Below are 115,343 nucleotides of genomic sequence, written 5' to 3' on the forward strand. Positions count from 1 at the left end.
TGCGCACGACGGGCTTGGCGGCTGCAGAGGCGGATGACGCCGGTGACGCGGTCAGTTGCGTTTGCAGCGCCTGGACCTGTGCGGCGAGGCGCGCATTGTCCGCCGCATCCTTCTCTTGCGCTGTCTTGAGCTGTTGAATGGTGTCGGCCTGCTCGCGCAGGGTCTGCTCGTTGCGGCTTTTCAGTTGCTCGAGCTTGCCGTTGATGCTCGCAAGCTCGCTCGTGATGGCCTTGAGCGATTGCGCCAGCTCCGATGACGACGCCTCAGGCGCCGCGGCGCCGGACTTTGGGGCGCTGTCCGTTTCCTTGGGCACTGGCGGCGCGGCCACCGGGCTCGGCTCATCCGCAGCAGCCAGCAGCACGACGGGCGGCTGCACCGGGTTTTCCGCCGCGGGCGCCTGCGGGGGCGTGCTCGCGGCCGGCGGAGCCCATCGCGCCATGATCGACTGGCCGATCGATTGGGCCTCATCGCGATATTGCGAAGCGACGGCGGCACCGAGCAGGGCGATCGCCAGCACGAGAATGACCAAGGCGCGCATCATGGCCGGATCTTTCTTCAAGCCGCGATCGCGACCCCCGGTATTCGGAACGTAGGGGCTCGGAACCCTGGCATCGGGCTTCGGCGCCTCGTCTCCGGGAGTGGCGGCTGCCGCCGGCGCGGCGCTTGCACGTGAGGCCCGCGGGCTCTCGCTCTCGCGTTCCATTCCGGAAACCAGTCGGTCCAGCCGCGCCAGGTCCTGCTCCGCGCTCTTGATCCGGTCGTAGGCCTGCGCGAACCCGCTATCGCGCGCCTCGTCCGGCTTGGGGGCATCAGGCTTGCTGGTGTCAGGTTTGGGGTCGTTCGTGTCAGGCACCGATGCGCTCTCCATCCGGTCGGGCGTCAATGGGAGGCAGTCCGATCAAGAAGGATAGGTCTCGCCGCTATCCAACACAACGCGCGTGCAAAGGAAAAATTATGGCGGGACGGGAGCGGGGCTGTGCTCTTCAATGATCCTGGTCCGCCGCCAGCCGCGCAAACTGCCGTTTCATCGCATTGACCCGGCCGACATAGCCCGCGACGAGATGATCGCCGCAGCGTGTCCCCGCGATCATCACAAACTTGCGCCGCGCATAGGCCGCGGCGGGACCTGCGCCGCAGAGATGGATGAAGGCGGCCAGATCCTGCTTCTGCTGCGCGCTCGCTTTCACGTCGCCCGCGAGCGTGAGGACCAGCGCCACCTGGCGGTCCAGATACACCGAGGTCAGCTCGATGGCGTGGCTCGGGACCGCGCGGGTGTAGGGGAAAGGAGAGCCGCAGCCGGTCTGCGTGACCGCATTGCCGCGGACACAGAACCGCGCGGCCTCCGCGAAGGCCGGATCGGTCATCTGGAAGAGGCCGACGGCGCTGGAGGCGGGCTTGTAAATCGCCAGCGGATTAAAACTCCACCGCCAGCGCCAATAGGTGCGCGCCACCGGACTGCCCGAACTCTCCACCTGCGCCAGCGCGGCCAGCAATTCCGGCGTGATCGTCGCTGTGGAAAGCTTGCGGAAGAGGGGACCATAGCTCGCCCAGGTCTCGGCCGGCTCCTTGTCAAGGGCGTGACCGGCGACGACGAAGAGTTCGGTTGGCTTGCGGAAGATCTGATAGGCGATGTTGAGGAGCGCGAGGGCTGCCAGAAGGATCAAGACGCTGCCCGTGATCCGGACCGTCCGCGGCGCGCGCGCAAACTTCTTTCGCGCCCACTGGACGCTCCGCCGGACACTGCGAAGGCGGAGGAGGAGCTTGCTTTTCCTTGGCATGGGCGCTGTGGGCGTAAATCGCGGAGACAATGATGCATGGCGCCACCATCAAGACATGAAGACCATGCAGCCGGGATCACGTAGCATAGACAGAGCGCTCGGCCCCAGTGGCGGCGACTGCATGACCACGGGACAGGACGCCTAGGCCCATGAACTATCTCGATCTCATGGACAACCGACGCCCACCGGCGTCCGCCGACGCCATCCGCGCGCTGGAACAACATATCGGCGCGCCGCTGCCCGCGCCCTACAAGGCGCTGCTGGCGCAATCCGACGGCGGGGGCTTCGAGCCCTGCGGCGTCGAGCTGCCCTGGCGCAACGACCGCACCGTTCTGGACCTGCTGTTCACGACCCATCCGACCGACAGCTACGGCGTCATCGACAATTACGACATGTATCGGAGCATGAACCGAATCCCCCGCCTGAGCTGCCCCTTCGCGCCCGATCCCGGCGGCGACCTGTTCCTGCTGAGCCTCGAGCCGGACAGCTATGGCCACGTGTTCTACTGGGAGCACGAGCGTGAGCCGCCGGACGGTGGCGAAGAGTTCGCCGATTTCGCGAATACGAACCAACTGGCGCCTGATCTTGAGAGCTTTATTCTCGGGTTGGGGGAGGCGTGAGTTCGGAGATTAGTCCGCAAAGATCAGACCCAAGGAGTTGAGTGCACTGTCACTGAAATTTGGTAGCCCGGATGGAGCGCAGCGCAATCCTGGATGTTGCCACAGGATATACCGCCCCGGATTTCGCTGCGCTCCATCCGGGCTACGCGCTCCATGTGCTAATTGCCCGCCATCAATAGCGGCCGCCGCTGCCCTTTTGCTGCGTGATCCAGGCCGACAATGATTTCGGTGCCACCTTCCCAGTCCGGCCCGGTGATGCCTTCGGATTGTCGCGGACGCCTTTCGCCAGACGGGTGCGCGGCGCTTCCGTTGCGCCAGCGCCCTTCAAGCTAGCCGTCGATGCCTCCGCGGCTTCCTTTTCCAGGCGCAGCTGTTTCAATCGCGCCATCTTGATGCGTTCCGCCTCGACTTCAGGTCTTTCGGCGAGCAGCGGCTTGGCTTGAGCAAGCTCTGCCGGGACCAGGACACCGAGAATGGTCGTCTCGCCGAGCGCCTTGCAGGCCTCTAACCGATGCAGTCCCTCGACCAGAACGAGGCGGTCTCCGTCGAGCCTGATGGAAATGGGCTCCTGTTGTCCGATCTCCATAATACTTTCCGCGACCTCCGCGACGGTCTCGGGCTTGATGGCCTTCTTCTGCTTCGTGGGAACGAAGATCTTCTCGATCGGGAAGCTTTCCGGTTTGGGCATAAGTTCTACTCCGCTTCTACCGGGCCCGTCGGAACCCATGCCGGTGACGACTGGAGTTTAGGAGGGAAGGGCTCGACCGCAAGGGCAATTTGGAGGATTACGGTGTGCACTTAATCAGGGCCGCATGCGAAAGTTAGCCGAAGTAGCCGATCCGGCGATAGCAAACGAATTTAGTGCACTGTAACCGTAATTCGTAGGATGGGTTGAACTCTTGCGAAACCCATCATGCATCGTCATCGGTGGACGGATTGATGGGTTTCGCAAGGGCTCAACCCATCCTACGCGCCCTAGTTCACGATACCAATATTTGTGAAAGTCAAACGACTTGCGGAAATTTTAGCGCCGATGATCGCGACAAGGTCATGTTCGTTCTCTGCGGGCCTCAGGAGCCGATCTGTTTCTACAGATAATTTGGTGACTAGAGAATCGTCCTGTAGCAAGCAATGGATAGGTTCGCTGGAAATTGTATTTTCGAAGTGCTTCTGTTGCGCTGGCGGCGGCATCGACAATGCATCTAGAAGGGTTTTGATCCGATTATCAATATCCCCGCCTTCGCCGATCAATTGACCTGGTGCTTGCCTTCGCAGGAAAATGATGTCGAGTTCGCACATCAAATCTAAGCGCTTCGAAACCAGGGGTGCAAAGACGGTCGCGCCGCGCGTTTCTAGAATTCCGATTTGACTTGCTGGGATATCATATTTCTCCTTTAGCATCTTTTCTGCCTCACTTCTTAGAGGCGAGTGCTGCCAAAGCTCGCGGATTTGAGGAGCGAGAGCGGTCCGGATCGCATGGATGTCGACAAGGCTAGCCCGCTGCCTTGGTGCAATCGGACCTTCGTAGAGAAGTCGAAACTTCATCGTTTGCTCGCCCGTGACGGGCACCTTTGCAACTGAACGTTTCCTGGAGACCAACCGCAAAAGACCCGCTGACTCGATCAGCGGGTCTCTTCAAGGTTGCGGTTATAACGTGGTGCTCACGAACATCCCGTCGTGCTGCCGCAAGTATCGCACTTCATACAGGTCCCATTCCGCACCAGCGTGAAGTTGCCGCACTCGCTGCACATCTCGCCTTCGTAGCCCTTGGCCTTGGCTTCGGCGCGGCGCTCGGCCTTGGTGGGGACGAGGGTCTGGGCGGTGCTGCCGGCCTTGCTCCATTGCAGCGCCTCGAGCTTCTCCGTGGGGGAGAGGTCGTGGGCGGCTTCCTGCTTCAGGGCGACGGCGCCTTCGAGGGCGTCGCCGACGCGGGCGCTAGTGCCGTGCGCGGCCAGCGCCGTGACCTTGCTGCCGCCGGTGGGGGCGCCGTCATTGCCCGGCGCGATGGCGGCGGAGCCGCCACGCATCACGACGAGGTTGTCGGTGCGGGAGCGGGTGAGGCCGCGCGAGACCAGGCGGGTCGCGTGGTGGCCGCCGTCCTCGTCCGGCTCCTTGCCTTCCTCGACGCCCTTGCCGAGCGCGTCGAAGCCGGTCTCGTTGGGATCGACATGGGCGAGATCGAAGCGCGACATGTAGCTCACCGCGAGCTCGCGGAAGACATAGTCGAGGATCGAGGTCGCGTACTTGATGCTGTCGTTGCCCTGCACGGGGCCCGCCGGCTCGAAGCGGGTGAAGGTGAAGGCGTCGACATATTCGTCCAGCGGCACGCCGTATTGCAGGCCGAGCGACACCGCGATGGCGAAGTTGTTGATGAAGGAGCGGAGCGCCGCGCCTTCCTTGTGCATGTCGATGAAGATCTCGCCGAGACGGCCGTCGTCATATTCGCCGGTTCGCAAGTAGACCTTGTGGCCGCCGACGACCGCCTTCTGGGTGTAGCCCTTGCGGCGATCCGGCATCTTCTCGCGCTCGCGCATCACGATGATGCGCTCGACCAGCTTCTCGACGATCTTCTCCGAGACCTGGGTCGCGCGTGCGGCCATCGGCTTCTCGTAGAGGCTCTCGACCGCATCGTCCTCGTCCTCATCATCGCTGATGAGCTGCGAGTTGAGCGGCTGGGAGAGCTTGGAGCCGTCGCGATAGAGCGCGTTGGCTTTCAGGGCCAGCTTCCACGACAGCATGTAGGCGGACTTGCAGTCCTCTACAGTTGCGTCGTTCGGCATGTTGATGGTCTTGGAGATCGCACCCGAGATGAAGGGCTGGGCAGCGGCCATCATGCGGATGTGGCTCTCGACCGACAGATAGCGCTTGCCGATCTTGCCGCAGGGATTGGCGCAGTCGAACACCGCATAGTGCTCGGCCTTGAGGTGCGGGGCACCTTCCACCGTCATGGCGCCGCAGATGTGGACGTTGGCCGCCTCGATCTCGCGCTTGGTGAAGCCGACGGCCTGGAGGAGGTCGAAGCCGGGGGCCGCGATTGCCTCGGCACCGATGCCGAGCTGGTCGCGAATAAAATCTTCGCCAAAGGTCCACTTGTTGAAGGCGAACTTGATGTCGAAGGCGGTCGGCAGGGCCTTCTCGACCTTGGCGATGGCTTCATCGGTGAAGCCCTTTGCCTTGAGGGTCGAGGCGTTGATGCCAGGCGCGTTGGAGAGCGAGCCGTGGCCGACGGCGTAGGCCTCGATCTCCGCGATATCAGCTTCGCGATAGCCGAGCGCGCGGAGCGCCGCGGGGACCGCGCGGTTGATGATCTTGAAGTAGCCGCCGCCGGCGAGCTTCTTGAACTTCACCAGCGCGAAGTCGGGCTCGATGCCGGTGGTGTCGCAATCCATCACGAGACCGATTGTGCCGGTCGGCGCGATCACCGTGGTCTGGGCGTTGCGATAGCCGTGCTGCTCGCCGAGTTCGAGGGCCGCATCCCAGGCCGCCTTGGCATGGGTGACGAGGTCCTGTTGCGGGCAGGAGGCGTGGTCGAGCGGCACCGGGTTGACGCTGAGCGCCTCGTAACCGGAGGCCTCGCCGTGCGCGGCGCGGCGGTGGTTGCGGATGACGCGCAGCATGTGCGCGGCGTTCTTCTTGTAGCCGGGGAAGGTGCCGAGCTCGGCCGCCATCTCCGCGGAAGTCTTGTAGGTGATGCCGGTCATGACAGCGGTGAGGGCGCCGCAGAGCGCGCGGCCTTCCTTGCTGTCATACGACAGGCCCATGGTCATCAGGAGGCCGCCGATATTGGCGTAGCCGAGGCCGAGCGTGCGGAACTCATAGGAGAGCTCGGCGATCGCCTTCGACGGGAACTGCGCCATCATCACCGAGATTTCGAGCACGATGGTCCAGAGCTGGCAGAGGTGCTCATAACCCCTGACGTCGAACTGCTTGGTCTCGGCGTTGTAGAACGTCAGCAGGTTCGCGGAGGCCAGGTTGCACGCCGTGTCGTCCAGGAACATGTATTCCGAGCACGGATTGGACGCGCGGATGTCGCCGGACGCCTTGCAGGTGTGCCAGTCGTTCATCGTGGTGTTGAAGTGCAGGCCCGGGTCGGCCGACGCCCAGGCGGCGTAGCCAATCTTCTCCCAGAGGTCGCGCGCCTTCAGCGTCTTCGTCACCTTCTTGGAGGTGCGGGCGTTGAGATTCCAGTCGCCATCGGTCTCGACGGCGCGGAGGAAGTCGTCCTTCAGCGAGACCGAGTTGTTGGAGTTCTGGCCGGAGACGGTGAGATAGGCTTCGCTGTCCCAGTCGGTGTCGTAGGTGTCGAACTGGATGTCCTTGTAGCCTTGCTTGGCAAACTGGATGACGCGCTTGATGTAATTGTCGGGCACGAGGCTGCGGCGCGCCAGCTTGATCTCGCGGCGGAGGGCAGGGTTCTTCTCGGGGTCGAAGCAATCGTCGCCCGAGCCCTCGCAGTTGACGCAGGCCTTCAGCACCAGCTTGAGGTGCTTCTGGTTGATCTTGGATCCCGTGACGAGAGCGGCGACCTTCTGCTCCTCCTTCACCTTCCAGTCGATATAGGTCTCGATGTCGGGGTGATCGACGTCGACCACGACCATCTTGGCGGCGCGGCGGGTGGTGCCGCCCGACTTGATCGCGCCGGCGGCGCGGTCGCCGATCTTGAGGAAGCTCATCAGGCCGCTCGAGCGGCCGCCGCCGGAGAGCTTCTCGCCTTCGCCGCGCAGGCGCGAGAAGTTGGAGCCGGTGCCGGAGCCGTATTTGAACAGGCGCGCTTCGCGGACCCAGAGGTCCATGATGCCGCCCTCGTTGACGAGGTCGTCACCGACGCCCTGGATGAAGCAGGCATGCGGCTGCGGATGCTCGTAGGAGGATTTCGAGCGGGTCAGCTTGCCGGTGAAGGGGTCGACGTAATAGTGGCCCTGGCCGGGGCCGTCGATGCCATAGGCCCAGTGCAGGCCGGTGTTGAACCATTGCGGCGAGTTCGGCGCGACCATCTGCATGGCGAGCATGTAGCGGAGCTCGTCGTAGAAGGCCTGGGCGTCCTCGTCGGTCGAGAAATACTTGCCCTTCCAGCCCCAATAGGTCCAGCAGCCGGCGAGGCGGTCGAACACCTGCTTTGCGCTGAGCTCGCTGACATAGCGCTCCTTCTCGGGCAGCGCGGCGAGTGCGTCAGTATCGGGCACGGAGCGCCACAGGAAGGAGGGGACGGATTCCTCCTCGACCTTCTTCAGGCGCGCGGCGACGCCGGCTTTGCGGAAATACTTCTGGGCGAGCACGTCGGAGGCGACCTGCGACCACTCGGTCGGGACCTCGACGCCATCAAGTTTAAACACGACCGAGCCGTCGGGATTCCTGATCTCCGACGTGGTCTGGCGGAAATCGATTCCCGCGTAAGGTGACTGTCCTGCCGTGGTGTGGCGCCGCTCAATCCGCATCGTCTTGCCCCGTCCTTAAGTTTTGACCGGTCCCGCCTCCGTTCAGGCGTGCCGGTCGACATTTCGTTTCGCGGCGCTGTCAGCCATTCGGCCTTTGGCGCCGCAGTTCAGCCGGTGGATCCGGCTCTTGTTCTCCCGACGCGATGGCTCGATGCGCGCACCGATCATCCGCCGGCATGTCCAGACACATCCGCCCCCAAGGGGATGGGCCCGACATGCGTTCAACGCCCCACAACGTTACTTCTACCGATGCCATTCGAGCCTTTTGCCGGCCCGTTCTGGCGCCCGAAAAGTCCGCCTTTCGCGGGCAGACAAGCCCTCATCCGCTGCCTTTGGCTGGCTTGGCGGAGTTGAGATTTGCGAGACCCTTTGGGGGAGTGCCGGCGGGACGCAAACTCACTCGCGCCGAACGGACCGAAAGCTAGGACTCTCCGTTGCGCCCGTCAAGAACTAGTGCGAGTTCCTGAATCAAATACTAAATATGGTGGATTGCGGGGGATAACAGGGGGCAAGCCCGCGCCTGTTGTGGAGGCAAGTATCAGTGAGTCCTCACAGATTCCCAACCGAAAAAATTTGCATCCCGTGGTGCTGCGGATGCTTCATCCCGCTGTTCACAGGGCAGGTATATTTTTGAGCGATGGGATTGCGTCAGCGGGACTCACGTAGCCCTACGGAAGGTGAGGGCAGGCATGCCCGCCGAGGTGGTGGTGAGAGGGGCGAATCCGGGCCAAGCTGAGGGTCGATTTTGCCGGACCACCCACATGCTTGATTCGACCCGCCGGGATGCGCGGCCGCGCATCGCCCCGGCCGGCCTGATGTTCCTTGCCATCACCTCGATCGGCTGGGGCTTCAATTGGCCGGTGACGAAATTCCTGCTCTCCGAGCTGCCGCCGCTGACGCTGCGCGGGGTGACCGGCGTGCTGGGGGCGGTGCTGCTGGCGGCGCTGGCGGTCCTCCGCCGGCAGAGCCTCACGGTGGACCCCGCGATCTGGCCGCGCCTCCTCACCGCCGCCGTGCTCAACGTCACCGGCTGGATGGTGCTGATGGGCCTGGCGCTGCTCTGGCTGCCGGCGAGCGAGGCGGCGCTGATCGCCTATACGATGCCGGTCTGGGCCTCGATCATCGCCTGGCCGGTGCTCGGCGAGCGGCCGACCGTGCCGCGCACGCTGGGGCTGGTGATGGCCTTCGTCGGCCTCGCCTCGATCATGGGCGGCAACGGCATCGCCGCCAGCGTTGAGAAGCTGCCTGGCATCATCATGGCGCTGTGCGGCGCGCTGGGCTTTGCCGTCGGCACGGTGTTCTCGAAGAAGTACCCGATCCATCTGCCGCCGATCACGGCCGCGGCCTGGCAGATCGGGATCGGCTGCCTACCGATCTCGATCATCGGCCTCCTGGTCGAGACCACGCATCTGTCCCAGGTGACGCCGGTCGGCTGGTGGCTCCTGGTCTATTCGACCGTGGTGCAGTTCTGCATCGCCTATGTCAGCTGGTTCGCAGCACTGGCCCGCCTGCCGGCCTCGGTCGCCGCGATCGGCACCATGGCGGTGCCCGTCATCGGCGTCGTCGCCTCCGCGATCGCGCTCGGCGAGCCGCTGGGGGCAGGGCAGATCGCGGCGCTGATCTTCACGCTGGCGGCGGTGGTGCTGGCGACGCGTTAGCCCCCCGGACGCCGGGGTATCAGTGGTCCTGAGGCTCTTTCTCCCGCCGGCGTTGTCCGGAGCCCGGCGGTTTCAACCGCAGGTCAGCAGGTGCGACAGCAAAGACTTCGAGGGCCTGGTCGTAGCCTTTGATGGTCCGCTGTCCGAGCGATGCCAACGGAACGCTATCCCTTACCCTTCCAGCGATAGTGGGATCAGCCAGGATCTGCGCGTCCTTCGCGAGATTGCAGAGCCGCGACGCCAAATTCACCACGGCTCCCATCGCCGTGTAGTCCAGCCGACCGTTATAACCAACCGTTCCGACCGTTGCCGGTCCCATGGCAACGCCCACACCAAAGCCGATCGCGTGGCCGGCGTCGCACCATTTGCCGGCAAGGGACTGCACCGTCATTTGCAGGTCGATCGCGAGTCGGACCGCTTGAGTTGCCGGCTGTTCGCATGCGACCGGGGCATTGACCAGGAGCATGACTCCGTCGCCATCAAAGCCGATGAGCGTTGCCTCGTGACGAGTCGTCACGGCGCCGACGGCCTCGTAGTATTCGCGCATGACGGCCATGATGACATCGGGCTCATTGCGCGTGGAGAACGCCGTGAAGCCGCGTAAGTCGCCAAAAATGACGGCTACTTCACGTCGCTGCCCTTCGAGCAGTTCATGAGAATGCTCGACCAGTTCGGCGACCTGTGACGGCAGGAACTGCTTCAGCCGTTCGATCCGCACAGATTTCTGCTGCGAGATCGCCAGTTCAGAAGCCATTTCATTGAAGCGCAACGCCAGTTGCTGCAACTCGTCACCGCTGAAGATCTTGATGCGATGCTCGAATTGTCCAGTTCTGATCCGCTCCACGCCCTCTTCAAGTTGCTTGATCGGGCCGGACATTCTGTGCGCGCGCCAATAGGCGAGCGCCAGCGCGATGAGAACACCAAAGACAATGAGAATTGACGAGCGCCACAACGCCGCGCGAATTGATGCAAAGGCTTCCGAGACCGGCTGCATCGCGATCACCGTCCATCCCACATCGGCGGCCTGAACGGATAGTGCCACCACCGGGTTGCCTCGGTCCCCGGTTATCGCCGCCGCTGCACTCGCCGCGCCGGCGAGATGCTTGATCCGGCCGAAGCTGCCCGAGCTGGCGCGGCCGCGCAGGACCAGACTGATATCGGGATGTGCGATCAGATGACCGGAATCATCGACAACAATGGCGTAGCCGGTCTCGCCAATTCTAATGGCTGCGATGACATCCCAGATCAGCTTCAGATTGACCTCGGCGATCGCAACCCCCGCGGCCGGCAGGCTCCCGGCAACCGCGATCCTCATGTAGGGCTCTGAATCTCGCTGGTACTGAACCGGTCCGTACCAAACCTTGTTGGCGCGTGCGCCCAGAACAGCGGGATCCGTAGACATATCAATGCCGCGCCCGGTCCTGTTCAGATGCAGCCTGGAAACAAAGACCCGTTCGGCACCGGTCTCATCCAGCAGCGAAACCGAAACGATTGCGGGCACCTGCTGGAGGAGGCGCAAGGCATCGATCTTGTGTTGCGCATCGTCTCCGACAGACCAGGGAAGCTGCACCATCCAACCCAGCTGATCTCGGATGCCATCCGTGAACGCCTCGATCCTGTCGGACGCCGACCGAGCATCGGCCTGCAGCACCGCGCTGATCTGGCGGCGCTGGTCTCGGTAACCGAAAGAAGCCTCGACGGCCGCGCCGAGTATCAGAGGCACGACCGCAGCGACAAACAACGTCGCGAAGTACTTGCAGAACAGCGAGCGACGCGGGGGCATCGTACACGAAGAGGACTGCGCAGCACCGTCCGTCATAACTACTCTCAGGAGATCACCTTGCTGGCGCGAAACAGGATCGACGACACATCCAGGTCGATACCCAGAAGCCTGGCTGTCTTCAGATTGACTGCCAGTTCAAACTTCTCGGGGCGCATCACCGGAAGATCTGACGGATTTTCACCGCGCAGGATGCGATCGGCATAAGTGGCAAGCCGAAAATAGGTCGTGCGCTGGTTTGCGCCGTAACTCAAGAGACCTCCAGCGTCACAATATTCAGACCAGCCAAACATCGAAGGCAGCCGGTGCGCGATTGCAAACTCCGCAATCTTCGCACGATGCACCAGCGTCACGACATCGGGAAACACGAGGAGAGCATCCGCGTCCACTTTGCCGGCGGCCATCAACCCATTCTCGATTTCGCGAGCGCCACAGAACGGAACGTAGGCTGCCTCAATGCCGAGCTTCCGGCACGACTCCAAAGTCGCACGCCATTCCAGTGGCTCTCCCGGATGATCCGTGTTGGAGAGAACCGCCAGTTTTCGCAGCTTTGGATAAATGTCCTTGAGCAGCTCAACGCGCTTTCCTGCCAGCTCGAGCGACAGGAATGTGCTGCCGGTGAAATTGGTGCCGGGGTGAGCAAGGCTCTTCACCACACCCAAAGCGACGGGGTCACCGCTCAATGCAAACAGCACGGGGATGTCGGTGACCGCAGTCATGACGCGTGTCGCCGGACCGCTCGAGACCACAAGGTCGATATCCCCTCGCTGCAACTCGGAGACGATCTTGCGCAGTGCCTGCGGATCTCCGGGGGCATAATGCGTCTCGAAGGTCACGGTCTTGCCCTCGACGTATCCCAGCGCGCGCATTCCCTCGCGAAAGCCGTCCAGGAAGGGATCTGGTTGGGACTCGGTGGAGACCCAGAAGATTCGATGCAGCTTGGCTCCGCCCTGCGCCCGTGCGATCGCAGGCCAGGCCAGTCCTCCACCAATCAACAAGATGAACTCTCGTCTTTTCATGCGAGCACCTGTCGAAGCTGCGCCGTCAATTCCGGCCGCAGACCAAGATCCTAGCTGTGCATCTGATGACTGCGCTCGGTATCGCGCTCCGCAAGCGGACTGTCGCGACACCGGCTCCAACATTTGTCGCTGAGAGCATGCTCAGAGATTGGGCTGGTGGGACGATTTGTCCTTGAGGTGCGCTTGAGTTTTGCTTGAGACCGGCCCGATCGAGATCAAAACGGCCTTACTTGGTGCATAGCGCGGTGTCTAAACACCTCGGGCGCGGATCCGGGCGAGCTACGGCGTCTCAAGAGGACAACCGGAACTCACATCAGGAGCCAGTGCCCCCGACCTCTTTTATGGTGTGATTGCAGCGCCCCTTCGGCAGTTCACGCCCTAGAGTACTCATCAAGGCAATGTCCGCTCCAGAGGGACGAGCGGAGATCTTCTGATCGGCCAGAGCATTACTGCTTGTGACCCAAGCCGGACGTTAAGCGGCTAGTCTGCGGCTGACTGGGCGAACCGCCCTTCCGTTCCGATGGCCAAGACAGATAAGATGCCCGCGCTCGACCCGGGGGCCGGAAATGACGCGCGTGGTAAAGACGGGCAACAAGGCAGCCAAGGCGAGAGCCCGCAGGAGAAGTTCGCCAAAAGGTCGCAAATCGGCCAAGACCAAGCGCGGGATAGCCCCATCTGTCACTCGTCGCGAGGCAGCGTCGATTGCCGATCTACAGGCGCAGCTTGAACGTCGGACTGTGGAGCTGGATCAAGCGCTGGAGCAGCAGACCGCGACTTCGGAAGTGCTGAAAGTCATATCCAGTTCGCCTGGTGAGCTTGGGCCCGTGTTCGAGGCCATGCTGGAAAATGCCGTGCGCATCTGCAGCGCCAGTTTTGGGACGCTGCTCCTATACGAAGGCGACCGGTTCCGGCGGGTGGCGCGAATGGCCGCGCAAAACGTGCCGCAATTGTATGCGCCCGACCAGGAAACGCCGCCACACTTCATCGCGCCGTTTGATGGGACGCCTTCGCTGGGGCGCCTCGTCGAGACCAAGGCGCTGGTTCACATTGCCGATATTGCCATCGAGTATCCCGACGATCTGATCTACAAGGTCGCCGCAGCCCGCACCGTTCTGATTGTGCCGATGCTCAAGGAGAGCGAGCTTATCGGCGCCTTTGCCGTCTACCGCAAGGAGGTGCAAGAGTTCAGCGACAAGCAGGTCGAGTTGCTAGAACATTTTGCGGCACAAGCGGTGATCGCCATCGAGAACACGCGGCTGCTCCGCGAGCTGCGCGAGCGCACTGACGATTTGACTCGTTCCCTCGACGACCTGCGCGCCGCGCAGGACCGCCTGGTGCAGACCGAGAAGCTGGCGTCGCTCGGTCAACTCACCGCCGGCATCGCCCACGAGATCAAGAATCCGCTCAACTTCGTCAACAATTTCTCCGCGCTCTCTGCCGAGCTCATCGACGAGCTGAACGATACGCTGAAAGCCGCTGCTCTGAACGACAAGCTCCGCGAGGAAGTCAACGAACTGACGAAGTTGCTCAAGGAGAATCTGGAAAAGGTCGGGCAGCACGGCAAGCGCGCCGACTCCATCGTCAAGAACATGCTGCTGCATTCCCGCGAGGGGCCGGGTGAGCAGCGGCCCGCCGACATCAATTCGCTGGTGGATGAAAGCCTCAATCTTGCCTACCACGGCGCACGCGCCGAAAAGCCCGGCTTCAGCATCACGCTGCAGCGCGACTTCGATGCGAATGCGGGTGCGGCCGAGCTGTTTCCGCAGGAGATCACGCGCGCGTTGCTTAATCTGATCTCGAACGGTTTCTATGCCGCGACTAGGCGAAAGGCCGAAGCAGCCAACGATACCTTTGAGCCTGTCCTTAGCGCTGCCACCAAAAACCTTGGCAAGACAGTCGAAATCCGGATTCGCGACAATGGTGTCGGCATTTCACCCGAAGTCAGAGAAAAGATTTTCGATCCCTTCTTCACCACTAAACCGGCCGGAGAAGGAACGGGGCTCGGCCTCTCAATGACCCATGACATCATTGTCAAACAACACGGCGGCAGGATCGACGTCGAGACCGAGCCTGGCGCTTTTACTGAGTTTATCATTACCCTGCCGCGCGGGGACGGCACCGCATCCGGCCCGCGGCCGGAATGATTGCTTCTGGCCCTTCTCGGACCTCCTGCTACGTCCGCTACTGCACCGTTGTTGGGGATAGGCGGACATCGCCGATTTATGAGTACACGCGCTAGCTCGCCGTCATCGTCCCGCCGCCCAGCGCCTTCCTGATCATCTCGGCGAGCTGGTTTCTCCGATAGGGCTTGGTCAGCAGCATCACGCCGTCGTCGAGCTTGCCGTGATGGACGATGGCGTTGTCGGTGTAGCCGGAGGTGTAGAGCACTTTCACGCCGGGCCGCAGCTTGGCCACCTCGTCGGCGAGGTCGCGTCCGCTCATGCCGCCGGGGATGACGACGTCGGTGAAGAGGAGATCGAACGGCTGGCCGGCCGCGATCAATTCCAGCGCGGATTTGCCGTCGGGCGCGGCAACCGTCTTGTAGCCGAGGCTCTCGAGCTGCGCGGTGACGAAGTTGCGCACGAGATTGTCGTCCTCGACGACGAAGATGGTCTCGGCGCCGCCTTCGACCTGCGGCGCGGCGGCGGCTGCGACGTCCGCCGCGCCTTCGCCCGGCGGGAGATAGAGCTTGATCGTGGTGCCGTGGTTTTCTTCGCTGTAGATCTTGATGTGGCCGCCGGACTGCTTGACGAAGCCGTAGACCATGGAAAGGCCGAGGCCTGATCCCTTGCCGACTTCCTTGGTGGTGAAGAAGGGCTCGAACGCCTTCTGCTGGATGTCGGGCGACATGCCGGTGCCGGTGTCGCTGACGGCGAGCATGACGTAGGGGCCGGCCACCACGTCCGCATGGGCCTGTGCATAGGCCTCATCCAGCACGACGCGGTGGGTCTCCAGCAGCAGCTTGCCGCCGTTCGGCATGGCGTCGCGCGCGTTGATCGCCATGTTGAGCACGGCATTGGTGAGCCGGGACGGATCGATATGCGCGGTCATCGGCCCCTGTTCAAGCACGGTCTCGATCTGGATCTGCTCGCCGAGGGTGGGACGCAGAAGTTTCGCGATGTCCGCGATCGCGGCGTTGATCTCGACGTTGCGCGGCTGCAGCGGCTGCCTGCGCGCAAACGCGAGCAGATGCTGGATCAGCTCGGCGCAGCGCTCGGCAGCATCGTCGATCAGCCGCGCCGCGCGCTGGAGCTCGGGCTGCTGCTTCAGGCTCGCCACCAGCGTCTCGGTGTTGCCGGAGATCACGGTCAGCATGTTGTTGAAGTCGTGCGCGACGCCGCCGGTCAGCTTGCCGATCGCGTCCAGCTTCTGCGACTGGTACAGCTGCCGCTCGGTCTCGCGCGACATGGTGGCGTCGTGATAGACCAGCACCGCGCCCGTGATGTCGCCTTGCCCGTCCAGCATCGGCCGGCCGCTGATCATGAGATGGCGGGGAGCATTGCCGCTGTGCGGGCGGACGATCATCTCCAGATCCTCGAACTTCTCGCCGCGCAGCACGCGCACCGAGGGCAGCTCGTCGGCCTTCATCGGCGTGACCCCGTCGCCGTGAAACACATCTGACAGCGCGCGCAGATTGCGCAGGTTCATGCCGGCGCGATGCAGCAGCATGCGCTCCGCGGCCGGATTGGACAGCAGGACGTTGCCCTCGGCGTCGATGACCAGCACCGCCTCCGCCATGCTGTGAAACGTGCTTTGCAGCACGTTGACCGACAGGCGCAGTTCGTCGTGCGCGGTCACCAGATGCTCGGTGCGCTCGGCCACCGCCGCTTCGAGGGCGTGCTTGGCGGCTTGTGTTTGCTCGAGCGTGCTCTGCAGCTGCACCGTGGCGCGCTGGCTCTCGCGCATCACCAGCGCCACTAGCAGCAGGATCAGCACGGCGCCGGCGACGTCGATGCCCAGCAGCACGATGCCGGTGCGGCGTGAATCCTGGGAGCGCGCGGTGAGCAGGCGTTCTTCATCCGCGCTCAGATGGTCGAGATTGCCCATCACCGTGTCCATCAGGCCGCGGCCCTCGGCCTTGCTGTTGAGCGCGGCAATGCCGGCCTGGTCATTCGCCGCGCGCAGGCGCATCGCTTCGGCGGCGATCTCGACCCGGCGCAGCGCCAGCGGTTCGGTGCCCTCCAGCAGCGTGACCTGATCGGGATTGTCGCGCACGCCGCGCTTCAGCTCGGCCAGCGCCGGTGCGATCTGGACCCGCACGCCCTGAAACTCGTCGGCGAGCGTCTGGCTGCGATAGAGTTCATAGCCGCGGGCGGCGCTCTCGGCGCGGCGCAGCAGCACGCGCAGATCGGAGATCTTCTTCTGCACCTGGACGGTGTGGTTGACCCACGCCGCGTCGGACCGCGACTTGACGTCGAGGGCGATCGAGGCCGCGGTGATGATCAGGAGGATGGCAAGTCCAGCACCGAGAATGACGCGCTGCGTTGGGATCAAGGGGCTTCTTTCTTGTCCTTCGGCTGTGCGCTCTCGCCCGGACCGGCGAGGCATTCCCGGATCGTGGTCAGCAGCGCTTCCGGCGTGAACGGCTTGCGCAGGCAGCGCGTTGCCCCGAGCTCCAGCGCCATGCGGAGGAAATCGGGAGAGGGCGAGGCGGATGAGGCGAAGGCATAGCCGGACATCGCGATCAGCGGAGTAGCCGGCGCGCGCTCGTGAAAGATGCGGATGGATTCGAAGCCGCGCATATGCGGCATGAAGATATCAACGAGCATCACCTCAAAGGCCTGCGCTTCCAGCGCAGCCAGTCCTGTTTCGCCGCCGTCGGCCAGCGTGACGTCGAAGCCCTGACGTTGGAGGAGGACCTCGATGGTCGCGCCGACCATCGGATCGTCATCAACCACGAGAATACGCGGCATGACACTTCCCAGTAATCGAAGTCCCCACTGTGATTGGTGATATCCGCGAATCGTGCCTCGGGTCAATTTTGGATTGGATCGGGGTAGATATGCACGGTGCGGTGCATAGGCTGCGGCGCGTGTTCCGTGTCTTATCTTGGGCCATGCGTCATCTATGCGTCATGGTTCGCCCGGGAGCGCACGCGGCACGCGAAGTGGGAGCAGCTTCGATGAAAGGTTGAAGCAAAGTCGAGGGGATCGCGAGGCCGAATGCGATCGGCAAGACGACTGGCGAAACTGCAGCGGCTCGCAGAACAGACATGGGCGGCGCCCGGCCATCACCGGCGCCGCCCATGGGGTTTGTTGCATCGTCGATTGTTCAGACCGTCTTACGGGCAGGGATGCCGCTGGCCGTCATAACCGAGATAGGTGCCCGAAGCCGGGTCGTATGACTTGTAGCGCCGCGCGCAATAGGCAGAGTCGCCGCCGCTATCCGGCACCACCGCCACGGTCGGCTCATCATAGTAGCTGTCGCCATAGTAGTAGGGGTCATCGTAATAGCCGCCGCCGTAATAGGCATACGAGCCGAGCCCGCCGATCGCCGCACCGGCCGCGAAGCCCGGCCAGAAGCCGCCGCGACGATGATGATGATGCCAGCCTCCGCCGCTCCAGTTGCCACCGCGGCCTTGCCAGGTGCCGCTGTTGGCGGCTGCAAAGTTACGGCTGACGCCGCCGGTAAAGGACGTGCCGCCGCCCGGACGGACCGCTGGGCCGGCCGCGAAGCTGCCGCCACCTCCCTGCAACGCAGGGCCGCCGCCAACCCGTGCTCCGCCACCGAAGCCGCCACCACCCATGCGCGCGCCGCCGCCACCACCGAAGTGAGCGCCGCCGCCACCGCCACCGCCGATGTGAGCACCACCACCGCCACCGCCGACGTGGCCGCCACCACCGCCGCCACGGCCACCGCCGCCGGGCCCCTGTGCAAAGCTCGGTGAAGTCATGGGTAGAACGAGCGCCAGCGCTGCGGCGGCACTCAAAACTTTCAGACTTTTCATGATAAAACTCCTTTCCCGGAAGCAAACCCTATGAAAGGGCTGGAGTTCCTGGGATCACGCCGGTTTGCGCGTGAACGGAGCCTCGCTCTCAATGGCTGTACCCCGCATGAACGGATCGCGTCCGATTTGCGGCAGCGTTCATGGCGAGGCCGGCGCATTTGCCGAGGGCACCGCCGCCCCGCCGAACTGGACATTTCGCCGCCCGGATGGCATCAGGACCCGACGAAGCAGGGCCCTTGCCGCATGAAACAATTCTTCCTCAAGTTCTTCACCTGGTGGAACGGCCAGACTTTTGGCACCCAACTCTGGACCAAGCGGTACGGAGAGCTGGTCGGCCAGGACGAGCAGGGCAATCTCTACTATCGCACCCGCGGCGGGGCGGTCGATCCCACGCTCGGCTTCGAGCGACGCTGGGTGGTCTATAACGGCTATGCGGAAGCCAGCCGGATCCCGCCGTCCTGGCACGGCTGGATTCATCACGTTGTCGATGTGCCGCCGACCGAGGCCAACTATCAGCCGCGCGAATGGGAAAAGCCGCACCAGCCGAATCTTACCGGCACGGTAAAGGCCTATCGGCCCTCGGGCTCGACCCTTGCCAGCGGCAGGCGTCCGAAGGCGACCGGCGATTATCAGCCCTGGACGCCTGGCTAGGCTTTCGGTCCTTCCTCGAATCTCGATCGTTCGGTTGGATGCACGCGCATCCGCCTCACCCTGCTGTGGACAACGGGAACAGCGGGGACGGCGTCTGCGCGGACATTGCGGCCACGCAAGCCATGCGGCTCAATGATTCCATCTTACGGAGATGGGAAACCATCGCGTTCGGTTCGGGCAACAGCTCGCGACTGTCCCGAAATGCAGCGGCCGCCGACAAGGACTCGATCGGGAGATAGGCCCCCGGTCTGGAAGGTCCGAAATCGCCCGATGTGAATGTGCAGCCGCCGTAAGACAGGAAAGGCCGCCTGGGAAACCGAGCGGCCTTTTTCTTTGAGGCGCTTCGTCGGCCGGCTTGTGCGCCTCAGTCGTAGCGCACCTTCGGGAAGAAGTCGCCGCGGCCTTCAGGTGTCATGTCGAGCAGGCCCCAGAGCGGATCGACCAGATCACCGGCGCGATGATGCTGCTTCGGCGCGGGCGGCGCGAAACTCATCTCCGAGCCCCAGAAGTGCCTGATCTTGCCGTTCGCTCTCCTGAAGACGTTGAAGATCGTTTCGTCCCAGTTCTGCCCCTCGGGAACGTGGTGCTGCGCGCGCATACCCTTGGAGAACTTCGATGTGTCGCCGAAGTAATCCGCGTCAAAGGAGTTGCCAGCGGTGGACAGCAGCGACAGATGCTCCCAACCGCGTTCGTGGGCCCAGGCGGCGAGACGCGCGATCGGCGATTTTGCAACGATGTGAAGCGCGGCACGCTCGCCGACATGCCTTGCGGCGCCGTCGAGCCCGTCAAGCAAATGGGTGCAGCCGGGGCAGGGCAGCTCGCGCTCCGGCCCATACATGAAGCTGTACAGGATCAGCGTGTCATGCGGGCCGAACAGCTCCGACATCCTGACCTGTTCCGGCATGCTCGTTTTGCCGATGCGCTCGAAGACGTAATCCTGGGGCACCTCGCCACCGAGCGGCAGCGCGCGACGCCTGGCAGAAACGACCTCAATCTGAGCCCGGAGGGCAATCTCCTCATCCAGCAATGCATTTCGCGCGGCACGATACTCAGTGCTTTCGTTGGGGTAGTGGAGGTGCTCCATGATTGCGCTCCGGATGCTGTGAGTTTCGTGCGCATTCAACTCGTCCCCCGAAACCTCGGTTCCGTCGCCGAAAGTGGAACGTCTACACCACCCGCTCCGCCGCGCGCTTCACCGCCTCGAGCCGCCGTGCATGGTTTTGCGCGCCGCGCTCCCGGAGCAAGGTCATCACTTCGGCCGGCGCTGTATCGGGCGAGCCCGAATTGAACGGCGGGGCGGGGTTATATTCCATCTGGAGCTGGATCGCTTCCGCGGTGGTGCGATTGACGAGGATCGACACCAGCGTCAGCGCGAAATCGATTCCTGCGGTGACGCCGCCGCCGGTGATGCGGTTGCGGTCGATGCAGACACGCGTCTTGGTCGGCGTGGCGCCAAATTGGGCCAGCATCTCCATCGCGCTCCAATGGGTGGCGGCGCGGTAGCCCTTGAGCAGACCGGCAGCGCCGAGCGCCAGCGATCCCGTGCAGACGGAGGTGACGTATTTTGCGCCCTCGGCCTGCCGGCGCAGGAAGTCGAGCACCTCCTCGTCATTGAGCAGGTCGTCAGTGCCGCGGCCGCCGGGTACGCAGATCACGTCCAGTTGCGGGCAGTCGGCGAATGTCGTGGTCGGCGTCAGCGTCAGCACGGAATCGCTCGGCACCGGCTCGATCCGCTTCCAGATCAAATGCAGCTTTGCGCCGGGCACCATGGCGAACACCTGCAAGGGACCGGTGAAGTCGAGCTGGGTGACGCGCGGGAACACCAAAAGTCCAATCTGGAGCGGTGACGACATCGGCAAATCCTCCAAAGATGAGCTTGACGGGCGAAGATTGGCATGGTGCGGTTGTGTCTGAAATGGCGTAATTCCCTCTATTTCGGACATACCCTATGATCGGCATCCTGATCTTCCCGGACTTCCAGCTGCTCGATGCGGCCGGCCCGATCTCGGTGTTTGAGGTCGCGGCGCGCTGCACTGGCAAGACGCTTGCGCTGCGCGTGCTGGCCGCGGGCGCGGGACTGGTGCGCAGCTCGTCGGGCGTCGAGATGATGGCGCGTGATTTCAAGTCGGCGAATGCGATCACGACGCTGGTGATCGCGGGCGGCGCGGGCGTTGCGGATGCCGCGCGCTGCGAGGTCACGCGCGCCTTCGTGCAGCGGCTGGCGCGGCGCGGCGTGCGCGTGGCGAGCGTCTGCTCAGGCGCCTATGTGCTTGCCGAGGCGGGACTGCTCGACGGCCGCCGCGCCACCACGCATTGGGGGCGGACGCGCGATTTCGTCGCGCGCTATCCGAAGGTGAAGTTCGAGCCGGACCAGATCTTCACCCGCGACGGCAATGTCTGGACGTCGGCCGGCATTACCGCCGGCATCGACCTCGCGCTCGCGATGGTCACCGAGGACCATGGCGAGGAGATCGCGCAGCAGGCCGCGCGGCAGCTCGTGCTCTACCATCGCCGCAGCGGCGGCCAGTCGCAGTTCTCCTCGCTGCTGGAGCTGAAGACACCGAACGGCCGCTTCGGCGCGCTGTTGTCCTGGGCGCGCGAAAATCTCGACGCGCCGCTGACGGTGGAGGACCTCGCCGATCGCGCCGGCATGAGCGCACGGCATTTCGCCCGCGCGTTCGCCGCCGAGACCGGCGCGACGCCGTCGAAAGCGATCGAGCGGCTGCGGCTCGAAGTCGCGCGCGAGCGCGTGCAGTCCTCGCGCGAAGCGATCGAGCTGGTCGCAGAGGCGACCGGGTTTGGCGATCCCGAAAGAATGCGCCGCGCCTTCATCCGCGCGTTCGGCCAGCCGCCCCAGGCGCTGCGGCGCGCGGCGCGGGCGGGTTAGGGGATGCTCGTCGCAGCAGAGCTGGAGGTGTTCGCGCGTACCGTCAGGCGCCGCGCGATCGGCATCAGCATGTAGGGCGCGAGATGGATCGGAAACTGTGTCATCGCGAAATAGAGCCAGGTGGTGGGCGGCAATGCGCCGGCCGTGGCCGCCAGCATCAGGCCGAGATTGCGCTGTGACACCATCAGCCCGAGTGCGAGCGCGCGCTCGGTGCCGATGCGGCGGAATAGCAGCGTGGTGATCGCGAGCAGGGTGAAATAGATCGCGAATGAGAGAGCTGCGAGGCCGAGGGTGAACAGCGGCTGTGCGAGAAGGTCGCTGACGACATCGCCCATGATCGCAGCAGCGAAGATGAAGAGGATGATGATGTTGAGGCCGTCGATCGGCGTCTTGTGACGCTGGATCGCCTCCGCGCCGAAGATCCATCGGATCGCTGTGGCGGCCAGCAGCGATGCTGCGAGGATGCCGAGCAGTTTCAGGCCCAGCGTCAGCGGTGTGACGCTCAGCATGTCGCCGAGAAAGAGGCCGGCGAATAGCGAGGCCGTGAAGGGCACCAGCGCGGTCGAGGTCACCAGCGTGATCAGCACGAGCGTGGCATCGAGACCCATCAGTGCGGCCAGTGCCGGAGAGGCCATCATCGGCGAGGCCATGCTCTGGAGCATCAGCGCGAGCGAAAGCCCGGGCGCGCGAGCCGTAAGTCCGGTTGCGTGGGCGATCAATCCGACGATCAGCGGCACGCCGATCGTGGTCCAGGCCGTGGCGGTAGCAACCAGCGCCGGCCGGCGCAGATGGCCGTAGAGGGCGGCCAGATCGACCCGCATGAAGGAGATGCAGAGCAGGCAGAGGATTGCCTCGGTGAGATAGGGACGCAGCACTGCGCCGAGTGGTGGCACCGCGGCCGCGATGAACACGACAGCCGCGACTCCGCGTGTGCCCTGGCTGCCGAGCCATTTCAGGACGCGCAGCGGGAAGGTGATGATGGTTTGGAGAAGGACAGGCATCGGTATCGTTGGTGCGTCGGGCTACGGGACTGTCATCCCAATCCCTTCAACCATGCGCCGATCTCGCCGACGGCGACATTGGCCTGCTGCAACAACTTGCCCATCGTGAAGAAGCCATGGAATTGGCCGGGATAGTGCTTGTGCGTGACGGGTACGCCGGCCTGCTTGAGCCGCGCGGCATATTCGTCGCCTTCGTCGCGCAGCGGATCGGCGCCGGCGGTCAGCACATAGGCGGGCGGCAGGCCCGCCAGGTTTTGCGCACGTGCCGGTGAAGCGCGCCAGTCATGGATGTCAGCGGCGCCATTGAGGTAGTGGTCGCGAAACCAGCGGATCACCGAATGCGTCAGCAGCACGCTGGTCTCGGGCTCGCTGTGGGAGCCGTGGGTCATGGCGAAGTCGGTCGCCGGGTAGATCAACACCTGGCCTGCGAGTGCGGGACCGCCAGCCTCGCGCGCGGCGAGCGCGACGACCGCGGTGAGGTTGCCGCCAGCGCTGTCGCCGCCGATCGACAGGCGCGAGGCGTCGATGCCGAGCTCGCGTGCGTTCGCGGCGATCCATTGGGTCGCGGCGATGGCGTCCTCAGTCGCCGCGGGAAATTTGTGCTCGGGCGCGAGACGGTAGTCGACCGAGATCACGATCAGCGCGCCCTCAACCGCGAGCTGGCGGCAGACGACGTCGTGGGAGTCGAGATCGCCGATCACCCAGCCGCCGCCATGGAAGAACACCAGCGCCGGCGACAGGCCGTCGTGCCGGCGTGGCTCCTTGGGAACGTAGAGGCGGGTGGGGATCACCCCGTGCGGCGCCGGGATCGATAGCGGCGTGACGCGCGCGAGCTCCGGCGGCTCTGGGTTGGTGGCAAAGCGGGCCTGAGCGTAATAGGCGCGCGCTTCGTCCGCAGTCAGCGTCTCGTAGGCGGGGCGGTCGGCCTCCTGGAAAGCCCTATAGACGGCGGCGGCATCGAGATCGAGCATAACGGGCATGGAACGGCGCACCTCTGGGTTTCCGGTTATCGTTGGATGTCATTTTCGGGGCGAATGCCCGCCTTCGCACCTCCGAGGAGGGGCTTTCCGACTATCCCACCCGTCAGCCGCCCTGGCCAGCGGGCGGCGGGCAGGGCAGGGATGCCGCCCTTCCCCCGCCGTATTCCCCGTGTTAACCGGAGGGCCTGCGAGCGGCGGTATCCCCTGTAGAATGTCCAACAAGCCCGATTCGCTGTTGAAGCCGCGCGAGATGTTTCGAACCATTACCCTGACAGGTCTTGCGGCGCTTTTGGCCGCCACCGCACTGACGGTTGCGACGCCGGCTCAGGCGCAGATCGGCACGATTTTTTCCGATCCGCCGCCGCTGCGGCCGCCCGGCAACATTCCGCGCGGCCAGCCCCAGCCGCAGCAGATCCCCGATGACGACGAAGAGGTGCCGGAGTTGCCGCCGCAGGGCCGCGTGCTGCCGTCGCGCCCGATGCCTCCGCCGCCGGGCCGGCAGGGCAATGTGATGCCGGGGCCGGTCGAGACCCAGCCGCTGGCGCCGCCGCCGGGCTCCACCGTCGCCCCGCCAAACCAGCCGCCGCCTGTGGCGGTCGCGCCGCCGGGCCAGCCGGGTGCGCCGGGTCGCCAGCCGCAGCAGAAGGGCGGGCCGGGCGGCGCCGTGCCGCAGACCCCGGCAAGCCTGCAGCCGGGCGACGAGGTCGTCACCGAGCCGCCGGCCCAGAAGATCGTGAACAAGAAGGCGACCTTCTCGGGGCTCGACAAGATCACCGGGCGCATCATCAATTTCGACGAGGAGATCGGCGAGACCGTCCAGTTCGGCGCGCTCAGGGTCAAGACCGACGCCTGCTACACGCGACCGGCGACCGAGGCCACCAACACCGACGCCTTCGTCGAGGTCGACGAGATCACCTTGCAGGGCGAGGTGAAGCGGATCTTCTCGGGCTGGATGTACGCGGCAAGCCCGGGCCTGCACGGCGTCGAGCATCCGATCTACGACATCTGGCTCACCGACTGCAAAGAGCCGCAGCAGACCATTGCGACCGCAGCGCCGGATCCCGCGACCAAGCCTGCACCGCCGCCGCCGCCCGCGCAGAAGAAGGCCGCGCCGAAGCAGGTGCAGCAGCGTCCGCCGCAGCCTCTGCCGCCGATCCAGCAGCAGCAATCGGCACCGCCGCCGCCTCCGCCGCCGGAGCAGCGACCAGGTCTGTTCGGTATCCCGGGGTTTGGCCGCTAGGCCTGGCTATCGATTATTGCCGCGCGGCGATGATCTCGAGCGCGCGTGCGCCTGGGATCGCCTCACCCGCCGAGAGCTTCAGGAAATCGCCCGGCTCGCCCGCGAGCGCCTTGTCGAGCAGCGCGGTGTAGCGCCGCCGCGAGATCTCGGCCGCACCAAAGCTCTTCAGATGTTCGGTGACATATTGGGTGTCGAGCAGCTCGAAGCCGCCATGGATGAGCCGCGCGACCAGATGCACCAGAGCGACCTTCGAGGCATCGCGCGCGGTGTGGAACATGCTCTCGCCGAAGAAGGCCCGTCCGAGGCTGACGCCGTACAGCCCGCCGACGAGGTCCTCGCCCTGCCAGGCCTCGACGCTATGGCAATGGCCGAGCTCGAACAGGCCGCCATAGAGGTCACGGATGCGCTTGTTGATCCAGGTGTCCTCGCGTCCGGCCTGCGGCGCGGCGCAGCCGGCGATCGTCGCCTTGAACGCGGTGTTGACGGTTACGCGAAACACATCCGAGCGCACGGTGCGCGCGAGCCGCGAGGCGACGCGAAATCCGTCGAGGGGGATGACGCCGCGCAGCTCCGGCTCGACCCAGAACAGGGTCGGATCTTCGGCGCTTTCGGCCATCGGAAAGATGCCGCAGGCATAGGCGCGCAGCAGCACGGCCGGTGTGATTTCAGACGGGGCGGAGTCGCGCGAAGTCATGGTTCGCAACCATAGCAGGATCGCGACGCGGTTGCGATGGGGGTGCAGGGCAGCGAGATCAGCTCGCGGCCGCGGTGCTGGTCCTGCCGGGGGCTGCCGGCATGCGCGCGAATTTCAGCACGATCCGGGTTCCGGAATGGGCGGGATCGCGCTCGACCGTGGCGTCGAGCTTCGAGGCCATGGCCGCGACGATGCGCTGGCCCATGCCGGTGGAGCGCGGATCGGCCTTGACGTTGTCACCGACGCCGTTGTCGGTGATCGACAGCAGGACATCCTCGCCCTGCGCGTGCAGCTCGACATGGATCGGGCCGGCGCCGTCGGGATAGGCGTATTTCACCGCGTTCATCACCAGCTCGTTGACGATGATGCCGACGGCGACCGCGCGGTCGGGATCGATCTCGATCGGCTCGGCCTTCAGCGTCAGGCGCGACATCCGGTTGCCTTCGGCGGAGCGGCGGAGATCCTCGAGCAGCGAGTCCAGATACTGGTTCAGGACCACGCTCTTCAGATCCTGCGAGGTGTAGAGGCGGCGGTGCACTTGCGCGACCGCGGCGACGCGGCCCATCGCGTTGGTCAGTGCCGCCTTGACCTCGTCCTGCGCGGCGGAGCTTGCCTGAAGGTGCAGCAGCGAGGCGATGATCTGGAGCGAGTTGCCGACGCGATGGTTGACCTCGCGCAGCAGCAGCTCGCGTTCGGCGGCAAGGGCGGCGTAGCGGTCGCGCGAGGCATGAATCTCGGCCTCGGCTTCCTCGCGCGCCTTCTGCAGTTCGGCCTGGCGCAGCGCGCCCTCGGTTGCGACGTGGAGCAGGGGGATGAAATCGCCCGTGACGTCCTTGACGAGATAGTCGGCCGCGCCGGCCTTCAGCGCGGTCACCGCGATGCTGGAATCCTGCGAGGCCGTGACGAACACCACGGGCGGCGCACCCGGGATCGCCATGATTTGCTCCAGCGTCTCCAGCCCGTCGAGGCCGGGCATGTACTGGTCGAGCGCCACCACGTCGATGCCGCCCTCGACCGCGGCGCGGCGGATGCGCTCCAGGCCTTCCTCGCCGCTCGCGGCATGGACGACCCTGTAGCCGCGCCGCGTCAGGCCACGATCGACCAGGCGCGCCAGCGCACTGTCGTCGTCGATGTAGAGCAGTGTTGGCGTGCGCTGGTTCATGGGGCGGCGGGAGGGACCTGGATGACCGAGAAGAACAGGCCGAGCTGCCGGATGGCATTGGCGAAATTCTCGTAGTTGACGGGCTTAGTGATGTAGACGTTGCAGCCGAGCTCGTAGCAACGCTTGATTTCCTGGGAATCGTCGGTGGTGGTCAGCACCACCACGGGCGAAGCCTTCAGATATTTGTTTTCCTTGATCTGCCTCAGGATGTCGATCCCGGTCATGTCGGGCAGGTTGAGGTCGAGCAGGATCAGCAGCGCATTACCCTTCTGCACGAGCCCTGAGCCGTCGGCGCCGAACAAATGCTGCATTGCGTCCGTGCCGTTGGGGAACGAGACGATCTCGTTGTTGACTCCCGAGCGGCGGATGTTGCGCTCGATCAGGCGGGCGTGGCCCTCATCGTCCTCGATCATGATGATGGTGACAGGCTGGGTCATCGATCTCAGTTCCGGTTGCTCACATTCCAGGCGATCGGCAGCGTGATCGTGAAGGTGCTGCCCGCGTCCAGTTCCGACGATACCGACATGGTGCCGCCGAGGCGACGCACAAGTGCACGCACATGCGCAAGACCAATGCCCTGGCCGGGCTTGTCCTGGGTTCCCGCACGGCGGAACAGGTCAAATATCCGCTGATGGTCCTTCGGATCGATGCCGCGGCCATTGTCGCTGATCTCGAAGATAGCGTAGCCGAGCTTGGTGCGCCCGCGGATTCTAATTTCGCCGGGCACCCCGCGCTTCAGGTACTTGATCGCATTGTCGATCAGATTGGAGAAGATCTGCTCGAGTGCGAGCCGGTCGCTGACGATGTCAGGCAGCGGCTCGAGGTGGATCTCGGCCTGCGCCTCGGCCGCCTGGTGCGCCAGCGTCGACACGATGGCCTCGATCAGCTCGCTGGTGTCGATCTTCACCGGCTGGAATTCGCGTCGGCCCTCGCGGGTGAGGTTGAGGATGGCCGAAATCAGCCGGTCCATCTTGGCGATCGACGTCTTGATGAAGCCGAGCGCCTCGGAAAAATCCTCCGAGAGCTGCTTGTCGGCGCCTTCGAGCACGAACTCGCCGGGCGCGCCTGGCGCCAGTAGCGGCCCGTCGGCAGGGACGTGGGCGAGGCTGCCGATGCGGCGGAAGACATCGCCGCTGAGCTCTTCGAGCTCGCTGGTGAAGCCCATGATGTTGACGAGCGGCGAGCGCAGATCGTGACTGACGATATAGGCAAAGCGCTGGATCTCGTCGTTGGCCTCGCGCAGGTCCGCGGTGCGTTCGTCGACAACGGACTCCAGATTGACGTTGGCGTCGCGCAGGCGCGCTTCGGCCTCGTCACGGGCGCGGGCCGAGCGCCGCACCAGCCAGGTCGAGATCAGGGCCAGCAGCACGACGAGGCCGGAGCCGATGCCGGTCATCGATGCAGCCAGGGTCTGGCTCCGGTCGGAGTTGGCCGTTCGGACCCGGAACAGCCGCTCCTCCTCGCGGATCATCGCGTTGGCCAAATTGCTGATGGTAGTTGTGGTGTTGCCGGCCGCGGCCTCGCGGATCAGCGCCGTGGCCCTGTCCGGTTGGCCGTCCTTCACGAACTTCATTTCGCGCGAGAACTGGTCGAGTCGGGTCTCGATCGCCGCGCTCAGTTTTTCGATGCTGTCGCGTTGCGCCGGATTGTCGCCGATCTGGCGCGTGAGCTTGTCGAGTGCCGGAATGATCGCTGCGACGGCCTTCTCGTGGTCCGACTGGAAATCCGGTCCCTGCGTCAGCAGAAAGCCGCGGGCGCTGCTCTCGGCGCGGCGGATTTCAAGCAGTAGGGCGTTGATCTGGCTCTCCGCCTCGATCGTGTGAAGCACCCATGTGCTGTCTTCCCTCGCCTTGTTGACGAGATAGATCGAGCCGGCGCTGATCACGGTCAGAATCAGAAGACCCGCCGAAATCAGCAGGATCTGCCAAAATGCGCGCCCTCGATGGGCCTCGGCCGTCACGACGGCCTCGTTCTGTCACGTTCAGCGGAAGTCAAAACGCCCCCTTGGAACTGTCCCCGCGTCGAGAACGCGATGGGGGCCAAAGGGTTCCACGACGAAAGTGGATTTATCGCGGAGCGGGTTCCGTCTTGCCGGCCAGATACTGTTCCAGCCAGTGGATGTGATAATCGCCGTTGATGATGTCGTCTTCACGCACCAGCGCGCGGAACAGCGGCAGCGTGGTCTCGATGCCTTCCACGACCATCTCGTCCAGCGCCCGGCGCAGCCGCATCAGGCATTCGGCGCGGGTCTTGCCGTGCACGATCAGCTTGCCGACCAGGGAATCGTAATAGGGCGGGATCGTGTAGCCCTGGTAGACTGCGGAATCGATCCGGACCCCCAGTCCGCCGGGCGGATGGTATTGCAGTATGCGGCCGGGCGAGGGGCGGAAGGTCTGGGGATTCTCGGCGTTGATGCGGCACTCGATCGCATGACCGATGACCTGGACCTCTTCCTGCCTGGCCGGCAAATCGCCGCCGGCGGCGATGCGGATCTGCTCCAGCACGAGGTCGATGTCGGTGATGCTCTCGGTGACGGGATGCTCGACCTGGATGCGGGTGTTCATCTCGATGAAGTAGAACTCGCCGTCCTCGAACAGGAACTCGATGGTGCCGACGCCGAGATATTTCATCTCGCGCATGGCTTTCGCACAGGTCTCGCCGATCTTGGCGCGCGCGGCGGCGGCAAGGACAGGCGAGGGGCCCTCTTCCCAGACCTTCTGGTGGCGGCGTTGCAGCGAACAGTCGCGTTCGCCGAGATGGATCGCGCCGCCGCGGCCGTCGCCGAGAATCTGGATCTCGATGTGACGCGGCTTCTGGAGGTATTTTTCCAGATAGACCGAGGCATCGCCGAAGGCCGATTTGGCCTCGTTGGCCGCCGTCGACAGCGCCACCTGCAGGTCGGCCTCGCTGTGCGCCACCTTCATGCCGCGGCCGCCGCCGCCGGCCGCCGCCTTCACCAGCACCGGAAAGCCGATCTTCCTGGCGATCGCCAGCGCGTCGTCATCGGGACCGACCGCGCCGTCGGAGCCGGGCACCACGGGGATGCCGAGCCGCTTGGCGGTCTTCTTCGCCTCGATCTTGTCGCCCATCAGGCGGATGTGCTCGGCCTTGGGGCCGATGAAATGCAGATTGTGCTCGGCGAGGATCTCCGCAAAGCGGGCATTCTCGGACAAGAAGCCGTAACCGGGATGCACGGCATCGGCGCCGGTGATCTCGCAGGCCGCGAGCAGCGCGGGCACGTTGAGATAGCTGTCCTTGGATGCCGGCGGTCCGATGCAGACGCTCTCGTCCGACAGGCGCACATGCATGGCATCGGCGTCGGCGGTGGAGTGCACGGCGACGGTCGCGATGCCGAGCTCCTTGCAGGCCCTGAGGATGCGAAGGGCGATCTCGCCGCGATTGGCTATGAGGATCTTGTCGAACATGGTGCCTCAGCGGGCAAACAGGAAGGTGCGAATGACGAGTGGCGAATGGCGAATGGCGAGTAGGGAAGGGGTGGACCATTCGCTATTCGCTATTCCCCATTCGCTTACTCAATAATCACCAGCGGCTCGCCGTACTCGACCGGCTGGCCGTCCTCGACCAGGATCTGCGTCACCGTGCCGGCGCGCGGCGAGGGGATCTGGTTCATGGTCTTCATGGCTTCGATGATCAGCAGGGTCTGTCCGACCGAGACCTTGCTGCCGACCTCGATGAACGGCTTGGCGCCGGGCTCCGGTGCCCAATAGGCGGTGCCGACCATCGGCGAGCTGACCGCGCCAGGATGCTTCGACAGGTCGGGTCCGGCGGCGACAGGCGCGGCGGAGGCGACCGGCAGGGCGGCGGGAGCGGCTGCCATCTGCATCGGCATGGTCGCAGCAACGCTGACGTTGCGGGCAACGCGCAGGCGCAGGCCCGCACGTTCGATCTCGATCTCGGTGAGACTGGTCTCATCGAGCAGCAAAGCGAGCTCGCGGACGAGCGCGGAATCCTCGCTTGAAAACCTTGCGGCTGCTTTGTCGTCTGGCTGGCGCGCCATGTTGTTTGATCCGAATGTTCTGTTTGATGAGGGGGCTTCAGGCTTTGGGCTTGATGGCAAGCTTGGCGGCAAGGCCCTGGATGGCGAGGCGGTAGCCCTCGATGCCGAAACCGCAGAGCGAGGCGAAAGCGGCGCGTGCGGTGTAGGAGTGGTGACGAAAGCTCTCGCGGGCGTGGATGTTGGTCACATGCACTTCGACCGTCGGGATCTGCACCGCGAGCAGCGCGTCGTGCAGCGCGATCGAGGTGTGCGAATAGCCGCCGGCATTGACGATGATGCCCTTCATCTTGCGCGCATGCGCCTCGTGGATGAAGTCGATCAGCTCGCCCTCGCGGTTGGACTGCCGGCAATCGGCCTTGAGGCCGAACGTTGCCGCGGTCTCCCGGCACAGTGCCTCGACGTCGGCCAGCGTGGCGTGGCCGTACTTCTCGGGCTCGCGCGTTCCCAACATGTTGAGGTTCGGCCCGTTCAGGACGAGGATCGTATCGGTTGCAGGTTCTGCCATTCCAATCCCGGGAAGAGGTGCTCGGCGTGGCGGGGTTATAGGTAACAAAGAGGCCTAGGGGAAGCCTTGAAGGGCCTCCCAGGGGCCTTCAAGTACCTCATCCCCGGTGCAAAAACCTGTGCGGAAGCTACGGAAATCGCTTGTTAACCAGTTCTAATCGTGGCTGCCGGAGGGAGGCTCGCAGGGGAGGGCGACGCATAGGCCAAAGGCCCCTGCCGATCTCTCGGCAAGGGCCCATTTGGGTATCAGCGAAGCAGCTTAGCCTTCGATGATGTAGACGATCTCGCGCGTCTGCGGACGGACGATCACGTACTGACCGCGGACGAAGATCACCTCATAGCCACGCCACTCCGGGTAGATCTCCACGATCCGGGGCGGAAGCGGATGGACTCTGACGGAGGCCGGGATCGCGGTGCCGACCGAGATGTTGAAGTTGACGTTCGTCGTCTCTTCGATCTTGGTCGACTTGATCGCCGTCGAGATTTCAGACCGCTTTTCGGCCGGCGGCGCGGAAGCCGTCGCGGAGGCGGTGCCGGTCGTGGTCTGGGACTTGTCGGTCGTAGCCGCATTGTTGGTCTTGGCAGCGCCGCCCGCCTTGTTGTCCTCAGCCTTCATGTCCTTGGCAGACTTGGCGGGGTCCGACTTTGTCGTCGAGTCCGAGCTCATGCTCTTCGACTTGTCCTGCTGGGACTTGTCCTGCGCACGTTCGTCGGTGCGCTGGCCCTTGGTGGCGCCGGCCTTGTCCTCGGCCGCGTTCTTGTTCATCGCGCCGCCCGGGGAGCGCTCGTCCTTCATCGCGCCGGATTTGTCTTCGGAAGCCCGATCGGACTTCATGGTGCCAGCGCCACCGGCCTGGCCGACGGTGCCCTTGTCATGGCTCATGGAATCGCGGCCGCTCGCGCCGCGCTCCGCGGCGCCGCCGCCGGAAGGCTGCGAATGCTGCATCTGCGCGCCACCGGCGCCGCCGCCGCTGTCACGGCCCATGGTGTTCTGTGCGTTCGCCAGACCGGCGCCGGCGACGAGCGTGAGCGTGGCAACCGAAATCATAAAGCGGTTCAACATCGAATTCTCCTCACGTGTTTCTTTGCGTCATTGCCCGCGCCGACAACGAAAGGAGATTTGAGTTGTTCCGGAACTTCGCCTGTTCCGCGGCATTTGTTTGTTGAATGCCAGATGAATGATTTTGCACGAAGACGCCAACGTTCGGCGCAAGAAAAAGGCCGGCTTGTCAGCCGGCCTTTTCGGGTTTTCAGGATCGTAAAACGTATGATCAGCAGGTTGCCTTGCCGCAGCGGGCAATGCCGATCTTTTCCTTGAGGCTTTCGACGCCGACCGCGCCGATCACGATCTGCTTGCCGATGACATAGCTCGGCGTGCCGTTCATGCCCATCGCTTCGGCGAGCTTGAAGTTCTCCTCGATGGTGGCGCGCACCTCGGGGCTGGCGATGTCCTTCTCGATCTTTGCGGTGTCGAGGCCGGCTTCCTTGGCGGCTTGAAGCGCGCGCGCCTTGTCGGCCGCGCCGCGGCCGCCGAGCAGCTTCTGGTGGAAGTCGAGATATTTCTTGCCCGAGGGATCCTGCATGCGCACGGCGACCGCGACCTGCGCAGCCTCGACCGAGCCCTGGCTCAGCACCGGAAATTCCTTCAGCACCACCTTCAGCTTCGGATCCGCCTTCATGATGGTGAGCATGTCGTCCATCGCGCGCTTGCAGTAGCCGCAATTGTAATCGAAGAACTCGACAAAGGTGACGTCGCCGTCCTTGTTGCCGAGCACGACCTGGCGCGGCGAGTTGAAGATCGCGTCCGCATTCTGCGCGATGCTGGCCTCGTGCTTCTGCGTCTCGGCCGCGGCCTGCCGCTTGCTGAGCTCGGCCATCGCCTCCTCGAGCACCTCGGGATGGCTGATGAGATAGTTCTTGATGATCTTCTCGATGTCGGTGCGCTGGGTGTCGGAGAAACTGTCGGCCGACGCGGGCACGGCTGCGCCGAACAGGGCGAGCGCAAACAACGCGGGAGCAAGCAGGCGCAGCGAAGGCATAGGTAAATCCTCTTATCCAAAGCAGGTTTCGGAATACGTCCCGGCGGACTTAAGCTCGGTGTCGTGACGTCGTGGTATCGGGCGTCGTTCGAGTTACGTCAGTTGCGCGGCGGCTTCGCCGCCACGATGTCGTCGGCCTTGACCCATCCGGGTGTGCCGACGGCGAAACGGGTTTTCGCGCGCGTGGCGAGCTCGCGGGCGGTCTTGTTGTCGCCGCGCAGGTAAGCGGCTTGCGCCGAGGCGAGATCCGCTTCGGCATAGTCGCCCTTCCGGCCATAGGCCATCGCGAGCTGGGTATAGCCGAGCACCGCTTCCGGTTCTCGCGCCACCGCGGCGCGGAGAATCCGAACGGCGTCGTCGGTGTAGGCCTTATTATCGGTTCCAACCAGAGCTTGCCCAAGTAACATCTCGATGAGGGGCGCGTTGTTGGAAAGCTGTGCGGCCTTGCGCAGCGGAGCGACCGCATCGGCCGGCTTGCCGCTCTCCAACAGGGCCTGGCCGCGCACCTCGTAAAAGTACGGGTTGTTGGGCTGCACCTGGATCAGCGCGTCGATCTGGGCCAGCGCGCTGCGCAGATCGCCGTGCAGATAGGTGCTGATGGCGCGGGCATAGCGCGCCGGCATGCTGTCGTTGGTCTGGGGATAGCGTCGGTACACCGTCTCGGGCCGCTCCATGAACGCGGAGATCTTGGCGCGCACCATGTCGTGGCGGAGCTGGAGCGCGGGATCGTCCTTCTTGTTCCAGTAGGGGCTGGAGCTGGCGAATTCCTGAAGCGCGGCGACGCGCTCGGCCGGCATTGGATGCGACTGGAGATAGGGATCGGCGCCGCGCGCGGCGAACAGGCTCTCACTGGTGAAGCGCTTGAAGGTCTCGTACATGCCCTTCGGCGATTGCTGGGTCGCGGTCAGGAATTTCACGCCGGCGCGGTCGGCGTTCTCCTCCTGCTGGCGCTGGTAGGACAGCAGCGTCCGGCGGATCACCTCCTGCGGAGCGGAGATCGCGGCGGCGCCGGCATTGGCCAGCCCGTTGTTGCCTGCGCTGCTGCGCTGGGTGCTGCCCGCGGCGATCGCGCCGGCGCCGAGCAGCATCGCAATGATCATCTGGGTCTGGGCGGCGGCGAGCTGCTCGCGCAGCTTGGACAGATGGCCACCGGCCAGATGCCCGGTCTCGTGCGCGAGCACGCCGATGATCTGGTTCGGCGTTTCCGATTGAAGGATCGCGCCGTAATTGACGAAGATGCGGCGGCCGTCGGCGACGAACGCGTTGAACGAGCTGTCGTTCAGGATCACCATCTGGATGTTCTGCTTCTCCAGACCCGCGGCGCGCAGGATCGGGCGCGTATATTCGCGCAGCAGCTGCTCGGTCTCGGTGTCGCGCAGGACAGGCGGCCCCTTTTGCTGCGCCCGCGCCGCCGGGAGCGGCAGCAGCGCGATCGCCGCAGCCGTGACGAGGGCGGTGAGGGCGGTGGCCTTCTTGCGCAATGCGATCTGAAGCAACATCAAACGGTCTGGAGAGCAGTTTCGTGATTGGTTTTGGCGATTGGCGGCGGACCGGATACGCGATATGCCCTTATGAGCCTTACCCCTTATGAGCCGTACAATGCGGCCAGTCTGGGGCGCAAGCGCCCCGTTTCCCGGACCGGACGCACCGGCCCGCCAGCGAAATAGCAGAAATCGATGCACGATGCGACATTGAGGAACCGGTTGGGGCAATGGCTCGAGCCCTCCCGCCGCAGTGATGTTCCCCCGTTCATGGTGATGGACGTCATGGCCGCGGCAGCCCGAATCGAGGCCGCTGGCGGCCATGTCATCCATATGGAGGTCGGCCAGCCCGCGGCCAGGGCGCCCAGCACCGCGATTGCGGCCGCCCACGCGGCGCTCGAGGCCGGGCGGATCGATTATACCTCCGCACTCGGTATTCCCGGTCTGCGCGAGCGCATCGCGCGCCATTATCGCGATGCCTATGGCTGCGACGTCAGCCCTGACAGGATCGTCGTGACCACCGGCTCCTCCGGCGGGTTCATCCTGGCCTTCCTGTCGGTGTTCGAGCCCGGCGACCGCGTCGCGGTGACGGTGCCGGGCTATCCGCCTTATCGCCATATCCTCACCGCGCTCGGTTGCGAGCCGGTGCTGATCGAGACCACGAACGAGACGCGCCATGCGCTCACCGGCGAGGCGTTGCTCGCGGCGCATCGCAAGGCGCCGTTGAAGGGCGTGCTGGTCGGAAGCCCCGCCAATCCGACGGGGACGATGATGTCCCGCGAAGCGCTCGCCGGCTTGATGGCGGCCGCCGAAGACGCAGGCATCCGCTTCATCTCGGACGAGATTTATCACGGGCTCGATTATGCGTTTCCGGCGGTCACCGCGGCCGCGCTCTCCAAGCACGCACTCGTGATCAACTCGTTCTCGAAATATTTCTGCATGACCGGCTGGCGTGTTGGCTGGATGGTCGTGCCCGAAATTCTGGTGCGGCCGATCGAGCGGCTGCAGCAGAACCTATCGATCTCGGTGCCGTCGCTGTCACAGATCGCGGCAGAGGCCGCCTTCGACGGCGCAGCCGAGATGGAGACGATCAAGCATGGCTATCAGGAAAACCGGCGAATTCTGATCGAGGGATTGCCGAAAGCCGGCCTGAGCAAGTTCTTGCCGGCCGATGGTGCATTTTATCTCTATGCCGACGTCTCGGACTTCACCTCCGACAGCTTCGAGTTCGCCAAGCGGATGCTGGAACAGGCGCGCGTCGCGGCCACGCCCGGGCTCGATTTCGATCCCGTTCACGGCCGCTCGTTCATTCGTCTTTCCTATGCGCGCTCGCCCGGAGAGATGCGAGAGGCAGTTGACCGGATCGCTCACTGGCTTAAATAGCCGCCAGTTTTCGACCATCACCGGAGTTCAACTTGTCTGACCGATCTGTCTCGACCGCTGTTGCGCCACATTCTTCTCTCGCCGCATTGATGTGGCCGACCCGGCCGGGCGAAACCGTCGGCGCGGTGCGTGCCGTCGTGCTGGTTGCGCTCGGCACCGCATTGATGGCGCTGTCAGCCAAGGTGAGCCTGCCGCTGCCTTACGTGCCCATGACGTTGCAGACGCTGGTGGTGCTGATGATCGGGGCTGCCTATGGCTGGCGCCTTGGCAGCGCAACCATGATCGCCTACCTCGCCGAGGGCGCGCTTGGCGTGCCGGTATTCGCCGGACCGGTGGGTGGGATTGCACCGCTGGTTGGCCCGACCGCGGGCTATCTGTTCGGCTTCGTCGCTGCCGCTTTCGTGACCGGCTGGCTCGCCGAGCGCGGCTGGGATCGTAGCGTGGCGCTGCTGTTTGCAGCGATGGCGGTTGGCCATATCGTCATTCTGGCCGCCGGGTTCGGCTGGCTGGCGTTCGGCCTCGGGCTGGGCGTTGGAAAAGCCTGGCAGGTCGGCATCGTGCCGTTCATTGCAGCTTCGCTGGTCAAGAATGCGCTTGGCGCGACGTTGATGCCGGCGGCGCGCAGGCTGATCGAGCGTCGCCGGTAAGCGCGCAAAGAGTTCGCGGTTCCAATTGACAGGGCCGGCCAAGTTGATCTTGGCTGGCCCAGCGTTTTGAGGGGGAGTGAAACAATGACGACGACAACGATGGCGGAGGCGCCGATCGCGCCGCCCGCAGCAAAGCCGTGGTACAAGGTTCTCTACGTCCAGGTGCTGATCGCCATCGTGCTCGGCGCCATCGTCGGCTGGCTGTGGCCACAATTCGCAACCAACGAATGGATCAAGGCGCTCGGTGACGGTTTCATCAAGCTGATCAAGATGGTGATCGCCCCGATCATCTTCTGCACCGTGGTCTCCGGCATTGCCCACATCCAGGACGCCAAGAAGGTCGGCCGCATCGGCGTCAAGGCGCTGGTCTATTTTGAGGTCGTCTCGACCTTCGCCCTGGTGATCGGCCTCGTCGTCGGCAATCTCGTCAAGCCGGGCGCAGGCTTCGGCAATGCTGCGGCGAGCGAGGCGGCCGTTGCGAACTACGCCAAGCAAGCCGCCGGCCAGAAGTCCGTCGACTTCGTGCTGCACATCATTCCGGACACGGTGGTCGGCGCCTTCGCGCAAGGCGAGATCCTGCAGGTGCTGCTGTTCTCGGTGCTGTTCGGCTTCGCCATCATGAGCTTAGGTGAGCGCGGCCACACCATCCGCAGCTTCATCGACGATGCCGCGCATGCGGTGTTCGGCGTCATCTCGATCGTGATGCGCGCGGCACCGATCGGTGCGTTCGGTGCGATGGCCTACACCATCGGCAAGTTCGGGACCGGTGCGATCCTCAACCTGATCGGTCTGATCGCGACCTTCTATGCCACCGCGGCGCTGTTCGTGTTCGTCGTGCTCGGCATCATCGCGCGCCTGGCCGGCTTCTCGATCTTCAAGTTCCTGGCCTATATCAAGGACGAGTTGCTGATCGTGCTCGGCACCTCCTCCTCGGAGAGCGCGCTACCGTCCATGATGGAGAAGCTGGAGCGGCTCGGCTGCTCCAAGTCGGTGGTCGGTCTGGTAGTGCCCACGGGCTACTCGTTCAACCTCGACGGCACCAACATCTACATGACGCTGGCGACGCTGTTCATCGCGCAGGCGCTCGGCGTCGATCTCAGCTTCAGCCAGCAGCTCACCATCCTGGTCGTGGCGATGCTGACCTCGAAAGGCGCCTCCGGCATCACCGGCGCGGGCTTCATCACGCTGGCGGCGACGCTGGCCGTGGTCGATCCGCGCCTCGTGCCGGGCATGGCGATCGTGCTCGGCATCGACAAGTTCATGAGCGAGTGCCGCGCGCTGACCAATCTGTGCGGCAACGGCGTCGCCTGCGTGATCGTCGCCTGGTGGGAGGGTGAGCTCGACCGCGACAAGCTCAACGCCAACCTCTCCAAGCAGATCGATCCGACCGACATGGAGACGGCGATCACGACGGACTGATCTGGACCTGACGGCGCGAGCTGCGCTGTCAGACCTTGAAGTCATAGGGCTGGTCGAGATGCTCGATCAGCCCTTTTTCTTTCGGCTAGAACCGCTCCGGCCGGTACGGCATCGGATCGATCGCAGGCGTCTCGCCGCTCATCATCTCGGCGAGCAGGCGCCCGGTCGCGGGTCCGAGGGTAAAGCCCTGGTGGCCGTGGCCGAAATTCATCCAGAGCCTGGGATGCTGCGGAGCTTGCCCGAGCACCGGCAGCATGTCGGGCGTGCAGGGGCGGGTGCCGAACCACGGATCCGGCTCGACGCGCTTGCCGAGGTCGATCAGCTCGCGCGCGGATGCTTCGGCGCTGGCGAGCTGCACGGGCGTCGCGAGCGCATCCGGGCTCGTCAGCTCGGCGCCGGTGGTGATGCGAATGCCCTTGGCCATCGGCCCCATGGCATAACCGCCGGCCTTGTCGATCAGCGGCAGGTCGAGCGACGCGCCGCCGCTGTAATGCATGTGGTAGCCGCGCTTGCGCACCAGGGGAATGCGATAGCCGAATTTGTGGAGGAGATCGGGCGACCACGGCCCGAGGGTCACGACGGCGTTGGCGGCGTCGAGACGCCCCTGGTCCGTATCGACCGACCAGCCGGTCGCGGTTTGCCGCAGCGACTGCGCATCGCCAAGCACAATGGCGCCGCCGCGGCGCTCGAACAGCTCGGCATAGGCCGTGACCAGCGCGCCGGGATCGGACACGGTCCAGGTGTCGAGCCAATGGATCGCGCCGGGAAGATCGTCGCGCAGGACCGGCTCGACCCTGGCAAGCTCGCTGCCGGAGAGCACGCGAAAATTCACGCCGAACTCGCGGCGGTCTTCCTCCGCCGTCTTGATCGCCAGATCGAATGAAGCGGCATCGCGATGCAGCATGCGATAGCCGGCGCGGCGGATGAGATTGTCGGCATGGGCTTCGCGAATGAGGATGTCGTGCTCGCTCGTCGCGTAGGCGATCAGCCGCGCCCATGCATCGACGGCCTCGCGATGGCGCTTCGGGGCCGAATGCCACCAGTAGCGGAGCAGGGGCTCGATATGGAGATGAAGCGACGACAGGCTGTAGCGCACATCGTTGGTGCGGCCGGTCGCGATCTTCAGCAGCGTCGCAAGGTCGCGCGGCATCGGATAGGGGCGGACCGCTTCGGCCTGGATCATCCCGGCGTTGCCGTAGCTGGTCTCGCGGCCCGGCTCCCTGCGGTCGACGAGCCTGACGGCCCAGCCGCGCTGCTGGAGGTGCAGCGCCGCGCTCACGCCGATCATGCCGCCGCCGAGAACAATTGCGCTTTGCATTGGAACTGACCTCGCCAAATCAAAAAACGCCCGGCTTGACCCGGGCGTTTTCTCTTGAGTGTTCGGCTTTATTCACCGCCGCCGAAGCGGCGCGACCACCAGCCGGCGCGGCGTGGCGCCGCCGGTGTTTCGCTTGCAGGTTCCGGCACGGGTTCAGCTGCCGGCGGGGCGGCCGGCTCAGGCGCCTGCGCAACCGGGGCTGCGGGCTCGATTGGGCTGCTCGACAGGAAGCTCACCTTTTCCCGGACCGTGGAGCGGCGCCGCGCGGTCTTGTCGTCGGCGGGCTCTTCCTCCGCGGCAACCGGCTGAGGCTGGGCCGGCACCGCCTCGGTCTGCACCTCGGCGCGCTGCTCAGGCTGCGAGACCTCAGGCTCAGCGGTGTGTTCGGCCTGGGCAATCGAGGGCGCAGCCTCGCCGCCGAAGCCGTCGAAATCGGCGACTGCGTCGGACGCTTCCGACGGCGCATTTGCCGCGAGCTCGTCGCTGATGGAGCCGGCGAGACCGTCCTCGCCGCCACCACGCCGACGGCGTCCGCCGCGGCGACCACGCCGGCGGCGACGGTCACCGCTGCCCTGCTGCTCGCCGCGGGCCGCCTGTTCCTCGCCTTCTTCGCCATCCTGCTCGGACTCGGCATCCTCTTCGCCTTCGCCGGCCGCAACGGCCGCCTCGGGGAGGGCGGCAGGGCTATCCTCACGCAACTCGCCGTCGCGCTGGCCACCGCGGCCGCGCCGGCGACGGCGGCGCTTGCGGCGCTGGCCGTCCTGCTCGGAAGCTGCCTCGCCCGCAGCCTGCTCCTCGGTGAGACCTTCGGTCTCCTCGGTTTCGACCTCGGATTCGAGTTCGGAATCGAATTCCTCGTCGTCATAGGCGTCTTCAACGATCGGCGGCGGGCTTGCTGCCGCCTGCGCCGCCAGCAGCGCCTTGGCGGCTTCCAGCGTATGGACTTGCTCGCCGCGGTCGATGAGATAGGCCTGCGGCCCGCTGACGCTCGCGTCGGCGATGACCGACAGCGTCACCTTGAAGCCGTTCTCGAGATCGCGCAGATGGCCGCGCTTGTGGTTCAGCACATACAGCGCGACGTCGGTGCGGGTGCGGACCACGAGATTGTGGGTCGCGCCCTTCATCAGGATCTCTTCGAGGCCGCGCAGCAGCTGCAGCGCCACCGAGGACACCGAGCGGACATGGCCGGTGCCGCCGCAATGCGGGCACGGATCCGTCGAGCTCTCGAGCACGCTGGCGCGGATGCGCTGGCGCGACATCTCGAGCAGGCCGAAATGCGAGATGCGGCCGACCTGGATGCGCGCGCGGTCCTGCCGCAGGCAATCGGACAGCTTGCGCTCGACCGCACGGTTGTTGCGCTTCTCGTCCATGTCGATGAAGTCGATGACGATCAGGCCGGCGAGGTCGCGCAGGCGAAGCTGGCGGGCGACCTCTTCGGCCGCCTCCAGATTGGTCTTGAGCGCGGTGTCCTCAATATGGTGCTCGCGGGTCGATCGTCCCGAGTTGACGTCGATCGAGACCAGCGCCTCGGTCTGGTTGATCACGATGTAGCCGCCGGAGCGCAGCTGCACGGTCGGCGAGAACATCGCGTCGAGCTGGCTCTCGACGCCCATGCGCGAGAACAGCGGCTGGCCGTCGCGATACTGCTTCACCGCACTGACATTGGCGGGCATCAGCATCTTCATGAAGTCGCGGGCTTCGCGGTAACCGGCTTCACCGGCAACCGAGATCTCGTCGATCTCCTTGTTGTAGAGGTCGCGCAGCGAGCGTTTGATCAGCGAGCCTTCCTCGTAGACGAGGGTCGGGGCCTGCGACTTCAGCGTCAGGTCGCGCACCGTCTCCCACATCCGGATCAGGTATTCGAAGTCGCGCTTGATCTCGGGCTTGGTGCGGGCGGCGCCGGCGGTGCGCAGGATGATTCCCATGCCCTCGGGCACGTCGAGATCCTGCACCACTTCCTTCAGGCGCGAGCGGTCCTGAGCGCTGGTGATCTTGCGGCTGATGCCGCCACCGCGTGCGGTGTTCGGCATCAACACGGCATAGCGGCCGGCGAGCGAGAGGTAGGTGGTCAGCGCCGCGCCCTTGTTGCCGCGCTCTTCCTTGACGACCTGCACCAGCATCACCTGGCGGCGCTTGATGACTTCCTGGATCTTGTACTGGCGGCGCGGGCGGAAGGTGCGCTCCGGCACTTCCTCCAGCACGTCGTCGCCGCCGACGGATTCGACGACTTCCTCTTCGGCTTCCTCGCCGTCTTCGTCCTCGTCCTCGTCGTCTTCGCCGGTTGTTTCCGCAGCCTCGGCATGCGGCGCCTCGGCGCTCTCGACCGCAGCATACACGGCATCGGCAGGTTCAGCGGCGGAGGTCACGGCCTCAGCCAGAGCTTCCGCATGCGCTTCGGGGGCGGCGGTCTCCTGCAGCTCGGCGGCGACCACAGGCTCGGCGCCAATCGTTGCGACAGGCGCGGGCGTCTCGTCGGCGTGATCGTGGTCGTGATGATCATGCTCGCCATCGTGACCATGGTCATGATCGTGAGCGTGAAGGTGCCCGTCATCATGGGCATGATGATCGTCGTGATCATGCTCGTCATGATCATGATCGTGGTGATCGTGAGCTTCGTGCTCGCCGCGATGCTCCGCGTCGGCGTGCAGATGCTCGCCTTCGTGCAGGGCGCCCTCGGCGTGCTCCGGCAGCGCCGCGCCTTCGATCGGCTGGGCCGCGGGATCTGCGCCTTCGACGATGTCGCTGCGCACGCGCTCGCCATGACCGCGGCGGCGGGCGTTGCGGTGGCGCGAACGGCGGCGGCCGTGGGAGCGGTTCTCGCTCTCTTCCTCGGCCTCGCGATGGGCCTGTTCCTCGGCCTCGATCAGTGCCTGACGGTCGGCGACCGGGATCTGGTAGTAGTCGGGATGGATTTCGCTGAAGGCGAGGAAGCCGTGGCGGTTGCCGCCATATTCGACGAAGGCGGCCTGGAGCGAGGGTTCAACCCTTGTGACCTTGGCGAGGTAGATATTCCCACGCAGTTGCTTGCGTTGCGCGGTCTCGAAATCAAACTCTTCGACGCGATTGCCGCGGACCACGACGACCCGGGTCTCTTCCGGGTGGGTGGCATCGATCAACATCTTGTTGGGCATGTCTTAACTCTTGGCGGCGGCGGGCGCGATTCACCGTGGGCGCGAGCTGCGCTGCCGGGTGACGCGACGGTCCACCTGATTCGGGGGTGAGGGGAAGGCCGAAACGCCGTCTCTCGCGCCTTGCCGAACCGGAAGCTTCAGGACCAAGGCGGCGCGCGGGATTTTCACTCCGCAGCGTCGCGAATGATCCTTCAGAATTCGTCGGCACAGTCTGGCGCATCAAGCGTCGGCCCGTATGAAACATTGGGCGGCGAGGCCGCCCTTCAATCAGTTGCTGCTGGCCAGGCATGGCGCGAGCGCGCTCGCCTTGAGGATCACGAACCGCTCCCCTGGGATCAAGGGACCGGGTTAATGGGTTACGTCGCTGTCAGAACTGTCCCGGTAACGCGAGAGGTAACCCAGGACCGTCCGCCGCCGGCGCTTGACCCGTTCCACCTCGCTGCCGCGCACCGCGCTGGCCTTAGAGGGGAACGGAAAAACACTGGAATTCCCAAACCTTGAGAGTTCCGGCGCTGCACCGGGAGGCTGAATGCGACACAACCGGAAATATCGGCCGTCAGCATTCCGTACATACGAGGAATGAGCCATCGGTGCAAGGGAGCGTCGCACGGCGGTCACAGTCAGCGAGTTTCGCGTTTCTGTCATTAAGGATCAATTAACCCTGTGGTTCTATTGCGTTAAAAGGGCTGCTCGGAGGCACGGAATCGGTGGCGAGCCGCACAAATCAACGGGTTTTGCTGGGATGCGCACTTCTGTGCGCCGCAGCGTTGCCGTGCGCTGATTCCTCGCGCCTGAGCGCTGCGGAAAGCCAGCCGCAACCCACTGTTGCGGTAGCGAATTTTCCAGTCGCCTCCGCCGCCCGGCTGGCCGGCGACGGCAAGCAGACCCGCTTCATTCTCGACATCGACCAGACCGTTACCTTCCGTGCGGTCACGCTCGCGGACCCGTACCGGGTCGTCGTTGACGTGCCGCAGGTCAATTTTCAGCTGCCCGCGGGCACGGGGGTCGGGGGGCGCGGCCTGGTCAAGGCCTTCCGCTACGGGCTCGTCATGCCCGGCGGCTCGCGAATCGTCTTCGACCTGACGGGACCGGCCCGGATCGCCAATTCCTATGTGCTGGAGGCGGCCAACGGCCAGCCGGCCCGGCTCGTGCTGGAGCTGGAGGAGGTCGACCGGACCGCCTTCGTGCAGTCGCTCGCACCCGAGAACCGCCCCGAGCTGCGGCCCACGATCGCCGAGGCGCAGCCTGCAACGGCTCCCGCGACGACAACCCCGGACACGGCGCAGCAGAAGGCCGATGGCCGCCCGGTGGTCGTGATCGATCCCGGCCATGGCGGCATCGACAACGGCACGCAGTCGAGCGGTGAGAGCGAGAAGAACCTGGTGCTGGCCTTTGGACTGGCGCTCCGCGACAAGCTGGAGAAGGCCGGCAAATACCGTGTGGTCATGACGCGGGACGACGACACCTTCATTCCCCTCAATGACCGCACCAAGATCGCCCGGAATCTGAAGGCCGCCTTGTTCGTCTCTATTCACGCTGATGCGCTGCCCCGTGCCGAGGGCGATGCGCAGGGCGCGACCATCTATACGCTGTCCGACAAGGCGTCCGACGCCGAAGCCCAGCGGCTGGCGGACGCGGAAAACCGGGCGGACGCGATCGCAGGCTTCAACCTCGCCGAGGAGCCGACCGACGTCGCCGACATCCTGATCGACCTCACGCAGCGGGAAACCCGCACCTTTTCAAACCGTTTCGCCCGTCTTCTGATGGGCGAGATGAAGTCGACGGTGCGGATGCACAAGCATCCCCTGAAGTCGGCGGGTTTCCGGGTGCTGAAGGCGCCCGACGTGCCCTCGGTGCTGGTCGAGATCGGTTATGTCTCAAATAAGGGCGACCTCGAGCATTTGGTCTCCGAGGGCTGGCGGTCGCGTGCCGTGGGCTCGATGGCGCAGGCGATCGACGGGTTCTTGACCAAGCGGATGGCCACGGCGGGATCGTCAAATTGACGACCGCCGGATTGTCAAATTGACGGCCGGGAGATCGTCGCATTGAAAGGGTTTTTCCGTCCCGTCGCAAAAGCCCTAGTTTGGCCACAGCCGGCGCTTTATAAAAATGCCGCAGGGGGTTCCGGAATCGGAGAGAATCCCGCTCGGCAAGCGTCTAAAGTCCGGCACTGATGGTATTGCGTAAGCCGGTGAATTCGTGACGTGAAGATTGGCCCCCGTTTGGGTGCCAAGGGGCTGATACTGAGCTGATCCAGAGATTGAACGGATAAACACATAATGCGCTTGCTGGTGCGGTTCATGGGCTTCCTGTTTGCCGCGGGAACGGTGGTGTTCCTTGTTGGTGTCGGAGCCGTGGCAGGCCTGATCTGGCATTTCTCCAAGGACTTGCCCGACTACTCTCAGCTTCAGGATTACGAGCCGCCGGTGATGACCCGCGTGCACGCGGTCGACGGCTCGCTGCTCGGCGAGTACGCCAAGGAGCGGCGGCTGTATTTGCCGATCCAGGCGGTGCCGAAGCTCGTGATCAACGCGTTCCTCGCGGCAGAGGACAAGAATTTCTACGAGCATGGCGGCATCGACTACACCGGCATGGCGCGCGCGGGCGTGGTCTACATCCAGAATTACGGCTCGAACCGGCGTCCGCAGGGCGCCTCCACCATCACCCAGCAGGTCGCCAAGAACTTCCTTCTGACCAACGAGGTCTCCTTCGCCCGCAAGATCAAGGAAGCCTTGCTCGCGATGCGGATCGAGAAGACCTACTCGAAGGACAAGATTCTCGAGCTGTATCTGAACGAAATCTATCTCGGTCTGGGTGCCTACGGCATTGCTGCCGCCTCGCTGGTCTATTTCGACAAGTCGGTGAACGAGCTGACGGTGGCGGAAGCGTCCTATCTGGCCGCGCTGCCGAAGATGCCGGCGACGCTGCATCCGGTCCGCAACCGCGACCGCGCCATCGAGCGCCGCAACTACGTCATCGACCGTCTGGTGGAGAACGGCTGGATCAAGCAGGCCGACGCCGACAAGGCCCGCAAGGAGCCGCTGGCCGTCACCAACCGGTCCAACGGCGCCCACACCTTCGCCGGCGAATATTTTGCCGAGGAAGTCCGCCGCGACATCTTCGAGCGCTACGGCGAGAAGAAGCTGTATGAGGGCGGTCTGTCCGTCCGCACCACGCTGGATCCGAAGATCCAGGTCATGGCGCGCAAGGCCATGGTCTCGGGCCTCGTGAACTATGACGAGCAGCAGGGCTATCGCGGCGCCATGAGCAAGCTCGATATTTCGGGCGATTGGGGCGTCAAGCTCGCCGAGATCAAGTCGCTGTCCGACATCTCGCCGTGGCGCATGGCGGTGGTGCTGGAGACCAGCGACCAGTCGGCGCGGATCGGCTTCCAGCCGAACCGCGAGCTTGGCGGCGCCGTGAGCAAGCAGCGCGAGACCGGCATCGTCACGGTTGACGGCGTGCGGTGGGCGCGAGCCGTGCAGGGCGGAACCAAAGGTAAGACGCCGACGGCGGTGTCGCAGGTGCTGCAGCCCGGCGACGTCATCTATGCAGATCCGCTCTACAAGGATGGCCAGCCGGTCGAGGGCCAGTACCGGTTGCGCCAGATCCCCGAAGTGTCCGGCGCAATGGTGGCGATGGATCCCTGGACCGGCCGCGTGCTCGCCATGGTCGGTGGCTTCTCGTTCGACCAGAGCCAATTCAACCGCGCCACTCAGGCCTATCGGCAGCCAGGTTCGTCGTTCAAGCCGATCGTCTATTCGGCCGCCCTCGACAACGGCTATACACCCTCGACCGTCGTGCTCGACGCCCCCATCGAAATCGACCAGGGGCAGGGCGCTGGCGTGTGGCGGCCTGAGAACTTCTCCTCGGGCAAATTCCAGGGACCGGTGACGCTGCGCAACGCGCTGCGGCAGTCGCTCAACACCGTGACGGTGCGCTTGGCGCAGGACATCGGCATGCCCCTGATCGGCGAATATGCCCGCCGTTTCGGTGTCTATGACGAACTGCCGAACTATCTCTCCTATGCGCTGGGCGCCGGCGAGACGACGGCGATGCGTATGGTCACGGCGTACTCGATGCTCGCCAATGGCGGCCGCCGGGTGAAGCCGACATTGATCGATCGCATCCAGGACCGCTACGGACACACCATCTTCAAGCACGACCAGCGTGAATGCCGCGGCTGCGACGCGCCGGGCGGCTGGAAGAACCAGGCCGAGCCGCAGCTGATCGACCGCCGCGAGCAGGTGCTGGACTCCATGACCGCCTATCAGATCACCGAGCTGATGGAAGGCGTGGTGCAGGCCGGTACGGCCACGGTCATCAAGGAAGTCGGCAAACCCGTCGCCGGCAAGACCGGCACCACCAACGAGGCCAAGGACGCCTGGTTCGTCGGCTTCTCGCCCGACGTCGCCGTCGCCATCTACATGGGCTACGACAAGCCGCGTCCGCTGGGTAAGGGCAATGCCGCAACCGGCGGCCATCTGGCCGCGCCCATCGCGCGCGATTTCCTCAAGCTCGCGCTCGCCGACAAGCCCGCCGTTCCGTTCAAGGTGCCGGCCGGCATCAAGCTGGTCCGCGTCGTCTCCAAGACCGGCATGCGCGCCGGCCCCGGCGAGACCGGCGGAACCATTTTGGAGGCCTTCAAGCCGGGCACGGCGCCGCCGGATAATTATTCGGTCATTGGCGTTGCCGACGCTGACGGGCGTGGCGGCGGCATGCCGGCCTCGCAGCAGCAGCAGCCGGATTCCGGCTTCTTCATGCAGCCGGGCACCGGCAGGCTGTACTGAGGCTAGAACAATAGGGACGTTATCGCGTCAGCGGTTGCGCTTTGCAGCCGCCGCCGCTACATCCCCCACTCAATTGCACGCGGGATTCCGCGAGACCAGAGAACGACATGCGCGCCGAAATCGAACGGTTGGTAGAAGAGATCAAGCAGTCAGTCGGGCTGCTGAGGAGGCATCTTTGACGTCGAGAAATCGACGGCACGCCTCGCCGAGCTGAACAAGCTCGCAGAAGATCCCAATCTCTGGAACGATCCCCAGAAAGCCCAGAAGCTGATGCAGGAGCGGACCTCGCTGGAGGATTCGCTCTCGGGCATCGGCAAGGTCGAGCAGGAGCTTGAAGACGACATTGGCATGATCGAGCTCGGCGAGGCCGAGGGCGATGCCGGCGTCGTCGCGGAAGCCGAGGCGGCTCTCAAGAATCTCAAGAAGGAAGTCGCGCGGCGCGAGCTCGAGGCGCTGCTGTCGGGCGAAGCCGACCGGTTCGATTCCTATCTCGAAGTCCACGCCGGCGCCGGCGGCACCGAGAGCCAGGACTGGGCGCAGATGCTGTTGCGCATGTACACGCGCTGGGCCGACACCCACGGCTTCAAGGTCGAGGTGCTGGAAGAGTCTGAGGGCGAAGAGGCCGGCATCAAGTCCGCGACGATCCAGGTCTCGGGCCACAACGCCTATGGCTGGCTGAAGACGGAAGCGGGCGTGCATCGCCTGGTGCGCATCTCGCCGTTCGATTCCAACGCGCGGCGGCACACCTCGTTCTCGAGCGTGCAGGTGTTCCCGGTCATCGACGACAGCATCAAGATCGACATCAAGGAAGCCGACGTCCGCGTCGACACCATGCGCTCGGGCGGCGCCGGCGGCCAGCACGTCAACAAGACCGAATCCGCGGTGCGGCTGACGCACATTCCGACCGGTGTCGCCGTGGTCTGCCAAGCCGGCCGCTCTCAGCACAAGAACCGGGCGCAGGCCTGGGACATGCTGCGCGCGCGCCTGTATGAAATCGAGTTGAAGAAGCGCGAGGAGAAGGCCGCCGCCGACCAGGCCGCCAAGACCGATATCGGCTGGGGCCATCAGATCCGCTCCTACGTTCTCCAGCCCTACCAGATGGTGAAGGATCTGCGTACGGGCGTGCAGACCTCGGACACCTCGGGCGTGCTCGGCGGCGATCTCGACGACTTCATGGCCGCGACGCTGGCGCAGCGCGCCTTCGGCACCACGGGTGCCGACATCGAGGACGTGGACTAGCCATGCCCCGCGTCGCCTTCATCGGATTGGGGCGAATGGGTCATGGCATGGCCGGGCGCTACCTCGATGCGGGCTTCACGGTGACGGTGTGGAATCGCAGCAAGGCCAAGGCTGAAGAGCTGATCGCGCGCGGCGCGCTTTGGGCGACCTCGCCCGAGGACGCCGCCATCGATGCCGACGCGGTCGTGACCATGGTGGCCGACGACGAGGCCTCGCGCGCGGTCTGGCTCGGACTGAAGGGCGCCGCGAAGACCGCCAAGGCCGGCACGATCGCGATCGAATGCTCGACCGTCTCCTATGACCACGCTCGCGAGATGGGCCGCGAGCTCAACGCGCGCGGGCTGATCTACATCGATTGCCCCGTGACGGGATTGCCGGATGCGGCAGCCGCCGGGAAACTGACGCTGCTGGTCGGCGCCGACGCCGCCGATCTCGAACGCGCGCGGCCGTATCTGACGCCGATCGGCTCGACCACCCGTCATTTCGGCGCCGTCGGCTCGGGCACCGTCTACAAGCTCATCAACAATCTCATGGGCGCGATTCAGATCGCCGGCCTCGCAGAGGGCCTCGCCATCGCCGAGCAGGCCGGGCTCGACATGAACCTCGTGCTGGAGTCGATCCAGGCGGGCGTCGCCGCAAGCCCGCAGGTGCAGCGCCACTCCAAGCGCATGGTCGCCCGCGATTTTTCCGGCGCGACCTTCACCGCCGCGCTGCGGCACAAGGATGCCGCCTACGCCGTGAAACTCGCCGAGAGCCTGCTGGCCGACAAGCCGCTGGTCTCGCGGGCCGCGGTCGAGTCCTACGCGCAGGCCAAGGCCGCGATGCCTGACGACGACGAAGGCAAGATGATCGAGCTGGTGTCGCGACCGAAGAAGCCGTCCTAGCCGGTCGCATCCACATGGGGCAGCCTCGTTCGGAACGCGGTCTCGGCATTGCCCTCGTCGTCGCCGCTGCGATTGCGTGGAGCACGGCGCCGTTCTTCACGCGCCTTCTGCCGTTTGATCCCTGGACCATTCTGTTCTGGCGCGGCCTGTTCGCCGGCAGCCTGGTCACCATGCTCCTCGTCGTGATGCAAGGCCGCGCCGGGCTGCGGCAGTTGCTAGTGCCGGGGAAGGCAGGCCTGCTCGTGGCCTCATTGTCCGCGATCGGCATGATTTCGTTCATTCCCGCGCTGCAGATGACCGACGTCATGAACGTGGCGGTGCTGATCGCAACACAGCCGTTCGTCGCGGCCGCGCTGGCTTGGCTGTGGCTCAATGAGGCCGCGACATGGCGCACGCTGATCGCGAGCCTGATTGCCTTTGCCGGCGTGGTGATCACGGTCGGCGGTGTGCAAGCCGGTGCCGATCTCGGTGGCATCGCGCTCAGTTGCCTGATGGTGCTCGCCATCTCCACCATGACGGTGGTGGTCCGGCGCCATCGCGAGACCTCGATGGTGGCGGCAGCCGCGCTGTCGAATTTCATCGGGAGCCTCGTCAGCCTTCCATTTGCGCGCGACATCGCCCATGTCGGCGGCCATGGCCTTTTGATCCTTGCGATGTTCGGCTGCCTCCAGGTCGCGCTCGGCCTGACCTTCTACATGCTCGGCTCGCGACTGCTGCCGTCGGGGCAGGCTTCCCTGATCGCGACGCTGGAAACGCCGCTGATGCCGTTCTGGATCTGGGTTGCCTTCCGCGAGATACCGGCCGTCCACGCGCTCATTGGCGGCGCGTTGGTGATTGGGGCGGTAGTTGCGGATATCGCGGGCGATCGCCAGTCACGGGGATGATCTCGAGCAATTTTGTCGGAAACCGGGTGGCGAGATTTTCGGCGTTGTCCTAGGCGAGCAGGCGCCGAGGTGAAACGCATGCCCCCAACCGACAACCGGATCGACGCACGCGATTGGTCACTGCTCGCCGTGCTCTCGGTCCTCTGGGGCGGCTCGTTCTTCTTCAACGGCGCGGCCTTGCGGGAATTGCCGCCGCTGACGCTGGTGTTCTTGCGCGTCGCGCTCGGCGCGGCCATGCTGCTGCCGCTGCTGCGCATGCGGGGGATCAGCTTTCCCAGAGGCACGACGGGGTGGAAGCCGTTCGTCGCGATCGGGCTGCTCAACAATGCCATCCCGTTCTCGCTGATCGTGATCGGCCAAACCTTCATCCCGAGCGGTCTGGCATCGATCCTGAACGCGACCACGCCATTGTTCACGGTGCTCGTGATGGCGGCGGCAGGCGAAGAGGCCTTGCACATCCGCCGCGTGGCCGGCGTGGCGCTGGGCCTTGTCGGCGTCATCATCCTGCGCGGATGGGGCCTCGAGACAAGACCGGGGCAGGGGCTCGGCATCCTGCTCTGCCTGGGCGGCGCCCTCAGCTACGGCTTTGCGGCGTTGGCGGCGCGGCGGCTGTTGAAGGACTCTCCGCCGCTGGGCACGGCGACGTTTCAGCTGATGGCATCGACGGTGATGATGGCAATCATCGCTGGCGTGGTGGAGCAGCCATGGCGCCTCGCAGTGCCGGGTGTCGCGACATGGTCCGCGGTGCTTGGCCTTGCGGCCCTGTCGACGGCGTTCGCCTACATCGTCTTCTTTCAGATCATACGGCGCTCCGGTGCGACCAATGTCATGCTGGTGACGCTGCTCATTCCCGTCACCGCCATCCTGCTGGGATGGCTGGTGCTGGGGGAGCCGATCTCGATGCGCGAGATCGCAGGCGCCATCGTCATTGGCAGCGCGCTGCTCGTGATCGACGGACGCATTTTGAACCTGCTGCGGCGCAGCGAGTAAATTCCGGATTCGCGGTTTCATCTCGCGGAAAATCGAAGCGCTTGCCAGCCGCCAACGGCCTTGCGACACTCCCTGCAAAACAAGACTACAAAACAGGGGAGAGACCGATGCCGGGTCGTCGCAAAAACCTTGCTGCCCTCGCCATGCTTGCTGCCGGAGTGCTCATCACAACACCGGTCTCGGCGCAGAAAAAATACGACCCCGGCGCCAGCGACACAGAAATCAAGATCGGCAACATCATGCCCTATAGCGGGCCGGCGTCGTCCTATGGTGTGATCGGCAAGACCGAGGCCGCCTTCTTCAGGATGATCAACGATCAGGGCGGCATCAACGGGCGCAAGATCAATTTCATCAGCTATGACGACGCCTATTCGCCGCCGAAGGCAATCGAGCAGGCGCGCAAGCTGGTCGAGAGCGACGAGGTGCTGTTGATCTTCCAGCCGCTCGGCACGCCCTCGAATTCCGCGATCATGAAATACATGAACGCCAAGAAGGTGCCGCAGCTGTTCGTCGCGTCCGGCGGCACCAAGTTCGGCGACCCCAAGAACTTCCCGTGGACCATGGGCTTCCAGCCCAACTACCAGAGCGAAGGACGCATCTACGCCAAGTACATTCGCGATCATTTCCCGAGCAGCAAGATCGCCGTCTTCTGGCAGAATGACGACGCCGGCAAGGACCAGTTCAAGGGTTTGAAGGACGGTCTCGGCGACAAGGCCAATATGATCATCGCCGACAAGTCCTACGAGGTCAGCGATCCCTCGATCGACTCGCAGATCGTGGCCCTGCACGATTCCGGTGCCGACATCTTCTTCTCATGGGCCGCGCCGAAGGGCTCGGCGCAGGCGATCCGGAAGGTCGGCGAGCTCGGCTGGAAACCGAAATTCTTCCTGGCCAACACCGCGACCTCCGTCGCCTCGGTACTCAAGCCGGCCGGGCTCGACTACTCCAAGGACATCATCTCGACCATCTATCTGAAAGATCCGACCGACCCGGCTTGGGACAAGGATCCGGCCGTGGTGAAATGGCGGGAGTTCATGGACAAATATTACCCCGACGGCGACAAGACCAATTCCAACAACGTCTACGGTTATGTCCAGGCCGAGGCTATGGCGCAGGTGCTGAAGCAGTGCGGCGATAATCTCACCCGCGAAAACGTCATGAAGCAGGCGGCAAACCTGAAAGATTATCACACCGCCTTGATGCTGCCGGGCATCATGGTCAACACCTCACCGGACGATTATTTCCCGATCGAGCAGATGCAGCTGATGCGCTTCAACGGGCAAGCCTGGGAGCTGTTCGGCGACGTCATCACCGGCGAGGTCGGCCACGAGCGCAGCCAGTGATCATGTACAGGCGTCTTTGGTCGCGGGCTTAGCCCGCGCTGAGACGCACGCCGGCGCGGAGGAACTTCTGCGGATCGACCGCTTCGCCCTCGATGCGGGTCTCGTAGTGCAGATGGGGACCGGTGGAACGACCGGTCGACCCGACCAGCCCGACGACCTGGCCGATCTTCACGGTCTCGCCGACCCTGACGTTGATCTCGGAGAGATGGCCATAGCGGGTCGAAAGTCCGTTGCCGTGGTCGACCTCGACCATGCGGCCGTAACCGCCGGACCAGCCGGCCGACACCACCTTGCCGTTGGCGGTGACGCGAACCGGATCGCCGGTGGCAGCGCGGAAATCGAGCCCGGTATGCATCGCGGGCCGGCCGAGGAAGGGATCGCTGCGGACGCCGAAGCCGGAGGTGAACTCGACCTCGCCGATGACGGGCTTGCGGTAGGGCACCAGCGCCAGCGTGCGGTTGAGACGGTCCATCTCGGCGCGCGTGGTGTTGATGCGATAGAGCTGCTTCTCGAACGGTCCGGCGTTGGCCGTCAGTTTGACCGGCACGAACGGACCACCCATCGCGGTGCGCGGCACGGCGGATTCGAGATTGGCGAGATTCAGGCCGAGATCGCTGACGACGCCGCGCATCCGGCGCATCCGTGAATCCATGCCCTCCTCGACGGCGCTGAGCGCCGCCATCTGGCGCCGTTCAACCTGGTCGAGCGAGGTCGTGAGCCGGACCAGGACGTTGTCGAAACCCTGGTTCTTGGCGAATTGGCTGGTCGGGGGCGCTGCGACAGTGGGTGCGCGCGATTCCAGGCGGGCCTCACGGTCCGGAGGCGCCACGAAGATCACGGTGTCGCTGATCGGCGAGGGCTTCGGCGTATTCTGGCTCGAATCGCCGCGCTGGGGCGTCGCACGCGGAATCGAGCCGGTTACATCAGGCATGGCTCCAAGTGCCGTCGCCCGGGACTCCAGCGCCGTCTGGCGCTTCATGATCTGGTCGAGTTTCTGGTCGAACTGTTCCTGGTCGAGCAACTGGCGGCTGGTGGTGCGGTCGACCTTGGCGCGCAGCTCGGCGATGCGGTCCTCATAGGCGTATTGCATCTCGGCCTGGCGGGCGATCAGCCGGGTCAGGACGTCGTCACGGAAAGCGAAATAGGTAGCGGTTGCCGCCGACCAGAGACCGAGGAGCACCACCGTGCCGACCACGATCCAGAACACCACGGGCCCGAATCGAACCTGCTTGCCGGCATGGACGATGGTGTAGGCGTCGTCGGTCGCGGGAAGGGGAATCGCTGCGGTTGCCGCGGGGGCAGGACGGCGTTGGGAGGCCCGTCCGCGGTCGTGAGGATGATGTTGGGCGTACTGCGAGTATTGGGCAGAACTTTTCGACATCGGCACTCCCGCGCCGGTCGGATGAGTCCGTACGGCCTAATTGCCGCAGCAATCTGGGCGGTCATGGTTAATTTTCCGGAAACGGGAACGCGCGAATTTAAAGGACTGGTTAAAGACTTCTTGCCGCTTCCAGCACCTCGTCGGCATGACCGTCGACCCGGACATTGCGCCAGATCCTGGCCAGTTTGCCATCGGCCCCGACCAGTATCGTGGTGCGAAGAATCCCGAGGAAGCTCTTGCCATACATGGACTTTTCGCCCCAGGCGCCATAGGCTTCCAGCATCTGGTGCGTCTCATCCGAGATCAGGGGGATACCGAGCTTGTGCTTGTCGCGAAACTTCTCCTGAGCCTTTAACGGATCGGCGGAGACGCCGAGCACGGCAGTGTCGGCAGCCGCGAAGGCACCGGCGAGGCGAGTGAAGTCGATCGCCTCCCGGGTGCACCCCGGGGTGTCGGCGCGGGGGTAGAAGAACAGGACGAGCTTTCGGCCGGCATAGTCCGCCAATGTGACGACCTCGCCGCCGTCGCGGGGCAGGCGGAAGGCGGGGGCCTTCTGGCCCTCGGTCAGGCCCGACTTCGCCTTGGCGGGCGGAGACACCGATTTGGAGGAATTTAACTGTTTCGATGCGGCCGTATGTGATCCTGCTTTTGCTAAGGTCCCGGTTGATTTGCTCGCCGGTGTCCGCGGCGTTTTCGCGGACTTTGTCGGAGTAGAGGCCCGCGTTTTCGGGGCCTGCTTTTTAGCCGTCGGACTGCCGGAGGGCGTTTTGGACGATTTCGTTCGGGATTTCTTGGACATACGCCTTCCTTTCGACGCTTTCGGCGGGTCAACCGAAACGGTATTGCAGCTCTCGTCCGGTGTGCCGGAATCGCGCCCTCGGCTGGGCAAGTCTGGCGGCGCCGGAGTATGGTTACAAGGAATTCCACGCACCACCCCACTGCTCGTTGAACGCGCTCCCGGGGCGAAATGACGAACAGCAGGAATATTCGAGGTATGGCGGCAATGCCGGCGCAGGGAGCTTCGCTTCCCGCGGACGGCTGCAGTCCCGGCGGCGCTCAATCCTATGACGGGCGCCTGTATCGAGAGGCAATGGCAAGGAATAAGTCGCCCCAGGATTATAATCGGGACTTCGATCGGCGCGGCGTTCAGCAACAGCCGCAGGAATGGGACGACGCCGATTGGGATCCGGATCAGGAGGCGGCCGCGGGCCATCGCGCGCGCCGGCTGCTGTCGCGTTCCAATTCGGGCTTTCATCGCTTCGGTGACGGGTTTGGGGCGCTACGCCGCTGGCTGGCTGCCGATCGCTGGCTGAAGCGCGTCGTCCTTGTCGTCGGGACTCTCGCCGTCATCTTCATCGGCTGCTTCGGTGCGCTGTGGTGGCGGCTCGGTGCCGGCCCCATCAATCTCGACATTGCAACGCCATGGCTGGCGGCCGCGATCGAAGACAATATCGGTCACGGCAACACGGTTGAGATCGGAGGCACACAGATCGAGCGCGCCGGCCGGGTCCGCATCGCCGTCCGCATCCGAGACATCATCGTCCGCGATCGCGATCACGCCATCGTTGCCAGCGCGCCGAAGGCTGAAGTGAAGCTATCGGGTGCCGGCCTGCTGATGGGTCACCTGCGCGCCGAGAGCCTCAATCTGGTCGATGCCGAACTCGCGATCCGCATCGCGCCCGACGGTACCGTCACCGTGTCCGCCGGCGATACCGCAAAGCCGCTGGCAACCGGCGTCGCCTCGAAGAAGGACGCGGGTCTGCCGCCGACATTCCCGCGCAACGGCGTCCCGCCGCCGCCATTCGCCACGGCGCCCGCGAGCCAGGATCCATCCCAAGCCGCCTCTCAAGGCCCGCCTCAGGCGATGGCACAAAGCGGCATCCTTCAGGGCCTCGACTGGCTCGACAGTCTGAGCATGACCGGCCTCGACGGCCAGAATCTCAACGAGATCGGCCTGAAGAACGGCAATCTGATCGTCGACGATCAGCAGCGCGGCAGCAAATGGTCGTTTGAGAACATCACGCTCAGCCTGCGTCGGCCGAGCCGGGGTGGCGTCACGCTCAGCCTGGGCGAAGAGGGCGCGCGCCCGTGGATGCTGCGTGCCACGATCGGGCCGGCCGAGAACGGCGTGCGCTCGGTCGACATCAAGGCCGACAAGGTCTCGACCTCCAACATCCTCCTGGCACTGCGGGTCAAGGATCTCACCTACACCGCCGACCTGCCGCTGACGGGCGAGCTCAAGGGCGAGCTCGGCCGCGATGGCGTGCCGACCTTCTTCCGCGGCAAGATCGCGGTCGGCGCCGGCAATATCATCGACACCGACACGCCGGACTATCCGATGGCGATCGACCAGGCCGAGATCAACGTCGAGTGGGACGCCAATCGGCGGGTGCTGGTGGCACCGTTCAAGGTCCTGTCGGGCGCGAACCGCCTCACGCTTCTGGCTCATCTGGAGCCGCCCAACGGCACCATCAATGACTGGCAGCTCGGCTTCAGCGGCGGTTCGATCCTGCTCGGCGGCATCGACAACGAGCCGCCGCTCGTCTTCAACCGCATCGCGATCGGCTTCCGCTTCGACACCGACCACAAGCGCCTCTTGCTGACGCAGGCCGACATCAGCAATGGCGAGATCGGTGTCGCCGGCACGGGTGCGATCGACTATTCCGGCGAGCCGCGGCTGACGCTGGGCTTTGCGGGAACGCCGATGTCGGCCTCCGCGCTGAAGCGGATGTGGCCGACGCTGGTCGTTCCCGAGTTGCGCGAATGGGTGATCGAGCGGATCGAGCGCGGTACGCTCCAGCGCATCGAGATCGGCGTCAATTCGCCGACGAAGAACCTTCCGCGCAAGGGCCCGCCGATTCCCGACGACGGCCTCTCGGTCAACATCGTCGCGAGCGGCGTCGCGGTCCGTCCCGTAGACGGCATGCCCGTTGTGCACGATGCCGATCTGAAGGCGCGCGTGACCGGCCGCACCGCGACCGTGACCATCGGGCAGGGCATCGCCGATACGCCCGCCGGCCGCAAGGTCACGATTTCCGATTTCGTCTTCGAGGTGCCGGATATGGCGCCCAAGCCGTCGCCGTCGCGGACCAGGTTCCGCGTCGACGGACCCGTGCCTGCGGCGGCCGAGATGCTCTCGAATGATCGCCTGAGTGATCTGTCATCGACCGTCGTCGATCCCAACACCAGCAAGGGGACGTTCACGGCGAACATCCAGCTCGGCCTGCCGGTCAAGGGCGAGCTGACCAAGGCGGACACGACCTACGCCGTCACCGCCGATCTCAACGGTTTTGCAGCCGACAAGCTGGTGATGAACCAGAAGCTGGAGGCCAACACTCTCAAGATCGTCGCGAGCAACGCGGGTTATCAGGTCAAGGGCGACGTCAAGATCAACGGGCAGGCGGCCTCGCTCGACTATCGCAAGCCCGCCGAGGGCGACGCGGATGTCAGGTTGCAGGCGACGCTGGACGATGCGAGCCGGGCGCGCCTGGGATTCGATCTCAGCCCCGCCGTCAGCGGATCTTTGCCGATCAAGCTGTCGGGCAAGATCGCCGGCGGTCCCGACCAGACGACGAAGCTCGGCGTCGAGGCCGACCTGACCTCGGTGAAGCTCGACAATATCCTGCCCGGCTGGGTCAAGCTGCCGGGCAAGTCGGGCAAGGCCAGCTTCAAGGTCGTGCCGACCGCGCAATCGACGCGTCTGGAAGACATCGTCATCGAAGGCGGTGGCGCCTCGATCAAGGGCTCGCTCGAGGTCGACGCGAACGGCGATCTCATGAACGCGAACTTCCCGACCTATTCGCCGTCCGATGGCGACAAGGCGTCGCTGAAGGTGGAGCGCAGCCAGGATGGCGTCATCAAGGGCACGATGCGCGGCGACGTGTTTGACGGTCGCGGCTTCCTGAAGTCGGCGATCTCCGGCAATTCCAAGGACGACAAGAACAAGATGAAGAACGTCGATTTCGACATCGACGTGAAGCTCGGCGCCGTCGCCGGTTTCAACGGTGAGGCGATGCGCAGCGTCGATGCCAAGATGTCGAAACGCAATGGTGCCATCAAGGCGTTCACGCTGAGCGGCAAGGTCGGCAAAGACACGCCGGTGGCGGCTGACCTGCGCGGCGGCCGTGCGCAAGGCAACCGCGAGGTGATCTACCTCCAGACCAACGATGCCGGCGCGCTGCTGCGGTTCACCGATACCTATACCAAGGCGGTCGGCGGCCAGATGGTGGTGGCGATGGAGCCGCCGACATCCGAGCCGAACACCTCGCGCGAGGGCCTCATCAACGTCCGCGACTTCACGGTGAAGGGCGAGGCGCAGCTCGAACGCGTCGCCGCTGGCGCGCCCAACGGCACCGGCAACGGCGTCTCGTTCAGTGCGCTCCGCGCCGAGTTCACCCGGCAGAACGGTGCGCTGACGGTCCGTGACGGCGTGGTCAAGGGTCCCATGATCGGCGCCACCATCGAGGGCTCGATCGACTATCCCGGCAACCAGGTCTGCATGAGCGGCACCTTCGTGCCGATGTATGGCGTCAACAACATCTTCGGCCAGATCCCGTTGTTCGGCATCTTCCTCGGCGGCGGCAACAATGAAGGGCTGATCGGCGTGACCTATGAGGTCGTCGGCACACCGGCTGCGCCCGTGATGCGCGTCAATCCGATCTCGGCGATGGCCCCCGGCCTGTTCCGCAAGATCTTCGAGTTCAACACCGGCAAGCAGAACTCGCCGTTCGAGGAATTCCCCTCGCAGTCGAACGACGGTTCGACCGGGTCGACGCGCCAGCTCTCGAGCGGCTGTAGCCTGACACGGCGGTAACCACCCATAGTCCCAAGTGCCCGTCATGCCCGGGCTTGTCCCGCCTGCGCGACCGGAGCGACTTCGGCTCGGCGAAGGCCGGGCATCCACATTCTTCGTCGCGGCCAAAAACGTAGATGGCCGGGACAAGCCCGGCCATGACGAATGTGGCGACGCTCTCGCGCCAAATGTCTTGATTCTGGAGTGACGCGTTAGGCGGCGCGCACGCCTGCGAGGAATGTCCCGACTTCGCCGGAGAGCTGTTCGGCCTGCTTGGACAGGTTCGAGGCGGCGGCGAGCACCATGCCGGCGGCGTTGCCGGTCTCGTTCGCGGCGGTCGAGACGCCGCCGATATTGGTGGTGACTTCCTTGGTAGCTTCCGCCGTCTGCGAGACGCTGCGGGCGATCTCGGCGGTGGCGGCGCCTTGCTCCTCGATGGCAGCCCCGATCGAGGTGGCGATGCGGCTGACCTCCTCGATGGTGGCGGTGATGCCGCCGATGGCGTCGACGGCCTCCTTGGTCGCGCCCTGGATCTGGGCGATCTTGTCGCCGATCTCGCGCGTGGCTTCGGCAGTCTGGCTCGCCAGCGACTTCACCTCGGAAGCGACGACGGCAAAGCCGCGGCCGGCTTCACCGGCGCGCGCGGCCTCGATGGTGGCGTTGAGTGCGAGCAGGTTGGTCTGTGCGGCAATGCTGGAGATCAGCTCGGCGACGTGCTCGATCTGCTGGGCGCCGTCCGAGAGCGCACGCACGATGGTGTCGGTGCGGCGCGCGCTGTCGACCGCGCGGCCCGTGACTTCTGCAGACTGAGCGACCTGGCGGCTGATCTCGGTGATGGAGGAGGAGAGCTCCTCGGCGGCAGCCGCGACGGTCTGGACGCGCTGGCTCGCCTCGGTGGCGGCCGTGCCGACCACGGCGGCGCGGCGGTTGGTGCCTTCGGCCGTGGATGACATCGACTTGGCGGTGGTCTCGAGCTCGCCGGAGCCGGAGGCCATCAGGCCGACGAGCTGACCGACGGAGGCATCGAAGCGATCGGCGAGGGCGATCAGGGCGTCGCGCTTTTCCTGCTCGCTGCGGGTCTTGGTGGCGACCTGCTCGGCTTCCAGGTTACGCGCCGTCAGCGCGGTCTGACGCAGGACTTCAAGCGTCTCGGCCATGCGGCCGATCTCGTCGCCGCGGTCGGTCTCCTCGACCGGCTTGTCGATGGCGCCTTGCGAAATCTCCTGCATGCGGTTCTTCTGGCGGTCGAGCGCGCCGAGTACGTCGCGGGCGATCAGCCAGGACAGCGTCGCCATCAGCAGCATCAGGCCGATGCCGATCGCGGCAAGCTCCAGCGTCAGGGCACGCACGTCGGCGTCGATGTCGTCGACATAGAGACCGTAGCTGATGGTCGCGTTCCAGGGCGCGAATTTGCGCGCGAAGACGGTCTTGCGCACGGGCTCGGTCTGGCCGGGGCGGGGGTAGAGATAGGAGGTCACTCCGCCCTGTGCGGTCTCGCCGCCGGCCTTGATGATGGCGTCGGCGATCAAGACGCCGTTAGAGTCCTTGGCCCCAGTGATCTTGCCTTCCAGCTGCTGGTTGGCGCCGTTCACCAGGATGGAGGTGTCGGGGTTGTAGACAACGGGGTAGCCCTGGTTGCCGTTGAAGTTCATGCGGCGGCCACGCTGGTGGAACTGGGCCTTGGCATCGGCCGGCGTCAGCTTGCCGGCGGCAACCTCTTCCTGAAGCGATTGCGCGTAGTTGTAGAGCAGCTCTACCGCAGTCCGCATCTGCTGGACGCGATCCTCCATCATGCGGCTCTTGCTGAGGACGGACGATACGCCGATGATGGCCGTGACTGTGAGAGCTGAAAGACAGACCATGCTGGCGAGCTTGGTCCGGATCTTGAGATGACTCATCAGCTTCATCGCGGCCTCGAAAGAAATGGTTGTTATTGCTCGCGTCGGTAGCATGAAGTTCTTACCAATCATGAATGGACGCGTGCGACGTGCTGCCGCGCGCGCAGCGTCCGCAGCCGGATGCGCAAGCATGCAGGCGGAATCGCGCTGTGCCAGTGCGTGGCGCGTCAGGTCGTCGAGACAGATGATGTCGGAATTTGGTGGTGACCGAGCCGGGCCGGAGCGGCAATGAACCGATTCGTTCACCGCGTCGTCATGGCCGTGCTGCTCGTGGCTGCCCTCGTCCTGATCTGGAACCTGCTGGGCGCGCGCTGAGTCGGCACCGGCAGATCCGCCGGTGCCGACTTGCTTTCAGGTTAACTAGCGAGCGCCTCAGCGCCGTGCGTAGGCGTCGCCCGCCGCGTCGCTCTCCTTGCCCATCAGCGCATCTACGCTGACCGAACCGCCGCCGGCGGCCGCGAGGTAGAGGCAGGCGAAGCAGAACAGGATTGCTGCGGTGCCGCCATTGAGCAGCGGCAGGAACACAGGCGCTTCGCCTTTGAGCATGTGGCCCATGAAGTAAGCGAAGGCCATTTCGCCCGAGAGAATGAAAGCGGTGAGGCGGGTGAACAAGCCGAGCATCAGAAGCGCGCCGAGCACGAGCTCGAGCGCACCGGCCGTCCAGATCAGCGGCGGGATGTTGGCGAAGTAGGGGAGCACCGGAAACTTGAAGATCTTTGCGATGCCGTACTGGAACAGCAGCAATCCGGTGACGAAGCGGAACAGGCTCAAGAGAACCGGTTGAAAGCGAGTGAGATACGGAAAGTTCATTGGTTTGTGCCCTCCATCCAATGCTGCGACTTGGACCGCATTCGGTTTCGCCCTGCAAGCCGTGCACACTCGATTCGTCCTGACATTTTCGTCATGTCGGACAAAACACCGCAGGCCACGATTTCAGCCGCGTGCGACCGCACTTTTTGCGCGTGTTCCCCGTCGCGCCCATCCGTAATTTGCCGGTGACGCGGACGCGCGCAAGTTACCTCCAGGAAACTTACCGCCGCAAGGCGGGCACGATTAGGAACGGGATCATCCCGAGCACCACGCTCGCAAGTGCGAAAGCAAGCAGCGCGTTATACCCGTGGGTCGCGTCATGGATCAGGCCGCCGCTCCAGGAGCCGAACGCCGAGCCGAGTCCACTGCCGATCGAGATGGTGCCGTAGATGGTGCCGACCCGCTTGCCCTGGAAAATCCTCATCGCCGTGGCGCTGATCAGCGGGCCGCGCGAGCCCATCATGCTGCCGAAGCAGACGACGAAACCGGTGAGCAGCAGGATGTTCGGAGAATACTGCAACAGCCACAGCAGGACGATGCCGAGGATCGAGATCGCGTAGCTCAGCAGCACCGACGGCCGGCGCCCGATTAGGCCGTCGAGCGCGGACACGCCGAGCATGCCAAACACAAGCACGACGCCAGAGAAGCCCCAGGCGGTCGCAGCCTGCAGCGGCGGGAAGCCGGCGTCGATCAGATAGGCCACGATCTGCGCGGCAATTGAGTACATGCCGACGGCAGTGAAGAAGAAGGTCCAGAACAGCGCCCAGAACGCGTGATGGCGCATGGCACGAAGGAGGGTCCAGCCATTGTCGACGAAATCAGGATCGGTCCTTTTCACGACATGCGGCGAGCCCGCAGCGAACAGCCGCCACGGCAGCAGCATCAGCGGGAGCAACAGGCCGAGTGCCGTAAAGCCGAATAGCTGGTAGGTGTCGCGCCAGCCGACGTGATCGATCAGGAGCTGCGAGGCCGGCAGCAGCGCCAGCACGCCGCCGCCCATCGCCGAATACACCACCGACATTGCAGTCGGCAGACGGGGCCCGAACCAACGGCCGAGCAGGATCGAGTTCGGCACGATGCCGATGAAGGCAACGCCGATGCCGACGCAGAGGCCGATCGAGAGTTGGAACTGCCAGAGATGTTGCGCGTGGGCTGCGACCAGGAACGCCGCGCCCAGCAGCAACAGCCCGAGCGCATAGACGATGCGTGGTCCGGAATGGTCGAACAGGCGTCCGACGAAGGGCGCAGTGAGACCGCTCGCGAGCCAGGTCAGTGAATAGACCGAGACGATCTGCGCGCGGTCCCAGCCAAAACTTTCCGAAATCGGTTTCAGGAACACCGTAAAGCTGTCGCCGAGCCCGCGGCCAAGCACGGCCAGCGTGAAGCACAGGGCGAGCACGACGAGCGCGGTGCGAACAGCGTCCCGCTGATCGCTCGCAACGTTCTCCCTGGGCGTGTTCTGATCCATTGCCCTTCAGGGAGCGCGCATCCGTGCGCCCTGACAAGCAGCGAAAAGCTCATACGCCTATGCAGGCTTAAGCAGGACGTGCTTCTTCTTGCCGAAGGAGAGCTTGATCACGCCCTCGGGCGTCAGATTGTCTGTCGACAGTGCCATCTTTTCGTCAGTGACCGGCTCGTCGTTGACGCGAAGGCCGCCGCCCTTGATCTGGCGCCGGGCTTCGCCGTTGGAAGCAACGAGGCCTGCCTTGACGAAGGCGTTGAGCACGCCGAAGCCGGCGTCGATCTCGCCCCGCGGAATTTCCACCGTCGGCAGGGTTTCGGCCAGCGCACCTTCCTCGAAGGTGCGGCGGGCGGTCTCCGCCGCCTCCTTCGCGGCCTCGCGGCCGTGCAGCAGGGCGGTCGCTTCAGTGGCGAGCACCTTCTTGGCCTCGTTGATCTCCGAGCCGCCGAGCGCTTCGAGCTTTCTGATCTCAGCCATCGGCAGCGTCGTGAACAGCTTCAGGAATTTGCCGACGTCGGCATCCTCGGTGTTGCGCCAATACTGCCAGAAATCATAGGGCGAGAACGCGTCGGCGTTGAGCCAGACCGCGCCTTGCGCGGTCTTGCCCATCTTGGCGCCCGATGCGGTCGTCAGCAGCGGCGTCGTCAGCGCGAACAGCTGGTGCGTGCCCATGCGGCGGCCGAGATCGACGCCCATGATGATGTTGCCCCACTGGTCCGAGCCGCCCATCTGCAATTTGCAGCCGGTGCGCTTGGCAAGCTCGACGAAGTCGTAAGCCTGGCAGACCATGTAGTTGAACTCGATGAAGCTCATCTCCTGCTCGCGCTCGAGGCGCAGCCGGACGGAGTCCATGGTCAGCATGCGGTTGACCGAGAAGTGCCGGCCGACGTCGCGCAGCATCTCGATCCAGTTCAGCTTGGTCAGCCACTCCGCATTGTCGAGCATGACGGCGTCGCTTGCGCCGCTGCCGTAGCGCAGCACTTTCGCGAACACGCCGCGGATCGATTCCTTGTTGGCCTCGATCTCGGCGACGGTGCGCATCGCGCGCGTCTCGTCCTTGCCGGAGGGATCGCCCACCATGGTGGTGCCACCGCCCATCAGCGTGATCGGCTTGTTGCCGGACTGCTGCAGCCAATGCAGCATCATCATGGTCAGGTAATTGCCGATATGCAGCGAGCGGGCGGTGCAATCGTAGCCGACATAGGCGGTCGCCTCGCCCTTGGCGGCGAGCGCGTCCAGCCCCTCGAAATCGGAGCATTGGTGGATGAAACCACGTTCCTGCAGGATATTGAGGAAATCCGATTTAAATGCAGTCATCTGTCGGCATGCCCAACAATTCTTGGTTTACTGTTTCGGGAGCAATTTAAGGGTCTTCCGTGGGAACCCGATTGCTGCCCGCCACTTGGCGCTGTGGCATTATAAGATGTGTCCCTCTGGCACAAGATCGGCATGCCGGAGGGGGTCTCTTGAGGACGCTGATCCATGATGTTGACGGCACTCGGTTTGATGAGCGGCACCTCGCTGGACGGGGTGGATGTCGCGCTGATCGAAACCGATGGAAAACAGGTGAAGGCATTTGGGCCGTCCGGCTACCGGGCCTATAGCCCTGCGGAGCGCAATCTGCTGCGTCAGGCCCTCTCCGAGGCTGTGCACCTGGCGCAACGTGACGCCCGGCCAGGCATCCTGGCCGAGGCCGAGCGCGCGGTGACACGGGCCCACGCCGAGGCGGTTGCCGCCTTCTTCGCCCAGAACCGCATGAAGCCCGAGGATGTCGACATCGTCGGCTTCCACGGCCAGACCGTGCTGCACCGCCCCGAGCGTAGGCTGACGGTGCAGATCGGTGACGCCCCGGCGCTGGCGAAAGCGATCCATATCCCCGTGATGCATGATTTCCGCGCCGCCGACGTCGAGGCCGGCGGGCAGGGGGCGCCCTTCGTACCAGTCTACCACCGCGCGCTCGCCAACTCGCTGGATCGCGAGGGCCCGATCGTCGTGGTCAATATCGGCGGCGTCTCCAACATCACCTATATCGACGGCAACGATACGCTGATCGCCTGCGACACCGGCCCCGGCAACGCGCTGCTGGACGATTTCATGTACCGCACCATGAACCAGGCGTTCGATGCGGAAGGAAAGTTCGCAGCCCTCGGGAAGGTCGATGAGGTCTGGATCGCTCGCGCGCTGGAGCTGCCGTTCTTTGCGCTGCCTCCGCCGAAATCGCTCGATCGCAACGATTTTGCCGCCTTGAGGCTCGGCGACGTGGCGCCGGCCGACGGTGCGGCGACCCTGACCGCCTTCACCGCGACGGCGATCACCCGCATCATCCCGTTGCTCCCGCGTCGGCCGCGCAGCTGGATCGTCTGCGGCGGCGGCGCCCGCAACCTCACCATGCTCCGCATGCTGCGGGAGCGGGTGGGATCGGCGACAGTCGAGGCCGCCGAGACGCTCGGCTGGGCCTCCGACGCCATCGAAGCCCAGGCCTTCGGCTTCCTCGCGGCGCGCGGGCTGAAGGGCCTGCCATTGTCCTATCCGACCACCACGGGCGTGCCGATGCCGATGACGGGCGGGGTGATCGCGCGGCCCTGAGCGCGGCCGTTGTTCGCGCGCCGTCATCGCGAGCGACAGCGGAAGCAATTCCAAGGAACGCAGTCATTCCCCGCGAAGGCGGGGAATCCAGTACGCCGCGGCTTATCGGTTCAATCACTGCCGTCTAGCTGGCTGCACCGCAGGGCCCCAAGGCTGTTTCGTCCCCTTGTCCTGCTGGCCATTCTGGCGGCCTGCGTCGCCTTTATCGCGATCGGAATGGCGATCAACCCACTCCCGGTTCGGCCGTAACGCCAGTTCAATGCAACTGCATTGATCTTGACGTGTGCATGCAAGTGCATTTATATTGGATGCAGTTGCATCGAACCGCCGGGATCGCGCCATGACCGCTTCACTGAAACTGATCAGCCACAAGCTTTGTCCCTACGTGCAGCGCGCCGTGATCGCGCTGACGGAGAAGGGCGTTCCGTTCGAGCGGGTCGATATCGATCTCGCCAACAAGCCGGACTGGTTCTTAAAGCTCTCGCCGCTCGGCAAGGTGCCGGTGCTGGTTGTGACGACCGACAAGGGCGAGGTCGCGCTGTTCGAGAGCAACGTGATCTGTGAATACATCGAGGAGACGCAAGCAGGCCTCGAGCTGCATCCGGCGGATGCGCTGAAGCGTGCCGAGCATCGCGCCTGGATGGAGTTCGGCTCGGCGATCCTCGGCGACCTCTGGGGACTGGAGACGACGACGGATCCGGCGACCTTCGAAACCAAGCGCCAGGCGCTCGCTGCGAAATTCGCGCGCGTCGAGGCAGCGCTTGGCGCGGGCCCGTATTTCGCAGGCGATGCGTTCAGCCTGGTCGATGCGGTGTTCGCACCCGTCTTCCGCTATTTCGATGTGTTCGACGAACTGACCGAGCTCGGCATCTTCAGCGATCTTCCGAAGGTGCGGGCGTGGCGTGCGGAGCTGGCGAAGCGTCCGAGCGTACGCACCGCGGTCGGCGCCGACTATCCGCAATTGCTGCGGGCTTTCCTGGTGCGGCACGACGCCCATCTGCTCAAGCTCGCCGCCTGAGGCGAGCCGATGTCACAATCCATGGCCTGGCTGATGCTGGTGATCGCCGGCGCGCTCGATGTCGGCTGGGCGATCTCGATGAAGTACGCGGAAGGCTACACGCGGGTGGGCTGGAGCATCGCTTCGCTGGTGTTGCTCGCGGCCTTCGTCTTCCTGCTCGGGCGCGCCTTGAAGGTGCTCGAGGTTGGCGTTGCCTATTCGGTGTGGACCGGCATTGGGGCTGCCGGAACCTTCGTCATGGGCGTGGTGCTGTTCGGCGAGACCTTGAGCGCGATGAAGCTTGCCGGCATCGCGCTCGTCTTGACAGGGATCGCCGCGCTCAAGCTGGCTTGAGCTGCGAGCCTTGGCTTCGTAGCCCGGATGGAGCGGAGCGCAATCCGGGGCCGTGTATCCGCGGATGGATTTTCCCGGATTTCGCTTCGCTCCATCCGGGCTACAAGGTCTCAGCGCACGTTCGCGAGCCGCATGTCGAGATAGGCGGTGATGGTTTCCATCAGCGGCTCGAGCTTGGCGTCGAAGAAATGGTTGGCGCCGGGGATGACCTGCTGGTCGATCACGATGCCCTTCTGCGTCTTCAGCTTCTCGACCAGCGTGTTGACGTCCTTCGGCGGCACCACCGCGTCCTTCTCGCCATGCACGATCAGGCCCGACGACGGGCAGGGCGCAAGGAACGAGAAGTCGTAGAGGTTGGCCGGCGGCGCGATCGAGATGAAGCCCTCGACCTCGGGGCGGCGCATCAGAAGCTGCATGCCGATCCAGGCGCCGAAGGAGAAGCCGGCGACCCAGCAAGCGCGCGCTTCGGGATTGATGGTCTGCGCCCAGTCGAGGGCTGCGGCGGCGTCCGACAATTCGCCGGTGCCGTGGTCGAACGAGCCCTGGCTGCGGCCGACGCCGCGGAAATTGAAGCGCAGCACCGAGAAGCCACGATGCGCGAACGCATAATAGCACTGGTACACGATCTGATGATTCATCGTGCCGTGAAACTGCGGATGCGGATGCAGGATCATCGCGATCGGCGCGTTCTTCTGCTTGGCCGGGTGATAGCGGCCTTCGAGACGGCCGGCAGGGCCAGTGAAAATAACTTCAGGCATCGATGATCTCTTGATTGACTTGCTGGAGAGACGATCCTCGGCAATCAACCGATTGTGGCCTCATCGGCAGGTGCCGACGGAAGCGCGAATGAAGGGTGAGAAGGCGCGCCTTGCGGTGATGCGCTGAAGGCGTGCGGTGACTTGACGGTGCGGGTTCTAACATAGGCAGAGGGTCAAAAAGCAAGCATCTTGAACATCACCCAATGGGCTCAAGGCGTTAGCGTGTCATGGTCGCGTCATCGGCTGTCGCGGATCTGGAATCGCCCGTTGCCAAGCGCATGTCGGGGCGCCATGTCGAGCTGGAGGGGCCCCCACGGGCCAAGTTTCCCAAGCAAGGTAATATAATACTAGATGCGGAACCGCGTTTATCTCGACTGGAATGCGACCACACCGCTACGCGCCGAAGCGCGACGCGCGATGCTCGCCGCCTGGGACCTGGTCGGCAACCCGTCCTCAGTCCATGCCGAGGGGCGGGAGGCGCGACGGCTGGTCGAGGAGGCCCGCGCCGCGCTCGCGGTGGCGGTAGGGGCGCTGCCGCGGAACGTCGTCTTCACCTCCGCAGGCACGGAAGCCAACGCGCTGGCGCTGTCGCCTGGCCTGCGGCGGTCATCCGGCGGCCCGGTCGAGCGGCTGCTGGTCTCGGCCGTGGAGCACGCTTCGGTGCTGGCCGGTGGCCGGTTCCCGGCGGACAGGGTCAGCCCGATCCCGGTGACGCGTTCCGGTGTGGTTGACCTCGACCATCTCACGAGTCTGCTCGGTGACGGCGCTCCGGCACTGGTTTCCGTCATGGCTGCGAACAACGAAACCGGCGCGCTCCAGCCGGTCGCCGAGATCGCCCGGATCGTCCACGAGGCCGGCGGCCTCCTGCACGTCGATGCAATCCAGGCGCTTGGCAAAATCCCGTTTAAAATCAATGTCATGGGCGCGGATCTTGTGACCTTTTCTGCACATAAGGTCGGCGGCCCCAAGGGCGTCGGCGCTCTGGTCGTGGCGGAGGGACTGACGGGACTGGAGCCGTTGTTGCGGGGAGGCGGCCAAGAGCTGAACCGACGCGCGGGAACCGAGAATGTTGCGGGAATCGCTGGCTTTGGCGCAGCGGTGAAGGCCGCGCTTCAGACTCTTTCCGAAGATGCGGAACAGATGGCAACCCTCAGAACTCGCTTGGAAAACGGCATCCGAGCAATCGCCGGCGCAACGATCTTCTCGGACGAGGTGACGCGGTTGCCAAATACCGTCCTTTTCACCGCGCCCGGCCTCAAGGCTGAAACCGCCGTGATCGGCTTCGACCTCGAAGGCATCGCAGTCTCCTCGGGTTCGGCCTGTTCCTCGGGTAAGGTCCAGCCGTCCCACGTGCTGTCGGCCATGGGGTACGATCCCGCCGTGGCCCAGGGAGCGGTGCGCCTCAGTCTGGGCTGGTCCACGGAACTCGAAGACATCAATAGGGCGTTAGAGGCTTGGCGAAAGCTCGGTAATACCCTACTTAAGAGCTAAGCGATGAAACACGGCTTGAACGGTTCTAAGCACGTGCTTTCCGCCAAAAAACATCGTAATAGACACCGTAATAATCGTTCGAGTTTGATCCACCGCGGTCCTTGAAACCGCGAGCGGAGGATGGAATGCCAGCCGTACAAGAGACGGTCGAGCGCGTGAAGCGCATCGACGTCGACCAGTATCGTTATGGGTTTGAGACCCTGATCGACTCCGAGAAGGCCCCCAAGGGGCTTTCGGAAGAGATCGTAAAATTCATCTCGCAGAAGAAGAACGAACCCGACTGGATGCTCCAGTGGCGGCTCGAGGCCTATCGGCGCTGGCTGACCATGACAGAGCCGACCTGGGCGCGCGTCGACTATCCCAAGATCGACTTCCAGGACCTCTATTATTACGCCGCGCCGAAGCCGAAGAAGACGGTCACCTCGCTGGACGAGATCGATCCGGAGATCCTGAAGACCTACGAAAAGCTCGGCATCCCCTTGCGGGAAGTTGCCATTCTCGAAGGCGTCGAGCCCAAGCCCGGCGAAGAAGATCCCGCCCGCCGCAAGATCGCGGTCGACGCGGTCTTCGATTCGGTGTCGGTTGCGACCACGTTCAAGGCGGAGTTGAAGAAGGCCGGCGTGATCTTCATGCCGATCTCGGAGGCGATCCGCGAGCATCCCGAGCTTGTGCAGAAGTACCTCGGGTCGGTGGTTCCGACCTCGGACAATTTCTACGCGACACTGAACTCGGCGGTGTTCTCCGACGGCTCGTTCGTCTACGTGCCGCCGGGCGTGCGCTGCCCGATGGAGCTTTCGACCTATTTCCGCATCAACGAGCGCAACACCGGCCAGTTCGAGCGCACGCTGATCATCGCGGACAAGGGCGCCTACGTCTCCTATCTCGAGGGCTGCACCGCGCCGCAGCGCGATGAGAACCAGCTGCACGCCGCCGTGGTCGAGCTCGTCGCGCATGACGATGCCGAGATCAAATATTCGACGGTGCAGAACTGGTACCCCGGCAATTCGGAAGGCAAGGGCGGCATCTACAATTTCGTCACCAAGCGTGGCGACTGCCGCGGCAACCGTTCGAAGATCTCCTGGACCCAGGTCGAAACGGGTTCGGCGATCACCTGGAAGTATCCGAGCTGCATTCTCCGCGGTGACAATTCGAGCGGCGAGTTCTACTCGATCGCGATCTCGAACGGCTTCCAGCAGGTCGATTCGGGAACCAAGATGATTCATCTCGGCAAGAACACGTCGAGCCGCATCATCTCCAAGGGCATCGCGGCCGGCAAGTCGCAGAACACCTATCGCGGCCTCGTCACCGCGCACCGGAAAGCGACCGGCGCGCGCAACTTCACCGCCTGCGACTCGCTGCTGATCGGCGATAAATGCGGCGCGCACACCGTGCCGTACATCGAGGCCAAGAACTCCTCGGCGACGTTCGAGCACGAAGCGACGACCTCAAAGATCTCCGAGGACGTGCTGTTCTACTGCATCCAGCGCGGTCTCTCGCAGGAGGAGGCGGTCGGCCTCGTCGTCAACGGCTTCGTCAAGGACGTGCTGCAGCAACTGCCGATGGAATTCGCGGTGGAAGCGCAGAAGCTGATCTCGATCTCGCTTGAAGGGTCGGTCGGTTAATACCGACCCTCGCGGTGCGCTTAGGCGCTCCATGCATCATTTGAATAGACTGGACACCAAAATGGCTTTGCTTGAAGTGAAAGACCTCAAGGTTCGTGTCGAGGAGCGTGAGATCCTCCACGGGCTGACGCTGACCGTGAACGAGGGCGAGGTCCATGCGATCATGGGGCCCAACGGCTCCGGCAAATCGACGCTCTCCCACGTCATCGCCGGCAAGCCCGGCTACGAGGTCACCGACGGCCAGATCCTGTTCAAGGGTGAGGATCTGCTCGAGATGTCGCCGGACGAGCGCGCCGCCAAGGGCGTGTTCCTGGCGTTCCAGTATCCGGTCGAGATTCCCGGCGTCGCCACCATGAACTTCCTGCGCACCGCGCTGAATGCGCAGCGCAAGGCGCGCGGCGAGGATGAATATTCGACGCCGGACTTCCTGAAGAAGGTCCGCGAGGTCTCGAAGTCGTTGAACATCCCGCAGGACATGCTCAAGCGCGGCGTCAATGTCGGCTTCTCCGGCGGTGAGAAGAAGCGCAACGAGGTGCTGCAGATGGCGCTGTTCGAGCCGAGCCTGTGCATCCTCGACGAGATGGATTCCGGCCTCGACATCGATGCGCTGCGCATCGCGGCCGACGGCGTCAACGCGCTGCGTTCGCCGGGGCGTGCGATGGTCGTCATCACCCACTATCAGCGGCTGCTGAACTACATCGTGCCCGACGTCGTGCACGTGATGTCGAAGGGCCGTGTCGTGAAGAGCGGCGGTAAGGAATTGGCGCTGGAGCTGGAAGCATCCGGCTACGCCCAGTTCGAGGATGCCGCGTAAGGAATTTTGCGATGAACGTTGCTGTGGCAAAGACCGGAAAGGGCCGCGCGGTGAGCGATCTCTTCACCAGCGCCGAGGGCCGGCTGCCGGGTTCGTCCGCGGTCACCGCTGTGCGCCGCGAGGCGTTCGAGACCTATGAGCGTCTCGGCCTTCCGCACCGCCGGATCGAGGAATGGAAATACACCGACCTGCGCGCGCTGGTCGGCGAGGTGCTGCCGCTGGCAGCCGCGCCCGATGCGGCCGCGCTGAAGCTCGCCGCGGACACAGTGAAGACGCATGCGATCGCAGGCGCACGCAAGCTGGTGCTGGTCGACGGCGTGTTCGCAGCCGATCTTTCCGACGTGAAGGCATTTGTCGCCGAGGTCGGCTTCAAGACGCTACGGGAGACGTTGGAGAAGGATGCCGGTCTGTTGAAGACCGCGTCCACCGATGCCGTGATCTCGCTCAACGCGGCGATGGCGACCGACGGCGTCGTGCTCGATATCGCCGATGGCGCACAGCTGTCCGCACCGATCCAGATCATCCACATCGCCACCGCCACATCGGCGTCGGCCTTCACCCGCTCGCAGGTCACGATCGGCAAGGGCGCGCGCGCCACCATCGTCGAGAGCTTCGTTGCGGCAGGCGCTGCGGCCTACCAGGTCAATGACGCCGTGATCGTTTCTGTCGGCGATGACGCCGACGTTGCACACATTCGCCTGATGGACGATGCACCCGACGCCTTGAACGTCTCGTCGCACTTCGTCACCGTCGGCGCCAATGTGAAGTTCAATTTCTTCAACATGACGACCGGGGCTGCTGTCAGCCGCCTCCAGGGCTTCATCACGCTGGCGGGCGAGGGCAGCGAGCTCTCCGCCAACGGCGTCAACCTGTTGCAGAAGACCGAGCATGGCGACACCACGCTGGTGGTCGACCATGCCGTGCCGAACTGCGTCAGCCGCGAAGTTTTCCGTGCGGTGATCGACGATCGCGCCCATTCGGTGTTCCAGGGCCGCATCATCGTCCGTCCCGATGCGCAGAAGACCGACGGCAAGATGATGACCCGCGCGCTGCTGCTCTCGGATGAAGCCGAGGCCGACAACAAGCCCGAGCTCGAGATCTTCGCCGACGACGTCTCCTGCGGCCACGGCGCGACCGCCGGTGCGCTCGACGACAGCCTGTTGTTCTACCTGAAGGCGCGCGGCCTGCCGGAGAAGCAGGCCCAGGCGCTGCTGATCCAGGCTTTCGTCGGCGAGGCGATCGAGCAGATCGCCGATGACGGTTTGCGCGAGCACGTGATCGGCATTGCCGAGCGCTGGCTGGAGCGGCGGTCATGAGCACGCATCCGGCAGTCAAGAACGGTGCCTACGACGTCGCGCGCGTGCGCCAGGATTTTCCGGCGCTCGCGATGCAGGTCTACGGCAAGAAGCTGGTCTATCTCGACAACGCCGCTTCGGCGCAGAAGCCGAGCGCCGTGCTCGACCGCATGACGCAGGCCTATACGAGCGAATACGCCAACGTGCATCGTGGCCTGCATTACCTCGCCAATGCCGCGACCGAAGCCTATGAGGGCGGCCGCACCAAGGTGGCGCAGTTCATCAACGCGCCCCGTACGGAAGAAGTGATCTTCACCCGCAACGCGACCGAGGCGATCAATCTGGTTGCCTCGTCCTGGGGCGGGCCGAACATCAAAGAGGGCGACGAGATCGTCCTCTCGATCATGGAGCACCATTCCAACATCGTGCCGTGGCACTTCCTGAGGGAACGCCAGGGTGCCGTGATCAAATGGGCGCCGGTCGACGACGAGGGCAATTTCCTCATCGACGAGTTCGAGAAGCTGCTGACGGCCAGGACCAAGCTGGTCGCGATCACGCAGATGTCGAACGCGCTCGGCACCATCGTGCCGGTCAAGGAGGTCGTGAAGATCGCCCATGCCCGCGGCATTCCCGTGCTGGTCGACGGCAGCCAGGGCGCGGTGCATCTGCCCGTCGATGTCCAGGACATCGGCTGCGATTTCTACGTCTTCACCGGCCACAAGGTGTATGGGCCGACCGGAATCGGTATTCTCTGGGCCAAGTACGACCACCTCGTCGCGATGCGTCCCTTCAACGGCGGCGGCGAGATGATCCGCGAGGTCTCGCGCGAGGTCGTCACCTATGGCGATCCCCCGCACAAATTCGAGGCGGGCACGCCCGCGATCGTCGAGGCCGTCGGCCTTGGCGCGGCCATCGACTACGTCAATTCGATCGGCAAGGAGCGCATCGCTGCGCACGAGCACGATCTCACCACCTATGCCCAGGATCGGCTCCGCGAGATCAATTCGCTGCGGCTGATCGGCACGGCACGGGGCAAGGGCCCGGTGATCTCGTTCGAGCTGAAGGGCGCGCACGCCCACGACGTCGCCACCGTGATCGACCGCCAGGGCATCGCGGTGCGCGCCGGCACCCATTGCGTGATGCCGCTTTTAGAGCGGTTCAACGTAACGGCCACCTGCCGGGCCTCGTTCGGCATGTATAATACGCTGGAAGAAGTCGATCATCTGGCACAGGCGCTTTTGAAGGCGCGGGATTTGTTCGCATGAGTGACACGGCCGAAATCAAAGCTAGTCCGATGGAGACCCATTCGGCGCTGCCGCCGGAGGAAACCGAGCGGCTGACCACGGAGATCATCGCCGGGCTGAAGACCGTGTTCGACCCGGAAATCCCGGCCGACATCTACGAGCTCGGCCTGATCTACAAGGTCGAGATCAAGGACGACCGCTCCGTCGACGTCCAGATGACGCTGACGACGCCGAACTGCCCGGCCGCCGGCGAGCTGCCGACCATGGTCGAGAACGCGGTTGCCAGCGTCCCCGGCGTCGGCGTGGTCGACGTCAAGGTCGTCTGGGAGCCGCCGTGGTCGCCGGAACGCATGAGCGACGAGGCGCGCCTCGTGCTCAACATGTGGTGACGCGTAACCTCAGCATTGAATTTGCTCCGCAACGGACCAGATAGATAAGATGACCCAGGCGACACCAGCATCCACTCCGAAGCCGCGGCGGCCGCGCCCGCAGGTGATGCGGCTGACGGACGCTGCTGCCCAGCGCATCACCGAGCTGACCCAGCGCGCCGATTCCGAGATCGTCGGCTTGCGCGTCGGCGTGAAGAACGGCGGCTGCGCCGGCCAGTCATACACGGTCGAATACGCCCACGACGTCCGCCCGACCGACGAGGTCGTCGAGGACAAGGGCGTCAAGATCCTGGTCGATCCCAAGGCCGTGCTGTTCCTGCTCGGCACCGAGATGGACTACAAGGCCGACAAGATGCAGGCCCAGTTCGTCTTCAACAATCCGAACCAGATCTCCGCCTGCGGCTGCGGCGAGTCGGTCGAGCTGCGGCCGGCCAAGATCGACGGGTAGGCCCGGCTCACGCTAAGCACTCCGCTGTCGTCCCCGCGGACGCGGGGACCCATACCGCGTGGATCTATCTTGAGCGGAAGGTGCCAGTACCGGAGCTGGCACGACTAACAGTCTTCGCTAAACTCCTCCCTGTGGTTATCGCGACGAGCGCGAAGCGCTCGCGCTGGGGTCCCTGCGTTCGCAGGGACGACACTAGGGAGTTAGTTGGGCCATGGACCGCGAATTCCTGATCGACCTGTTCGCCGATTTCGGCCCCGTCACCATCCGAAAAATGTTCTCCGGCTACGGCATCTCCGCCGACGGCATCAACTTCGCGCTCTCACTGCGTGCCGGCCTGTTCTTGCGCGCAGACGAGGTGACGATCCCGGACTTTGAAGCCGAAGGCTCAAAACCATTTCAATATTCGACCCGCGCCAAGACCGTGGTGGTCAACTCCTATTGGGAACTGCCGGCGCGCCTGTTCGACGATTCCGCCGAGCTCGCGCAATGGGCGACGGCGGCACTCGCCGCCGCCCAGCGCGCCAAGGTGAAGACGCGGCCGAAGAAGGTTGCGTCGAAGAAGTCCGTTGCAAAGAAGCGGTTGGCGAAGAAGCCAGTCAAGAAGACGGTCCGTAGGGTGGGCAAAGCGAAGCGTGCCCACCGTTCGAAATAATCATGCGCAGATTGTGGGCGCGGCGCTGTGCGCGCCTTTGCCCACCCTACGAGAGCTCAGTCTGCGGCCTTGGTCAGGCCGACCATCATGTCCTTCGCCGTAAACATGCAGATGCCGTCGGCGAGCACGCGGCCGTCGGCTATCCCGAGCACCAGCTTGCCGCGCCTGACCATCCTCATGGCTACCTCGTAACGCACGCATCGCGTCTCCGGCGTGACGGCGCCCGTGCACTCGACTTCGCCGACGCCGATGGCGCGGCCCTTGCCCGGTGAGCCTGACCAGCCGAGCCAATACCCCACCATCTGCCACATGGCGTCCAGTGCGAGCGTCGGCGGCATCATCGCGTCACCGCAATAATGGGCATCGAAGAACCAGTGGTCCGGCACGATGTCCAGCTCGCCGACGATATGGCCCTTGCCGAATTCGCCGCCGTCCAGGCTGATTTCCGTGATGCGGTCCATCATCAGCATCGGCGGCGCGGGCAATTGCGCATTGCCGGGGCCGAAATAGCCGCCGTCGCTCGATCTCAGCAGCTCATCCCTGGTGTAGGACGATTGCGGCGTGTGAAAATCATGGGGATTGGGCACGACGACAAGTCCTTTGCGGGCTCGGGTGCAGACGGCCAATGTTGTCGTGTCAGATTTTGTTCGCCACGGAATAATGTCAAGCGGCGATGCAGTAGGGTGGGCAAAGCGAAGCGTGCCCACGGTTCGAAATAATCATGCCGAGATCGTGGGCACGGCGCTCAGGCGCCTTTGCCCACCCTACGGCAGCTCTTTGAAAATCTACGCCACCCGGCTGTGGATTTCGACCGCGTATTCCGGATCGGCTTCACAGATCACGCGGTTGCGGCCGTTGCGCTTGGCGGCGTAGAGGCAGGCATCCGCACGCTCGATCAGCGCGTCGGTGTCGTCGCCCGGCTTGAGCATGGAGACGCCGACGGAGATGGTGACGCGGCCGAGGATCTCGCCGGTCGATTTCTTCTTCAATTCCTTCGCCATCACCGCGCGGCGAATATGGTCGGCCACCGTGAGAGCCTGACGCAGCGCGGTGTTGGGCAGCACAACCGCGAATTCCTCGCCGCCATAGCGCGCGGTGATATCCTGGCCCTTGATGGTCTGCTTCAGCGACAGGCCGACGAGCCGCAGCACCTGGTCGCCGGTGAGATGGCCGTAGGAATCGTTGAACGACTTGAAATGATCGATGTCGAACAGCAGCAGCGACAGCGGCTCGCCCGAGGCGAGGGCGCTCTGCACCGCCATGTCGATCATGCGGTCGAAATATTTGCGGTTGCCAAGGCCCGTGAGCGGATCGGTCAGGCTCTCGGCGCGGATCGCCTCCAGGCTCTGCTGGAGATTGCTGATCTCGTTCTTCGACAGCGTCAGCCGGTCTTCCAGCGTCTTGTTGGTCTCGCGCATCTCGCTGGTCGAACGCAGCAGCGTCTCGACGATCGCCTTGACCTGCTCGCGGTTCTTGGCCGACGCCAGCTTCTCGGTGGCCCGCGACAGGCTGGCATCGTAGGAGCCGGTCATGCCGAGTGCATCGCTCAAGACCTTCATCACGTCGTCGATCTCGCCGATGACGCGCGCGCCGACCTTGTCGATACGGTCGGTGGTCTTGATGTGGGAGAGATAGGTCTCGTAGATCTGCTCGAGATCGGCTTCAGTCAGCTTGCCGCTGCGCGCCAGCGTCTCGTTGACGATCTTGTTGAGAGGCGCGTTGTAGCCAGTGGCGTAGACGTACCAAATCTCATAGTTGCGGGGAATTGCCGTCTGCCGCAGCGATCGGATCTGCCCGAGCGCTACCTCGGCGAACGCTATCGTGCGTTCGTGTTCGTCGAGAACCTTGACCACGGAACATACCCCACAGCGGTCGGTGCGCCGTCGACCGCAGCAATGCTTAAATTATGTTCGTAGGCTAACGGACGATCGTGAACACCCCGTAAATATACGTTCACGAATGCATCTAAAAAATTGTGGGGCGGCTTTGCTCAACCGAAACCTGGGGCGCCTCGCGCCTCAGGCCCCGGCGGGGGAGGAGCGAACCGGCCGCAGCAGAAACGCGGGCAGATGCGAGTGATCGCCCGGCTCGCTGTCGGCCTCGCGCTGGCGGCGGGGCTCGGGACGGCCGATCGACGGCACATGCGAATTATTGGACTGCTGTCGCGCGTCGTGACGCGGCTCGGCCCTGCGCTTGTCGTCGGAACGATGCCTTGCTTCAGCGGGCTGTCTTGCCTCCGAAGAACTCTTTGCTTCGGAAGCATGTCGCGTTTCGCCACGGGCCTCGCGCGGCTCGTGGCTGCGCTCCCGATCACGGCCGCGCTGCGGCTTGCCGCGTCCGCCACGTGAACGTTCGCGGCCACGCGACTCGCGCGGACGCTCGGCCCCATCGGAGGCTTCGGCGTGGATTTCAAAGTCGCCTTCGGCGCGCGGAATGCTCTGGCCGATCAGCTTCTCGATGGCCACCATCGACTTCTGGTCGAGCGGCGTCACGATCGAGATCGCGGTGCCGGTGCGACCAGCGCGGCCGGTGCGGCCGACGCGATGGACGTAGTCATCGGGATGGTGGGGGACGTCGAAATTGAAGACGTGGCTGACCTCGGGAATGTCGAGGCCGCGGGCGGCAACGTCCGAGGCGACGAGGAGGGGGAGCTCACCCTTGCGGAACTGTTCGAGCGCCGCCATGCGGGCCGGCTGGTCCATGTCGCCGTGCAGTGCGCCGACGCTGAAACCATGCTTCTGGAGCGATTTGTGAACGATGGCGACTTCGCGCTTGCGATTGCAGAAGATGATCGCGTTCTTGAGGTCCTTGGCCTCGCGCAGCAGGCGGCGAAGCAACTCGCGCTTCTCATGCGCTTCGCGCCCCGCGGGCACCTGCGACTGCGTGACGGTCACAGCAGTGGTGGCAGGCTTGGACACTTCGACCTTCTGCGGATTGTGCAGGAAGGCTTCGGTGATGCGCCGGATTTCCGGCGGCATGGTCGCGGTGAAGAACAGCGTCTGTCGCGTGAACGGGACGAGCTTGCAGACGCGTTCGATGTCGGGGATGAAGCCCATGTCCAGCATGCGATCGGCTTCGTCGATGACGAGCAGCTCGACCCCGGTGAGGAGCAAGCCGCCGCGCTCGGTATGGTCGAGCAGGCGGCCGGGGGTGGCGATCAGCACGTCGACGCCGCGCGTCAGCTTGGCATCCTGGTCACCGAAGGAAACGCCGCCGATCAGTAGCGCGACGTTGAGTTTCTGGCCGGCGCCGTAGCGGTCGAAGTTTTCCTTGACCTGAGCCGCGAGCTCGCGGGTCGGCTCGAGGATCAGCGTGCGCGGCATCCGCGCCCGGGCCCGGCCCTTTTCGAGGATGGTGAGCATCGGCAGCACGAAGGCCGCGGTCTTGCCAGTGCCGGTCTGGGCGATGCCGAGCACGTCCTTGCGTGCGAGGACGTGGGGGATCGCCTGTTCCTGAATGGGGGTGGGGGTGGTGTAACCGGTGGCCGCCACTGCGGCGAGGACTTTTTCGGACAGTCCGAGATCTGAAAAGGACATTGAGCCTCTGGTCGAAACCGCCGTTCGGAATCGAGGGTAATAAAGGCTGTCGCGTTCCACCCCGAAACGGCGCGCTCTCAAAGAAGCTGGGGGTGCTGACTCACGCGAACAAAGCGCCAGGCTCAGGAATCGGTCTTCGATCTGAGCCGCGTCGCCCCGGAACATAGGCGGGAATCGGCCAAAGTCAATGGAGCGGGCGCGGGAAGGTCCTAAAAAACCTGAGGTTTTTACCAAATAGCGGGTGCAACTGGGGTTTTTCCGCCCAGCCCCGCGCTCCGGCCGGAGCCGCCAAAACGACGGCTAACCCCTATCCGAGCCCTGCGCCCGGAAGTCACCCGGGGCCATGCCATAGGCGGCATTGAAGACCCGGTAGTAGGTCGCCAGGCTCTCGAAGCCGCAAGAGGTCGCGATGTCGGCGATCAGCCGCTCCGGTGCCTCGCGCATCAGGCGGCGGCTCTGTTTCAGGCGTTCGTCCGTCACGGTCTGCGAGAAGCTCTTCGCCGCGGTCTCGAACAGCATGTGCAGGTGGCGCACCGACACGCCGAGCTCGTCGGCCACCATCGTCGGCGCCAGATCCGGGTTTTGCAGTTGGCCCGCGATCAGGCGTCGGGCCCGCGAGAGGCGGGCGGTCCGTAGCGCGGCCTGTCCGCGCCGGCTGCCGGGCCTGACGATGCCGCGCTCGATCAGCGCCAGATGGGCCAGAGCCTGGACGAGGGAGGTCGCATCGCTGGCGCCCTGATCCGCGGAGGCTTCGCCGAGCTCGGCAAAGCAGGCACCGAGCAGGGGCGCCAGGGTGGGATCGCTGAACGTCCGGGGCGCAAGCTCGCGCATGCGTTTGTCCTGCGCCGGGATGCCGCTGACCGGAATCTTCAGGATCCGCAAATGGAAGCCCCCGGCGCCCAGCGGCGCTGTGCGGTAGGGCAGGTCGGTATGGCTGGTGGCGAAACTGCCCGGGGCGATCGCGAAGTCGTTTCCGCGCATGCCGCCGAACCAGCCGCCGCTGCCGAGCTGCTGGTAGACGCAGATGCTGTCGCCGGGTGCGTAGGCGATGTCGGAGCTGCTGCGCTCGACCGTATATTGCGAGGCCTTCAGCTCGACGAGGCCGGCGCCGCCAAGCTGGCGCAGCGAGAATTCGCCGAAAAAGTCCGCGCGCCGTTCGCGCTCGAGTTCGGCGGTGACGCCGAACAATCCCTTGGAGCGCACCTCGCGCCAATAATCGAAGCGATCCTGCGGCTCGACTTCGTCGGTACACCAGCGATACACGGCAGCCCCCTCGCTTCGAGCGCGTTTGCCTGATGCCAAAGAAAAAGCAGATTCCAGCGCAATCTGCCATAGGCAGATCGTGGAACCGGGGCCCGGGCCCTTGAACCCTCGTTACGTCTGGGCCGACTATCACACAGCGGCAGGGGGTCCAATGAACTGCTGTTCGAGGGAAGCGGCCTAGCGCCGTTCTGCAACGGGAATTTTGCGATGACGCGTCGGCTTTTCAGAATTCTGGCGGCCCTTGGCCTGGCGGCGAGCCTGAGCGGCTTCGTAGCTCCCGCCTATGCCGAGAAGCGCGTCGCGCTCGTCATTGGTAATAACGACTACAGGAACGTGCCGAAGCTGCTCAAGGCGGTCAACGACGCCCGCACCATGGGCGATACGCTGAAGCAGCTTGGCTTCTCGGTGATGGTCGCAGAGAACCAGAGCCGGCAGCAATTCTCCGAGACCCTGCTCGCCTTCGACAAGGCGATCGAGCCGGGTGATACCGCGTTCTTCTTCTACGCCGGCCACGGCTTCGAGATCGCGGGCCAGAACTACCTGCTGCCGACGGACGTGCCGGCGGCGACCGAAGGGCAGGAAGAGCTGGTGCGTGACGCCTCGATCCTGGCCGACCGAATCGTCGAGCGCCTCCAGAACAAGAAGGCGCGGACCTCGATCCTGGTGTTCGATGCCTGCCGCAACAACCCGTTCGAGCGCAAGGGTACCCGCGCGGTGGCCGGTGGCGGCGGGCTTGCTCCGATGGTGCAGCTGCCTGAAGGCGTGTTCTCGGTGTTTTCGGCCGGTCCCCGCCAGACCGCGCTCGACCGCCTCTCCAACGACGACGCCAATCCCAATTCGGTGTTCACGCGCACCTTCGCCAAGGAGCTGCTTCAGCCCGGCGAGAACCTCGTGCAGGTGGCGCAGCGCACCCGCCGTGCCGTCAGCGAGATGGCCGATACCGTCAAGCACAGGCAGGTGCCGGTCTATTTCGACCAGATGGTCGACGACGTCTTCCTCAGCGGCATGGCGAAGGACGCCGTCGCGCGGCCGGCTGATCCGCCGCCGCAGAAGCTCGCGGCGCTGCCGCCGGTGTCAGTGCCGCAACTGCCGAAGGAGGAGACCCTCAACGCGCCGATCGCGAGCTTCTCGCGGCATAATGGCGGCTGGAGCGTGGTGTTCTCGTTCGCCGACCCGACGCTCGGCATTTCCTGGCGCATGGCCGGCAAGGGCGATTTCCGCGAGACCGGCTTCATCGACACGCTCGATCCGCGCACGCGCAAGCGGATGCCTAACCCGTCGATCGAATTGCCGCCGGACGCTGCGGCCGGCACCATCGAGGTCCGCTATGTCGATCAATCCGGCGACATGCAGGGACCGTTCCCGATCAGGTTCGATCCCGAGGCCGCGCTGATCCGCGACCAGCGCAAGATCCTCGACATGACGTCGACGAGCTGGCTGTCGTTCCGCGAGTTCAACGGGCTGCTGGTCTACTACACGCACCTCGTGTCTTACCGCTGCGCCATCCGCGAGGTGCGCATCGGCATCGACACTGCCGTGCCCAACCAGGTGCTGAAGATGCCTGCTTGCGACATGCGCGACCCCAATGCGATCACCGCCGGCATGCCGCTCTACATGAAGCTTACCCCCGCCACGCAGTCCGTCTCGGTGGAGCTGACCTATCGCGACGGCAGCGTCTCGGAGATCAAGAGCTTTCGGAGTGCGAACCGGCAGTAGTGATTGACGGCGTTCGCTGGCCGGAGCGCAGCCGTCAAAGCAGGGTGGTGACCCGAGGGAGCGGATTTCTCGCAGCGAGGCTCGGATCCGGCAACAATACAGAAAATCTTACGCAATAGCCTTTATCAATGCGTGAGCTCACCGAACCGAGCAAACCTCTGTTGCTAACCCCGTAATTTGAGCCGAAGACTGGATCAGGCTGGAGGCTAGGCCGGGGGAACGGCTGATGCCAAAAACGATCCAGGAACAACTGGAAGAGGTGGAGCGTGATATCAAGCTTTATAAGGAATTCGATGAGGCCGAGATAGCTCGCTTCGAACGCGAGTCCTTCCTTTGGACCGCTGAAGATCGCATCGAGTGGCAGGAGACGCAGCGTTCGAATAAGCAATATCTCCGCGAACTTCACGACAAACGCCGTGCCTTGCTCAAGGAGATTGGGCGGTGACATGGTACGTCTAGGCCCCCAAGGGGACCAATACACGGCGGGATTGTGGGCGTTCCCCAAGGACAGCGGACCCGTGTTCACCCAGGCGAAGGAACAACTCATTGGGTCGCTGGATTGTCCACCAAACCAGGGAGAACAATCCATGATCCGCAAGTCCATCCTCATCGCCTTCGCATGCGCTGCGCTTTCGACGACCGCTTTTGCTCAGGGAGGCGGGGGTGCTGGCGGAGGCGGCGGTGGTGCTGCTGGCGGTGGCAGTGCCGCGGCCGGTACAGGGACCGGCGGCGCGGGATCTGCGGCCAGCTCGGGTGCCGGAATGGGCACCTCAACCAGCAGCGCCAATTCGGGGCCGTCGGCTCCTTCGGGAATGGGCATTCATGGCACCACCACCGGTGCCAACGTCAACACCAACACCGGCCTGAACAGTCCGAACGTTCAGTCCCCGACTGCAAACGGCACCTCGCCAGCGGCCGCGCAAGCTGGACGTAACGCAGGTGTCGGTCATGCACCGAACGGGTTGCCGATCGGCAGTCCGGGGACCGGGACCAGCAACGAGGATCAGAAATAGTTTGGCTTCCGTCCATGAAAGGGCCCGCGCAGTGCGGGCCTTTGATGCCCTTTAGGGTCTTATCTGCTGATAACAGCAGGGGGGCCGCTTATTCCCGGATCGCAAGGATTGGTGCGATCTGAGCGGCCGGCGTTGGAGATCGCACAGCCAAATTCAAGCGCCATTCGACCGGAATCGGCGTTACATTGCCCGCCATATCTTGATCGAGACTCGCATCGCGGATCGTGGCTGCAATGACATCCGACCAACAACCGAACCGGACGAAAAAAGTCCGTTGCTGCATCGTCGGCGGCGGGCCGGCTGGCATGATGCTCGGCTATCTCCTGGGGCGGGCCGGCATCGAGGTCGCGGTGCTCGAGAAGCATGCGGATTTCTTCCGCGATTTCCGCGGCGACACCGTGCATCCCTCGACGCTTCAGGTGATGGACGAGCTCGGTCTGATCGACGGCTTCCTGAAGCTGCCGCATCAGCGCCTGCAGAAGATGGACGGCCTGTTCGGCGGCACACCGGTGCGCATCGCCGATCTCAGCCGGCTCCACACCAAATACCCCTTCATCGCCTTCATGCCGCAATGGGACTTTCTGAATTTCCTGCGCGAGGCCGGCCGGCGCTTTGCCTCGCTCGAGGTGATGATGAGCACTGAGGCGGTCGATCTGATCCGCCGCGGCGAGACGATCGCCGGCGTGCGGGCGAAAACGCCCGACGGCATCATCGACATCGAAGCCGATCTCACCATCGCCTGCGACGGCCGGCATTCGACGGTGCGCGAGCGCGCCGGCCTCGTCGTCGAGGAAATCGGCGCGCCGATGGATGTGCTGTGGTTCCGCGCCGGCCGCAAGGCCGACGAGACGGAAAGCGTGTTCGCGCGCGTCGAGCCCGGCAAGATGATGATCACTTTCGACCGCGGCGACTATTGGCAGTGCGCCTATGTCATCGCCAAGGGACAGCATGAGGCGGTGAAGGCGAGGGGACTGCAGGCGCTGCTCGACGACGTCGTGCGCATGGCGCCGATCCTTCGCTCCGGCATCGCCGACGTGAAAAGCTTCGACGACGTCAAGCTGCTGACCGTCGCGATCAACCGCATGGCGCGCTGGACGCGGCCGGGACTGCTTTGCATTGGCGATGCCGCGCATGCGATGTCTCCGGTCGGCGGCGTCGGCGTCAATCTCGCCGTGCAGGATGCAGTCGCAACCGCCAATCTGCTGGCAGACAAGATGCAGCACGGCTGCCCGTCCGAGAGCGATCTCGATGCCGTGCGCCGTCGCCGCGAGTTCCCGGTGAAGATGACGCAGCGCATGCAGGTGATCGTGCAGAACAAGATCATCAGCGGCGCCTTGCAGGGGAGCGATCGGCCGCTCAGGGTGCCGCTGATCGTGCGTCTCATCACTGCGCTGCCATGGCTGCAGGGCATCCCGGCGCGCCTGCTTGCGCTCGGCGTGCGGCCTGAGCACGTGCATTCGAAGACCGCGCCGTCATCGTAGCGCAGGAGTTCGGCAGGGATAATTTCGCGTTAAATCGCGCATGTGGCGTTGCGGGCGTGCAACAGCGCCGACGGATTCAGGAATCTGCGCGTGCCCATGCGCTGCGTTAACTCTGTTGATTCGAATTTTAGTAACACCCGTCTGTGACCGTGCGTCCATCAAAGGACACGGGGTTGTACCATGCGTAACCAATTGATTGCCGCCTTCGCCTGCACGACCGCTCTGGTTTCGACCGGCGCTGCCTCCGCCGCCGATCTCGGTGCGCGTTACACGAAGGCGCCCGCTTATGTCGAGCCGCTGTTCAACTGGACCGGCTTCTATGTCGGCGGCCACATCGGCGGCGCATGGACCAACCAGCAGTTCATCAACAATGGGATCGGTGCGCCGTTTGGCGATCTCGTCCCGGGCGAGGGCTATCGTCAGCGCAGCGCGGGCATCATGGGCGGCGCCCAGATCGGCTACAACTGGCAGGCCAATAACTACGTGTTCGGCATGGAAGGCACGATCTCCGGCCTCGACAACAAGGGCTCGTTCACGAACACCGCGTTCGGTGCGGGCGACGACGTGTTCTCCTGGCGCACCAACGTGCTCGCGACCGTGGTCGGCCGCGCCGGCTTCGCCGTGCAGAACAACCTCTTCTACGTCAAGGGCGGCTATGCCGGCGCGAACAACCGTCTGTCGGTCAGCGACACCGTCGGTGTGTCGGGCTCGGGCGGACAGACCCACTGGGCCAACGGCTGGACCGTCGGCGCCGGCTGGGAATACGGCGTCACCCGCAACTGGATCGTCGGCCTCGAATACAATTACGCGGCCTTCGGCAGCCAGACCTATCAGCTCGGCGGCACCTCGGGGAATTACACCTTCGACGCCAAGCCGCGCGACATCCAATGGGCCGTCGTCCGCGCGAGCTACAAGTTCGACGCACCGGTCATTGCCCGTTACTGAGCACGTCGACGACGCAACGCGACCAACGATCAAAAAAAGCACTGCATAAATTCAAAAGCCCCGGACTTGTCCGGGGCTTCTTTTTTGCGTTGCTGAATGGCCGGAAGGTGTGGCCTCAGGCCATCACCGAGAAGCCGCCATCGACGGGGATCGCGGTGCCCGTGACGAAGTTCGATGCGGGCGATGCCAGGAACACGGCGATGCCGGCGAAGTCGTCGATGTCGCCCCAGCGCCCCGCAGGCGTGCGCGCCAGCACCCGCTCGTGCAATCCCGACACCTGCTGCCGTGCGCCGCGGGTGAGGTCGGTGTCGATCCAGCCCGGCAGGATCGCATTGACCTGGATGTTGTCGGGCGCCCAGGCATTGGCGCAGGCACGCGTGTACTGCACGATGCCGCCCTTGCTTGCCGCGTAGGCGGTGGCGAAGCTCGCACCGAAGATCGACATCATCGAGCCGATGTTGATCACCTTGCCGTTGCCTGATGCTTTCAAAGCCGGATAAGCGAGCTTCGAGCACAGGAAGGCGCTGGTGAGGTTGGTGTCGATCACCTTGTTCCACTCGTCGAGCTCGAGCTCGTGCGGCGGCTTGCGGATGCTCATGCCGGCATTGTTGACGAGGATGTCGATGCGCCCGAGATCCTTCACCACGCGCGCGATCATGGCTTCGATCGCGGCCCTGTCGGTGACATCGGTCGCAACCGCGATCGCCTTGACGCCGCGCTGCCTGAGATCTTCGACCGCTGCTTTGGACTTGGCTTCGTTGCGGCCGACCACGGCGATGTCGGCGCCGGCATCGGCAAGGCCGCGCGCCATGCCGAGCCCGATGCCGCCATTGCCTCCTGTTACGACCGCGACCTTGCCGCGGAGCTCGAACCGGCTGGATGTCATGCTTGTATTCCCTGGTTTCTTTTATTGGTTGCTCTGCCAGATCAGCACCAGCCCGAAGCCGGCCATGGCGGCGCCATAGCCGGCCCAATGCAGCTGGTTGACCATGAAGCTCGATCGCGGCCAGGGCACCGTACCCGTGCCCTGTCCGATCCAGAGCAGCCCGACGGCGAGGGCAAACAGGCCTGCTACAAGCAGAAATCTGCGCATGCATTCCTCCCCGTCGGTCCGCTTCCGTCGCGACCCGCGGCATCGATCGCCACGGTCAGGAAAGCTTGGCACCAGACTAGCCGTAGCTTCAGTTCAGATACAATGGCCGCCGATGCAGGGCCGCAGGAGGACGCATGTCCGTGGCAGGAACGCTTCCAGCCGCCGCGATCGTGGCCGCGCCGGTTGCGGACCGAGCTGCCATTCCGCACCAGGCGGATCTGCTGCAGGCTAGCGCGCGAGGGGAGCCCCATAACGAAAAAGCCCCGGCGATGCCGGGGCTTTGACGTCTGAACTTGCGTTCGGATCAGTACTTCGCGACGACCGGACCGGTCCAGTTGAAGCGGTAGACCAGCGAGGTCGAGATCGTCTGGTTCCAGCTGTTGGCGCGGATGTCGCGGCCGACAAGCGCGTTGGTACCGTCGAAGAGCTCGTTCGAGGTCTTGGCGTTGTAGAAGGCCGAACGATACTCGGTCTTCATGAACCAGCCGGGCGAAGAGACGCCGAAGATGTTCAGGCTGTTCTCGACACCGCCGCCGACGAACCAGCCGTTGCGGTTGTAGCTGTTGAGGTGGATGCCGGCCGGGGTGCCGCCCAGCGTGGTGAAGTTGGTCTGGCCGAAGTGAGCGCCCGAGTAACCGCCGTTGACGTAGGAGAGAACGTTCGGGGCGACCAGCCAACCGAGGCGCACGCCCGCGGCCCAGGAGGTCTCCAGCTTCTGGTTGCCGGTGATGCCGACGATCGGATCCTGGATGGTGGCGCGGATGCTGCCGAACTGGCCGTCAGCGAACACACCGGCGACCCAGGTGCCGCTGAACTGCCAGTCGTAACCGGCGCCGACGGTGCCGAACCAACCGGAGCCGCCCTGGCGCTGGTCGATCGTCAGCGGAACCGCACCAACAGTGGTCTGGACGTGCTGGTCGGCATTGGAGAGGCCGCCGCCGCCGCCGCCGAAGACGTAGAAACCGGTCCAGTTGGCGACGGGCGCCGGCATCGGGGCCTTCACGTAGGGACGGGCACCGAGATCGGCCGCCGAGGCCGAACCGGTCATCGCGGCAACCGCGGTCAGAGCGAGCAAAACCTTCTTCATGATAAAAATCCCCAACCTTGGTCTGTGTAGCAGCGCGAGCGCACTGAAGTTCGTGGCATCTGATGTCCGGACTATAGACGTTTCCCGCCGGAATGCTGTTGCCGGGCAGGCACAGTCGCCGGAAAACGCCGATACGCGGGCATTTCGGTCGCGGTTGTCGAGATCTGGAATAATCACATAAATTCAAAGCCTTATTGAGATTTTTGGAATTCAATCTCGGGTAAGGTTTCGTTAGCAAATCCCGTCTTGTCCGAAATGGAGGCAGTCGTGCCTCCGCCTGAGCGCCGTGAGTCGCTGGCCGAGTCGCAACGATGGTGCCGGGAATCGCTCAAAGCCATCCGGACCGCAGCGACGTCATCGCCCCCGCAAAGCAAAAGAGCCCCGGCTTGTCGCCGGGGCTCTCGATGAAGCGCCGCAGCGCCGAGGACTCAAACGTCCAGCAGCTCTTCGCTGGCAAATTCCGCCTTGTCCGAGATGAACGCGAAGCGCGCCTCGGCCTTGGTGCCCATCAGCCGCTCCACCGAATCCGCGGTGGTGTCGCGATCGTCGGCGAGCAGCACCACCTTGAGCAGCGTGCGCTTGCTCGGATCCATGGTGGTCTCCTTGAGCTGCGCCGGCATCATCTCGCCGAGGCCTTTGAACCGGTTCACCTCGACCTTGGCGTTGGCGTTGAACGCGCTCTTGATCAGCTCTTCCTTGTGCTTGTCGTCGCGCGCGTAGACCGACTTGGTGCCGTGCGTGAGCTTGTAGAGCGGCGGCACCGCGAGGAAGAGGTGCCCTTCGTCGATCAGCCGCGGCATCTGCCGATAGAAGAAGGTGATCAGCAGCGAAGCGATGTGCGCGCCGTCGACGTCGGCGTCGGTCATGATGATGATGCGCTGATAGCGCAGATCCTCTTCGCGGTATTGCAGGAGCTGGCCGCAACCGATCGCCTGCACGAGGTCGGAGAGCTGGGCGTTGGCCGTCAGCTTGTCCTTGCCGGCCGATGCGACGTTGAGGATCTTGCCGCGCAGCGGCAGCACGGCCTGGGTCTTGCGGTCGCGTGCCTGCTTGGCGCTACCGCCGGCCGAGTCGCCTTCGACGATGAAGAGCTCGGAGCCTTCGGTGCCGGCGTCGGTGCAGTCGGCGAGCTTGCCGGGCAGGCGCAGCTTCTTGCCGGCGGTTTTCCGCGCGGTCTCTTTCTCCTGCCGCCGCCGCAGCCGCTCTTCGGCGCGGTCGATCACGAAATCGAGCAGCCTGTTGGCCATGTTCGGATTGCCCGAGAGCCAGTGATCGAACGGATCCTTCATCGCCTGTTCGACGATGCGCTGCGCCTCCGCGGTGGCGAGACGATCCTTGGTCTGGCCCTGGAATTCGGGCTCGCGCACGAACACCGAGAGCATCACGGCGGCACCGACCATCACGTCTTCCGACGTTATTGACGAGGCGCGCTTGCCCTGGCCGACGCGCTCGGCGTGATCCTTCAGGCCGCGCAGCAGCGCGCTGCGCAGGCCGGATTCGTGCGTGCCGCCATCGGGTGTCGGGACGGTGTTGGTATAGGAAGAGAGGAAGCCGTCGGCATCTGCGGTCCAGGCCACCGCCCATTCGCAGGCGCCATGCGCGCCATTGCGGCCGGACTTGCCGGAGAAGATATCCGGGTGCACCAGCGTGTCGGCGTGAATTGCTGCCGCCAGATAATCCTTGAGGCCGCCGGGGAAGTGGAACGTCGCCTCCGCCGGGACGTCCTCGACGCCCTTGAGCAGCTCGGGCGCGCAATTCCAGCGGATCTCGACGCCGCCGAACAGATACGCCTTCGAGCGCGTCATCTTGAACAGGCGCTGCGGCTTGAACGCAGCCTTGGCGCCGAAGATGTCGGTATCGGGCTTGAAGCGGACGCGCGTGCCGCGGCGGTTGTTGATCTTGCCGAGATCCTCGAGCTTGCCCTTGGGGTGTCCGCGCTCGAACGTCATGCGGTAGAGCTTCTGGCTGCGCGCGACCTCGACCTCGAGCAACGAGGAGAGGGCGTTCACCACGGAGATGCCGACGCCGTGCAAGCCGCCGGAGGTCTCGTAGACCTTGGAGTCGAATTTGCCGCCCGAATGCAGCGTGCACATGATGACTTCGAGCGCCGACTTCTTCGGGAATTTTGGATGCGGATCGATCGGGATGCCGCGGCCGTTGTCGGTGACGGTGAGGAAACCATCCGCGGAGAGCTCGACGCCGATGAAGGTCGCATGTCCCGCCAGCGCCTCGTCCATCGAGTTGTCGATGACCTCGGCGAACAGATGATGCAGCGCCTTCTCGTCGGTGCCGCCGATATACATGCCGGGCCGGCGCCGCACCGGTTCCAGGCCCTCGAGCACCTCGATGTCGGCTGCGGTGTAGTCCGCTTCCCCGCCGGTTCCGCGCGAAGCCGCCTTGGCAGGCGCCCGGGGTTTCGGCTCGTCGCCGCCGAAAAAATCGTCTTTTGCTTTGGGTTTCAACTGCTTGGACATATATCTTGATACGCTTTGAGGGCCGCATAAGCGGCGAATCGGTTAGGCCGACTATGCCACTTCTGACTTGGAAAGGTTACCGCGGGGCGGGCCCGGCGGTGTCGTTGGGAGCCAATCCCGGCGATTTTACGCCGTAGCCCCTGCAATTCCCGGCAATTTGACCGGCCGGTCCGCGGCGAGGCGAGTTTTGTGACTTGATGTCACACAAGCCCTTGGCTTACCAGTCTTTTTCATCGAGCAGCACCTTGAGACGGGGCGGGAAGGCTATTTTTGATGGAGCAGTATGCGCACGCCCTGGCCGAATTCGTGCGCGCTCATCAGGCCTGGGCAGCCCCGATCGTGTTCGTGCTCGCCTTCGGAGAGTCGCTCGCTTTCATTTCGCTCTTGGTCCCGGCCTGGGGCGCGCTGGTCGCGATCGGTGCGCTGATCGGGGCGAGCGGGATCAGCTTCTATCCGGTCTGGATCGCCGGCGGACTCGGCGCGGCGCTCGGCGACTGGGTTTCGTACTGGTTCGGCTACCGCTACAAGGAGAAGGTCGCCCAGATGTGGCCGCTCTCTCGCTATCCGGAACTCCTGCCCAGGGGCGAGGCTTTCGTGCGCAGCTGGGGCATCCCCAGCATCTTCATCGGCCGCTTCTTCGGGCCCTTGCGCGCCTCGGTGCCGCTTGCGGCCGGCATCTTCGAGATGCCCTATTGGAGCTTCCAGGCCGCCAATTTCGTCTCGGCCCTGATCTGGTCGGCCGTGCTCCTGATGTTCGGCGACGTGCTCGCCAAGATCATGGAATGGATCTGGCGGGTCATCTGACGCCGAAACCTTGACGGAAACCCGATCTGGCCTTATAGCCGCGCGCCATGATCAACGCTGCGACCATCCTATTCGCCCGTCGCCGCCGCCGCTCTTTAGCGGTTTGGGCGGTCGATCGCGTTTGAGATCATCGTCTTTGCCGCTGGATCCGATCCGCGGCACTCTCTCTCCTGTCAGCGCGATCTGATCCGGCGGCCCCCAAGGAGGCCCAGCAGGAGACCACGATGTACACGCCACCCTTTTTCAAGCAGGACCGCGCCGCAAGCCTGAAGTTCGCCGAAGAGCGCGGCTTCGGCACCATGTGCGCCTTTGACGGCAAGAAACCGGTCGCTTCCCCGCTGCCGTTCTATTTGACCTATGCCGCCGACGGCACGCCGCAGGCCGCCTTTCATGTCGCCCGTCACAATCCGCTGCTAAAGCTTGCGGACGGCGCAGCGTCCTGGCTGCTCGCGGTCAATGGCCCCGATGCCTATGTATCGCCGGACTGGTACGTCTCGCCGGACCAGGTGCCGACCTGGCTCTACCAGTCGGTGCATCTGAGCGGGCCGGTGCGGATGTTGTCTGACGACGAGCTGGCGGTGCAGATCGCCACGCTCAGCGACAAGTTCGAGAACTGGCTGCTGCCGAAGAAGCCGTGGACATCGGACAAGATGACTGCCGGACGGCTCGAGACGATGAAGAAGGCGATCGTGGGTCTGGTGATGACGGTTGAGGAGGTCGAAGGCAGCTTCAAGCTCAACCAGCACAAATCGGACGCCGACTATGCGGCGATCGCCAATGCGCTCAGCGCCGGCGATGCCGTCGCCAAGCAGCTCTCAGATTTGATGCGGCAGGCAAGGCCGCAGGTTTTTGCAGACGACACGAACATGCTCGAAGGGAGCGCATCATGAGCCTCGCTGACACCAAACAGGCCCCGAAGGGCGCTGCCACCAAGCCCGCGACCGTCTTCGTCGATGGCGGCTCCGGCACCACCGGGCTCGGCATCAACGAGCGGCTGAAGCTCCAGAACGACGTCGTCGTGAAGACGATCGCCGACGACAAGCGCAAGGACCCCGCGGCCAAGAAGGCGCTGATGGAGGAGGTGGACCTCGTCATCCTCTGCCTGCCCGACGATGCCGCCAAGGAGACGGTGGCGCTGGTCGACAGCATGGGCGCTGCGGGCCCGAAGGTGCTGGACGCCTCGACCGCGTACCGGGTCGCGCCCGACTGGGCCTACGGTTTTCCCGAGCTGACGCCGGACCAGGCCGGCAAGATCAAGGCGGCGAAGAAGGTCTCCAATCCCGGCTGCTATCCGACCGGCGCGATCGCGCTGCTGCGGCCGATCGTCGATGCCGGCCTGTTGCCGCCCGATTATCCCGTCACCGTCAACGCGGTGAGCGGCTATTCCGGCGGCGGCAAGTCGATGATCGCGAGCTTCGAGGACGGCAGCGCACCGTCCTTCGAGCTCTACGGCCTTGGCTTCGAGCACAAGCATTTGCCGGAGATGCAGCTCTATTCGAACCTGACGCGGCGGCCGATCTTCATTCCCTCGGTCGGCAACTATCGGCAGGGCATGCTGGTCTCGGTGCCGCTGCAACTCGACACGCTGCCCGGCAAGCCGGATGGTGCGGCGCTCCAGGCCGCGCTCGCCAAGCGTTATGCCGGCTCGAAATACGTCTCGGTGATGCCGCTGCAGAACGAAGCGTCAAAGGGCGGCCGGATCGAGCCGGAGGCGCTCAACGAGACCAACATGCTCGAGCTCTACGTCTTCGCCAGCGACAAATATCACCAGGCGGTGCTGGTCGCCCGGCTCGACAATCTCGGTAAGGGCGCCTCGGGCGCAGCCGTGCAGAACATGCGGCTGATGCTGGGATTGCCGGAGGAGTAAGAAAGCTTGCTCAGTCATTCCGGGGCGCCCAAAGGGCGAACCCGGAATCTCGAGATTCCGGGTTCGGTGCTACGCACCGCCCCGGAATGACGACCAAGGTAGCGTTGCTCAAACCACCTTGAAGATCGCCAGCGCCAGCACGGCCTGGGCGAGGAAGCCGACGGTGAAGGCCAGCGTGCGGAACACCGGGATGCCGATCGCGTAGACGATGAGATGCGCGACGCGGGACCAGAAATAGACGGCGCAGGCGAGCACGGTCCATTTTGTCGAATAGTCGATCGCGTTGAGGATCAGCACCAGCGGCGCAAAGAGCACGAGGTTCTCGACCGCATTGTCGTGCGCGAACATCAGGCGGTTCGCCCATTCCGCCTGCGGCTTGTCGCCGCGCGAGGGATTGGCCAGCGCGCCACTGAGACCGCGGACCTGGCACCGGTTGATGGTGTAGGGAATCCAGAGGATGCCGGTCAGGATCACCGTCAGTGTCAGCCAGAACAATTCGCGCGTCATAGTCCGGTCCCTCTGTCGTCGCTGCTGCCTTGAGAGCGAGTCTATACAAGAGCGCGGCAGAGTCCGCTATGCGCGAACCCTGACATAGCTGCCGGGCGCGTCCTCGATCGGGGGCAGGGCGTCGCTGCCGACGCTGCGCGCCGGGACCTGCTCCGGATCGAGCTCGCCCAGCCATTGGCGCCAGTCCGGCCACCACGAGCCCTTGTGCTCCACGGCGTCCTTCATCCATTGCGCGACGTTGACGTCCTTGATGTTGTCGTTGGTCCAGTACTGGTACTTGTTCGAGGCGGGCGGATTGACGACGCCGGCGATGTGGCCCGAGCCCGACAGCACGTATTTCACCGGACCGCCGAAGAACTGCGAGCCGTACAGCACCGATTCAGCGGGCGCGATGTGGTCCTCGCGGGTAGCGAGGTTGTAGACGGGAACCTTGACCTTGGAGAGATCGAGCAGCGTGTTGTCGAGCACCAACGTGCCGGTGGAGAGCCGGTTCTCCAGATAGCAATTGCGCAAGTAATAGGAATGGTTCGACGCGGTCATGCGCGTCGCGTCCGAATTCCAGTGCAAGAGGTCGAACGCGCTCGGCTGCTGCCCCTTCAGATAGTTGCTGACGACGTAGGACCAGATCAAATCGTTGGAGCGCAGCATGTTGAAGGCCATCGCCATCTTCGAGCCTTCGAGCACGCCGGCCGCCTTCATGTCCTGCTCGAGCGCCGTGATCTGCTCCTCGTCGACGAACACCAGGAGATCGCCCGCATGGGTGAAGTCGACCTGGGCCGCGAAGAACGTCGCCGAGCTCACGCGCTGGCGGCGCTTTTCGGCGAGCCAGGCCAGCGTGGTCGCGAGCATGGTGCCGCCAACGCAATAGCCGGCGGTGTGCACCTTCATCTCGCCCGTGACCCTCTCGATCACGTCCATCGCCGTGAGCGGACCTTCCTTCATGTAGTCTTCCCAGCTCTTGTTGCCGAGCCGCTTGTCGGGATTGACCCATGAGATCACGAACACGGTGACGCCCTGGTCGACGCACCACTTGATGTAGGATTTCTCCGGCTTGAGATCGAGGATGTAGAACTTGTTGATCCAGGGCGGCACGATCAGGAGCGGGGTGCGCAGCACCGTCTCCGTGGTCGGCGAATACTGGATCAGCTGCATCATCTCGTTCTGGTAGATCACCTTGCCCGGCGTCGTCGCCATGTTGACGCCGACGACGAGGTTGTCCGGATTGGACTGGCGGATCTTCAGCATGCCCTTGCCGGCCGCGATGTCCTCGGCCAGCATCTTCAGGCCGCGGGCGAGGTTCTCGCCGCTGCTGGTCACGGTCTCGCGCAGCACCTCGGGGTTGGTCAGCACGAAGTTGGACGGCGAGAGCGCGTTGGTGACCTGCTGGACGTAGAACTCCGCCTTGCGGCGGGTCTGGGGATCGAGCCCCTCGGCATCGCGCACCAGCTCCTGCGCCCATTTGGTCGTGAGCAGATAGAGCTGCATCACGAAATCGAAGAACTGGTTCGACTTCCATTCCGGGTCGGCAAAACGCTTGTCGCGCGGCGAGGGCGCGATCGCGGGCGGCGCGTCCTGGCCGGCCATGCGGCGCACCGCCGAGCCCCAGAGGTCGAGATAGTCCTTGGCGAGCTTGGTCTGCAGATCGGAGGAGCGGGATGTATCCGACAGCCAATATTCGGCGACCGAGGTGAAGGTCTTGACGACCTCGGTGAGCTCGGGCGGCGGGCGATCCTGCACCTCGCCGCTCTCGCGCGGCTTGAGGTACGCGGCCAGCGCCTTGCCGCCGCTCTCCATCGCCCGCGCGACATTCATCGCGAAGGCTTCCGCATCGAACTTCGTCTCGGGTTTGGGCGTATCGGTCGTGGCCATACTCATGAGCAGAACAGTAACGATTCATTCCGTATTCGTCACCGCGAAGCTCGCATGTTTGACGTTAAACACTCTCGAAGATGTGTTGCACTGCGACAAATCTTCTTGGTTCCGTCACATTCGGGCCGCACCGCTCGGCTTGGTGGGCATTGGCTGTTTTCTGGCTCGCACCATTTGGGCAGCAATGGTTTGAGCTTGGGCGCGGTCTTGGGTAAGGTTGCCCGGGGCCGTGCTTTGGGACGAGTAGGGGATTTCCCAAGTGTTGGCGTTGTGGGACCTGCAAAAGACGCTGCCGATCCGCGGCGCGCTGCTGATCGCGGCGCTTGCCGTCGGCGGCTGCTCGAGCCAGCTCGCGGATATGACGCCCACGGACGCGCAGGCGCATCCCAGGGAGCCCGGCACCTATCTGCCGGTGCACGACCTGCCGCCGGATCGCGATCAAGCGGTCATCCCGCCGGAGCAACGTGCCAAGATCGAGGCTGAGCTCGCCGCCGCGCGCGATCGCCAGGCCGTCGCCGGCAAGGATGCGAAATGAGCCGCTCCAAGGTAATCGCTGGCGCCCCCGCCTTGCCGTGCTAAAAGACCACGGTTCAGCCGAGAGTCAGGGCGAACGACTTCAGTCTTCGTCGTCGATGATTGCTCTAAGCATTTGATTTTGAGTAATTTTCACGACGGAAATGGACGCGTTTCCGAAGCGCCGTCTTGGCCTGTCGATTCTGTCCTGACCGGTTGCCCCGGAGCCCAGAGAGCCATGGAAGAATTTTACCGCATCCGCCGCCTTCCGCCTTATGTGTTCGAGCAGGTCAATCGGGCCAAGGCGGCCGCGCGGAATGCCGGCGCCGATATCATCGACCTCGGCATGGGCAATCCGGATCTGCCGGCCCCCTCGCATGTGCTGGAAAAGCTGAAGGAGACACTCGGCAAGCCGCGCACCGATCGCTACTCGGCGTCTCGCGGCATCCCTGGACTGCGCCGGGCCCAGGCTGGCTACTACGCCCGCCGCTTCGGCGTGAAGCTCAACCCCGACACCCAGATCGTCGCGACGCTCGGCTCGAAGGAAGGCTTTGCCAACGTGGCGCAGGCGATCACCGCGCCCGGCGACGTCATCCTCTGTCCGAACCCGAGCTACCCGATTCACGCCTTCGGCTTTTTGATGGCAGGCGGCGTAATCCGCTCGGTGCCGTCGGAGCCGACGCCGCAGTTCTTCGAGGCGGTGGAGCGGGCGATCGTGCATTCGATCCCCAAGCCGCTGGCGCTCGTCGTCTGCTATCCCTCGAACCCGACCGCCTATGTCGCGAGCCTCGACTTCTACAAGGACCTCGTCGCGTTCGCGAAGAAGCACGAGATCCTGATCCTGTCCGATCTCGCCTATGCCGAGGTCTATTTCGACGAGAACAATCCGCCGCCCTCGGTGCTCCAGGTGCCGGGCGCGATGGACGTCACGGTCGAGTTCACCTCGATGTCGAAGACCTATTCGATGGCCGGCTGGCGCATGGGCTTTGCGGTCGGCAATGAGCGCGTGATCGCAGCGCTCGCCCGCGTCAAATCCTACCTCGATTACGGCGCCTTCACGCCGGTGCAGGTCGCGGCGACTGCCGCACTCAACGGCCCGGACGATTGCATCAAGGAGATGCGCGACACCTACCGCAAGCGCCGCGATGCGCTGGTGGAATCGTTCGGCCGCGCCGGCTGGGAGATCCCGCCGCCGGAGGCCTCGATGTTCGCCTGGGTGCCGCTGCCGGAAGCCTTCCGCAGCGTCGGCAGCATGCAATTCGCGACCCTGATGGTGGAGAAATCCGGCGTTGCGGTCTCGCCCGGCGTCGGCTTCGGCGAGCATGGTGAAGGATATGTCCGCATCGCCATGGTGGAAAACGAGCAACGGATCAGGCAGGCCGCGCGCGGCGTGCGACGCTTCCTTGAAAGCGGCATCGAAACGTTGCACAACGTCGTTCCGCTCGCCAATCGGCGTTAAGTTCTCTTCGGCAGGTTTTCTAAGTCATCATGGTTGCACCCCTGAAAGTGGGCATAGCGGGGCTCGGCACCGTGGGCGCCGAAGTTGTCCGTCTGATTGAAACGCAGGCCCGCGTGCTTACAGGCCGCAGCGGCCGCGGAATCCGCGTCGTTGCCGTCACCGCGCGCTCCAAGGCGAAGAAGCGCGGCATCGACCTGCGCGGCGTCGAATGGGTCAAGGATCCCATGGCGCTCGCCACGCATCCCGGCATCGATTGCTTCGTCGAGCTGATGGGCGGCGCCGGCGATCCCGCGCTGTCGGCGGTCGAGGCCGCGCTCAGCGCCGGCAAGTCAGTGGTCACCGCCAACAAGGCGCTACTCGCGAAGCACGGTTTGAAACTGGCGAAAGCCGCTGAAAAGCACGGCGGCGCGCTGAATTACGAGGCAGCCGTCGGCGCCGCGATCCCCGTCATCAAGACGTTGCGCGAGGGACTTGCCGGAACCGGCATCAACCGCGTCTACGGCATCCTCAACGGCACCTGCAATTACATCCTGACCCGGATGGAGCAGGAAGGCCTGTCCTTCGCCGAATGCCTCGCGGATGCGCAGCGGCTCGGCTATGCCGAGGCCAACCCGTCCTTCGACGTCGACGGCCACGACACCGCGCAAAAACTCGCCATTCTCGCCAGCCTCGCTTTCGGCACGAAAGTTGCTCAAAGCGCAGTGTATGTCGAAGGCATCTCCTCCATCGCGCCGGAAGATCTGCGCGCGGCCGCCGATCTCGGCTACCGCGTCAAGCTGCTCGGCGTTGCGGTGCGCACCGCCAAGGGCATCGAGCAGCGCGTGCATCCGACCATGGTTCCGAAATCCTCCTCGATCGCGCAGGTGATGGGCGTCACCAACGCGGTCACGATCGACGGTGAAGGCATTCCGCCGATCACGCTGGTCGGCCCCGGCGCCGGCGGTGCCGCGACGGCATCCGCCGTCGTCGCCGATATCGCCGATGCCGCGCGCGGCATCCGCGCCAATCCGTTCGGCCGGCCGATTTCTCATTTGCGCGACACCAAGAAGGCGCCGATGGAGCGGCACGAGGGCGGCTATTACATCCGCCTTCTGGCGCGCGATTTCCCCGGCACCGCGGCTGCGATCGCGACCCGGCTGGCAGAGCAGAAGATTTCGATCGAGTCGATCGTGCAGCGTCATCCCAATGGCGGCGCTGCGCCAGCCGACGGCAAGGCGGTCCCCGTGCCCGTCATCCTGATCACCTATGCGACGCACGAGGACGCGGTGCGCCGCGCGCTCGCCGCCGTGCAGAAGGACAAGGTGATCAGCGGACGGCCGCAGGTGATCCGGATCGAGAAGAACTAGAGCGTGACCCCCGGCCCAGAGGGCCGCGCCAGCGCAAAGCGTTGAGGCGGCTTTCCGGAAAGGTCATGCTGAAACAATGAGGCGGTTTGAGCGAACGAACCGTGGGCGTTGAGAGTTGATGCGGGCAGAGACTTCTGTCCAAAACCGTTCGAAGGAGTAAGCCGATGTCGACCCATATTTCAGTCCCCCCGCACGCATTGCTCGAGCGCATCCTCACGTTGGAGATCGTACGCGTGACGGAGCGGGCGGCGGTGTCGTCGGCGCGGCTGCGCGGGCACGGTAACGAGAAAGCGGCCGACCAGGCTGCGGTGGATGCGATGCGCCGCGAGCTCAACAAGCTCCCGATCGAGGGTACCATCGTGATCGGCGAGGGCGAGCGCGACGAGGCGCCGATGCTCTTCATCGGCGAGAAGGTCGGCCTGAACGCCGGTCCGCAGGTCGACATCGCGGTCGATCCGCTCGAAGGCACCACGCTGTGCGCCAAGAACATGCCGGGCTCGATCGCCACCATGGCGATGGCCGACGGCGGCACGCTGCTGCACGCGCCCGACGTCTACATGCAGAAGCTCGCGATCGGGCCGGGCTACAACAAGGGCGTCGTCGATCTCGATGCAACGCCGGCCGACAACGTCCGCCGTCTCGCCAAGGCCAAGGGTGTCCAGCCCGACGGCATCACGGTTCTCGTGCTCGATCGTCCGCGCCATGCCAGCATCATCGAGAGCGTACGCTCGACCGGCGCTGCCGTGCGCCTGATCACCGACGGCGACGTCGCCGGCGTGATCCATTGCGCCGATCCCGACAATACCGGCGTCGACATGTATCTCGGCACCGGCGGCGCGCCGGAAGGCGTGCTCGCGGCCGTGGCGCTGCGTTGCATCGGCGGCCAGATGCAGTGCCGTCTCATCCTCGATTCCGACGAGAAGCGCGAGCGCGCGGCCAAGATGGGCGTCAACGATCCCAAGATGATCTACGGCATCGAGGACATGGCGCGCGGCGACTGCCTGTTCGCCGCCACCGGCGTCACCACGGGTTCGCTGCTCTCGGGCGTCAAATTCCGCAAGGACGGCGTGATCGAGACCGAGACTGTGGTGATGCGCTCCGTCACCGGCACCGTGCGCTACATCAAGGCCGAGCATCGTGAGCTCGCGAAGTTCCATCTGGACTGAGTAGGGCATAACAACTGCCCGTCATTCCGGGGCGACGCAAAGCGTCGAGCCCGGAATCCATAACCACGATCGGGAGTATGGATTCCGGGCCTGCGCCTAACGGCGCATCCCGGAATGACAATAAGAATAATCGGGAAGCGCCATGTCCGAACTCTCCGCCGTCAAAGCCCTGGTGTTCGACGTGTTCGGCACCGTCGTGGATTGGCGCACCAGCCTGATCTCGGACTTCATGTGGTGGAGCAGGCAGCGCGGCATCAGCGCCGACTGGACCGCTCTGGTCGATGGCTGGCGCGGCATGTACATGGCCTCGATGGACGATGTGCGGCAACATCCCGAGCGCGGCTATGTCATGCTGGATGATCTGCACCGCCGCTCGCTGGAGAAGCTGGTCGCGCAGTTTTCGATCAAAGGCCTCACCGACGCCGATCTCGATTATCTGACCAAGGGCTGGCATCGCCTCAATCCCTGGCCGGACAGCGTCGCGGGCCTGACGCGGCTGAAGTCGAAATTCGTGATCTCGCCGCTATCGAACGGCAATGTCGCATTGCTCACCAAAATGGCGAAGTTCGCCGGACTGCCGTGGGACCTCATCATGTCGGCCGAGCTGTTCGAGCACTACAAGCCCGATCCCGAGACCTATCTCGGCGCAGCAAAGCTGCTTTGCCTCAAGCCCAAGGAGGTGATGATGGTCGCCGCCCACAACGGCGATCTCGCGGCCGCCCAGAACAACGGCCTGAAGACCGCGTTCGTCGCGAGGCCGACGGAGTACGGTCCGCTCCAGAAGGTCGACTTCGAAGCCACCGGCAATTGGGACATCGTCGCCAAGGACTTTGGCGGGATCGCCGACAGGCTCGGCTGCTGACAGCGCGCTGCTACCGCGACTCGGCGGGCGCTGCAGTCAGCACGGCCCTGCGCTCGTGAATGAGGTTCTCGAGGCGGTGGGCCGCCACGTTGAGGGTGGCAGCATCCAGCGGGTTGTCGTCGCCGTCCAATCTCGCGCGCTGGCTACGAAGCACATTGTCGATCTGGTCTTCGATCGCCAGCAGGTCGGTTTCGTTTTTGGCCCCGCGGATCTGTCGGCCGAGCGTGTACAGCGCGTCGAGTGCCGGTTCGCGCGGCTGGTGTTCGCCCGACCTGAGAAACCGCCACAGCGCCGCCGCGATCGATGCAAGCGCGCCCAGCGCCATCGGCGCCAGAAAAATCACGTTGCTCCACTTGTCGAGGAAGCCTAGCTGGCTGCCATTGTAGAACTCGGCGGCGCCGGCATGCACCGGGAGATATGCGCCGGCATCGGTATCCGGCGCCTTGAACTGGGCGAGGACCGGCCATTCCGACAGGATGTCCCTGCGCGCGGCAGTGATGGCCTGCGTGAAGCTGGCGACGACGTCGTTGTCGAGGCTCTTCTTGGCGACCACATAGAAGGCGACGTGCAAGCTTGTGACGTCGTCCGCGGGAACTGGCGGGGACCCGCGCAGCGCTCCCTTGGGGATGTCGAAGCTCTCATAGGCGCGCTCCTTCTCCGCAATCGCGCCTGCATTTTCGATCGGGATCAGAATCGGCGCGGTCTTGGCAGTCTGTGAGAACAGGCGGCGTAGCAACGACAGATACCGCTCGCTGAGCGGCATGACGAAAAGCACCGTGCGCACCTCTTTCGCGTCCAGCGCGCGGCGAACGTCGTCCATCGCGATGTTCTTGAAGACGACATTGGCGCGGCCAAGGTCGTATGCGCTGGTGAGGACGCGGACCACCTTCTGGTTCGTGTCGCCGGCGACAACCCCTACCGTCGTGCGTTTCAGGCCGGCGATATCCGAAATCGCCGATCCCGGCGGAGCCACCAGCAGGGCGACGGCTTCGGTGAGCACGACGATCGCTTGCGCTTGAGAGAGATCGCCGACATCGCCGCGCACGACGGCGAGGTCGGTCTTGCCCGACGAGAACGCCGCGGCGGATTCGATGGGCCCGCCGGTCTCGACCAGCTTTAGGCGCACTGGCGCGTTGTTGACGGCAAGCCTGCTCGCGAGCGCCGAGACGATCCTGGGAGCGTCGCCATCCAAGGATCCGACTGCGATCGACAGTGTCACGGGCCGGGCGTACCAGCGATAGGCAGCGAGGCTCGCGCCGGCGGCAAGCGCTGCGATCACGATCACCACCACGAAGCGCAGCCAGCCCGGCAGCCTGGCGGCATCAATCCCCATTTTCGAGAGATCGTCCATGACGCGGCTCGCCCGAGTTTCCGTAGGCCAGCATTGTTGCCGCGAGCGGTCGGATGTTGATTTGCGTCAAGCAACGCTCGGGCTCCCTCGAACCTGTTTGGTCCGACTCCGGGGTTGCGGAGGGCCAGAATATTACGAGGCTTGCGCCTCTTCGGTTGCACAGAACGTCGCGATCGCAAGGTCGATCCGCCGGTCCAGCACGTGGCGATTGAGCTTGAATCCGGTGTCGGTCAGCAGCCTGAAATGATCGTGGCTGAACACCATGCCGAACAGCATTTCGGCGATGAGGCGGAGCGGCACAGCCTCGAAACGAGGCTCCAGGCGAACGGCCTTCAGTAGCTCGACGATATGCTCTGTGCCGCTCTCCATGATGACCTCGGCGAACATGCGCCCCAGCTCCGGCGAGGCCTGACGTTCACCGATGATCAGACGCTGCAGGGCGATCTCGCCAGGCGACAGCGCCACGTCGGCCGCCTCGCGCAGCATGTTTCGAAGTCGGATCACTGGTGATCCTTCCGAAGGGGCATCGGCGAAGTCTGCTTCCGGCAGGCTGCGCAGCAGCATGGCGCGAAACAGCTCGGTCTTGCTCTCGAACATTTTGTAGAGCGTCTTCTTCGACATTCCGGCGGCACCGGCGATGTCGTCCATCGTGGTCGCGGCAAATCCCTTGCTGGTGAAGGTGTCCTTCGCCGCCGCCAGCAGTTGCGTCATGCGAGCGTCGGGGGCGGGAAGGATGACGGCCGGCTTGGTCCGCTCCGACGGCGGAGCAATACGTCTCTGATTTCTGGATTCTCTCGCCATGGACACACCCGCCGTTGAATCTGAGCTGTTTCACGACTGCTTGAACGCCGCTGCGCAGGCAGCCTAGCACTTGACTTCGGGGAAGGAAACTATCAAGTTTCCAAATGGAAACTGAATAGTTTCCGAATGTTTCCGTGCGCGATCCTCCTCGAGGGGCCGCAACTCACCCATGGATCGTCATCATGCGCCCCCCGATCGTCCGCGCTGTTCCCTTGATTGCCCTGCTGCTTGCCGCTTGCGGGGAGCAGAACCCGCAAGCGGCATTGCCGCAGATGGTGCCGGAGGTCGGCATCATGACCCTGAAACCGCAGGAAGCGAAGATCTCGACGTTGCTGCCGGGCCGCGTCGTCGCCTATCAGGTTTCCGAGGTCCGTCCGCAGGTCACGGGCATTCTGCTCAAGCGCGACTTCGTGGAAGGCGCCGAGGTGAGGGAAGGCGACCTGCTCTATGAGATCGATCCGGTGCAGTACAAGGCGGGTCTGGCGAGCGCCGAGGCCGCGGTGCAGAGGTCGGAGGCAACGCTCGTCAGCGTCAAGCTGAAGGCTGCGCGCAAGACCCAGCTTCTGCAGACCAACGCGGCGAGCCAGCAGGACGTCGATGATGCCGTTGCCGCCTACAAGCAGGGCGAGGCCGACGTGAAGGCGGCGCAAGCCAACCGCGACACCGCCGCGATCTCGCTGGATCGCACCAAGGTCACCGCGTCGATCTCGGGCCGGATCGGCAAGTCGAGCATCACACCCGGCGCGCTGGTCACCGCGAGCCAGGCGACGGCGATGACGACGATCCAGCAGCTCGACCCTGTCTATGTCGACCTCGATCAGTCGACCTCGGAGATGGAGCGCCTGCGCAGCCAGATCGCGAGCGGAAAGCTCAAGCGTCCCGCCGAGGGCGTGCAGGTCGAGCTCCTGATGGAGAGCGGCAAGACCTACGGCCACAAGGGCAAGTACGGTTTCACCGATGCCAGCGTCAACGAGAGCACCGGCTCGGTTTCCTCGCGCGCAGTCTTCGCCAATCCCGAGCGGGCGCTGCTGCCGGGCATGTATGTGCGCGCCCGCGTCGTCGCCGGCGTCGATCCGGCTGCGATCCTCGTGCCGCAGCGCGCCGTCTCGCGCAATCCGCTGGGGCAGGCAGTGGCGATGTTCGTCGACAAGGACGGCAAGGTCGAGCAGCGGATGCTGGAGCTCGGCGAGGATGTCGGCAGCAACTGGCTGGTGCGCTCCGGCGCCAAGGCCGGCGATCGCCTGGTCGTCGAGGGCACGCAGAAGGCCCGCCCCGGGGCGCCCGTCAAGACCGTGGAGGTCGCGGTCGATCCCGCAACCGGCCTCACCGTGAATCCGACGCGGCAGGCCGATGCGCGGCCTGCAGCAGCCGCAGCCGAGCAGTAACCGTCATGTCCCATTTCTTCATCAAGCGGCCGATCTTCGCCTGGGTCATCGCCATCCTGATCATGCTGGGCGGCGTTCTCGCGATCATGCGCTTGCCGATCGCGCAATATCCGCAGATCGCGCCGACTGTGGTCACGATCACGGCGACCTATCCCGGCGCCAATGCCGAGACCGCGGAGAACTCGGTGACCAAGGTCATCGAGCAGAACATGACCGGCCTCGACTTTCTGCAATACATGTCGTCGTCGAGCACCTCGACGGGCCAAGTGCAGATCTTGCTGACCTTCACCAACGAAGCCGATGCCGACATCGCCCAGGTGCAGGTGCAGAACAAGCTGCAGCTCGCGACGCCGCTGCTGCCGCAGGTGGTGCAGCAGCAGGGCATCAAGGTCGTGAAGTCCTCGGCAAGCTTCCTGATGGTGCTCGGCTTCGTCTCCGAGGACGGCCGGCTCGCCGCCAGCGACATCGCCGATTACGTGGCGTCCTCGGTCAACGATCCCATCAGCCGCGTCGCTGGCGTCGGCCAGGTGACGTTGTTTGGCGCCGAATACGCCATGCGAATCTGGCTCGATCCCGACAAGCTGGCGAAATACAACCTCATGCCTGGGGACGTGACTGCGGCGATCCAGACTCAGAACACCCAGGTGACCGCCGGCCAGCTCGGCGGCCTGCCGTCCGTCGGCGGCCAGCAGCTCAATGCCACCATCACCTCGCAGAGCCGCCTGCAGACGGTCGAGCAGTTCAAGGACATCATCCTGCGCACGGCCACGACCGGTCAGACGGTCCGCATCGGCGACGTCGCGCGGGTCGAGCTCGGCTCGAAGTCCTATGATTCCGCCGCGCGCTACAACGGCAAGCCCGCCGCGGGCATGGGCATCAGTCTTGCGACCGGCGCCAATGCGGTCGCGACCTCGGAGGCGGTGAAGGCACGTGTCGCCCAGCTCAGCGCCGCGATGCCGGAGGGGCTCCGCGTCGTCTACCCCTACGACACCACGCCCTTCGTCAAGCTGTCGATCGAAAAGGTGATTCACACGCTGTTCGAGGCGATCGCGCTGGTCTTCGTCGTGATGTTCGTGTTCCTGCAGAGCTGGCGGGCGACCATCATCCCGACCATTGCCGTGCCGGTGGTGCTGCTCGGGACCTTCGGCGTGCTCTCGCTTGCCGGCTATTCGATCAACACGCTGACGATGTTCGCGATGGTGCTGGCGATCGGCCTCCTGGTCGACGATGCCATCGTCGTGGTCGAGAACGTCGAGCGCGTGATGGCCGAGGAGAAGCTCGGCCCGCGCGAGGCGACCGAGAAATCCATGCGCGAGATTACCGGGGCCCTGGTCGGGATCGGCGTCGTGCTCTCGGCCGTGTTCATTCCGATGGCGTTCTTCAACGGCTCGGTCGGAATCATCTACCGGCAGTTCGCGCTCACCATCGTCACGGCGATGCTGCTGTCGGTGCTCGTGGCGCTGGTGCTGACGCCGGCGCTGTGCGTCACGATCCTGAAGCCGCCGAAGCATCATGGCGCGCAGCGCGGCTTCTTCGGCCTGTTCAACCGCGGCTTCGACCGCATGGCGGACGGCTATCAGCGCACCGCGGGCGGTGCGATCAGGCGCATCGCGGGAGTGATGATCGCCTTCGCGGCGATCCTCGCCGCCATGGTCGTCCTGTTCCAGCGGCTGCCGAGCTCGTTCCTGCCCGAAGAGGACCAGGGCACGATCATGACGCTGATCCAGCTTCCGGTCGGCGCCACCTCGACGCGTACGCTCGATGTCATCAAGCAAGTCGAGCATCAATATCTCGACAACGAGAAGGACGCCGTGGACGGCGTGTTCGCAGTCAGTGGCTTCAGCTTCGCAGGGCAGGGACAGAACGTTGGCCTTGCCTTCGTCAGCCTGAAGCCGTTCGACGAGCGCAAGAGTCCTGCGGCCTCGGCGCAGGCCGTGGCCGGCCGTGCCATGGGGGCGTTCATGAAAATCCGCGACGCCATGGTGTTCGCGGTGCTGCCGCCGTCGATTCCCGGCTTCGGCAATGCCGGCGGCTTCGATCTCTATCTCCAGGACACCGGCGGCAACGGTCACGAGGCGCTGATCCAGGCGCGCAACCAGCTGCTCGGGCAGCTCGCGGCGGACAAGCGCGTGGCACAGGCCCGGCCGAACGGACAGGACGACACGCCGCAATTCAACCTCGACGTCGACCAGGCCAAGGCCACCGCGCTCGGCGTCAACCTCAGCGATCTCAACACCACGCTGTCGGCAGCGTGGGGCGGCGCCTATGTCAACGACTTCATCGACCGCGGCCGCGTCAAGCAGGTCTATGTGCAAAGCGATGCGCCGTTCCGCATGGATACCAGCGACATCGGCCGCTGGTATGTGCGCAACGCCTCGGGCTCGATGGTGCCGTTCTCGGCGGTCGCGACCGATCGCTGGAGTTTTGGTTCGCCGCGCCTCGAGCGCTACAACGGCGTCGCCGCCGTCGAGCTGCAGGGGCAGGCAGGGCAGGGCATCAGCTCGGGTGTCGCCATGCAGGCCGTGGAGGAGCAGATGGCCAAGCTGCCCAAGGGCTACGGCCATGAATGGACCGGATTGTCGTTCCAGGAACGGCTCACCGGCAGCCAGACGCTGTATCTGTATTCGATTTCGCTGCTGATCGTCTTCCTGAGCCTTGCCGCACTGTACGAGAGCTGGTCGGTCCCGTTCGCGGTGATGCTAACGGTGCCGATCGGCGTGCTCGGCGCGCTGCTCGCGGCGACGCTGTTCGATCAGGCCAACGACGTCTATTTCCAGGTCGGACTGCTCACGACGATCGGGCTGGCCTCGAAGAACGCGATCCTGATCGTCGAATTCGCGCTGGAGCAGATCGCTTCCGGCCGCAGCCTGGTCGATGCCACCCTGCACGCATCGCGCCAGCGCCTGCGCCCGATCCTGATGACGTCGCTCGCCTTCATCCTCGGCGTGCTGCCGCTGGCGGTGGCGACGGGCGCGGGCTCGGCCAGCCAGAACGCGGTCGGCATCGGCGTCGCCGGCGGCATGATCGCGGCAACCGTGCTCGGCATCTTCTTCGTGCCCGCGCTGTTCGTGCTGGTGAAGCGGATATTCCCCGGTGCCCGGGCGGACGCTGCGGCCTCAGGCGCCGGCGCGGTTGCCGAGCCCGTGGAATAGGGCGCATCAATGGTCCGGACGGCGCGCGCCGCCCGGACCTGATCGCGAGAACCTACAACGTCATCTGCATCGGCTGGGGATAATAGTGGAAGCCGTCGCCGGCCTTGGCGACATGGCCGTAGCCCGGCCAGGCGAAGTGATACGACATCACCGGGACCTTGTTTGCCGCGAGCATCGTGAGCAACTTCACCCGCGATTCCGCCGCCTGCTTCGGGTCGGTGTCGTAGGAGAATTCCATGCGCGGCCGCTCGAGCAGCAGCACGGAATGGTGCGAGAGGTCGCCGAGGAAGGCAAAGGATTTGCCGGCCGACGACACCATGAAAATGGTGTGGCCGACGGTGTGACCGGGCGCGGCGATGGCCTGGACCCCCGGCAGGAATTCCTGGCCGTCCTTGAAGAATACGATCCGGTCACGGACCGGCAGCAGGTTCTTGCGGGCGTGGACGACGAAGTCCTTGGCCGGGCTGCCGAGCTTGCCTTCGTCGGTCCAGAAGTCGAAATCGGTCTGCGAGATGTAGATCTGCGCGTTCGGAAACAGCGGCTTGCCGCCTTCGTCGACGATGCCTCCGATATGGTCGATATGGGCATGCGAGCACACCACGGCATCGATGTCCCCCGGCTTGATGCCGGCCTCGGTCATGCTCTTCTGCTGCCGGCCGGTGCTGGCGCCGAACATCTTCGATGAGCCCATGCCGGTATCGAACAGGATGAGCTTGTCGCCGGTGTTCACGATCGGGGAGTTCTGTTCGAGCACGACGTTGTCCGGCGACAGGAAATTGTCCGCCAGCATCTTCTTCACCTCTTCCTTGGGAACGCCGGTGAAGGTTCCAGAGGGATCGCCGAGCGGCAGCGGCCCGTCGGACACGACGGTGACCTCGGCATCGCCGAGAACGAAGCGGTGCCAGTAGGGCGTCTGGGTGCCGAGCTTGGGTGCCCGCGCCATCGCGCTGGTGCCGAGCATGGCGCTGGCACCAAGGCCCGCTCCGAGCGTGAGAAGGGACCGACGGGAGACATCGATTGTCATGCGTTCCTCGCTTTTGTCTTTTATTTTGCGCGATTGTTCGCGCGTTGGCACCGGCCTGATCGGCCGCGCGGCCGCTGGTCGGCAGAGAAGTATGCTGCTCCGGCCGCGACAAGCTAGCAAGTGGAATTAGTGCGCAGATTCACGCGGAGCGCGAACGAGCCGCGGCAGCGGGCCGGCCGCGTGTGGACGCGCGCTCCGCCGGCCAGGACAACCCGAATTGCGCCTTACGCAATTCTAAGCGTGAGATCGGTCCCTTCCGTCTCGGCAAAGCCCGCCTGCAACACCTCTTCGCGCTTGTGGCGGAGATGCGCGCGCAAAATGTGGGAGAGGCCGGCGCCGTCGCGGCGCTGGAGCGCGTTCAGGATGGCATCGTGCTCCTTCACGGCGAGCGCCCAGCGCTGCGGCGTCATCGGCGTGACGTAGCGCGCGCGCCGGATGCGCGCCGTTACTGATATGTAGAGCCCCGCGAGCACGGGATTTCCGGCTGCGGTGACGATGGCCTCGTGGATGGCGCGATTGCCGCGATAGTACTGGATCAGATCGCCATCGCGATAATGCAGCACCATGGCCGCATGCGCGGCGGCGATCTCGTCGATCTCGGCGTCCGTGATGCGTTCGCAGGCGAGCTCGCCGGCGAGGGCCTCTAGGCCCTGGCAGACCTCGAACAGGTCGCGCATGTCCTTGTCGGTCAGTTTTGCCGCGCGCGAGCCGCGATGCGGCAGCAGCTGCACGAGGCCCTCGGCGGCCAACACCTTGAGCGCCTCGCGCAGCGGCGTGCGCGAGATCTCAAGCCGCTCACACAGCTCGCGCTCGGGAATCCGCGCGCCCGGCGGGATTTCGCCATCGAGCAGGATGGCACGGATACGGCCGACGACTTCCTCGTGAAGCATGGGGACCAGCGCTCCAATTTGAATGCAAAACTTGGATATTCGATCGAGACTTCAAAGTTCCAGCTTGCTAATCCCGAATTTTGCATTCAAAAATGTAAAAAACAAGAGGATATGAGGAAATGGACCTGGCGGTAGAGGCAGACGACCTCGTTTTTGAATGCAAAGACGGCATCGGGCGGATCACCTTCAACCGCCCGCAGGCCCGCAACGCCTTCACCTTCGCCATGTACGAGCGGCTCGCCGCGATCTGCGAGCAGGCCAATAGCGATCATGCGATCAAGGTGCTGGTGCTGCGCGGAGCCGGCGACAAGGCCTTTGCGTCCGGCACCGACATCAATCAGTTCCGCGAGTTCAAGACGCCGCAGGATGCGATCGACTACGAGAACCGGATTGATCGCGTGCTGACCACGCTCGAGCAGTGCCGCGTGCCGACCATCGCGGCGATCAACGGCTTTTGCACCGGGGGCGGCGCCGGCATCGCCGCGGCCTGCGACCTCCGCATCGGCACGGCAAGCGCGAAGATCGGATTCCCAATTGCCCGGACGCTCGGCAATTGCCTGTCGATGTCCAATGTCAGCCGTCTTACCGCGCTGATTGGCGCTGCGCGCGTCAAGGACCTGATCTTCACCGCACGCCTCGTCGACGCCACGGAGGCTGCGAGCGTCGGGCTGCTCGGCGAGGTGGTCGAGGACATTGCCGCGCTGGACAAGCGCGCCGACGAGGTGGCCCGGCTCGTCGCCAGCCATGCGCCGCTGACGCTGAATGCGACCAAACAGGCGGTGGCCCGCCTGCAACGGCGGCTGACCCGGGACGAAGGCGAGGACCTCATCCTGATGTGCTACACGAGCCAGGATTTTCGCGAAGGGCTCGATGCTTTCCTCAACAAGCGCGCCCCGCAATGGCGCGGCCAATAGGACAGGCCCGATGCAAAGCGATCGATCGCAATCCAACTCTCGCCGTTCGGGACCGCTGGCCGGCCTTAGGGTCGTCGACCTCACCCATGTCATGGCCGGGCCGACCTGCACTCTGATGCTCGCCGACATGGGCGCCGACGTCATCAAGATCGAGAAATCGCCGAACGGCGACGATACCCGCCATTCGGTGCCGCCGAAGATCGGGGAGGAGGCGGCCTCCTTCCTGATGATGAACCGCAACAAGCGCGGCATCGTGCTGGATCTGAAGACCGAGGGCGGCAAGCAGGTGCTGCGCCGGCTGATCGCTGACGCCGACGTGCTGGTCGAGAACTTTGCGCCGGGCGCGATGGAGCGCCTCGGCTTCGGCTACGAGGCGCTGCACGCGCAATTCCCGGCGCTGATCTACTGCTCGCTGTCGGGCTTCGGCCGCACCGGTCCCTACAAGCACCGCCGCGGTTTCGATCTCGTCGCCCAGGCCATGAGCGGCATCATGAGCTTCACTGGCGAACGCCCGGATGGGCCGCCCGTCAAATGCGGCCCGCCACTGTCCGACATCACCGCCGGCCTGCTCGCCAGCATGGGCATTCTCGCGGCCTATGCGCACCGGCTCAAGACCGGCGAGGGGCAGTGGGTCGAAACCTCGCTCTATGAAGCCGCCTTGGTGCAAACCTATTGGCAGTCGACCATTGCGCTAGCCGCGGGCACAGCACCGCGCGCGATGGGCTCGGCCCATCCGCTTAATGCTCCGTATCAAGCATTTGAAGCTTCCGACGGTTGGCTCGTGGTCGGCGGCGCCAACAAGAAGCACTGGCTCTTGATGCTGGAAGCCCTTGGCGCCAGCGAACTCGCCGCCGATCCGCGCTTCGTCACCGGCGCCGAGCGCATGGCCAATCTGAAAGTGCTCGAAGCGGTGCTGAGCGAACGCTTCCGCACGAAGTCGCGGGCGCATTGGCTCGCGGCGCTGGACGAGAAGGGCGTGCCGTGCGGACCCGTGCACGACATGCTGGAGGCGCTCAGCGATCCCCAGACTCTGGCGCGCGATATGGTCGTCGAGGTCGAGCATTCCACGCTCGGCCCGGTCAAGACGATCGGTCTTCCGGTCAAGTTTTCGGAGACCCCAGGCAAAGTGCTATCGGGCGCGCCGGTCTATGGTGAGCACACAAGCGAGGTGCTGGCCGAGTACGGGTTCGACCAGAAGCAGATCGAAGCGCTCGAAAAAGAAGGCGCAATCGTCCTGGCATCGGGAAGGCGCGAGGAACGCGTCGCCTGATTGGACGTCGATAGGACAGACAACAATAAGAGACAAAAATCAGCTGGAGGAAATCATGGGTCGGACGTCGATATTTATGCTCTCCGCAGCCGCGACGATGCTTGCCGGCACGATGCCGGCGCTCAGTGCCTGGCAACCGCAAAAGCCGATCGAGTTCATCGCCACCGCCGGGCCCGGCGGCGGGACCGACAACCTGGCGCGCGCGGTGCAGAACATCATCACCAAGCACAAGCTGACGGAGCAGCCGATCGTCGTCGTCAACAAGGGCGGCGGCAGCGGCGCCGAAGGCTATGTCTATGGCAAGGCCTCCGCTGGCGATCCCTACAAGGTGATCTTCGGTACCTCGAACGCCTGGCAGCAACCGCTCGTCTCCAAGGTCGCCTTCAACTACACCGATCTCACGCCGGTAGCGGCGATGGCGCAGGACGAGTTTTTGCTCTGGGTCAAGCAGGACGCACCCTACAAGACGGCGGGCGACTATCTGAAGGCGGCCGCATCGGGCGAGTTCAAGATGGGCGGCGCCCAGTCGAAGGACACCGACGAGGTGCTGACGCGCATGATCGAGAAGGCCGGCAAGGTCAAGCTGACCTACATTCCCTTCAAGAGCGGCGCGGAGACCGCCGTGCAGCTCGCCGGCGGTCATCTCGATTCCCACGTCAACAATCCCAGCGAAAGCCTCGGGCAATGGCGCGGCGGCACGCAGCGGCCGCTCTGCGTTTTCAGCCCGAAGCGGCTGCCGCAGGGCGCCAAGGTCACCGCGACCGAAGGCTGGGGCGACGTTCCGACCTGCGTCGAGCAGGGGCTCGACATCAAGCAATATGAGCAGCCGCGCACGGTGTGGTTGCCCGGCAAGGTCACGCCGGACCAGGCCGCGTTCTATGTCGACCTCATGAAGAAGGTGCAGGCCACACCCGAGTGGAAGGACTACATCGAGAAGACGTCTCAGGTCGACACCTTCCTGACGGGCGCCGAGTTCGACAAGTTCATCAAGCAGGATCTCGAACACGTCAAACAGGTCGCGGGCGAGCAGGGCTGGCTCGTCAAGTGAGGTGGGGCCGTCGCATCAGCCTTGATGGGAGCGGGGTTTCTCCACCAACTCCGCTGTCGTCCCTGCGAAAGCAGGGACCCATACCGCGTGATCTCTCGAGGGGTGCTGGTGGTGGTACCGGCGTGGATGTGACGTCAAGTCTTCGTCAAACGTCTCCCTGGGGTTATGGGTCCCTGCGTTCGCAGGGACGACAGCGAGGGCTGGGCAAAGACGCATGCGCCACTACCGACCCTTGTCCGACGCCAGAGCGGAGCCTCCCATGATCTCACGCCGCGCCCTTGAACTTGCGACTGCCGTGCTCACCAGCGGCTTCGGGGTGTCCGTCGTCATCTCCAGCCTCGACAACGGCATTGGCTGGTCGAGCGCGGGCGTGGACGCCGGCACGTTTCCGTTCCTGACCGGCATCATCATCGTGCTCGGAAGCCTCTACAACCTGGTGCGGGGCGTGTTGCCGGTTGCGTCCCTGGCGAATGTTCCCATCGCGATCACGCCCTTCGAGCTGCGCCGGCTCGCCGGCCTGTTCGTGCCGGCCGCGATCTTCGTGGCCGCGATCCCGCTCGCCGGGATGTACGTCGCCTCGTCGCTCTATGTCTTCGCGGTGCTGGTGATCCCCAGACACCAATCCGTGCCGCGCGCGCTGGGGATGGCGGCTGCGACGGCACTCGCGCTCTACGTCGTGTTCGAGCGCATGTTCCAGGTGAGCTTGCCGCACGGCGCGCTCGCAGCCGCCCTCGGGTTCTGACGGAGGGCCAATGGACAATCTCGGGGAACTCCTCCACGGCTTCACCATCGCGGTCACCGTGCCGCACCTGGTGCTGATGGTCGTCGGCGTGCTGCTCGGCATTCTCGTCGGCGTGCTGCCGGGGCTGGGTGCGCCAAATGGCGTGTCGCTGCTCCTGCCGCTGACCTTCGGCATGCAGCCGGTGTCGGCGATCATCCTGCTCTCCAGCATGTATTGGGGTGCGTTGTTCGGCGGCTCGGTGACCTCGATCCTGTTCAACATTCCCGGCGAGCCGTCGTCGGTCGCGACCACCTTCGACGGCTATCCGATGGCGCGTGACGGAAGGCCGACCACGGCGCTCGCCACCGCCTTCGGCTCGGCCGCCTTCGGCGCGCTAATCGGCGTCATCCTGATCACTTTCCTCGCATCCTGGGTGGCGCAGGTCGCGCTCGCCTTCGGGCCGGCGGAATACTTTGCCGTCTATTTCCTGGCCTTTGCCAGCTTCGTCGGCATGGGCGGCGCCGCGCCGATCAAAACGGTTGTGGCTCTCGCGATCGGCTTTGCCATCGCCGCGATCGGCATCGACACGGTGTCCGGCAGCGTCCGCCTCATCATGGGCGTCGACGAGCTCGTCAAGGGCGTGAGCTTCGTCGTCGCGGTGATGGGCCTGTTCGGCATCGGCGAACTGCTGGTTGCGGTCGAAGAGGAATTCCATGCCCGCGCGGTGTCCTCGAAGATCGACTGGCGCGAGGTGTTCCGCGCCGTCGGCCGCCTGCCGCGACATGGCATTGCGTTGCTGCGCAGCGCCGCAATCGGCTGCTGGATGGGCATCACCCCGGGCGGGCCGACCGCGGCATCCTTCATGAGCTATGGCATTGCCCGCCGCTTCTCGCGCCGGGGCCGCTATTTCGGCACCGGTGAGGTCGAAGGCATCATCTCGCCGGAGACGGCTGACCATGCCGCCGGCACCAGCGCGCTGCTGCCGATGCTCTCGCTCGGCATTCCCGGCTCGGCAACCGCGGCCGTCATGATGGGTGGGCTGATGATCTGGGGCCTCAATCCGGGGCCGATGCTGTTCGTCGACCAGAAGGACTTCGTCTGGGGCCTGATCGCCTCGATGTATGTCGGCAACATTGTCGCCGTCGCCTTGGTGCTGCTGACCGTTCCGGTGTTTGCCGCCTTGATGCGGATTCCCTTCGTCGTCATCGCCCCGCTGATCGTGATCATCTGCGTCGTCGGCGCCTATTCGGTATCGAACTCCTATCTCGACGTCGTCATGATGCTCGGCTTCGGAATCGTCGGCTATCTCTTCAAGAAGCTGTTCTATCCCTTGGCGCCGCTCGTGCTCGCGATCGTCATCGGCGACAAGGCCGAGGATGCGTTCCGGCAGTCGATGCTGATGTCGAAGGGATCGCTCGGGATATTCTTCGCGAACAAGCTGGTGACATGCCTGATCATGGCCGGCATCGCGCTGTTGCTGCTTCCGCTCGTGCTGCAGCTCGCGCGCCTGTGGCGCAAACCTGCATCCCCCGCGACCGAACCGACGGCCCAGGAGAAGGTGATCATATGACCGCAAAGCCGCTGATTGCATTGGCCATGGGAGACCCCGCCGGCATCAGCCCGGAGCTGACGGCCAAGCTGTTGGCGCAGGACGACATCCGCGCGAGCTGCCGGCTCGTCGTGATCGGCGACCGCCGCATCTTCGAGGAGGGCGCGCGCATTGCCGGCGTCAAGCCGGCGCTAAAGATGGTGGAGCAGGGGGCCGATCTTCGCGCGGCGGACGGCGAGGCGCTGTTTCTCGATCTTCGTCACCTCGATCCCGAAGAGGTCGAGCCGAAGACCGCGACGCTTGCGGGCGGAAAGTTCGCACT

97 protein-coding genes (2 of these 97 cut by a window edge) are annotated in these 115,343 nt (G+C 64.5%); 50 read left to right on the forward strand and 47 right to left on the reverse strand.

Annotated elements, in window-relative coordinates:
- Together GGD66_RS02550 and GGD66_RS02555 are read right to left on the reverse strand one after the other, a co-directional pair.
- Positions 1-868 carry the 5' portion of a hypothetical protein gene (locus GGD66_RS02550; RefSeq protein WP_183257139.1) on the reverse strand. Its footprint begins 134 nt before the window's first position, so the window shows 868 of its 1,002 coding nt (coding positions 1-868); the start codon lies at positions 866-868; its stop codon lies beyond the left edge, outside the window.
- A 115-nt stretch (positions 869-983) separates the two neighbouring features.
- Complete coding sequence (locus GGD66_RS02555) at positions 984-1,778, reverse strand: transglycosylase SLT domain-containing protein (protein WP_183256797.1); 795 nt, start codon at positions 1,776-1,778, stop codon at positions 984-986.
- A 149-nt stretch (positions 1,779-1,927) separates the two neighbouring features.
- Here GGD66_RS02555 and GGD66_RS02560 point away from each other — a divergent pair, with 149 nt between their 5' ends.
- Positions 1,928-2,398 carry an SMI1/KNR4 family protein gene (locus GGD66_RS02560; protein WP_183256798.1) on the forward strand — a complete coding sequence of 157 codons (471 nt, stop codon included), beginning with the start codon at positions 1,928-1,930 and terminating at the stop codon, positions 2,396-2,398.
- 172 nt (positions 2,399-2,570) lie between these two features.
- Here the strand turns inward: GGD66_RS02560 and GGD66_RS02565 are convergent, their stop codons facing one another.
- From GGD66_RS02565 to GGD66_RS02575, 3 genes are all read right to left on the reverse strand, one after another.
- Positions 2,571-3,086 (reverse strand): ParB N-terminal domain-containing protein, encoded by a 516-nt coding sequence (locus GGD66_RS02565; RefSeq protein WP_183256799.1) that lies wholly within the window; start codon positions 3,084-3,086, stop codon positions 2,571-2,573.
- Positions 3,087-3,373: 287 nt separating this feature from the next.
- Entirely contained in the window at positions 3,374-3,943 is a 570-nt protein-coding gene (locus GGD66_RS02570; RefSeq protein ID WP_183256800.1) for a hypothetical protein, read from the reverse strand.
- Positions 3,944-4,059: 116 nt separating this feature from the next.
- Positions 4,060-7,833, reverse strand: coding sequence for a vitamin B12-dependent ribonucleotide reductase (locus tag GGD66_RS02575; RefSeq protein WP_183256801.1), 3,774 nt, complete (start codon positions 7,831-7,833; stop codon positions 4,060-4,062).
- Between the two features lie 761 nt (positions 7,834-8,594).
- Here GGD66_RS02575 and GGD66_RS02580 point away from each other — a divergent pair.
- Positions 8,595-9,491 carry a DMT family transporter gene (locus GGD66_RS02580; protein ID WP_183256802.1) on the forward strand — a complete coding sequence of 299 codons (897 nt, stop codon included), beginning with the start codon at positions 8,595-8,597 and terminating at the stop codon, positions 9,489-9,491.
- A gap of 19 nt (positions 9,492-9,510) precedes the next feature.
- On the opposite strand, the gene GGD66_RS02585 is transcribed toward GGD66_RS02580, so the two are convergent.
- Together GGD66_RS02585 and GGD66_RS02590 are read right to left on the reverse strand one after the other, a co-directional pair.
- On the reverse strand, positions 9,511-11,310 hold the full coding sequence (locus GGD66_RS02585; protein WP_183256803.1) for an adenylate/guanylate cyclase domain-containing protein: 1,800 nt from the start codon (positions 11,308-11,310) through the stop codon (positions 9,511-9,513).
- An 8-nt stretch (positions 11,311-11,318) separates the two neighbouring features.
- Positions 11,319-12,290, reverse strand: a complete 972-nt coding sequence (locus GGD66_RS02590) for an ABC transporter substrate-binding protein (protein WP_092262029.1) — start codon at positions 12,288-12,290, stop codon at positions 11,319-11,321.
- Between the two features lie 566 nt (positions 12,291-12,856).
- On the opposite strand from GGD66_RS02590, the gene GGD66_RS02595 reads away from it, so the two are divergent.
- The gene (locus tag GGD66_RS02595) at positions 12,857-14,434 is read left to right on the forward strand and encodes a sensor histidine kinase (RefSeq protein WP_183256804.1); all 1,578 of its coding nucleotides are present in this window, start codon (positions 12,857-12,859) and stop codon (positions 14,432-14,434) included.
- A gap of 91 nt (positions 14,435-14,525) precedes the next feature.
- On the opposite strand, the gene GGD66_RS02600 is transcribed toward GGD66_RS02595, so the two are convergent.
- From GGD66_RS02600 to GGD66_RS02610, 3 genes are all read right to left on the reverse strand, one after another.
- Positions 14,526-16,784, reverse strand: coding sequence for a CHASE3 domain-containing protein (locus GGD66_RS02600; RefSeq protein WP_018322989.1), 2,259 nt, complete (start codon positions 16,782-16,784; stop codon positions 14,526-14,528).
- Positions 16,781-17,203 (reverse strand): response regulator, encoded by a 423-nt coding sequence (locus GGD66_RS02605; RefSeq protein ID WP_018322990.1) that lies wholly within the window; start codon positions 17,201-17,203, stop codon positions 16,781-16,783. Before GGD66_RS02605 ends, GGD66_RS02600 begins: the two co-directional genes overlap by 4 nt.
- Before the next feature lie 368 nt (positions 17,204-17,571).
- Positions 17,572-18,237, reverse strand: a complete 666-nt coding sequence (locus GGD66_RS02610) for a BA14K family protein (RefSeq protein WP_092262035.1) — start codon at positions 18,235-18,237, stop codon at positions 17,572-17,574.
- A gap of 243 nt (positions 18,238-18,480) precedes the next feature.
- Here GGD66_RS02610 and GGD66_RS02615 point away from each other — a divergent pair, with 243 nt between their 5' ends.
- Positions 18,481-18,888 (forward strand): NADH:ubiquinone oxidoreductase subunit NDUFA12, encoded by a 408-nt coding sequence (locus GGD66_RS02615; protein ID WP_092262036.1) that lies wholly within the window; start codon positions 18,481-18,483, stop codon positions 18,886-18,888.
- A 364-nt stretch (positions 18,889-19,252) separates the two neighbouring features.
- Here the strand turns inward: GGD66_RS02615 and GGD66_RS02620 are convergent, their stop codons facing one another.
- Together GGD66_RS02620 and GGD66_RS02625 are read right to left on the reverse strand one after the other, a co-directional pair.
- The gene (locus tag GGD66_RS02620) at positions 19,253-19,972 is read right to left on the reverse strand and encodes a DUF899 family protein (protein ID WP_183230820.1); all 720 of its coding nucleotides are present in this window, start codon (positions 19,970-19,972) and stop codon (positions 19,253-19,255) included.
- Between the two features lie 82 nt (positions 19,973-20,054).
- On the reverse strand, positions 20,055-20,741 hold the full coding sequence (locus GGD66_RS02625) for a DJ-1/PfpI family protein (RefSeq protein WP_183256805.1): 687 nt from the start codon (positions 20,739-20,741) through the stop codon (positions 20,055-20,057).
- Between the two features lie 95 nt (positions 20,742-20,836).
- Between GGD66_RS02625 and GGD66_RS02630 the strand changes: the two genes are divergently transcribed.
- A complete protein-coding gene (locus tag GGD66_RS02630; protein ID WP_183230818.1) occupies positions 20,837-21,775 on the forward strand; it encodes a GlxA family transcriptional regulator in 939 nt (312 codons plus the stop codon).
- Here GGD66_RS02630 and GGD66_RS02635 read toward each other — a convergent pair.
- Both GGD66_RS02635 and GGD66_RS02640 read right to left on the reverse strand, forming a co-directional pair.
- Positions 21,772-22,776 carry a Na+-dependent transporter gene (locus GGD66_RS02635; RefSeq protein ID WP_183256806.1) on the reverse strand — a complete coding sequence of 335 codons (1,005 nt, stop codon included), beginning with the start codon at positions 22,774-22,776 and terminating at the stop codon, positions 21,772-21,774. The two genes, GGD66_RS02630 and GGD66_RS02635, sit on opposite strands and share 4 nt — an antisense overlap.
- A gap of 32 nt (positions 22,777-22,808) precedes the next feature.
- Positions 22,809-23,756, reverse strand: a complete 948-nt coding sequence (locus GGD66_RS02640) for an alpha/beta hydrolase (protein WP_183256807.1) — start codon at positions 23,754-23,756, stop codon at positions 22,809-22,811.
- 211 nt (positions 23,757-23,967) lie between these two features.
- Here GGD66_RS02640 and GGD66_RS02645 point away from each other — a divergent pair, with 211 nt between their 5' ends.
- A complete protein-coding gene (locus GGD66_RS02645) occupies positions 23,968-24,996 on the forward strand; it encodes a DUF2155 domain-containing protein (RefSeq protein WP_183256808.1) in 1,029 nt (342 codons plus the stop codon).
- Positions 24,997-25,009: 13 nt separating this feature from the next.
- On the opposite strand, the gene aat is transcribed toward GGD66_RS02645, so the two are convergent.
- From aat to GGD66_RS02695, 10 genes are all read right to left on the reverse strand, one after another.
- Positions 25,010-25,690, reverse strand: a complete 681-nt coding sequence (gene aat / locus GGD66_RS02650; RefSeq protein WP_018322999.1) for a leucyl/phenylalanyl-tRNA--protein transferase — start codon at positions 25,688-25,690, stop codon at positions 25,010-25,012.
- Positions 25,691-25,748: 58 nt separating this feature from the next.
- Entirely contained in the window at positions 25,749-26,852 is a 1,104-nt protein-coding gene (locus GGD66_RS02655; protein WP_092262041.1) for a sensor histidine kinase, read from the reverse strand.
- A complete protein-coding gene (locus GGD66_RS02660) occupies positions 26,849-27,289 on the reverse strand; it encodes a response regulator (protein WP_018323001.1) in 441 nt (146 codons plus the stop codon). The genes GGD66_RS02655 and GGD66_RS02660 overlap by 4 nt, the downstream gene beginning before the upstream one ends.
- Before the next feature lie 5 nt (positions 27,290-27,294).
- Positions 27,295-28,812 (reverse strand): CHASE3 domain-containing protein, encoded by a 1,518-nt coding sequence (locus GGD66_RS02665; protein ID WP_183256809.1) that lies wholly within the window; start codon positions 28,810-28,812, stop codon positions 27,295-27,297.
- A 106-nt stretch (positions 28,813-28,918) separates the two neighbouring features.
- Positions 28,919-30,277 carry an acetyl-CoA carboxylase biotin carboxylase subunit gene (accC, locus tag GGD66_RS02670; protein ID WP_018323002.1) on the reverse strand — a complete coding sequence of 453 codons (1,359 nt, stop codon included), beginning with the start codon at positions 30,275-30,277 and terminating at the stop codon, positions 28,919-28,921.
- A gap of 104 nt (positions 30,278-30,381) precedes the next feature.
- A complete protein-coding gene (accB, locus tag GGD66_RS02675) occupies positions 30,382-30,870 on the reverse strand; it encodes an acetyl-CoA carboxylase biotin carboxyl carrier protein (protein ID WP_183256810.1) in 489 nt (162 codons plus the stop codon).
- Between the two features lie 37 nt (positions 30,871-30,907).
- On the reverse strand, positions 30,908-31,375 hold the full coding sequence (gene aroQ, locus GGD66_RS02680; RefSeq protein ID WP_092262044.1) for a type II 3-dehydroquinate dehydratase: 468 nt from the start codon (positions 31,373-31,375) through the stop codon (positions 30,908-30,910).
- Between the two features lie 258 nt (positions 31,376-31,633).
- Complete coding sequence (locus GGD66_RS02685; protein ID WP_183230813.1) at positions 31,634-32,437, reverse strand: DUF1236 domain-containing protein; 804 nt, start codon at positions 32,435-32,437, stop codon at positions 31,634-31,636.
- 208 nt (positions 32,438-32,645) lie between these two features.
- A complete protein-coding gene (locus tag GGD66_RS02690; RefSeq protein WP_179730596.1) occupies positions 32,646-33,413 on the reverse strand; it encodes a DsbA family protein in 768 nt (255 codons plus the stop codon).
- 98 nt (positions 33,414-33,511) lie between these two features.
- Positions 33,512-34,912 (reverse strand): M48 family metalloprotease, encoded by a 1,401-nt coding sequence (locus GGD66_RS02695; protein ID WP_179730595.1) that lies wholly within the window; start codon positions 34,910-34,912, stop codon positions 33,512-33,514.
- A 177-nt stretch (positions 34,913-35,089) separates the two neighbouring features.
- On the opposite strand from GGD66_RS02695, the gene GGD66_RS02700 reads away from it, so the two are divergent.
- From GGD66_RS02700 to GGD66_RS02710, 3 genes are all read left to right on the forward strand, one after another.
- Positions 35,090-36,277 (forward strand): pyridoxal phosphate-dependent aminotransferase, encoded by a 1,188-nt coding sequence (locus tag GGD66_RS02700; protein ID WP_183256811.1) that lies wholly within the window; start codon positions 35,090-35,092, stop codon positions 36,275-36,277.
- Between the two features lie 89 nt (positions 36,278-36,366).
- On the forward strand, positions 36,367-36,924 hold the full coding sequence (locus GGD66_RS02705) for a biotin transporter BioY (protein ID WP_183257140.1): 558 nt from the start codon (positions 36,367-36,369) through the stop codon (positions 36,922-36,924).
- 84 nt (positions 36,925-37,008) lie between these two features.
- Positions 37,009-38,343 carry a dicarboxylate/amino acid:cation symporter gene (locus GGD66_RS02710; RefSeq protein ID WP_018323010.1) on the forward strand — a complete coding sequence of 445 codons (1,335 nt, stop codon included), beginning with the start codon at positions 37,009-37,011 and terminating at the stop codon, positions 38,341-38,343.
- An 85-nt stretch (positions 38,344-38,428) separates the two neighbouring features.
- On the opposite strand, the gene GGD66_RS02715 is transcribed toward GGD66_RS02710, so the two are convergent.
- On the reverse strand, positions 38,429-39,661 hold the full coding sequence (locus tag GGD66_RS02715) for an FAD-binding oxidoreductase (protein WP_183256812.1): 1,233 nt from the start codon (positions 39,659-39,661) through the stop codon (positions 38,429-38,431).
- A gap of 68 nt (positions 39,662-39,729) precedes the next feature.
- Positions 39,730-42,027: a ribonuclease E/G gene (locus tag GGD66_RS02720; RefSeq protein WP_283806137.1), complete on the reverse strand. Its 2,298-nt coding sequence runs from the start codon at positions 42,025-42,027 to the stop codon at positions 39,730-39,732.
- Positions 42,028-42,048: 21 nt separating this feature from the next.
- Between GGD66_RS02720 and GGD66_RS42155 the strand changes: the two genes are divergently transcribed.
- The 8 genes from GGD66_RS42155 to GGD66_RS02755 all read left to right on the forward strand — a co-directional run bounded on the left by GGD66_RS42155 (position 42,049) and on the right by GGD66_RS02755 (position 52,922).
- Positions 42,049-42,882: a hypothetical protein gene (locus tag GGD66_RS42155; protein WP_283806138.1), complete on the forward strand. Its 834-nt coding sequence runs from the start codon at positions 42,049-42,051 to the stop codon at positions 42,880-42,882.
- A gap of 617 nt (positions 42,883-43,499) precedes the next feature.
- On the forward strand, positions 43,500-44,795 hold the full coding sequence (locus GGD66_RS02725) for an N-acetylmuramoyl-L-alanine amidase (RefSeq protein WP_092262052.1): 1,296 nt from the start codon (positions 43,500-43,502) through the stop codon (positions 44,793-44,795).
- Between the two features lie 276 nt (positions 44,796-45,071).
- Positions 45,072-47,582: a penicillin-binding protein 1A gene (locus GGD66_RS02730; RefSeq protein WP_018323014.1), complete on the forward strand. Its 2,511-nt coding sequence runs from the start codon at positions 45,072-45,074 to the stop codon at positions 47,580-47,582.
- 107 nt (positions 47,583-47,689) lie between these two features.
- A protein-coding gene (gene prfB / locus GGD66_RS02735) for a peptide chain release factor 2 (protein ID WP_099091752.1) occupies positions 47,690-48,821 on the forward strand; the annotation gives its coding sequence in 2 pieces (ribosomal slippage) (positions 47,690-47,758 and positions 47,760-48,821; 1,131 coding nt in all).
- A gap of 2 nt (positions 48,822-48,823) precedes the next feature.
- The gene (locus GGD66_RS02740; protein WP_183256813.1) at positions 48,824-49,705 is read left to right on the forward strand and encodes an NAD(P)-dependent oxidoreductase; all 882 of its coding nucleotides are present in this window, start codon (positions 48,824-48,826) and stop codon (positions 49,703-49,705) included.
- A 14-nt stretch (positions 49,706-49,719) separates the two neighbouring features.
- Entirely contained in the window at positions 49,720-50,589 is an 870-nt protein-coding gene (locus GGD66_RS02745) for a DMT family transporter (protein ID WP_183256814.1), read from the forward strand.
- A gap of 78 nt (positions 50,590-50,667) precedes the next feature.
- Positions 50,668-51,579 (forward strand): DMT family transporter, encoded by a 912-nt coding sequence (locus tag GGD66_RS02750; protein WP_183256815.1) that lies wholly within the window; start codon positions 50,668-50,670, stop codon positions 51,577-51,579.
- A gap of 107 nt (positions 51,580-51,686) precedes the next feature.
- Positions 51,687-52,922 (forward strand): ABC transporter substrate-binding protein, encoded by a 1,236-nt coding sequence (locus GGD66_RS02755; protein WP_183256816.1) that lies wholly within the window; start codon positions 51,687-51,689, stop codon positions 52,920-52,922.
- A gap of 28 nt (positions 52,923-52,950) precedes the next feature.
- Here the strand turns inward: GGD66_RS02755 and GGD66_RS02760 are convergent, their stop codons facing one another.
- A complete protein-coding gene (locus tag GGD66_RS02760; RefSeq protein ID WP_183256817.1) occupies positions 52,951-54,303 on the reverse strand; it encodes a M23 family metallopeptidase in 1,353 nt (450 codons plus the stop codon).
- A 109-nt stretch (positions 54,304-54,412) separates the two neighbouring features.
- Positions 54,413-55,102 (reverse strand): peroxiredoxin, encoded by a 690-nt coding sequence (locus tag GGD66_RS02765; RefSeq protein WP_092262057.1) that lies wholly within the window; start codon positions 55,100-55,102, stop codon positions 54,413-54,415.
- Between the two features lie 204 nt (positions 55,103-55,306).
- Between GGD66_RS02765 and GGD66_RS02770 the strand changes: the two genes are divergently transcribed.
- The gene (locus GGD66_RS02770; RefSeq protein ID WP_183257141.1) at positions 55,307-59,116 is read left to right on the forward strand and encodes a DUF3971 domain-containing protein; all 3,810 of its coding nucleotides are present in this window, start codon (positions 55,307-55,309) and stop codon (positions 59,114-59,116) included.
- Between the two features lie 191 nt (positions 59,117-59,307).
- On the opposite strand, the gene GGD66_RS02775 is transcribed toward GGD66_RS02770, so the two are convergent.
- The 4 genes from GGD66_RS02775 to tyrS form a co-directional block, all read right to left on the reverse strand.
- Entirely contained in the window at positions 59,308-61,002 is a 1,695-nt protein-coding gene (locus GGD66_RS02775; protein WP_183256818.1) for a methyl-accepting chemotaxis protein, read from the reverse strand.
- Positions 61,003-61,365: 363 nt separating this feature from the next.
- Positions 61,366-61,803 (reverse strand): DoxX family protein, encoded by a 438-nt coding sequence (locus tag GGD66_RS02780; RefSeq protein ID WP_179730583.1) that lies wholly within the window; start codon positions 61,801-61,803, stop codon positions 61,366-61,368.
- 220 nt (positions 61,804-62,023) lie between these two features.
- Positions 62,024-63,271, reverse strand: a complete 1,248-nt coding sequence (locus GGD66_RS02785; RefSeq protein ID WP_018323025.1) for an MFS transporter — start codon at positions 63,269-63,271, stop codon at positions 62,024-62,026.
- A 57-nt stretch (positions 63,272-63,328) separates the two neighbouring features.
- Positions 63,329-64,582 (reverse strand): tyrosine--tRNA ligase, encoded by a 1,254-nt coding sequence (gene tyrS / locus GGD66_RS02790; protein ID WP_183256819.1) that lies wholly within the window; start codon positions 64,580-64,582, stop codon positions 63,329-63,331.
- A gap of 165 nt (positions 64,583-64,747) precedes the next feature.
- Between tyrS and GGD66_RS02795 the strand changes: the two genes are divergently transcribed.
- The 3 genes from GGD66_RS02795 to GGD66_RS02805 all read left to right on the forward strand — a co-directional run bounded on the left by GGD66_RS02795 (position 64,748) and on the right by GGD66_RS02805 (position 67,202).
- Complete coding sequence (locus GGD66_RS02795) at positions 64,748-65,851, forward strand: anhydro-N-acetylmuramic acid kinase (RefSeq protein WP_183256820.1); 1,104 nt, start codon at positions 64,748-64,750, stop codon at positions 65,849-65,851.
- Positions 65,852-66,191: 340 nt separating this feature from the next.
- Complete coding sequence (locus GGD66_RS02800; RefSeq protein WP_183256821.1) at positions 66,192-66,869, forward strand: glutathione S-transferase family protein; 678 nt, start codon at positions 66,192-66,194, stop codon at positions 66,867-66,869.
- A 9-nt stretch (positions 66,870-66,878) separates the two neighbouring features.
- On the forward strand, positions 66,879-67,202 hold the full coding sequence (locus GGD66_RS02805) for a multidrug efflux SMR transporter (RefSeq protein WP_018323029.1): 324 nt from the start codon (positions 66,879-66,881) through the stop codon (positions 67,200-67,202).
- Between the two features lie 110 nt (positions 67,203-67,312).
- Here the strand turns inward: GGD66_RS02805 and GGD66_RS02810 are convergent, their stop codons facing one another.
- Positions 67,313-67,960 carry an alpha/beta hydrolase gene (locus tag GGD66_RS02810; RefSeq protein WP_014495555.1) on the reverse strand — a complete coding sequence of 216 codons (648 nt, stop codon included), beginning with the start codon at positions 67,958-67,960 and terminating at the stop codon, positions 67,313-67,315.
- A 351-nt stretch (positions 67,961-68,311) separates the two neighbouring features.
- Here GGD66_RS02810 and GGD66_RS02815 point away from each other — a divergent pair, with 351 nt between their 5' ends.
- The 8 genes from GGD66_RS02815 to GGD66_RS02850 all read left to right on the forward strand — a co-directional run bounded on the left by GGD66_RS02815 (position 68,312) and on the right by GGD66_RS02850 (position 75,915).
- Positions 68,312-69,451 (forward strand): cysteine desulfurase family protein, encoded by a 1,140-nt coding sequence (locus tag GGD66_RS02815; protein ID WP_183256822.1) that lies wholly within the window; start codon positions 68,312-68,314, stop codon positions 69,449-69,451.
- Between the two features lie 125 nt (positions 69,452-69,576).
- Positions 69,577-71,073 carry a Fe-S cluster assembly protein SufB gene (gene sufB, locus GGD66_RS02820; protein WP_183256823.1) on the forward strand — a complete coding sequence of 499 codons (1,497 nt, stop codon included), beginning with the start codon at positions 69,577-69,579 and terminating at the stop codon, positions 71,071-71,073.
- Positions 71,074-71,134: 61 nt separating this feature from the next.
- On the forward strand, positions 71,135-71,887 hold the full coding sequence (sufC, locus tag GGD66_RS02825; RefSeq protein WP_020508824.1) for a Fe-S cluster assembly ATPase SufC: 753 nt from the start codon (positions 71,135-71,137) through the stop codon (positions 71,885-71,887).
- 11 nt (positions 71,888-71,898) lie between these two features.
- A complete protein-coding gene (gene sufD / locus GGD66_RS02830) occupies positions 71,899-73,203 on the forward strand; it encodes a Fe-S cluster assembly protein SufD (protein WP_183256824.1) in 1,305 nt (434 codons plus the stop codon).
- Positions 73,200-74,447, forward strand: coding sequence for a cysteine desulfurase (locus GGD66_RS02835; RefSeq protein WP_183256825.1), 1,248 nt, complete (start codon positions 73,200-73,202; stop codon positions 74,445-74,447). Before sufD ends, GGD66_RS02835 begins: the two co-directional genes overlap by 4 nt.
- Complete coding sequence (locus GGD66_RS02840) at positions 74,444-74,815, forward strand: SUF system Fe-S cluster assembly protein (RefSeq protein WP_018323035.1); 372 nt, start codon at positions 74,444-74,446, stop codon at positions 74,813-74,815. The genes GGD66_RS02835 and GGD66_RS02840 overlap by 4 nt, the downstream gene beginning before the upstream one ends.
- A 49-nt stretch (positions 74,816-74,864) precedes the next feature.
- Positions 74,865-75,263 carry an iron-sulfur cluster assembly accessory protein gene (locus GGD66_RS02845; RefSeq protein WP_018323036.1) on the forward strand — a complete coding sequence of 133 codons (399 nt, stop codon included), beginning with the start codon at positions 74,865-74,867 and terminating at the stop codon, positions 75,261-75,263.
- Between the two features lie 211 nt (positions 75,264-75,474).
- Positions 75,475-75,915 (forward strand): TfoX/Sxy family protein, encoded by a 441-nt coding sequence (locus GGD66_RS02850; protein WP_183256826.1) that lies wholly within the window; start codon positions 75,475-75,477, stop codon positions 75,913-75,915.
- A gap of 56 nt (positions 75,916-75,971) precedes the next feature.
- On the opposite strand, the gene fabA is transcribed toward GGD66_RS02850, so the two are convergent.
- The 4 genes from fabA to GGD66_RS02870 form a co-directional block, all read right to left on the reverse strand.
- Complete coding sequence (gene fabA, locus GGD66_RS02855; RefSeq protein WP_183256827.1) at positions 75,972-76,502, reverse strand: bifunctional 3-hydroxydecanoyl-ACP dehydratase/trans-2-decenoyl-ACP isomerase; 531 nt, start codon at positions 76,500-76,502, stop codon at positions 75,972-75,974.
- A gap of 198 nt (positions 76,503-76,700) precedes the next feature.
- Positions 76,701-77,768 carry a GGDEF domain-containing protein gene (locus GGD66_RS02860; RefSeq protein WP_183256828.1) on the reverse strand — a complete coding sequence of 356 codons (1,068 nt, stop codon included), beginning with the start codon at positions 77,766-77,768 and terminating at the stop codon, positions 76,701-76,703.
- 165 nt (positions 77,769-77,933) lie between these two features.
- Positions 77,934-79,451 carry a DEAD/DEAH box helicase gene (locus GGD66_RS02865; protein ID WP_092258561.1) on the reverse strand — a complete coding sequence of 506 codons (1,518 nt, stop codon included), beginning with the start codon at positions 79,449-79,451 and terminating at the stop codon, positions 77,934-77,936.
- A 300-nt stretch (positions 79,452-79,751) separates the two neighbouring features.
- Complete coding sequence (locus tag GGD66_RS02870) at positions 79,752-80,714, reverse strand: helix-turn-helix domain-containing protein (RefSeq protein WP_183256829.1); 963 nt, start codon at positions 80,712-80,714, stop codon at positions 79,752-79,754.
- A gap of 207 nt (positions 80,715-80,921) precedes the next feature.
- Here GGD66_RS02870 and GGD66_RS02875 point away from each other — a divergent pair, with 207 nt between their 5' ends.
- The 5 genes from GGD66_RS02875 to GGD66_RS02895 all read left to right on the forward strand — a co-directional run bounded on the left by GGD66_RS02875 (position 80,922) and on the right by GGD66_RS02895 (position 85,869).
- Positions 80,922-82,430 (forward strand): caspase family protein, encoded by a 1,509-nt coding sequence (locus GGD66_RS02875; RefSeq protein WP_183256830.1) that lies wholly within the window; start codon positions 80,922-80,924, stop codon positions 82,428-82,430.
- 226 nt (positions 82,431-82,656) lie between these two features.
- Positions 82,657-82,875 (forward strand): hypothetical protein, encoded by a 219-nt coding sequence (locus tag GGD66_RS02880; protein ID WP_092258552.1) that lies wholly within the window; start codon positions 82,657-82,659, stop codon positions 82,873-82,875.
- Positions 82,876-83,017: 142 nt separating this feature from the next.
- Positions 83,018-83,443 carry a hypothetical protein gene (locus tag GGD66_RS02885; RefSeq protein ID WP_183256831.1) on the forward strand — a complete coding sequence of 142 codons (426 nt, stop codon included), beginning with the start codon at positions 83,018-83,020 and terminating at the stop codon, positions 83,441-83,443.
- A gap of 233 nt (positions 83,444-83,676) precedes the next feature.
- On the forward strand, positions 83,677-84,924 hold the full coding sequence (locus GGD66_RS02890; protein WP_183256832.1) for an FAD-dependent oxidoreductase: 1,248 nt from the start codon (positions 83,677-83,679) through the stop codon (positions 84,922-84,924).
- Positions 84,925-85,104: 180 nt separating this feature from the next.
- Complete coding sequence (locus tag GGD66_RS02895; RefSeq protein ID WP_183256833.1) at positions 85,105-85,869, forward strand: outer membrane protein; 765 nt, start codon at positions 85,105-85,107, stop codon at positions 85,867-85,869.
- 115 nt (positions 85,870-85,984) lie between these two features.
- On the opposite strand, the gene GGD66_RS02900 is transcribed toward GGD66_RS02895, so the two are convergent.
- The 4 genes from GGD66_RS02900 to parE all read right to left on the reverse strand — a co-directional run bounded on the left by GGD66_RS02900 (position 85,985) and on the right by parE (position 90,523).
- Positions 85,985-86,755 (reverse strand): SDR family NAD(P)-dependent oxidoreductase, encoded by a 771-nt coding sequence (locus GGD66_RS02900; protein WP_018323047.1) that lies wholly within the window; start codon positions 86,753-86,755, stop codon positions 85,985-85,987.
- Between the two features lie 21 nt (positions 86,756-86,776).
- Complete coding sequence (locus GGD66_RS02905) at positions 86,777-86,962, reverse strand: hypothetical protein (protein ID WP_028144810.1); 186 nt, start codon at positions 86,960-86,962, stop codon at positions 86,777-86,779.
- Between the two features lie 304 nt (positions 86,963-87,266).
- The gene (locus tag GGD66_RS02910) at positions 87,267-88,049 is read right to left on the reverse strand and encodes an outer membrane protein (RefSeq protein WP_018323049.1); all 783 of its coding nucleotides are present in this window, start codon (positions 88,047-88,049) and stop codon (positions 87,267-87,269) included.
- Positions 88,050-88,477: 428 nt separating this feature from the next.
- A complete protein-coding gene (parE, locus tag GGD66_RS02915; protein WP_018323050.1) occupies positions 88,478-90,523 on the reverse strand; it encodes a DNA topoisomerase IV subunit B in 2,046 nt (681 codons plus the stop codon).
- Between the two features lie 273 nt (positions 90,524-90,796).
- Here parE and GGD66_RS02920 point away from each other — a divergent pair, with 273 nt between their 5' ends.
- From GGD66_RS02920 to argC, 3 genes are all read left to right on the forward strand, one after another.
- Entirely contained in the window at positions 90,797-91,327 is a 531-nt protein-coding gene (locus GGD66_RS02920) for a DedA family protein (RefSeq protein ID WP_018323051.1), read from the forward strand.
- 224 nt (positions 91,328-91,551) lie between these two features.
- Complete coding sequence (locus GGD66_RS02925) at positions 91,552-92,217, forward strand: FMN-binding negative transcriptional regulator (RefSeq protein ID WP_183256834.1); 666 nt, start codon at positions 91,552-91,554, stop codon at positions 92,215-92,217.
- Entirely contained in the window at positions 92,214-93,194 is a 981-nt protein-coding gene (gene argC, locus GGD66_RS02930) for an N-acetyl-gamma-glutamyl-phosphate reductase (protein WP_183234176.1), read from the forward strand. Before GGD66_RS02925 ends, argC begins: the two co-directional genes overlap by 4 nt.
- Before the next feature lie 108 nt (positions 93,195-93,302).
- Here the strand turns inward: argC and GGD66_RS02935 are convergent, their stop codons facing one another.
- Entirely contained in the window at positions 93,303-93,701 is a 399-nt protein-coding gene (locus GGD66_RS02935) for an MAPEG family protein (protein WP_092258540.1), read from the reverse strand.
- Between the two features lie 66 nt (positions 93,702-93,767).
- Positions 93,768-95,576 carry an alpha/beta hydrolase gene (locus tag GGD66_RS02940; RefSeq protein ID WP_183256835.1) on the reverse strand — a complete coding sequence of 603 codons (1,809 nt, stop codon included), beginning with the start codon at positions 95,574-95,576 and terminating at the stop codon, positions 93,768-93,770.
- Between the two features lie 253 nt (positions 95,577-95,829).
- On the opposite strand from GGD66_RS02940, the gene GGD66_RS02945 reads away from it, so the two are divergent.
- The 5 genes from GGD66_RS02945 (at position 95,830) to GGD66_RS02965 (ending at position 100,916) form a co-directional block, all read left to right on the forward strand.
- Complete coding sequence (locus GGD66_RS02945; RefSeq protein WP_049815128.1) at positions 95,830-96,105, forward strand: hypothetical protein; 276 nt, start codon at positions 95,830-95,832, stop codon at positions 96,103-96,105.
- A gap of 216 nt (positions 96,106-96,321) precedes the next feature.
- Entirely contained in the window at positions 96,322-97,542 is a 1,221-nt protein-coding gene (locus GGD66_RS02950; protein ID WP_018323057.1) for an LL-diaminopimelate aminotransferase, read from the forward strand.
- Positions 97,543-97,571: 29 nt separating this feature from the next.
- Positions 97,572-98,888, forward strand: coding sequence for a homoserine dehydrogenase (locus GGD66_RS02955; RefSeq protein ID WP_179730564.1), 1,317 nt, complete (start codon positions 97,572-97,574; stop codon positions 98,886-98,888).
- A 164-nt stretch (positions 98,889-99,052) separates the two neighbouring features.
- A complete protein-coding gene (glpX, locus tag GGD66_RS02960; RefSeq protein ID WP_018323059.1) occupies positions 99,053-100,054 on the forward strand; it encodes a class II fructose-bisphosphatase in 1,002 nt (333 codons plus the stop codon).
- Between the two features lie 142 nt (positions 100,055-100,196).
- The gene (locus tag GGD66_RS02965) at positions 100,197-100,916 is read left to right on the forward strand and encodes a haloacid dehalogenase type II (protein ID WP_183256836.1); all 720 of its coding nucleotides are present in this window, start codon (positions 100,197-100,199) and stop codon (positions 100,914-100,916) included.
- 10 nt (positions 100,917-100,926) lie between these two features.
- Here the strand turns inward: GGD66_RS02965 and GGD66_RS02970 are convergent, their stop codons facing one another.
- Entirely contained in the window at positions 100,927-102,267 is a 1,341-nt protein-coding gene (locus GGD66_RS02970) for a TAXI family TRAP transporter solute-binding subunit (protein WP_183256837.1), read from the reverse strand.
- 132 nt (positions 102,268-102,399) lie between these two features.
- Positions 102,400-102,978 carry a TetR/AcrR family transcriptional regulator gene (locus tag GGD66_RS02975; protein ID WP_183256838.1) on the reverse strand — a complete coding sequence of 193 codons (579 nt, stop codon included), beginning with the start codon at positions 102,976-102,978 and terminating at the stop codon, positions 102,400-102,402.
- Positions 102,979-103,250: 272 nt separating this feature from the next.
- Here GGD66_RS02975 and GGD66_RS02980 point away from each other — a divergent pair, with 272 nt between their 5' ends.
- On the forward strand, positions 103,251-104,453 hold the full coding sequence (locus GGD66_RS02980; protein WP_092258524.1) for an efflux RND transporter periplasmic adaptor subunit: 1,203 nt from the start codon (positions 103,251-103,253) through the stop codon (positions 104,451-104,453).
- Between the two features lie 5 nt (positions 104,454-104,458).
- The gene (locus tag GGD66_RS02985) at positions 104,459-107,605 is read left to right on the forward strand and encodes an efflux RND transporter permease subunit (protein ID WP_183256839.1); all 3,147 of its coding nucleotides are present in this window, start codon (positions 104,459-104,461) and stop codon (positions 107,603-107,605) included.
- 52 nt (positions 107,606-107,657) lie between these two features.
- Here the strand turns inward: GGD66_RS02985 and GGD66_RS02990 are convergent, their stop codons facing one another.
- Positions 107,658-108,629 (reverse strand): MBL fold metallo-hydrolase, encoded by a 972-nt coding sequence (locus tag GGD66_RS02990; protein WP_018323065.1) that lies wholly within the window; start codon positions 108,627-108,629, stop codon positions 107,658-107,660.
- Between the two features lie 224 nt (positions 108,630-108,853).
- Positions 108,854-109,519 carry a GntR family transcriptional regulator gene (locus GGD66_RS02995; RefSeq protein ID WP_183256840.1) on the reverse strand — a complete coding sequence of 222 codons (666 nt, stop codon included), beginning with the start codon at positions 109,517-109,519 and terminating at the stop codon, positions 108,854-108,856.
- 119 nt (positions 109,520-109,638) lie between these two features.
- On the opposite strand from GGD66_RS02995, the gene GGD66_RS03000 reads away from it, so the two are divergent.
- The 6 genes from GGD66_RS03000 to GGD66_RS03025 all read left to right on the forward strand — a co-directional run.
- Positions 109,639-110,433: an enoyl-CoA hydratase/isomerase family protein gene (locus tag GGD66_RS03000; RefSeq protein WP_183256841.1), complete on the forward strand. Its 795-nt coding sequence runs from the start codon at positions 109,639-109,641 to the stop codon at positions 110,431-110,433.
- 10 nt (positions 110,434-110,443) lie between these two features.
- Positions 110,444-111,703, forward strand: a complete 1,260-nt coding sequence (locus GGD66_RS03005; RefSeq protein ID WP_183256842.1) for a CaiB/BaiF CoA-transferase family protein — start codon at positions 110,444-110,446, stop codon at positions 111,701-111,703.
- A gap of 55 nt (positions 111,704-111,758) precedes the next feature.
- Entirely contained in the window at positions 111,759-112,751 is a 993-nt protein-coding gene (locus GGD66_RS03010; protein ID WP_183256843.1) for a tripartite tricarboxylate transporter substrate binding protein, read from the forward strand.
- 259 nt (positions 112,752-113,010) lie between these two features.
- Positions 113,011-113,493, forward strand: a complete 483-nt coding sequence (locus GGD66_RS03015) for a tripartite tricarboxylate transporter TctB family protein (protein WP_183256844.1) — start codon at positions 113,011-113,013, stop codon at positions 113,491-113,493.
- A 10-nt stretch (positions 113,494-113,503) separates the two neighbouring features.
- Entirely contained in the window at positions 113,504-115,042 is a 1,539-nt protein-coding gene (locus GGD66_RS03020; RefSeq protein WP_183256845.1) for a tripartite tricarboxylate transporter permease, read from the forward strand.
- On the forward strand, positions 115,039-115,343 hold the 5' portion of the coding sequence (locus GGD66_RS03025) for a 4-hydroxythreonine-4-phosphate dehydrogenase PdxA (RefSeq protein WP_183256846.1). It continues 700 nt past the right edge of the window; the window shows 305 of its 1,005 coding nt (coding positions 1-305); the start codon lies at positions 115,039-115,041; the stop codon falls past the right edge of the window. The genes GGD66_RS03020 and GGD66_RS03025 overlap by 4 nt, the downstream gene beginning before the upstream one ends.

It is taken from the genome of Bradyrhizobium sp. CIR48 (assembly GCF_014198315.1).
Taxonomy (GTDB): domain Bacteria; phylum Pseudomonadota; class Alphaproteobacteria; order Rhizobiales; family Xanthobacteraceae; genus Bradyrhizobium.

Excerpts from the sequence above, each read along its gene's own strand:
- GGD66_RS02555 (WP_183256797.1), bottom strand. The coding sequence starts at position 1,778 with ATGCCAAGGAAAAGCAAGCTCCTCCTCCGCCTTCGCAGTGTCCGGCGG.
- GGD66_RS02560 (WP_183256798.1), top strand. The coding sequence starts at position 1,928 with ATGAACTATCTCGATCTCATGGACAACCGACGCCCACCGGCGTCCGCC.
- GGD66_RS02565 (WP_183256799.1), bottom strand. The coding sequence starts at position 3,086 with ATGCCCAAACCGGAAAGCTTCCCGATCGAGAAGATCTTCGTTCCCACG.
- GGD66_RS02570 (WP_183256800.1), bottom strand. The coding sequence starts at position 3,943 with ATGAAGTTTCGACTTCTCTACGAAGGTCCGATTGCACCAAGGCAGCGG.
- GGD66_RS02575 (WP_183256801.1), bottom strand. The coding sequence starts at position 7,833 with ATGCGGATTGAGCGGCGCCACACCACGGCAGGACAGTCACCTTACGCG.
- GGD66_RS02580 (WP_183256802.1), top strand. The coding sequence starts at position 8,595 with ATGCTTGATTCGACCCGCCGGGATGCGCGGCCGCGCATCGCCCCGGCC.
- GGD66_RS02585 (WP_183256803.1), bottom strand. The coding sequence starts at position 11,310 with ATGACGGACGGTGCTGCGCAGTCCTCTTCGTGTACGATGCCCCCGCGT.
- GGD66_RS02590 (WP_092262029.1), bottom strand. The coding sequence starts at position 12,290 with ATGAAAAGACGAGAGTTCATCTTGTTGATTGGTGGAGGACTGGCCTGG.
- GGD66_RS02595 (WP_183256804.1), top strand. The coding sequence starts at position 12,857 with ATGACGCGCGTGGTAAAGACGGGCAACAAGGCAGCCAAGGCGAGAGCC.
- GGD66_RS02605 (WP_018322990.1), bottom strand. The coding sequence starts at position 17,203 with ATGCCGCGTATTCTCGTGGTTGATGACGATCCGATGGTCGGCGCGACC.
- GGD66_RS02610 (WP_092262035.1), bottom strand. The coding sequence starts at position 18,237 with ATGAAAAGTCTGAAAGTTTTGAGTGCCGCCGCAGCGCTGGCGCTCGTT.
- GGD66_RS02615 (WP_092262036.1), top strand. The coding sequence starts at position 18,481 with ATGAAACAATTCTTCCTCAAGTTCTTCACCTGGTGGAACGGCCAGACT.
- GGD66_RS02620 (WP_183230820.1), bottom strand. The coding sequence starts at position 19,972 with ATGGAGCACCTCCACTACCCCAACGAAAGCACTGAGTATCGTGCCGCG.
- GGD66_RS02625 (WP_183256805.1), bottom strand. The coding sequence starts at position 20,741 with ATGTCGTCACCGCTCCAGATTGGACTTTTGGTGTTCCCGCGCGTCACC.
- GGD66_RS02630 (WP_183230818.1), top strand. The coding sequence starts at position 20,837 with ATGATCGGCATCCTGATCTTCCCGGACTTCCAGCTGCTCGATGCGGCC.
- GGD66_RS02635 (WP_183256806.1), bottom strand. The coding sequence starts at position 22,776 with ATGCCTGTCCTTCTCCAAACCATCATCACCTTCCCGCTGCGCGTCCTG.
- GGD66_RS02640 (WP_183256807.1), bottom strand. The coding sequence starts at position 23,756 with ATGCCCGTTATGCTCGATCTCGATGCCGCCGCCGTCTATAGGGCTTTC.
- GGD66_RS02645 (WP_183256808.1), top strand. The coding sequence starts at position 23,968 with ATGTCCAACAAGCCCGATTCGCTGTTGAAGCCGCGCGAGATGTTTCGA.
- aat (WP_018322999.1), bottom strand. The coding sequence starts at position 25,690 with ATGACTTCGCGCGACTCCGCCCCGTCTGAAATCACACCGGCCGTGCTG.
- GGD66_RS02655 (WP_092262041.1), bottom strand. The coding sequence starts at position 26,852 with ATGAACCAGCGCACGCCAACACTGCTCTACATCGACGACGACAGTGCG.
- GGD66_RS02660 (WP_018323001.1), bottom strand. The coding sequence starts at position 27,289 with ATGACCCAGCCTGTCACCATCATCATGATCGAGGACGATGAGGGCCAC.
- accC (WP_018323002.1), bottom strand. The coding sequence starts at position 30,277 with ATGTTCGACAAGATCCTCATAGCCAATCGCGGCGAGATCGCCCTTCGC.
- accB (WP_183256810.1), bottom strand. The coding sequence starts at position 30,870 with ATGGCGCGCCAGCCAGACGACAAAGCAGCCGCAAGGTTTTCAAGCGAG.
- aroQ (WP_092262044.1), bottom strand. The coding sequence starts at position 31,375 with ATGGCAGAACCTGCAACCGATACGATCCTCGTCCTGAACGGGCCGAAC.
- GGD66_RS02685 (WP_183230813.1), bottom strand. The coding sequence starts at position 32,437 with ATGTTGAACCGCTTTATGATTTCGGTTGCCACGCTCACGCTCGTCGCC.
- GGD66_RS02690 (WP_179730596.1), bottom strand. The coding sequence starts at position 33,413 with ATGCCTTCGCTGCGCCTGCTTGCTCCCGCGTTGTTTGCGCTCGCCCTG.
- GGD66_RS02695 (WP_179730595.1), bottom strand. The coding sequence starts at position 34,912 with ATGTTGCTTCAGATCGCATTGCGCAAGAAGGCCACCGCCCTCACCGCC.
- GGD66_RS02700 (WP_183256811.1), top strand. The coding sequence starts at position 35,090 with ATGCACGATGCGACATTGAGGAACCGGTTGGGGCAATGGCTCGAGCCC.
- GGD66_RS02705 (WP_183257140.1), top strand. The coding sequence starts at position 36,367 with ATGTGGCCGACCCGGCCGGGCGAAACCGTCGGCGCGGTGCGTGCCGTC.
- GGD66_RS02710 (WP_018323010.1), top strand. The coding sequence starts at position 37,009 with ATGACGACGACAACGATGGCGGAGGCGCCGATCGCGCCGCCCGCAGCA.
- GGD66_RS02715 (WP_183256812.1), bottom strand. The coding sequence starts at position 39,661 with ATGCAAAGCGCAATTGTTCTCGGCGGCGGCATGATCGGCGTGAGCGCG.
- GGD66_RS42155 (WP_283806138.1), top strand. The coding sequence starts at position 42,049 with ATGCGCTTCGGGGGCGGCGGTCTCCTGCAGCTCGGCGGCGACCACAGG.
- GGD66_RS02730 (WP_018323014.1), top strand. The coding sequence starts at position 45,072 with ATGCGCTTGCTGGTGCGGTTCATGGGCTTCCTGTTTGCCGCGGGAACG.
- GGD66_RS02740 (WP_183256813.1), top strand. The coding sequence starts at position 48,824 with ATGCCCCGCGTCGCCTTCATCGGATTGGGGCGAATGGGTCATGGCATG.
- GGD66_RS02745 (WP_183256814.1), top strand. The coding sequence starts at position 49,720 with ATGGGGCAGCCTCGTTCGGAACGCGGTCTCGGCATTGCCCTCGTCGTC.
- GGD66_RS02750 (WP_183256815.1), top strand. The coding sequence starts at position 50,668 with ATGCCCCCAACCGACAACCGGATCGACGCACGCGATTGGTCACTGCTC.
- GGD66_RS02755 (WP_183256816.1), top strand. The coding sequence starts at position 51,687 with ATGCCGGGTCGTCGCAAAAACCTTGCTGCCCTCGCCATGCTTGCTGCC.
- GGD66_RS02760 (WP_183256817.1), bottom strand. The coding sequence starts at position 54,303 with ATGTCGAAAAGTTCTGCCCAATACTCGCAGTACGCCCAACATCATCCT.
- GGD66_RS02765 (WP_092262057.1), bottom strand. The coding sequence starts at position 55,102 with ATGTCCAAGAAATCCCGAACGAAATCGTCCAAAACGCCCTCCGGCAGT.
- GGD66_RS02770 (WP_183257141.1), top strand. The coding sequence starts at position 55,307 with ATGCCGGCGCAGGGAGCTTCGCTTCCCGCGGACGGCTGCAGTCCCGGC.
- GGD66_RS02775 (WP_183256818.1), bottom strand. The coding sequence starts at position 61,002 with ATGAAGCTGATGAGTCATCTCAAGATCCGGACCAAGCTCGCCAGCATG.
- GGD66_RS02780 (WP_179730583.1), bottom strand. The coding sequence starts at position 61,803 with ATGAACTTTCCGTATCTCACTCGCTTTCAACCGGTTCTCTTGAGCCTG.
- GGD66_RS02785 (WP_018323025.1), bottom strand. The coding sequence starts at position 63,271 with ATGGATCAGAACACGCCCAGGGAGAACGTTGCGAGCGATCAGCGGGAC.
- tyrS (WP_183256819.1), bottom strand. The coding sequence starts at position 64,582 with ATGACTGCATTTAAATCGGATTTCCTCAATATCCTGCAGGAACGTGGT.
- GGD66_RS02795 (WP_183256820.1), top strand. The coding sequence starts at position 64,748 with ATGATGTTGACGGCACTCGGTTTGATGAGCGGCACCTCGCTGGACGGG.
- GGD66_RS02800 (WP_183256821.1), top strand. The coding sequence starts at position 66,192 with ATGACCGCTTCACTGAAACTGATCAGCCACAAGCTTTGTCCCTACGTG.
- GGD66_RS02805 (WP_018323029.1), top strand. The coding sequence starts at position 66,879 with ATGTCACAATCCATGGCCTGGCTGATGCTGGTGATCGCCGGCGCGCTC.
- GGD66_RS02810 (WP_014495555.1), bottom strand. The coding sequence starts at position 67,960 with ATGCCTGAAGTTATTTTCACTGGCCCTGCCGGCCGTCTCGAAGGCCGC.
- GGD66_RS02815 (WP_183256822.1), top strand. The coding sequence starts at position 68,312 with ATGCGGAACCGCGTTTATCTCGACTGGAATGCGACCACACCGCTACGC.
- sufB (WP_183256823.1), top strand. The coding sequence starts at position 69,577 with ATGCCAGCCGTACAAGAGACGGTCGAGCGCGTGAAGCGCATCGACGTC.
- sufC (WP_020508824.1), top strand. The coding sequence starts at position 71,135 with ATGGCTTTGCTTGAAGTGAAAGACCTCAAGGTTCGTGTCGAGGAGCGT.
- sufD (WP_183256824.1), top strand. The coding sequence starts at position 71,899 with ATGAACGTTGCTGTGGCAAAGACCGGAAAGGGCCGCGCGGTGAGCGAT.
- GGD66_RS02835 (WP_183256825.1), top strand. The coding sequence starts at position 73,200 with ATGAGCACGCATCCGGCAGTCAAGAACGGTGCCTACGACGTCGCGCGC.
- GGD66_RS02840 (WP_018323035.1), top strand. The coding sequence starts at position 74,444 with ATGAGTGACACGGCCGAAATCAAAGCTAGTCCGATGGAGACCCATTCG.
- GGD66_RS02845 (WP_018323036.1), top strand. The coding sequence starts at position 74,865 with ATGACCCAGGCGACACCAGCATCCACTCCGAAGCCGCGGCGGCCGCGC.
- GGD66_RS02850 (WP_183256826.1), top strand. The coding sequence starts at position 75,475 with ATGGACCGCGAATTCCTGATCGACCTGTTCGCCGATTTCGGCCCCGTC.
- GGD66_RS02865 (WP_092258561.1), bottom strand. The coding sequence starts at position 79,451 with ATGTCCTTTTCAGATCTCGGACTGTCCGAAAAAGTCCTCGCCGCAGTG.
- GGD66_RS02875 (WP_183256830.1), top strand. The coding sequence starts at position 80,922 with ATGACGCGTCGGCTTTTCAGAATTCTGGCGGCCCTTGGCCTGGCGGCG.
- GGD66_RS02880 (WP_092258552.1), top strand. The coding sequence starts at position 82,657 with ATGCCAAAAACGATCCAGGAACAACTGGAAGAGGTGGAGCGTGATATC.
- GGD66_RS02885 (WP_183256831.1), top strand. The coding sequence starts at position 83,018 with ATGATCCGCAAGTCCATCCTCATCGCCTTCGCATGCGCTGCGCTTTCG.
- GGD66_RS02890 (WP_183256832.1), top strand. The coding sequence starts at position 83,677 with ATGACATCCGACCAACAACCGAACCGGACGAAAAAAGTCCGTTGCTGC.
- GGD66_RS02895 (WP_183256833.1), top strand. The coding sequence starts at position 85,105 with ATGCGTAACCAATTGATTGCCGCCTTCGCCTGCACGACCGCTCTGGTT.
- GGD66_RS02900 (WP_018323047.1), bottom strand. The coding sequence starts at position 86,755 with ATGACATCCAGCCGGTTCGAGCTCCGCGGCAAGGTCGCGGTCGTAACA.
- GGD66_RS02905 (WP_028144810.1), bottom strand. The coding sequence starts at position 86,962 with ATGCGCAGATTTCTGCTTGTAGCAGGCCTGTTTGCCCTCGCCGTCGGG.
- GGD66_RS02910 (WP_018323049.1), bottom strand. The coding sequence starts at position 88,049 with ATGAAGAAGGTTTTGCTCGCTCTGACCGCGGTTGCCGCGATGACCGGT.
- parE (WP_018323050.1), bottom strand. The coding sequence starts at position 90,523 with ATGTCCAAGCAGTTGAAACCCAAAGCAAAAGACGATTTTTTCGGCGGC.
- GGD66_RS02920 (WP_018323051.1), top strand. The coding sequence starts at position 90,797 with ATGGAGCAGTATGCGCACGCCCTGGCCGAATTCGTGCGCGCTCATCAG.
- GGD66_RS02925 (WP_183256834.1), top strand. The coding sequence starts at position 91,552 with ATGTACACGCCACCCTTTTTCAAGCAGGACCGCGCCGCAAGCCTGAAG.
- argC (WP_183234176.1), top strand. The coding sequence starts at position 92,214 with ATGAGCCTCGCTGACACCAAACAGGCCCCGAAGGGCGCTGCCACCAAG.
- GGD66_RS02935 (WP_092258540.1), bottom strand. The coding sequence starts at position 93,701 with ATGACGCGCGAATTGTTCTGGCTGACACTGACGGTGATCCTGACCGGC.
- GGD66_RS02940 (WP_183256835.1), bottom strand. The coding sequence starts at position 95,576 with ATGAGTATGGCCACGACCGATACGCCCAAACCCGAGACGAAGTTCGAT.
- GGD66_RS02950 (WP_018323057.1), top strand. The coding sequence starts at position 96,322 with ATGGAAGAATTTTACCGCATCCGCCGCCTTCCGCCTTATGTGTTCGAG.
- GGD66_RS02955 (WP_179730564.1), top strand. The coding sequence starts at position 97,572 with ATGGTTGCACCCCTGAAAGTGGGCATAGCGGGGCTCGGCACCGTGGGC.
- glpX (WP_018323059.1), top strand. The coding sequence starts at position 99,053 with ATGTCGACCCATATTTCAGTCCCCCCGCACGCATTGCTCGAGCGCATC.
- GGD66_RS02965 (WP_183256836.1), top strand. The coding sequence starts at position 100,197 with ATGTCCGAACTCTCCGCCGTCAAAGCCCTGGTGTTCGACGTGTTCGGC.
- GGD66_RS02970 (WP_183256837.1), bottom strand. The coding sequence starts at position 102,267 with ATGGACGATCTCTCGAAAATGGGGATTGATGCCGCCAGGCTGCCGGGC.
- GGD66_RS02975 (WP_183256838.1), bottom strand. The coding sequence starts at position 102,978 with ATGACGCAACTGCTGGCGGCGGCGAAGGACACCTTCACCAGCAAGGGA.
- GGD66_RS02980 (WP_092258524.1), top strand. The coding sequence starts at position 103,251 with ATGCGCCCCCCGATCGTCCGCGCTGTTCCCTTGATTGCCCTGCTGCTT.
- GGD66_RS02985 (WP_183256839.1), top strand. The coding sequence starts at position 104,459 with ATGTCCCATTTCTTCATCAAGCGGCCGATCTTCGCCTGGGTCATCGCC.
- GGD66_RS02990 (WP_018323065.1), bottom strand. The coding sequence starts at position 108,629 with ATGACAATCGATGTCTCCCGTCGGTCCCTTCTCACGCTCGGAGCGGGC.
- GGD66_RS02995 (WP_183256840.1), bottom strand. The coding sequence starts at position 109,519 with ATGCTTCACGAGGAAGTCGTCGGCCGTATCCGTGCCATCCTGCTCGAT.
- GGD66_RS03000 (WP_183256841.1), top strand. The coding sequence starts at position 109,639 with ATGGACCTGGCGGTAGAGGCAGACGACCTCGTTTTTGAATGCAAAGAC.
- GGD66_RS03005 (WP_183256842.1), top strand. The coding sequence starts at position 110,444 with ATGCAAAGCGATCGATCGCAATCCAACTCTCGCCGTTCGGGACCGCTG.
- GGD66_RS03010 (WP_183256843.1), top strand. The coding sequence starts at position 111,759 with ATGGGTCGGACGTCGATATTTATGCTCTCCGCAGCCGCGACGATGCTT.
- GGD66_RS03015 (WP_183256844.1), top strand. The coding sequence starts at position 113,011 with ATGATCTCACGCCGCGCCCTTGAACTTGCGACTGCCGTGCTCACCAGC.
- GGD66_RS03020 (WP_183256845.1), top strand. The coding sequence starts at position 113,504 with ATGGACAATCTCGGGGAACTCCTCCACGGCTTCACCATCGCGGTCACC.